The sequence below is a fragment of the Enterobacter cloacae complex sp. 277I4 genome, from assembly GCF_050031465.1.
In the GTDB taxonomy this organism is placed as follows: Bacteria; Pseudomonadota; Gammaproteobacteria; order Enterobacterales; family Enterobacteriaceae; genus Enterobacter; species Enterobacter cloacae.
The window spans coordinates 3,084,631-3,192,570 of the sequence record NZ_JBLGWC010000001.1 but is presented as its reverse complement, the minus strand read 5'-3'; the positions used below and the strand labels follow the sequence as shown (position 1 = coordinate 3,192,570).

The following is a 107,940-nucleotide window of genomic DNA, read 5'->3' as shown; positions in this document are numbered from 1 at the left end:
CTGCCGTCCAGCACGCGGCCCAGCAGGGCAGGGCCGAGCGGGAGCTGCTTACCGCTTTGCAGACCATCGCCGATGATGTTTTTCGCATAGACGCGCGCGCCGGGCAGAATGCCTTCCACCTCTTCAAGCGGCATCAGGAAAAGACGCTGGCCGTTAAAGCCCACCACTTCGCTTTCCACTTCTCGCGTTTCCTGCCCATCCTGACGCTCGATCACGCAGGTGGCCCCCAAAGGCAACTGCAGGCCGGTGGCTTCCAGCACCAGACCGGTGGCGCGGGTCAGGCGCCCATAACGACGAACAGATGGCAGTTGCGCCATCTTCGTTTCAAAGTTATCGAGCGTGTTGAGCCAGCGAGTGAGGCGTGCGGTCATCAGACGACTCCCGGAGCCGCCAGGCGGCACAGTTCCTGCCAGCGGGTGGCGACGCTGGCATCCAGATCGCCTTCATCGGCGGAGACTTTGCATCCGCCGTGATGTAACGACGGGTCACCGCGCAGACGCCAGCCGTGCAGGCTCAGCGTGGCACCGAGACTCTCTTCCACGCGCTGGAGATCGTCCGGATGAACGCGCAGTTGCGGTTTCCCGCTGAACAACGGCTCTTGCTGCAGCAGGCCCTGAATTTGTTTGATCAGCGCTGAATTATCGACCGCCGGGGTCTGGCCAATTACCTGACGGGCCGCTTCCAGCGCCATCTGCATCAACCGGGAAGCAATCACGCTGTCCAGCGCATCCAGGGTGTGCTGGAACTCGCTGACCAGCTGCTGCATACGGGCATGGAGAGGCGCCTGCTGCTGGCGCGCCTGCTCAATACCCTGTTCTAACCCTTTCGCCAGACCTTCCTGATAACCCTGGTCATGGCCTTTCTGTCGGCCTTCATTCAGACCCGCATTAAAACCCTGCTCATGCGCCTGCATTTGTAACTGCGCCAGCATCTGCGTGCGCTGTTCTTCTTCGCTCAGTTCAGGCGCCTCGACGTCGGTGTCGCCCTCCTCGGGCGACGCTACGACAGCCGGGGTGAATTCAGAGAGGGCAGGGGCCAGATCGTCAGGCGTCCAGCGCTTCCACGGTAGCTCATTAGACATAGGTGTCGTCTCCGCTGCCAATTACCATCTCGCCGGTTTCTGCCAGACGACGAACGATGAGCAGGATCGCTTTCTGTTCGTTTTCCACCTGAGACAGACGCACCGGGCCACGGTTGGCAAGGTCGTCGCGCAGGATATCTGCCGCACGCTGGGACATGTTGCGCAGGAACTTCTCGCGCAGCGGCTGTTCGGCACCTTTGAGGGCGATAAGCAGCGACTCGGAGTCCACTTCCTGGAGCAGGCGCTGGATGCTGCGGTCGTCCACTTCGACCAGGTTTTCGAACAGGAACATCTCGTCGATAATTTTCTGCGCCAGCTCGCCGTCGAATTCGCGAACCGCCGTAATAACGGCTTCTTCCTGCTGCGTTTTCATCAGGTTGATGATTTCCGCCGCCGTTCTCACGCCGCCCATTTTGCTGCGCTTGAGGTTCTGGCCGTCGAGCAGGTTGTTCAGCACTTCGGTCAGCTCCGCCAGCGCCGCTGGCTGGACACCGCCGAAGGTGGCGATACGCAGCATCACATCGTGACGCAGGCGCTCTTCGAACAGCGCCAGAATATCGGCCGCCTGACCACGTTTGAGGTGAACCAGGATGGTGGCGATAATCTGCGGGTGCTCGTCGCGAATAAGGTCTGCGGCACTCTGCGGCTCCATAAAGTTGAGCGTTTCGATCCCGCTGGCGGTATCGCGCGTTTCGAGAATGTCCTCCAGCAGGCTGGCGGCACGCTCTTCGCCCAGCGCCTTGACCAGCACGGAGCGCAGATAGTCGTTGGCGTTGACGTTGAGCGCTGCAAACTGTTCGGCTTCCTGCTCAAACTCCGACAACACTTCGGTCAGCTGTTTGTTGGAGATCTGACGCACGTTGGCCATGGCCGCACTCAGAATTTGTACTTCTCGCTGGGAGAGGTGTTTAAATACCTCAGCCGCACGATCTTCGCCAATGGTCATCAGCAGGATGACGCTTTTATCGGTGCCCGTAAGCGTATTACTCATGTTCGTTACCCATCCACTGGCGGATGACCAGCGCCACGACGCGCGGATCGTTATCTGACATTTCGCGAATGCGCTGGCTCATGACCTCAGCACCCATGCGCTGGTTAGCACGACGCTGCTGCATCTGTTCGTCTTTGCTGAGGCGGACTTCAACTGCTTCTTCCACTTCCTGACGCGCGTTCATCTGTTCGCGAGCTGCTTTCTCGGCTTCTGCACGACGCTGCAACTGAGGACGAACGCCCTTACGCCACAGCAGCCAGGCGACAATCAGCACCAGCAGCCAACGGCCCGCAGACATCAGCTGATCGATAAACGCCTGCTGTTGCCAGAACGGCAGCTCACCGCCGGTCTCATCTACCGGGTTAAACGGTGAATTCACCACGTTGAGGCTATCGCCACGCTTCTCGGAGTAACCCATCGCTTCACGGGTCAGGTCTTCGATCTGCTTCATCTGCTCTGCCGTCAGCGGCAGCGGTTTGCCATTCGGCAGCGTTTTGTAGTTCACCACGACGGCCACCGACAGACGCTGAATATCACCCACGTTCAGTTTCGTGTGGCGGATAGTCCGATCCACTTCGTAGTTGGTGGTTTCGTTACGGCTGCTGGTACGTGGACCGGCATTGCTGGCCGTCGAGGTTGTGGTCTGCTGATTTTGCTGACCATTCTGCTGATTAGCCGGCGGCGTGGAAATAGGGGCTGCGTTAGCCGGGGCAGGCTGGTTAGAGAGTGCGCCCGGCACGCCGCCTGGGTATGCGCCACCAACCTGTTCGTTTTCGTTAACCTGGCGAGAGCGCATCACTGCCTGAGCCGGATCGCCGTTCGGGCGGTACTGCTCTTCGGTCTGTTCTTTATTAGAGAAGTCGATCTGCGCGGTAACCTGGGCATGGACGTTGCTGTTACCCACAACCGGGCCGAGGATCGCTTCGATGCGGCGCTGGAGGCGCGCTTCCACATCGGCGGCATATTTCAGCTGCGCGTCATTCAGATCGCGTCCGGCGGTATTGTTTTGGGTCAGCAGGTGACCACTCTGGTCAACCAGCGTGACGTTACCCGGCGGTAAACCGGCGACGGCGCTGGAAACTAAATGTGTAACCGCGCTGATTTGCCCTTCATCCAGCGCCCGGCCGGGTTCAAGGTTGACTGTGACGGAAGCCGACGGGGATTTCTGTTCGCGGACAAACAGGGACGGTTTAGGCATGGCAAGGTGCACGCGGGCGCTCTTCACCGGGCCTAATGTTTCAATCGTGCGGGCCAGCTCACCTTCCAGCGCACGCTGGTAGTTCACCTGCTCGCTGAACTGGCTGATACCGAACTTTTCCTGATCCAGCAGTTCAAAACCCACCGCGCCGCCCTTCGGCAGGCCCTGCTGCGCCAGACGCAGACGGAGTTCATGGACTTTATCTGCCGGTACCTCAAGCGCACCCCCGTTATCGGCGAAGCGATAAGGGATGTTCATTTGAGTCAGTTGGGTGACGATGGCGCCGCCATCCTGATCGGAAAGGTTGCTGTAAAGCGTGCGGTAATCAGGACTTTTCGCCCACAACACCATCGCTACAAGGATCGCAATTGCGGCAGCGCCTGCCACGATCAACGGGATTTTAGGATTCGCGCGAAGGCGGTTCATCCACTCGAGTGATTTATTCTGCGGCGCTGTCGATGCTGCTGCACTCATTGCGCACCTCTTAAATCCTGGTGGTTTACGTTATTCGTGTAGAGAAACAAAACTGACTCCCGGGTCGGCAAACACGACAAAAGTTCCATATTGATGGCCCAGCCATTATTTGATGATTCGTGATTTTCTATGGGCCAAATAACCTGGTTTTTTATCGCTATTTACCGCCATTATCTTATTGACAAGCTGTTAGTCTTGACCGCGTAAAAAACCATCCAGGGGAGAGTTATGGCTATACAGGGTATTGAAGGGGTTATCAGTCAGCTGCAGGCAACCGCGATGACGGCCCGTAATCAGAATGTGGCAGAACAGCAGCCGACCATCAGCTTTGCCGGGCAACTGCATGCTGCGCTCGACCGTATCAGCGATACCCAGACCGCCGCGCGTACCCAGGCCGAGAAGTTCACCCTCGGTGAACCTGGCGTGGCGCTGAACGATGTGATGACCGATTTGCAAAAAGCCTCGGTCTCTCTGCAGATGGGGATCCAGGTGCGTAATAAGCTGGTGTCTGCGTATCAGGAAGTGATGGGCATGCAAGTTTAGGTTATCTAACCTAATGATATTTATAATTAATAACCATCCGATCCCACGGCGTGGGGCATGGATGGGGCAAACTCACTCAATTTCTGGTTGAGGATGAGTACCTGGTCCTGGTTATTTTCAGCCATCCAGGATCCGTACACCCGGTAAACCATTTGCGCGTCGGTGTGGCCCATTTGCTTCGCGATGAAGTTCGGGTTAGCACCGGCAGCCAACGACCAGCATGCATACGTGTGTCGGGACTGGTATGCTCTGCGATAGCGAATCCCGGCGCGTCGCATTGCCGCTTCCCACGACTGATTAATCGACCCCACTGCGTAATGATGCCCGGCACGGCCATTACGTGATGCGATCTGCGGGTTGAACACGAACGTGCATGGATGCACATCGGTACGGCCATACTCGCGCAGTTTCACCTCAATCTGATACTGCTTACCCAGGCGTGTCAGTTCTGCCTGACTCTTCAGCACGTCGATCGCTGGCTGAATGAGGTTGATGATACGGTCCGTCCCGGCCTCTGTTTTCGGAAGGGTGAACTCCTTCGTTAACGTGTGGTTCCGGCGGATCATCATCGTACCCGCTTTCAGGTCGATATCTTCCCAGGCCAGCGACACCAGTTCTCCGTGGCGCACGCCGGTGTAGACGGCAAGAGACCACATGTTTTTCAGTTGCTGGTGAGCGCAGGCGTTAATCAACCTGACAAACTCATCTCGCGTCAGCGGGTCAGGCTCGCATCGTGACCGCTTAAGCATGGCGATCCCGGTGAACGGATTCACCCGTACATAACCGCTATCAGCGGCAAACTTAAACATCCCGCCCATGGTCTTCATGTAGTTGTTGACCGTTCTGACGGAGCGGCCTTTAACCGGAGTTTTTTGCCCGGCCTTCAGAGTGTGATAACCGGTCAGCAATTCCTTCCTGATAAACAGCAGGTCTTCCTGCGTCACCGCAGACACCAGCCTGTCACCGCCGATCCTGGGCACCATGTTGCGCGCTATAGACGCATAGCGTGACATCGCGTTGGTGCTGATCTCCATACGCTTCAGTTCAAGCCACTTGTTCGCCAGCTCCAGCACGGTGATTTCCTTGCTCTCCACCCCAAACCTTTTCAGGTTAGGCGAGTCTGGGAATTGCGCTGCATAGTTGAAGTTGCCGGTCTTAATCGAAAAGCACACCGACGCGCGCAGCTCGCCAGCGACCTTTCTGTTTTTTGGTGTATCCGGCACGCCGAGGCTTTCACGCACCCGGCTGCCTTTATAGATGAACCATATGCGGAGCGTACCGCCATGATTCTCCACGCCTGTTGGGTATGCTGACTTAGCCATTATTCCCTCCTGACGTCCAAGAGCCCGCTAAGCATAAACGGATCTTCATTGGCGCGCACCCGGCTGTTTCTTTGACATGCTCTCAACCCACTGGTCGACAGCCTTTCGGTTGTACATGCATTCGCTGTTTTTCTTCGGCACGCCGTCCGGTGAGACGTGAAGATATTCCCGTCCTACCATCCAGCATTTTTTGCGTGCCCGCTCGATAGTGCCAGGGCGAAGGCCGGTAATCTCGACGAGCTTTTCTTCGGTTACCCAGTCGTTGGGCACGATTAAGGTCATTTCGCTCATGTTCGCTCCTATGACATTGTTTTATAACACTGCGGGCCGTCGGGTGTGGCCGCGCGTAATTCGTTTTCCGCGTGCACTGAATAATTGCCGTCATCCCATCGCACCCAGGCTTTCGGGTGATCGCCTTCCGGCTCCAGTTGGCTATCCACCACGCCATGTATACCGCCGGTCTTCTTCTGGACTAATGCGCCCACATTAAAAGCAGCCATTGCACACCTTCCGGTTCGTGAAGAAATGAGATGAGAGCGCCCAGCGCCATAAGTGCGGCGATGAGCCAGTTCATGGGGTTTGAATGCATGGTTTTTCTCAAAAGAAAACCCGCTCAGTGGCGGGTTCTATTTAGGTGAGACAGGGATGTAGCGAACGGTCTATTCGGGCATTAAAGCGAGGAAATCTTTTTTATAAAGTTCTTTCAATTCAGACATAACCTCGGCAGAGGCCATTTCGTGGGTAAGCAAAGTTCTGCCCAGGCGTTTCTCAGCATCCTGCTGAAAATCAGAAAAGCTCCCGATCAATACCCCAGTGTAGCCAGTTAGGATGGTGCACTGCTGCTGTGTCAGTTTCATCTAATTCCTCCTTTATGATTACGGTATTCTATCGCACTAAATTTTCGTACCCAATAGCCAGCTCATAACTGGCTATCAGTTGCGTCATAACTGACTGCGGATTTTTTCCAGATATTCAGGGTCAGGGGCAATCTCGTTACATACTTCAGGCTCTTCGAGAGCATCACGAAACGCAGCAGCTACAATCTTCCCGCCCATAAACTCCATGCCAGCGCTAACAGGCGGCTCTTTACCGTCCTCATACTCAAATACGAACGTCATCTTTCCCATAATTTCTCCTCATGCAGCACGCTGGGCGCGCAGCTTCTTCAGGTGATCTGCTGTTTCGATTTCTTCGGCGATCCGCTCGGCCTGTGCTTTGGTCAGCGGCTCGAAATCCTGGTTAAATCGGCCCATGCTGGCGATGCAGGTGCGACCGTTGCGGATGTAGTGGATGACTTCGTGGGTAGCGCGGAGGATTTTGCAGGGCGCGCCGTGGGGATCGGCGTACCAGGTATTAGGCTGGAGTATCCTGAACATTGGGCACCACCTTAAATTCGATTACCCAGACCCATGGGTTGGCCTTCCAACTCTCCTCGCCGTAGATTGATTCCCACAGCTGAGCAAAGTTGTCATATGGAGTCCAGACTTCACCGCCGCTATCCGGGTCAGAGTATGTTGGTCGCCATCCGGTAATCTCCATTCCTTCCGCCTGCGCATCTTCCTGGCTAATGCTATTCAACCTTTCCACTCGGACGCCGGTGATCTCCAGCATGAGACGACAGGCTGCGCGAGGCATGTGGATAGATGGCTTCCAGCACGAACAGCCATCTTCATATCCATCGTCATCACCCCAAGTAAACTCTCCATCTGCTGCGTAAATAGCGTGACCAGAGTAGTAACCATTACCAAACGGCATTTCGTGAATGGCTGTGGCAGGACGGTCAGGGTTCCATGGCTGAATGCGACCGTCCTCATCCAGTTCATGACTCACTACGCCCCACGTTTCCCGTACCCAGATGTGATCGCCAACCAGACCGAATGGACAATTACTGGCAAGGCTGTGTCCTGGAATTGCAGGAACAGATTTCATGCTCCGGACCCATCCAGCACCGTATACCTCATAAAAACTACAATTGAGGACAGGCTGCACCTTCATGATCCTGCGCGTCTGCGTCTTCCGGCCGTCGAGGATGGCGCGCACCATCTCGCCGTTGAAAATCATTCCGCGCTCTTTCACTGGATCCCCCTCTGCTTGTTCCTTAACTCGATAACACCCTGGCACTCCGCGCACGTCTGGCAGCCGGGAACAGCAGCGCGCCGCGGCTCAGGAATTGGTTCTTCGCATTCTTCACAACGCTCAGCTGATACGGCGTTGCGGTCGATGCGGTGAGCGGAAAGGGCAGCGTTACGCTGAAGCTCTTCAATCTCTGCTGCGGTATCTATGATATCGGCCATGGTCAATGCTCCCGGAACTGTCGGTTAATTCGGTTGAAGGTGAATGCCAGCAATAAAAAAGGCCGCGATAGCGACCTGGCGATTTGCGCCTTCATGCGGCACCACTTTCGCTTGCGTCAAGATCATCAAAAAGGCTCCAGTAACGAGACCAATCAGGCTGTTTGTAATCTTCGGTGTCTTCATCCCACTCGCCAAGGAATGGGTTTTCACATACCGAGGTGAGCCATAAACCAATAGCTGGGCACTCAGGTGAGCTTTCAAAAATTTCAGCAATGCGGGGCCAGTGGTTTACATACTTATCATCAGCCGGGAAGTCAGTTAGGTATTTTCGGATGCAATCTGCTGCCAACGCGTAATGTTCCTGCTTCACATACATGCGGTCGTATGTCATAGCGAGGACAGCGCGATGGTGATATGGAATATCAAGGCGGTTAGCCAAGGGCCAAAGGCTATCTATTTTCATCATGTACTGATGGGCCTGTAGACCAAGATATTTCATTGCCATGTCGTTCCAAATGACAGGGCCACTTCCCCAGCCATTGCGGAGCTCTTCATCTTCTTCAGACTTCTCGCCAGGCCAAACTTTTATAACTGTTGAATAACTCACGATTCCACTCCGAAGCGGCGATTAAGCCGACCTGTGTATACGACGAACTCCAGGAGGCTAACTCCCAGAGCTTCAATTTTCTTGTGATGCTTGTTGATGATGGGAGGCACCGTTTCGTTCCAGTTAGGCTTTGGCTTCTTGCGCATGGCCTGCTGGATTTCCTCGGTGCAGCGGCGGCAGGCTGCTCGGATGGCGTTTTCATTTGCTGGTGTCATGCGGCCTCCATTTTCACGACTTGGATGGCGCAGCCGGGCAGCAGTTCTACCGCGGCGGTGGCGCACTGATTTCCCCAGTGATCCCAGCCCGGTGCCGCGCTGCGGCTAAACAGCTCAATGCGCGGCACATCGCCGTAAAGCAGCTCAAGCCGGTGCCGAACTTCCCACGGTTTTTCGCTGTGCGCGCCGAGCGGGCTGTAGACCACCTGCTTAATCCCGGCATGCTTTCGCTCCAGCCCGGCGCCGCGGGTGGCAATCAACAGGTCTTCGGTGTTGGCCCGGGTGTGGTTTCCGCCGTTCATGCGCGTCTCGGCGTTAAGCAGATCGAGGAAGTCGTAAAAGTCGGTGACTTCACCCTCGGCCAGCGCCTTGTTGATGCGCAGTTCCGCGTTCTGATTCAGCTTCACCCAGGTAAAGCCCTTCATCGTGCGAACGGTGAAGCCCCAGGCCTCGGCCAGTTCGATAGCCTCCTGGTTATGCGTGCCGGTGTACCACATCGCCAGCACCGAGTTTTCGTCGGCAAGTTCCCACACTGGCAGGCGCTTGATGTCGATGAGCTTCATGGTGGAGTAGTGGCCGGCGGCGGCGCCGTTGCTGATGGTGTTGCCGTAAGACCAGGGTGGATCGGCATACAGAAGTGAGTATTTCGCTGTCATGCCGCCACCTGCCTTTCCCGATATTCCTCAGCGAGGCGCTGCGCCTTTAATGGATTACAGACAACTTCACCCCATGGCATTAGCCAGCCGTTACCAATGAAGGGAAGGCACAGTGTGCCAACCCTTATGTCGTCGTGAGCGTGAGTCATAGGATGGACTCCATTTCGTCGATATAGAGGCCCTGAGCAATCAGGCGGCGACGGCGTGCTGCACGTTCAATGCACTCCTGCCGCCTGCCTTCCTGCGACTGCTCTATGGCGCGCCGGGTGAACAGCCGCGATTTACCCTGCGGAGTTACGACCTTTGGTTTCGTTACCAGGTCGAATGTCCGGTCGCAGATGCCGTCATCGTTGATCCATTTTTCCGACTCAACGATCTGAGCTATCTGTCCGGAGCCGCGGGTGATGCCGTTGGCGACCCGGTTAAACTCAATCAGCGTTACGCCAAACTTCTCGGCGATTTCGCTGCCGGATACCGGGCGGCCGCGCGTCTGAATCATCCAGATAACGCGCTCCCGGAGGCCTGAGAATTGCCCGGTTCGCCCGGGTCTGCGGTAGAAGGGTGTGCGTTTCATGGCTCCACCTACTTGATGATGAGTGAAGGTTTGCCGAGTTTTATTTGCGCGCCAGGTACATCCACGCCAGCTTCGATTTGGTGTTTGATAGCCAATTTGTCTGGCTTGATGCTCGTCTCGTATTCGACGAATTCAGGAGGAAGTGCGCTGGCATCTGTAATCTCTACTGACTTGGAAGGCGCGCGAACCGTTACCTGATGAATGCCTGCCTTCAGTGATTTCTTTCCTGCTGTTTCGAGGGAGGTGGCCACATAATCTTTCATGCTCGACACACGGTTTTCTGCGGCTTTTGCGCGCTCTGCAAGACGCTTGCTTTCTTCTTTCAGCGCCTCGGCATAAGCAGATTCGTTTTTGCAGACAGCAAGGATCTGCTCGACCTTTGCTTCCAGCTCCCACTCAATGCCATCAAGGGTGTCGGCTATCATTTCAGGCTCCATGCCTGAATCAGTCAGCTTTGCGAAATCATTGGCGATCTGGTAAAGAGCTGTCATTGCGTAACCTCTTCGAATTTTGCTTTGCACTTGGCATAGACGGCCTGAACCCCTTGTTGAAGCTGCATTCCGACCGTCATTTTGTAAGCTGCCTGGAAGTGAGTTTTGAGAGCATGCAAATTTTTCGCCTGCTTCATGTCCTCACATAGTGAATGGATGGTGTTGATAAGTTCCTGTTTTGCGTTTTCTTCCGACTGGATGATTTCGCTTTCAGGGGTGTAGGGCATAACTGGCTCCGTGTATATGCCTTCGCTCTCGTTGAGCACATCGACGGCATTATCCAGACGGTCAGCACGCGGCCAGTATTTATATGCTCTTTTGACGATCGTCTTCCTGGCCATCTCAGACCAGAAGTTGCCCCATGGGCCTTTTGGTGATGTTCCCGCTTTGCTCACTTTCCTGATTTCTTCTATCTCAGCGAGACTCATCTCTTCAGTGAGATAGTCGCCATCAGCGGTTTTAACAGTGCAGTAGCCACCGATAACGGCGCCGCGATCGTCAGGTGTAGCAAATGGGTTGTATTTGTGAGCTGGCGCCTTATCGAGACCCAGCGTCTCGTAGTCGTCGCCAGCATGAACGAGCTTGCACTGGCCCCACTTGATGACGCCAGCCGACTGGGCAATGTGCAGAAGGCCCATGTAGCTGATATCAAGGCAGACCATACCGTCGCGCGGAACCAGATAAGCCAGTTTGCTGGCAGGGTTCAGACTTATGCCGACCGCTGCAACGTTGATGATCGCGTTCTGGGCGCTGGTGGGGTTGGAAATCGCCGTTTCTGCCAATTTTTGATTGCGCTGGAATAACTGTATAGCGAACTGGCATTCCTTTGCCCAGGTCAGAGACTGGTCGGTAAGGGCGCCGACAAACAGCGGCTCCTGCTCCTTAACGAACTGAATCAGATCGAAGCTCATAATCACTCCTTAAAACGGGCAGGGCGCTTGGCGCTGCCATTCTTCTTCGGCCCGGGCATACGCGCAGGCCGATATGTATTCGTTGTATGCCTCTTCGGCCTTTTCTCCGATAAGCGCAAACTTGGCTTCCTGGGGCAGGAACAAGCTGCTCATTTCCAGAGGTTTCGCAGGGAACATGGCAATCAGTTCTTTCGCCCGGTCGTCGATCCACTTCTCTTTCTCGTCGGTGAGTTGCTGCTCAACCCAGCGCCGATCTTCGATGCGGTCGTAAGTGAGGTATGCGTTCATGGCTGAACTCCTGAAATTTGGATGTGCAGATCCCGCCCTCTGGTGACAGGCAGCAGTTGAATTGGTTAAGGGTTATTTGCCTAGGGATCTGAAAATGCGTATATGGCTAGTTGATTGCTTCGTTAAGCATTTTCTCTATAGCCAGCTTGCCATCATTTATCTGAGCAACTTGCTTATCGAAGTTCTCTTGGTAGTGGGCGAGATTCTTTTCCGATGCAGAGAAGAGGCGTTCTTTTATTTTTTGTAACTCATCCCTGCTGAAAACAATACCCATCTTGCGGCACTTTTTGACATCATCAATGCTCAGGCCGTTACCATTGAGTTTTTCCATGGCAATGCGCTTAACACACTGCCTGGCTTCTTCAATGGTCTTGTAGAACTCAACCGTATCGCTTCCCCCACTGCCATCTGAGTAGCGATTTACTCGTAATGCGATATCTCCATTAGTGCTACCCAAAAGAGATAAGCACTTGATGCCTTCAAAGTTTTTACGTCCATAGTAGTTGTCAATTGAAGACATAAAATCTTCAAATTTTTCAATGGACGGCACACCGTAATCACGACTAATGGCAAATTTAACCTGCCCGGTCATTACATCTGCGAAATGGTCCAGGTCAGCATCATTGATATGATCTGAGAACGCTTTGACCTGCTTAACCATTTCTCTCCAGAAGCTTAATGTGTTCTGTAGGTTGCTAATTTCCGAGTTGATCTTCTCAATTTTCAACTTCGCATCAGCAAGGGCTTTTTCTTGTTTTGTTTTTTCACGAGACGACCATGTTTCAACTGGCTGGTCATGTAGGCTCTTCACCACAAAACGCTCGCCACCAGGGATTTCATCACCCTGCTGCGTGACAAACACTTCCTGGACGATAGTTTCCTGATTATTGAGCGCGCCAACGACAACGACCTTACGGCCGTCAGAAAGAAATTTAGTTTCCATGACAAAGTCCTTAATGGGTAAGAGGGTTGCCGTGACCGTCCAGAAGGACGTCAATCACGCAGTCACTGAGGCGGATGATTTCTGCATCGGTGTGCAGGTACACCCATTTGCGCTCCTGAATGACTGCTGAGACGCGATAGGTGCGGCCTTCATGCAATGCCATCATGCCGGGCGTGACGCACTGGCGAATTAGCGGGGTGGTGCCGTAGTGATTGATCATACCTTCACCTCAACCTGTTCCAGGAGGCCAGCGATATGCATCTGCCAGCGGTTCAGCACCAGTTTTTCCCGCGGCGCCGATAGCGACGTCAGTTGCCACTCGTTATCGTTGAGTTTTTTGGCGGTGTACTGCTTGCCGTTGTGGGTGACTGTCATGATTCCTCCCGGTCGTTGAGGTGCTCTCGAATTTCAGAAATCAACTTTTCCGCATCTACCTCAAAGCGCTTCAAAGTGTCGCACCCGCCAACCTTGTCACCGGAAATACGACACCCGAAATCGTCATTGCTGACACACAGGGATAGGCCGCCAGATTGGTTGTGGGATATTTCGATATAGACGTTTCCGGGTTTGAGTTTGCTCATGATGCCTCCCGAGCGCGGAGCATTGCGTCAGCTATCTGGTACGCTTCGGTTGCCGTGCGGTCATCGCTACACAACCAATCAGGATTAGCTAGTCGACCCTGCATAGCCTTAGCCGCGAAGTAATCGCGCAGCGTCATGCCGCCTGAGCTGACTTCAAAACCATGTAAGTGACCAACTTCGTCGCGCTCCACGATAGAATCACACGGGAAAGCGCGACCGCCATTTTTTTTGCTCATAAATCCTCTTGGCCTTATCGCGGCGAACGGAACGGTTAATACAAGACTTCTGCGCTAATGGGCGGTGGATGGCCGCCGGTTGTCATAAATGGGCAGACTCGAAAATCTGCCTATGTATGGCCGATAAAAAACCCGCCGGAGCGGGTCTATACATCTTCAGAACTCATTAGCAATTTAAGCGCTTCAAATGGTGATGTTTGTCCTTCAAGTTTTTTGGCGAAGAAGTCAGCCTGATCTTGGGTGAATGAGTCAAACGCCTTATTTAAGCTATCACCATCATCTGAAAAGTTGACGTTGATGCTCATTTCTAAACCAGAGATCATCGTTGATATACACAGCGCAGGATCACCGTCGCTATCCTCACCTTTTTTCACCAGTATTTGCCGGTCGTGCGATTCAAATACTTTTGCAAATTGCTCCATATCCTTACCCTCTGTCGTTACCCGCTGATGCGGGAGAAATGCTTTGTGATTCAGCACAGCCCACTCAGCTTCGAATGGACTGGAATAAATCTTTTTTCGCTTTGCCATAATTGCCGCTCTCCCTGAGCCCGCCTATGGTCCGACGCATGGTTTACTGTCGCGCCGTTCGACTGACCGAATATCCACTTCGCCGCTGGCTAACTTCGCTCAGCTGTCGATGTTTCGTTTCGATGGGGTAACAATAGCTAAAGCGATTATTTGAGTCAATCGCCAAAACGATATTAATCATCACTAAAGTGATAATTGATTGAATGTTAAAGTGATATTTTTTTATTTGCTAGAGAAAAAAGTGATAAAACTAGGACTGGATCTGGAGGGGAAGGGGATGGTGTTATGGGGGGGCAATAAAAAACCCGCCTAAGCGGGTTATGCGAATCGTTTGTAGTCGATGGACTGCCTGAGAAGCACCTTGGCCATCACGTAGAAAGCGTCTTCATCCTCAGGTTCTACGTACCATTTTTCGTATATAGGGTTGTCGGATATTACTGCCAGGCGGTCGCGTTGCATCTGCAGGCGCTTAACGTGCAGTGTCTTCCCGAAGACAAAGACGTATACCCCATCTCCATCAAAATGTGTAACGCCGGTATCAACGAAGATCTGATCGCCTGGGGAAATAGTGCCGTCCATGCTGTCGCCATTTACTGTGATCACTTTGACATGCGTAGCTGGTCGGTTGCCGAATAAGGCTCGAGCCTGCTCAGTCGTATATTCGATGGCTCGGATAGTTTCAATGAAATCGCTGGTAACAATGCTTCCCGGTCCAGCGCTGGCTTTAACGTCGAGTACATCCACGCGATAAATCCCATTCAGTGACGGCTTAACCCGGTATAGCGCAGCCGGTTCTCTTGTGCCACTGGAAGCCATTTCACCCTCACCAGTAGACAGCCACTCCGGACGCACACCAAGAACGGAGGCAATCTCCACGGTCTTACGTGAGCCGTTTGCATCCTTCAGTAGCTTATTGACGCTGGACTGAGCCATGCCGACATCTTTGGCTAATCGGCCCTGTGTATATCCAGCATTTTTCATTGCCTGCGCCAAGCGCTCTGAGAATCCCATATCCACCTCTGTAAATGACTCCCTTAACTCTATCGCCCAAGCGATTAATTAGCAAAAAATCGCCTATGCGATTGACATTCGCTAAAGTGATAACCATAATCGCTTTAAACTGATAGCTGAGGTGATTATGAAGACCCCAACAGTAGAGAAAAACTCCGCAGTCGAAAAAGCGATCGCCATCGCTGGCAGCCAGAAAGAACTAGCCAAACGTTGCGGCAAAGCCCAGTCAACAATCTGTGACTGGCTGAATGGCAAGAAACGCATTTCCCCGGTTCACGTTCCTGAACTGGTGAAAGCGGTTGGTGGCGAGATAAAGGCATATGAATTCCGCCCGGATCTGCCATCCATCTTTCCACATCCAGATAACCATGCCGCCTGACCGGCGGCCATAACCAATTACATCAGAGGAAGTATCGCAAATGGAAACCTTAACGACACGCAACAAAGCGGAGGCACGACGAATTGAGAGTTGGGTGCAGCGTCAAATTGCTGATCTGGGTACCGCCCGGATAGCCGAAGTAGCTGGCATCAACAAATCAACCGTAAGCCGGTGGCGGGAGAACCTTGTCCCGAACATGTCGCTGCTGCTGGCCATCCTGATTTCGAACCGGGATGGGGTGAAGGGAGATTTTGAAGCATGAACGCAGAAAGGGGAAAAGCCGCGGTGCGCGAACACCAACGGCTTTCAGGTGCAATAAACGTCAGTCAATTGCGAGGCAATTATGCCAAGTAAATCGAAGAGAGTAAACAAACCGGAGGTAGCACGTGAGCATGTCACTTATGGCGAAAGCAATGGGGGTCAAAGTGGGAAACTCACTGCGTAAGCTCGTCCTGATTAAGCTGGCTGATAACGCCAATGACAAAGGCGAATGCTGGCCTTCGTATCAACACATCGCCGACCAATGCGAATGCAGCCGAACGGCTGTTCGTAACCATATTGATGCGCTTGAAGAAATGGGGCTTATCAGACGTGAGAACCGTGTTGGCGTCAACAACGGAAAAGGTAACACGTCAAATGTGTATTACCTCAAATTAGATGCCACCCCTATGCCATTAAATGGCACAGGGGTATGCCACGACGAAGCACACCCTATGCCATCAGATGGCACACCCCCTGTGCCACCAGATGGCACCAGAACCAGTCACTCTTTTGAACCAGTCATTGAACCTAACTCTCTCTCTGGGCGCGAAGGTTTTATGAGCGAAGCCGCTAAGCGTCGGATCGGTATTTCACCAAACGGGGAGATTCCATTCCCGCCCCTGTTTAAGCCGTCGGCAGATCACATTGCTATGGCTGCCGAGAAGGGGGTGAGCATTGAAACTGAGCTGCTGAACTTCCGGGACTATCACCTTTCCCGTGGCACGCAGCTAATCGACTGGAATTCGGCTTTCAGAGTCTGGATCCGGAATGCCAGGGTTAACCCGCTGGCTAAGCGTGGTCGTGCCGAGCAGGAAACGCCTCACTGGAACAGCCGCGAGGGATGGGAGGACTTCCTGTGAATAATCAGATTATGCAAGCCGTTAACGGCCGTGATGGCGCGCTACTTTCCAGAATGGCGAACGGAAGTACCGACCAGCAGAAGGTTATCAACCCTGAGGCTGAGGGGCTTGTTGATTCTCTCTTTCGGCAGCTGAAGCAGATTTTCCCTGCGTCTACGCAGACAAACCTGAAAACTGACGCAGACGAGAAAACGGCAAAGCGTCAGTGGATCGCAGCGTTTTCAGAGAATGGGATCCGCACTCGCGAACAACTTTCCGCTGGTGTGCGTCATGCCCGCGCCAGTGAATCACCTTTCTGGCCGTCGCCTGGGCAATTCATCAAATGGTGCAAGGATAGCGGCACGGTGCTTGGCATTGGCCTGGCTGATGTGATGAATGAGTTCCATCGTTATAGCCGAGAAAAAGGGCTGCATACCGGCGGAGCAGAAGCTTTCCCGTGGTCTCATGACGTCATGTACTGGATTGTGACCGATACGCGCAGAGCGATGTACCAGCGCCAGCTGAGCGAGGCTGAAACTGAAAAATACGCGTCAAAAAAACTTGAGGAATGGGCGCTGAAGGTTGCCGGCGGGGAAAAAATTCCATCTCCCGTCCTTGCGCTCGAGAATTCTTATGAAGTGATCCCGACAAATCACGTGAGCCGTCAGGCCGGTTATCACCCGGAAGGAAAAAGCTTCGGGTGCATGCCAAACGCAGCGACTCTCGGGGCTCTTACCCCAGCCCAATGGCTCTGGGAAGAGTATCAGCGCGGGAAAGAGAGAGGGCTTATTCAATGAAAGGCAAACAGGCAATTCTGCGTTATCTCGAAACGCACCGGACCTTCACCGCGAAGGAAGTGGCCACAGAGTGCGGTATGACCATCAACTGCATCACGAAGAACGCCATCGATCTGGAAAAGTCTCGAAAAATTATCCGGGTGAGCAAGGTCTGGCGAACGGTGACTTATCGCCTGGCAACGCCGGAAGAGCAGGCTGGTACCGCGCGCAGCTGCACAAACGGAATATTTCAGGAGTGCCGCAACAGCGCGGCGATGAAGCGAGTATTGATGGTTTGGGGGAGGGTAGGGGTATGAAACAGAAATTTATCGAGTGGTTTACCAAGAACAACAACGGCTGCTCGCCAGCGATGGAAGACGACAGAAGCTTTGTGTACGAGATGACGCAGCACATGTTCGAAGCGTACCAGGCTGGCGTGGCAGAAGGTGAAGCCAGATGCGCGACGCTGGCTGCGGAGTTGCGTGCAGTTGAAGCAATCCACGACGAGGCAGTGTTCATCACAGACGATCACTATGAGCAGTGCCCACCGGAGGTGCAGAAAATGATTCGTTCACTTGCTGTGCTGCAGATTCCTGCCTATCAGGCTTTCCTGGCTGAAGTGCGGGCGCATGACCTCAACGCTTTCATTCGGCATCACAGTGCAGAACTGGATGCGCATATTAAAAACGGTGGTGAGCAGTTCGACGAAAAATCAGTACGCATCAGAGACATCATCGTCTCAGCCCGCTTGTTCAGGGAGCAGGTTCGCAAGGAGGCCGCCCAATGAGCAACATCGACAAACATGCAGAGCTACGCAAAGAGCTTTCAAATCCTGCAAACGGCAGTAACGCACATCTGCGGAAGTTAGCGCTGGCGCTTCTGGATGAGCTGGAGAAGATGCAGGCGCAATCGTCCAAATGGTGCGAAGCCTTCCATAAAGCAGTTTCCGTTGGCGCTCGGTATGAGGAGCGGATTGCTGAGCTTAGTGAATTACTTAAGAAGTCTGATGTTGAAAAAAAACAACCTCAGAATACCTTGAGTGGCAGACCAGTTTACCTCGGTGATGGCAGTGACACCAAGGAGAAGGTGATTGCAGGTAAGCGTGATATTCATCGCTACGAGAGTTTGATAACAGATAGAGCCGGGAAAGGAGATTGATATGGCTCGTTTTATCGCAGTTATTCACGGGTGGTTCGTCGATAGCAAAGGCTTTGATGTGCATGAGCTGAGCGCAACAGACAAAGATTCGGCCTACAACGAAGCGGTGTTGTTGAAGCATAAGAGAGAAAGCACCTTCGATAAATGCGCCTGCACCGTAGTTGAGATTGCCGACCACGAAAGATTGCCACGCAAGTTAACGCTCCGCGAACGTCTGACAGGGAGGACTAACCCATGATCACCTTCACCAAAGAACAACTCATTGCTTCAGCGCACGCGCGTATTGAGTTTGCAGAGATGATGTTGTCGGGAGAGTTAGAGCCTCTCAAAGAACGCACATGGTCAATTGAACTGGAGTTGGCGCGTATCGCGCTGGCATCGCTCGAAGCGGAGCCTGTGTGCGTCATCGACCAGTCCAATCTTGATTATCTCAAATCTGGCGCTGATGCAGATGTATGGCCAGCATCCAGAGCAGAGATGGGTGATGTTCTTCTGTATCGCTCTGCCACGCCAGCTCCGGTATCTGTGCCCGCTGCGATGGAAATGGATGATGACTTTGACAGCGCGTTTGAACACGGAAAAGCTGTCGGCTGGAACGCCTGCCGCGCAGCCATGCTTCAGTCGTTCGGTAATTCCGAACAACTCAACTCTCCGGTGATTCCGGATGGTTGGGTGGCTTGCAGTGAGCTGATGCCGGAGCAGTTTAAGGCCATCCTGGCATTCAATGAGTATGGAGAAGTTTGGTCTGGTGCGTATGACAGGTACTGGAATTTCTATTGCGATAATCTGTTAGTAGAGCATGTCACGCACTGGATGCCGCTGCCAGCAGCGCCGCAGCAGGAGGATTGAAAATAACTACCATCAATAATTCACCGTTCTTAGATGGATTCCGAAGAGCAATATTATACTATTGAAATTAAAGGGATTTATTTTGTAAAGACCATTCCCTTCCGTGTTTGAACTGATATCATCGTTTTGCAGTCCAATGCAAACCGGAGGGGTTATGATCTGTCCTAAATGTCGTTCTATTGCCGTTGGGAAGGAAGTAACACGCAGGGGGTGGAGTGGTGACTATGCCTGCTTTGAATGCGGCTACAATGATGCCAAAGACGGCTTTCAAGAAATAAGCAAACCTCCTGTCAGGAAGATAAAATGGAAGCTGAAAGAGCAACCAAAGTTAGTTTGATTTTGTAATATCAACCAGCCATAATTAAGTCGCCGTCGGAGTTGAACGCCCGGCGGTGACTTCTGCGCATTTAAGGGGACTTAAATGCGACCACAATCTGAACTCCTCACTTTGTCACAGATGCTTAGCGGCACCTGCGATTTTCTGCATTCTGCGGTTTCCGTTAAGGAGGCCGTATGACTCTACCAGTAGACGGCATCAAACTCCATCGTGGTAACTTCGCGGCCATTGGCCAGCAGATTCAGCCATTGCTGGATGCCGGGCAATGCTTCCGCCTTCAAGTCAAACCATGGCGCGAGAAGCGCAGCCTGTCGCAGAACGCTCTCAGCCACATGTGGTACACGGAAATCAGCGACTACCTCATCGCGCGCGGCAAGACCTTCGCTACACCTGAGTGGGTCAAGGACGCGATGAAGCACACCTATCTCGGCTATGAGAGCAAGGACCGGGTAGATGTCGTGTCTGGCGAGGTCACCACCGTCCAATCCCTACGCCATACGTCAGAGCTGGAAACGGGCGAGATGTACATCTTCCTGTGCAAAGTCGAAGCCTGGGCGATGAACATCGGCTGTCACCTGACCATTCCGCAGAGCTGTGAATACCAGCAGCTGCGCGATAAGCAGGAGGCTTGATGTCTACTCCACTTTCCCGCGTCATCACAAACGAAATCTTCCGCGTTCCGGCGCGCCGCCAGCGTAAGCCCGCGGTTAAGCCGTCCGACATCCCGACCCTGAAGGGCTATACCGCCCGCCTGGTGGATCAGAAATGGCTGCGCCTCGCGGCACGGAGGGGTCATGCGTAAACCATCCCGCCGTAAGTGCAAAGTATGCGGAGAATACTTCGTGCCGAAATTCCACGATATCCGGATCCGCTGGTGCTGCCCGGAGCACGGCGCAATCCTCGCTATGGAAGAACGTGAAAAGGAGAAGGTGAAAGCAGCGGCGAAGCGCATTAAGGAGCAGAAGGAAGCCGAGAAGGTCGGGCGCAAACGCCGCAAGGCCAAGCGCGAGTCACTCAAATCTAAATCTCAGTGGGATAAAGAGGCTCAATCAGCTTTCAATCGCTACATCAGGATCCGCGATGAAGGTAAGCCATGTGTCAGCTGCGGCAATCCACTTATTGGCAAAAGCAATTACCTAACTGGAAGCGCCATTGACGCCAGCCATTACCGTTCGCGTGGTGCGGCCTCACATCTGAAATTCAACACATTCAACGTGCATAGTGCCTGCACACGCTGTAATCGCCAGTTGAGCGGCAATGCTGTCGAGTATCGCATCCGTCTTATAGACCGCATTGGCCTGGAACGAGTTGAGCGTCTTGAGTCTAACAACGAGCCGCGCCGGTTCGATATCCCATATCTGAAGCGCATCAAATCCATATTCACCCGCAAAGCCCGGTCGCTGGAGAAGCGCCGCGCACGTCAACAGGAGCACGCAGCATGAGCAAAATACAGTACCCAATGACTACCGCTGCTGTCTTTGATGACGTGGTGTATCAGATCCATCTTGATGGCGCTCACCAGATAGAGCGCGAGGTATCCGGCGCAATCAATTGGTTTTGTCGCTGGAACAATGAGGAAAAAGCTGTAGTGAAAGCGCACGTCCTTTTCAGTTGCTGGGGCCTTTACCTGACGTACGAACAGCTAATGGCGGAGGCAGCATGAACCACGCCGACTTCCTCCGGTACCAGGCAGAAAGCGTTAAGCGCGCCAACCTGCCACCAGTAGCAAAACACAGCCAACAAACCAACCAGCCACAGAAGGAAGCCGCATGAACAGTCAGCAACTGGAATACGTACGTCAGCAGCTCATTGTGGCGACCGCAGATCTGAGCCGGGCGACGAAAGGGCAGTTAGTAGCTTTCGCCGAGAACGCACAATTTACCGCGACGGCGCGCAGCCGGGGACGGAAAAAGGTATTCGACAAGGACAAGCAGCGAATGGTTAACCCTGACGGTCCGCCGATGAGTGGAAGCCAGTCCCGCGCCAAAGGCTCATCCATCGCTCTGGTTAGCCCGGTAGAGTTCGGAACCGCATCCTGGCGTCGTGCTGTCCTGTCGCTGGAAGACCATCAGAAAGCATGGCTGCTGTGGAACTACAGCGAGAATATCCGGTTCGAGCATCAAGTGGCGATTACTCAGTGGGCCTGGTCAGAGTTCCGGGAGCATCTCGGCGCGAAGAAGGTGGCGGGCAAGACGATGGAGCGCCTGAAAAAGCTTATCTGGCTGGCGGCCCAGGACGTAAAAGCGGAGTTGGTGGGGCGTGAGACGTACGAATATCAGGCGCTGGCGTCTCTGGTTGGCGTAACGCCAAAGAACTGGTCAGAGACGTTTACGGACCGCTGGGTTGAGATGCGGCGCATCTTCCTGCGCCTGGATGGAGGGGCTTTATTGCAGGTTACGCGATCACGTTCACAACAAAAGGCGACAAATTTCGATAGAAGTCTTGCAAAACTGGATTGAAACGCATATATTTCATGTAAATCTGATATCGTCGCCATAGCTTCGTAGGTCGACAAATAATTAATAGCCCGAGGTTAACGCCTTGGGCTTTTTTATTCCCAAATTTCACAAGCGCACCGCAATGCGCATTCAACTACGTCGAACCAAACCCTTTGAAATGAGCCTTTGAGGAAGTCAGTTAGTGCTGGCGAGCCTCGACGGGCTGATTTCCATTGCGGCAAAGGTTCATTTCAAAGCAAGGAAAACGCATGAGCGCAAAAACAATCCCTTTACCAATCGCAAAGGCTAGACAGTTTTTGGAAGTTGATGGCAGTAGTGAAAGTGGGTTGAGGTGGAAGGTTGATGCTAGCACCAGAGCAAAAAAAGGCGCTAGGGCCGGGAGTCTTGATAACCACGGTTACTACTACGTCAAAATAGACGGCGTGAAATATAAAGCGCATCGACTTGTCTGGTCCATAGCAAATGGTGAAATCCCAGATGGCATGACAATTGATCACATTGATAGAAATACTAAAAACAATTCCTTAGAAAACCTGAGGATTGCAGATTATAAGCTCCAGGCTGAAAATCGTAGCCGTGACTATCTTAAATTACGCACGAATTGCGGCTCCCTAACTGTCAGGAAATCTGGGCGAATTGACGCCTCAATCTGTATAAACTCCAAGAGATTTTATAAAAGCGGGCGAGATAAAGCTGAGCTTATTAAATGGATGGAGGAAGTGCAGAGTAACAAGATGGCTCATCAACTTGACTAATTTCGCCGGTCTAGTTCAGTGGCAGAACGGCAGCCTTGTAAGCTGCGCGTCAGAGGTTCGATTCCTTTGCCCGGCACCAGAACCCACTACCTGGGACCTTTCGGCCAGAGAGCCGACATTAACTTGCCCTCATCTTCCCGGCCTGTCGCCGGGTTTTTTTATTTCAGGCTCCGGGAACCATCATCGACATGCCTTCTTGTTAAATCGTCCCGAGGGCCTGATCCCTTACTACAAACAGCACCCCGTTCTTTCGGAGGTGATATGGCTAAACGTATGCAAGATAAAGAAAGCATTGCCGGAGTGTCATGGCTGATTGTCCTTGCTCTGTCATGCTGGGGCGGCTTGGTCCGATACCTTATTGACGTTAAGCAGAACAAAGCCACCTGGAGCTGGATCAACGCGCTGGCACAAATTGCAGTGTCCGGCTTTACCGGTCTCATTGGTGGACTGATCAGCGTTGAAAGTGGGCTGAGCCTTTACATGATTCTGGTTACGTCTGGTATCAGCGGGGCGATGGGCTCCGTGGCACTGACGTACTTCTGGGAACGCCTGACGGGGATGAAGAATGCAAACCAATAACTTCAAATTCTCACAGCGCAGCGAGAACAACCTTAAAGGTGTCAATCCTGACCTGGTGAAAGTGATCCGCCGTGCGCTGGAAATCACACCGGTAGACTTCATCGTTATTGAAGGGCTGAGAACGCAGGCCCGGCAGAAAGAGATGGTCGCTACCGGTAAATCTCAGACGATGAACAGCCGTCACCTGACCGGTCATGCCGTCGACATCATCCCGGTTAACACCACCTGGAAGATTGAAGAGTTTCACCCTCTTCTCAAAGCGGTTAAGCAGGCAGCTGACGAGCAGGGCCTGAAACTCCGCTTCGGCATCAACTGGAAGAATGACCCGGCGCTGCCCATCGAAACCAAATTCATCGACGCGCCTCACGTTGAGATCCCCGCATGAACATCAGCCTGAAGTCGCTGATTGTGCCGGGAGTGATTCTCCTGCTGGCGCTGGCGTCGTGGTTCTCGTACTCCAGCTATAAGGGTGAGAAGAAACGCGCTGACGATGCTGAGCAGAGCCTGTCACTGGCAAAAGCCGCCATCACCGACATGCAAACGCGTCAGCGTGATGTCGCTGCACTGGATGCCAAATACACGAAGGAATTGTCCGATGCGAAAAAAACCATTAACGATTTGCGTCGGGATGTCGATTCTGGCGCTAAACGGCTGCGCATCGCCGCAACCTGCCCTGGAGTGTCAAAAGCCACCTCCGCCACCGGCGTGGATGATGCAGGAACCCCCGAACTTACTCCAGACGCTCGACGGAATTATTTCGATCACCGGGACGGAATCGCAACCGCTGACAAGATGATTCGCGGCATGCAGGAATACATCAAAACGCAGTGCCTGAAATAAGCAAATATAAAAAATATTTTTAGCTGGTCACGTCTATTCATAGCTATTCACATCAACCAATAGCTATTTATCGAGTTACTATATCTATTTGAATTTAAATGATTAAATCAAGCCTTGCGAGTGTGCGAGGCTTTTTTTACGCCAGAAGTAAACCACCCCGCGCATTCTCGTGCGCATATCAACCAAGAGCCTTTCGGGGTAGAGCTTGAGATAGGGCAGTGGTAACGCTGACCGCTCTTGGGCTGCCCATATCTACGAGAACAGGCTCAACCACCAAAAGGTATCAGCGAAATGAAATCATTAACCCTCTTCAATCAACCAATCCGTGTCGGGGAAGACGGCATGATCTGCCTCACCGATATGTGGAAAGCCAGTGGCAAAAGTGATGCTGAGTCGCCTTACCACTATCTGCGAAACAAGCAGACAAAAGAGTTCCTGGCCGAGCTGGAGAAAAACCACGAATCTGTGGTTTTCACTGCACGCGGCGTACACGGCGGAACCTATGGCGGGAAGTTTGTTGCTTACGATTATGCGGCCTGGTTAAACCCCGGATTCAAGTACGCAGCTTATAAAATCCTCGATGACTACTTCACCGGAGAGCTTCAGCATCGCAACAGCTTAAGTGCGCAGCTCAACATGAAGTGCCATGAGTTTGACCAGAAAAAGGACATGGCGAGCTTCTGCGGACAAGGACTCGCAGCATGGCGTTATACGAAGCCTGTATTGGTCGCTGAGATTAACACCCTTGCTAACCAGCTGCAGATTACGATCCCAGGGCTTCAAGGATGAATAATCGCGTCATCGAATGCGCCTCCAGAGCGGGGCGCGACTTCTCAGAGTTCATGAAAGGCGAGAAGGGCATGATGGAAGCGCTGGCCTCGGTGGATCAGTTTGGCGAGCAACTTCGCCTCAACGGTTGCGTCAATCATCACTTTGTCAGCTACATGATGAGGAACTCGATCATGCAGGCATTCATGGACATGGCAAACGCCGAGAAGAAAGAAGAGCGCCGTCGTAAAAGAGCGGAATCAAAAACGAAGTAGCCATTACAGAAGCTCCTTGCGAGGGGCTTCGATAATGATCTGTGTAACCCCGCAAGGATGGTGATCACATCTTGCTGACGGGTAAGCCGTAAGTGGCTAAGCACTTCTGAGAAGCAGGGCAACAGCTGCGACAAGGCAAAGAGGTAATCATGTCCGACATCTACCAAATCACGTTAACCACCCAAACAGGCGAAACCTTCACCGGCAAGATGTCACGACGTCAGCCTGAGCTGGTTAACGGCTTTGTGCCGCTGGCGACGGAGACTGGCGAGTGGCTTTACTTTGCTCCGGCCGATGTGAAGCGCGTGCAGTTCACGCCTGTACCAGCAGAGCAAACCGAACAGCCAGAAGAACAAACAACGGAGTAACCCATGGTTAACGATGACGAGCGCAGGCCATATCCGCCAGTTAACTTCATCGCCTCCGACAACTGGCAGCCATACACCAGGCTGATTCCTGCAAACGAAGTGCATGAGTGGATAAACCGCCAAATCCTCAGCGATACCGGAAGCATCCATAACCCTGACCACGAGCACCTGTTAGAGGCTGATCTCTGCTTCATGTGGGCCTCTGACTCGTTCGCGAAGAAAGGACGGTATGTCCTTGGGCAGGCCGAACAGGTAATGCTCCGCGCTGGTGGATGGCAGAAAGCCAGAATGGAACAGCAGATGCATGAATGGTTTGGGCGCATCCCGAAGTTCATCATCACCCTAGCAGCCGATTACTGCTCACAATGCAGTGACCTCGAATTCTGTGCACTGGTAGAGCATGAGCTTTACCATATCGCCCAGGCCACCGATGATTTCGGCGCGCCTAAGTTCAACAAAGAGACCGGGCAGCCAGTGCTTACACTGCGAGGCCACGACGTCGAAGAATTCACTGGTGTCGTACGTCGATACGGTGCCAGCAAAGAAGTACAGGAGCTCGTTGATGCGGCCAATGCGCCAGCAGAAGTGGCTCACATCGATATAGCCAGGTCATGCGGCACATGCATGTTAAAGCTGGCCTAACAATATGACTGATTATGACAGGCAGGTAATCCATGGCGACACTGAAAGGTGAGGTCAAAGCCTTCATCGTTCAGTCTCTTGCCTGCTTCGATACTCCATCCCAGGTGGTTGAGCTGGTCAAAAAAGAATTTGGCCTGAGCATCACTCGTCAGCAGGTCGAATCCCACGACCCGACGAAAGCAAACGGCAGGGGGCTGGCGCAGAAGTGGGTTGAGCTATTCCACGAAACCCGTAAGCGCTTCCAGACCGAATTAAGCGACATTCCGATCGCCAACAAAGCATATCGTCTCCGTGCACTTGACCGGATGATGACCCGAGCCGAGGGCATGCGAAACATGGCGCTGGCTGCTTCGCTGATGGAGCAGGCCGCCAAAGAGGTTGGCGACGCATACAGCAACAAACAGAAGGTCGAGCACACCAGCCCGGACGGAACCATGACGCCGCAGCCAACCATTATCCAATTATTACCCGTTGAGCCGAAAGCATGAGTGAAGCCGTTCAACTGCCGATCCCCGCGAAGCTTGCGCCACTGTTCACTGCGGTGAATAAGCGTTACCGGTGCTCTCACGGTGGGCGCGGCAGCGCCAAGACGCGCACATTCGCGCTGATGACTGCAGTAAAGGCGTATCAGTCGATGATGAACGGTGAAAGCGGCGTGGTGCTCTGCGCGCGTGAGTTCATGAACTCGCTGGAAGAGTCGAGCATGCAGGAGGTGAAACAGGCGATCCTGTCTGTTCCCTGGCTGGCCGCCAACTTTGATATCGGCGAGAAGTACATCCGCACCATCGACAAGAGCGTTAACTACGTGTTCTGCGGTCTGCGTCATAACCTCGACAGCATCAAGTCGAAAGCGCGCATCCTGCTCTGCTGGGTGGACGAGGCTGAATCAGTCAGCGAAATAGCCTGGCAGAAGCTGAGTCCTACGGTACGTGAAGAAGGCTCAGAGATTTGGGTGACGTGGAACCCGGAGCGCGACGGTAGCGCCACGGATAAGCGTTTCCGCAAAGAGGCTGGTGACGACTGCATAACCGTTGAGATGAACTATACGGATAACCCGTGGTTCCCCGACGTGCTGGAAGGTGAGCGACAGAATGATCAGCGCCGCCTCGATCCGGCAACATACGCATGGGTGTGGGAAGGTGCTTATCTCGAAAACTCTGATAAGCAGGTGCTGGCCGGTAAATACCGGATCGCTGAGTTCTCGGAAAACCTTTGGAAAGAAGCTGATCGCCTGTTCTTCGGTGCCGACTTCGGTTTCGCCAAAGACCCCAACACGCTTGTTCGCTCGTTCATCCTGCACAACCGGCTGTACATCGAATACGAGGCATACGGTCAGCAGACAGAGCTCGACCACATGCCAGAGCTGTACGACACGATTCCAGGCGCGCGGGACTGGCCCATCAAGGCCGACTCTGCGCGACCTGAGACAATCAGCTATCTCAAACGGCAGGGCTTCAATATCTCAGCCGCCGAGAAATGGCAGGGGAGCGTTGAGGACGGTATTGCACATCTTCGCGGATTCGACGAAATCATTATCCATCCGCGCTGCAAGAACGTAGCGCGTGAGGCCCGCATGTGGTCATACAAAACGGACCGCATCACCGGTGAGGTGTTGCCGAAGCTCGCCGATGGCTACGAGCACTGCTGGGACGGTATTCGCTACAGCCTCGACGGACACATTAAGCGTAAGGGCCTAATGGCCGGGATGATGATTCCGAAAAGACTACGTTGAAATTGTCCCTATAAATATTTCTGAAAAAATGCCGATTAAATACTGTCTTTCAATAGGAGGGAGTATGAATATTTGGTTTGGGTATTGTGAATCGCCACGCGTTTAACAGACACCTCAGAGTCATTTAAGATGACTTAAAGAGAGGTGCCCATGAGCGGTAAGCGTTATCCTGAAGAGTTTAAAACTGAAGCAGTCAAACAGGTTGTTGATCGCGGTTATTCTGTTGCCAGCGTTGCAACACGTCTCGATATCACCACCCACAGCCTTTATGCCTGGATAAAGAAGTACGGTCCGGATTCTTCCACTAATAAAGAACAGTCAGATGCTCAGGCCGAGATCCGCCGTCTCCAGAAAGAGCTGAAACGGGTTACCGACGAACGGGACATATTAAAAAAAGCCGCGGCGTACTTCGCAAAGCTGTCCGACTGAGGTACGCCTTTATCCGTGACAACTCCTGTTGCTGGCCTGTTCGCCTGCTCTGTCGGGTGCTGGATGTTCATCCCAGTGGTTTTTACGCCTGGCTTCAGCAGCCGCATTCACAACGCCATCAGGCAGACCTGAGACTGACAGGACAGATTAAACAGTTCTGGCTGGAATCGGGATGCGTCTATGGTTATCGCAAAATCCATCTGGATCTGCGTGACAGCGGGCAACAGTGCGGAGTAAACAGAGTCTGGAGACTGATGAAACGTGTCGGAATAAAGGCTCAGGTCGGATACCGAAGCCCGCGGGCACGTAAAGGCGAGGCCAGTATCGTGTCACCCAACAGGCTCCAGCGACAGTTCAATCCGGATGCTCCTGATGAGCGTTGGGTAACGGACATAACCTACATCAGGACCCACGAAGGCTGGCTGTATCTTGCCGTTGTTGTTGATCTGTTCTCACGCAAAATTATCGGCTGGTCCATGCAATCCCGGATGACAAAGGACATTGTCCTGAACGCACTGCTGATGGCTGTATGGCGGCGTAATCCCGAAAAACAGGTGCTGGTTCATTCGGATCAGGGCAGTCAGTACACAAGCCATGAGTGGCAGTCGTTCCTGAAATCACACGGCCTGGAGGGTAGCATGAGCCGTCGCGGTAACTGCCATGATAATGCGGTTGCAGAAAGTTTTTTCCAGTTGTTGAAACGTGAACGGATAAAGAAAAAGATCTACGGAACGCGGGAAGAAGCCCGCAGTGATATTTTTGATTACATCGAAATGTTTTATAACAGTAAGCGTCGGCATGGTTCTAGCGAACAGATGTCACCGACAGAATATGAAAACCAGTATTATCAACGGCTCGGAAGTGTCTAGATTATCCGTGGCGATTCATTGGATTGTTTATGCCGGTTCTGAAGATGGGTCTGATTTAGAAGGGAATGATTTCTATTCGACAGACTCACCTATAACTTCAATTGAAGCTATGGATGAGATGAGACATGCGATTGCAAAATCACATGGCGTTGCGCCGGACAGGATTTTGTTCAAATCTTTTAACCGGGTATAAAATAAATCACTCATAAAGGTCGCTCAGGCGGCCTTTTTTATTGCAATAAATCCACCAACGGACAATCCATGACTGACAAATTAACTCTCGCCGTCAACCATGCGTTGAACGATGCGCGGATGGCGCGCGCCCGTATGGGGCTGATGGCGCCAACTATGGGGCTGGACAACAAGCGCCACTCAGCATGGTGCGAATATGGCTTCCCTGAGCAGGTAACTTACGAAAACCTTTATGCCCTGTATCGGCGCGGTGGTATCGCTCACGGTGCCGTTGAGAAGCTGGTTGGCAAGTGCTGGCAGACTAACCCGGAAATCATTGAGGGTGATGATGCCGATGAGAGCAAGGATGAAACTGCCTGGGAGAAGAACACCAAAAAGGTTTTCACAAAGCGCCTATGGCGGGCCTTTGCTGAAGCTGACCGCCGCCGCCTGGTCGGTCGCTATGCTGGAATCCTGCTGCACATCAATGATTCCAGAGCGTGGGACCAGCCGGTTGTTCGTGGGAAGTCACTAAAAAAGGTGACGATCGCATGGGCCGGTTCGTTAACTGTCAGTCAATGGGTAACTGACGAGAAATCGGCAGACTACGGTCAGCCAAAGCAGTGGAAATACGTTGAGAGCCTGCCAAACGGCGGAACTAATCAGCGCCTCGTACATCCAGATCGCGTCTTCATCCTTGGTGACTACTCTAACGATGCCATTGGCTTCCTTGAGCCTCCTTATAACGCCTTTGTCAGTCTAGAAAAGGTAGAGGGTGGTTCTGGTGAATCGTTCCTGAAAAATGCATCAAACAAGCAGGCAATCAACTTTGATAAAGACATCGACTTTGCGAATTTGGCTTCGCTGTATGGCGTCTCGGTAGATGAGCTTCAGGAGCGCTATAACGAAGCAGCCAGAGAGCTGAATGTTGGTAACGATGTACTCCTGATTACCCAGGGCGCGCAGGTCACGTCGATGGTCTCTGCTGTTTCAGACCCGTCGCCTACTTACAATGTCAACCTTCAGACAGCCTCGGCCGGGGTGGATATTCCGGCGCGTATTCTTGTCGGCAATCAACAGGCTGAGCGTTCAAGCACTGAAGATCAGAAGTATTTCAACGGTCGCTGCCAATCACGGCGAGGTGATCTGTCATTCGAAATTGAAGACTTCAGTGACAAGCTCATCGACCTGAAAATCATTGATCCTGTCAGCGAAAAGACGGTTATCTGGGATGACCTCAACGAGCAGACTGGAACTGAGAAGCTCGCCAATGCAAAAACCATGGCTGAGATTAACCAGACGTTCCAGGGCAGCGGAGAAAATCCGGCATTCAGTCGCGAAGAAATTCGCACAGCTGCCGGTTATGAAAACGTCGATGAATTCCCGTTAGGAGAAGAGGATGTCGACGAAGAAGACGAAGCCACCGATTCTGCCGCGTAACTACCAGGATCCGACCGGAGCCGATGCGCTGGAACGCCGGGTAATGAAAGACTTCGCCAGGCGAATGAATAAGATTGGCAAAGCGTATAAATCAGCACTCGACAAAATACCTTCCTCCCTCGCAGTAAACGCCAGATACGAATACCAGCTAAACCCGACGCTACTCTCCATCATCCTGAACGATGCCAGTTACCTGGTTGATCAGGTGCTGCTTGAAGGTGGCGATTACGACCTGTGGTTTTACGAGTACATCGATCTGGCTTCGGAGAAAGGAACCGGTCAGTCATTCTACAACCTCAGCCAGCAATCTCCGGTGTACGCAGCCGGGCGTGAGTCTCTGGCTTCCATCCTCGCAAGCGACCCATACCAGCAACGCATGGCGCTGGTGCATGCCCGTGTGTTTGAGGAAATGAAAGGTCTGACTGCTGACGTTAAGCGAGATATGGCGCGCGTGCTGACTGATGGCGTGGGCCGTGGTCTGAATCCGCTGGACATTGCCCGCAACCTGACAGACCAGACCGGCATCGAGAAGCGCCGGGCGAACCGGATAGCACGCACTGAGGTTACCACTGCGCTGCGCCGGGCTCGATGGGATGAAGCTGAGTCATCAATGGATGATCTCGGCTTAAACATCAGGCTTCTCCACCTTTCCGCATTAAGCCCAACAACGCGAATAAAGCATGCTCTGAGACACGCGCACACATACACAGTTCAGGAGGTCAGGGACTGGTATGCCGTTGATGCTAACGCAATAAACTGCAAATGCAGCCAAGTGGAAGTTCTTGTTGATGCGGATGGTAAACCGCTTTATCCGAACGTCATCGAAATGGCTAAGAAGGAATTCGACAGTCATTGGAAAAAGATGAAGGTCAATCATTCAGTTTGTCACTGCTGCAAAAAGGCAGCTTGAGGTTACAACATGCCAATGCAGGTCAACATCACCACAAAGGTGAACAGCCAGTCTATCCGGCGCGAAACATACAACGGGCGTGAGCACCTGGTGCTGCCGAGTTACACGCTGCCGGCGAACGTCGTCATGAATGGCGGGCTGTACACGCAAGAGCAAATCGACGCCCACTATAAGGGGCTGGAAGGTACCCTGGCACCGCTTGGGCACCCTCAAGTTAACGGTCAGTTCGTGTCTGCTTTCTCCCCAGAGGGGATTAACGCAGGCCATATCGGCGCGTGGAACCGCAACGTTAAGAAGTCCGGTAATCGCATATACCTCGAAAAGTGGGTTGATGTGGCCCGTGCCAGCGAGTCTGAAGGTGGCAGGGAACTACTTGAGCGAGTCGCTGCCATTGAGCGCGGTGAAGACGTTCCGCCGATTCATACCAGTGTTGCCGCATTCCTCGACCAACTTGAACCCAACGATCAGCAGCGCGCCACAGGTGCTGAGTGGGTGGCAGATATCCACGGCATGGACCACGACGCGATCCTGCTGCACGAAGTCGGAGCCGCCACCCCTGAGCAGGGCGTTGGCCTGATGGTAAACGCCGATCTGGCGCAGCCGCTTAAAGCGAACTCCGGCGCGCTGGTGGGTGAATCCTACCGGGAGCGCGAACAGCGTCTTGATCGCGCAGCCAAAGCGAAGTTTGCTGCGGGCGCGGATGAATATGCCTGGGTTGCTGACTTCACTGATTCGCAGGTAGTTATCGTGCGAAATGGCGGCGATGCGCAGGTTTACGGCTATTCCGCTGATGGCGGGAAGATCGCTATCGACGATACCGGCACCGCAGTAGCGCGCCAGGAGTCGTGGGTGGCAGTCGTCGCTAACAAATTCAAAGCTCTATTCACACCGCAGGAACAGCCTGCACCAAACCACAAAACGGAGGGCGACATGCCTTTAACCAAAGAAGAACTGGAACAAATCGGCAGCATGATCGGCCAGGCTGTTGCGACCAATACTGAAGCGGCTATCAAGCCTCTCGCGGAAAAGGTTGATGCGCTACAGGCCAACCAGAAGCAACTCGCTGACACCCTGACCGCAAACTCACGCGCTGAAGAGAAAGCCAAGCGTGATGCGGTTGCCAAGGTCCATGGCGACATCGTGGCTAACGCGCTTTCTGGCGATGCCCTGGACGCCATGTTCAAGTCGCTGGGCGAAGCTGCTCCGCTGGGCACCAACAACGCACAGCAACACAAAGAAACCGGCGCACCTGCCGCTGACGAACACTTCAAGTAAGGAGCCGGAATAATGCCACGTTATCGTCGCGTTAATATCGACGGTCAGTCTCTGTACAAGACCGAAACCCGCACTACGGCGGCCGCGCTGCTTCCGGGCACCGCCGCAACCATCAACTCTTCCGATAAATTCGCTCAGGCCACCGCGCTAACCGGTCGCCTGTACATCATCGATGTCGGTTATCACCAGGGCCTGACCATCACCGAATCAATTCCTGCCGGTGATTCAGCTGTAGGCAACTACGTCGAAGAAGGCCGCGAGCTGGCGTTACGTTGCCTGCCTGGCGCGTATAAGAAAGACAGCCCGATCAAGCTGAGCACGGCCGGTCAATTCACACTTGCCACCTCCGACACTGATTCAGTGATCGGCTACAGCCAGGATGAATACACCATCGCAGCCAGCACCACAGACTTCATTCGCGTGCGCATGCGCGTTGGCACTGCCGCCGCAGCTGGCGCGTAACAAAAGGACAAACACATATGTACTTCTCTAAAGAGACGCTGGCGACTAACTCCCGCCTTGGCGGGCACTGGAACGAGCTGTGGGCAAACCGCAACATGTGGAACCTGCAGAACGACTCCATCATTGCGGCTAACCGCGCAATCATGACGCCTGACATGCTGGCATGTAACGCTGTTGGCGGTTTCTCCCGTGACTTCTGGGCTGAGATTGACAACCAGGTGCTGCAGCTGCGGGATCAGGAAGTTGGCATGGAAATCGTAAACGACCTGATCGGCGTTCAGACCGTGCTGCCGGTTGGTAAAACCGCCAAGCTGTATAACGTGATCGGCGACATCGCTGACGACGTGTCAGTAAGCATCGATGGTCAGGCGCCGTTCTCCTTCGACCACACTGACTACGCGAGCGACGGCGACCCGATTCCGGTGTTCACTGCTGGTTACGGTGTTAACTGGCGTCATGCTGCTGGCCTTAACTCTGTAGGCATTGATCTGGTTCTGGATTCGCAGATGGCGAAGATGCGCAAGTTCAACCAGAAGCGCGTCAACTACTACCTGAACGGCGATTCAAAAATTCAGGTTCAGTCCTACCCGGCGCAGGGCATTAAGAACCACCGAAACACCAAGAAGATCAACCTCGGTTCCGGTGCTGGTGGCGCGAGCATCGACCTGACCACCGCTGACATGACTGCGATCTTCGCATTCTTCGGTAAAGGGGCATTCGGTACAACCGCGCGCACCAACAAAGTCGCCGCATACGATGTGATGTGGGTTTCCCCGGAAATCTGGGCAAACCTGGCGCAGCCGTACGTGGTGAATGGCGTTGTAAGCGGCACTGTATTGCAGGCGGTTCTGCCGTTCGCGCCAGTGAAAGAAATCCGCATGAGCTTCGCGCTGACCGGTAACGAGTTTATCGCGTACGTTCGTCGCCGTGACGTGATCTCTCCACTGGTGGGTATGGCTGTAGGCGTTGTTCCGCTGCCGCGCCCACTGCCTAACGTTAACTACAACTTCCAGATTATGTCTGCTGAAGGTCTGCAAATCACCGCAGACGATCAGGGACTGTCCGGCGTTGTCTACGGCGCTAACCTGGCGTAAGGAAACAGCATGGCTAAATACGAAGTTGTGCGCCCATGGTTCGGCGTAAAGGTTGGCGACGTGGTGGAGTTGAAAGATCTTCACCCGGCGCTGAAGTCTAACGTCCGGCTGATGAAGGGCGAGGCTGGTGGCGAGCTGAAACCTGCGACACCTGATGCCGGTACCGGTGAAAAATCTCGCAAAGAGATCATTCAGGGCCGCCTTACTGAGTTGGGTATTGAGTTCAAAGGCAACCTGGGCGCTGAAAAACTCAGCGAGCTTTTGCCGGATGGCGAACTCGAAAAGCTTTTCCCTGCTGAATAACAGCCGCCGCTCAGGCGGTTTTTTTATGCCCCGCTCCGGCGGGGTATTTCACGGAGTCGATAATGGTAACTCTCGAACAGGCGAAGGAGTATCTGGAGAGCCAGGGAATTACCATTCCCGATTTTGTTCTTCAGGCTCTCGTCGACCAGGCCAACAGCATTCAGGAGTGTCTCGATGCGCATTATCCTACATCGACCGCGCTGCTGATTCAGCTCTATCTGCTGGCGCTTATGGGGCTCGGTCAGGGTGATAAATATATCTCAAGCCAGACGGCGCCGAGTGGTGCGTCGCGCTCGTTCCGGTACCAGTCGTTTACCGATCGCTGGAAGGCCTCGGTTAACCTCTTGCGCGGGCTGGCTAAGTACGGCTGCGCCACTGCCCTTATTCCTGCAGACCCTACCGCCGCCCCGGCATTCGCTGGTATCTGGATAGGAAAAGGCGGCTGCATGTGCGGGGATAAATGATGACGTACAAATCAGTTAAGCACGGGCTGCCGCGTTCATTCGTCCGCGTCTGGGTGATGACCGACACCGGGCGGGAGACTACCGGCTACGTTAAATCTGACGGTGAGTGGCATATCAACTGTGCTCGCATCCGGGCAACTGGCGCTAAAGTGCTGCGCTGGAAGGAGGGCTGATGTCGAGTATTGCTTCGTGGAGTTACACCGCGACAGCCACCATCTGGCGCAAGCTGGAAGGCAATGACGAATACGGCGACCCGCTTGGCTATGCCGAACCTGAACAAATCCTCTGTGATTACGAGGGTGGGCTCAGCAAGAAGTTAGCCAGCCTGGGTGCTGAAATTGTCGTTAAGAACACCGTCTGGACGGAGTTCGCGCTGGCGACCGCCGGTGATTATCTGCTTATTGGCGTTTCGACCGAGGCCGACCCGGTTGTGGCTGGTGCCGACGAGGTGCGCCAGGTTATCCGCTACGCCGACACATTCGAGCGCCTGGCGGATGATTATGCGATACTAACTGGCATCTAATCACGGGAGGCTTTATGGATATCGACCTGCTCACCATGTCTATCTCAGTGCTGGCGGTGGCTATTTCTGTTTACGCCGCCGCGCCGGTACGCATGAAGAAATTTAATCCGCCAGAGCGTAAACCTCTCAACCAGCTTCCTCCCGAGGTGAGAAAGCTCATTGAGAACGTTGATGAGCTTGAGCGGATAACAAAAAGTCTCTGAACAGGTCGCCATGGCGGCCTTTTTTATTGCCTGGAGAAAGCCATGGGCATCAAAGTGCGTGGCACTGCACGTGTTGAGCGCAATATTGACCGAATTCTGAATGATATTCAGGGTAGAAAAGTCATTCGCGCACTCCAGTCGGCGATGATTCTTGGGGCTGCTAGAGCGGCACTTTACACGCCGATCGATACCTCAGCACTTTTAAATAGCCAGTTTCGCGAAATCGTAACTGACGGAGCGGTAATTACAGGCAGGGTAGGTTACTCGACCAACTATGCCGTTTATGTTCATGACCCGGCCAACCCGCAGAGGTTCCGTCGCTCAACTGCTAAAAAGGAATTCCTCACTCTTGGGTTTGAAGAGGAGCGATCTGCCATCGATGATGTTGTGCGTAAGGAGCTTTCACTATGACACCCATGATGCACGAACGGGTGCGAAATATGTTCGGCGACGCCGGTCTAACGACCGGTTTCACGGTGCAACAGCTGATGTTTGATGACCCGGGCGACCTGTCGAAGGCGATCATGGTGTTCAGACCAAACGGCGGGTCGAACATCCGCACTGACCTCGGTTCTGAGTATCACGTCCTGGTCGACGTTGTCGGCGCAAAGGACAAGCGCAAAGACGCGCTCAACGCCGTGCAGCGCATCCTCGATTACGTCCATGCAAACCCCATGGCTGACGAGTGTGTCGGCTACATCCAGAACATGGGCGCAATTCCCGCGCCGGTGCTCACAGAAGAAGGGCGAATAGTCTTCCGATTGCAATTTGCCTGCACGTTTGGCGACTAGCCATTCCCAACCAAATAACCCGCTTCGGCGGGTTTTCTTTTATACGTCAAAGAGGAGTTTCACATGGCTAATTGCCAGAACTCGAACGAACGCCTGTTCGGCGGCGCGGTCGTGCTGGAAGTCGCCGATGGCTGCCCGGACGTCAAACCACTCGAAGGTGAGTGGATGGCGCTGGCCGCTGGTACGTCGAAGGGCTTCGACTTCAACCCGAACTCGGTTACCTCTGATGCGGATGACGGAGGCGGCTATGTCGAGACCATCATCACCAACAGTGATTTTACCCTGAGCTTCGAGGGTGAAGTGCGCAAGAAGGACAAACTGGATCAGTACGGCGTTGGCAAGTTCATCAAGTATTTCGCTGACGAGCTGAAGGCCAAGCGCCAGCCTGGTATCTGGGTGCGCATGGACTACGGCCCGGTCGAATTCATCGGCTACATGAACATCACGGCGCTGAGTTCGGACGGAGGTACCAACGATATCGTCACGTTCTCTACCGAGTTCAAAGTGGGCGATGCCAGCACAATCGAAGTCAACGAAGTGACGGCAGTGGCGGTGACCGGCGTAACGGTGACCCCTGCTACCAGCACCGGCGCGGCAGGCGGTACCAGTACCTTTACGGTGAATATCGCACCAACAGGCGCAACCAACAAAGACTTCACTGTAGCGACTACCGATGCGACAAAGGCAACGGCTACCGCATCCGGCAACACCGTTACCGTGACGCGTGTCGCCACCGGCAGCGCGCAGATCATCATCAACACTGTAGACGGCAATTTTGTGGCCGTGCATACGGTTACCGTTTCCTAACGGACATTACAAAGGGCGGCGTGCTGCCCTTGATAATGACCGTTTACTGGAAGGCTTATGACCGCTTTAACCGATATTGGCGAACTCTCCATCAGCGACAGCCGCGAAGGCGGGAAAGATTACCTGCTACGGCCTTCATTCGAGGCTATGACGAGGATCGGCACTCCGGAAGAGATTGTGCAGGCGTACGCCACCATACACGGCAATGATGTCGCTCAGCTAATTGAGGTTTGCGCTGGCACGCTGGGAGGATTTCCTGAATGGCTATCTCCATCATTCAACCGCGCTGCTGAGAAGCTTTTATCAACGTGCATGTTGGTGCTTCAGGCGTGCTGCGAGGAAGACCTGACGCCTATGATCGGCGAATGGAAGGGATGGCGGCATTGCGTCGTATACCGACCGGGACAGATGCCGAAGAACGACATCATCGTGCTGGCGCAGCACCTTATGCAGCATGGTGTCGTCGGCAAAGCTAAGGTCCGCCAGCTGCAGCGCCACGAAACAGGTGCGAGAACAAACGAATTTAAAGCCTTCGACTACATCAGCGCGGCGCGTACTCATTTTGGCATGATCCGCGAAGAAGCCTCTCAATTAACGATGACCGAATTTCAGATGCTTCTGTCGGCAAAATACCCAGAGCAGAAAGGCTTCACTCGCGATGAGTACGATGCGATCGCCGATGATTACATGGCGAAGAAAGCGAAGCGATTAGCCCTGGCGGAACGGGCCAAGTAAAAAAGAACACACCAAAACAACCCCTCTACGGCGGGGTTTTTTATTGCCCGGAGATTAGATTATGGCTGGTACTGTCAGCGCTGGAACGATTGTTTATGAAGTTGACATGGACACCGCCGGGATCATTCAGGGACGCCGGGATATCGATGCCGCGTTAAATGGTCTTAACGGTAGCATGGGTCGTCTTGAGGCGGGGTTAAACCGCACTGAACGATCCCTGTCTTCGATTGAAGGCACTATGTCCAGCTTAACTGGCGTCGCGAAAGCGCTCATTGCCGCTCTTTCTGTCCAGCAGGTTGGCGCATATGCTCAGGCATGGCAGGACCTCAGCAATAAACTGGCAAATGCCGTCAGGGATTCCGTACCGCCGTTTGAAACGCTGGCTGATGTCACAGAGCGTGTTTTTTACATCTCTCAAAAGACTCGCTCAGGTCTTGATGCCACGGCCACACTCTATGCGCGTCTGGAGCGTTCAACAAGAAGTTATGGCGTCAGTGTAGAGGACATTACCAGGCTGACAACCATTATTAACCAGGGTTTCGTGGTGTCAGGGTCAACAGCCGAGGAGGCAAGCAATGCAATCATTCAGCTTGCTCAGGGGCTGGCGTCCGGAGCATTGAGGGGTGATGAATTTAACTCTGTGAACGAGCAGGGGAACCGGCTCATGATTGCTCTGGCTGACTCTATGAATGTCAGCATCGGGGCGCTCAGAAACATGGCTGCAGAGGGCAAGTTAACCACTGAGGTGATCGTTAATGGCCTGCTCTCTCAGGGCGATAAAATTGGACAGGAGTTCGCTAAAACTACTGCGACGATCAGCCAGTCTCTTGAAATTGCCAACAACAATATCACGAAATTCTTTGGCGAGAATGCCACAGTAAAAACTGGCGTAAAAATATTCAGTGATTCAGTAATTTCTCTCAGTGAAAACCTGGACGCTCTCAGCACTACGCTCACGATTGTTGCTGGCGTAATGGGCGCGCGGTATGTCGGCGCTCTGACCATGGCTACCTCCGCGAAAATCGCTGATATCGCAGCATCTCGTAAGCAGGCTGTTGCAGAGAGTCAGGCGGCACAAGCAGCTTTGGTTGCCGCTAATTCTGCTCAGCGTAAGGCTCTGGCTGATAAAGAGGCTGCTCTTTCGTCTCTCGCTCTGGCCCAGGCTGAATATAACGTGGCCAAAGGTAGCGCTGCTGAAATGTTAGCGCTTGATGCCCTAATAGCTGCAAAAACTCGGGCAACTACCGTATCTCTCGCTCTTACTGAGGCTGAAACAGTCCAGGCTGCCGCATCAGCAAGGGCGGCGGCGGCGGCACGTGCAGCATCTGCTGGTATTGGACTTGCTCGTAATGCTCTTGCCCTCATAGGTGGTCCAGCTGGGGCGGCTATGCTCGCTGCCGGAGCGATCTTCTATTTCTGGCAGAAAGCCCAGCAGGCAAAAGAGGAGGCGATCGCCTTTGCTGACGGTCTGGATAAGCTAAATGCGTCAATGACGTCAATGAGTAACACCCAACTGCGCGGCACGATTGCAGATGCCAATAATTCTATACGAGCCCAGAAAGAGGCTGTTGCAGACCTGCAGGGTGAAGTTGACTCGCTGAGAGACAGATATCAGAACTTTACCCCGGCAGCGCAGGAAGTTGCTGAATCTATGGGGCAAGGTACAGACTTCGCCCGCCAACAGGCGGAAGTGTCTGATGAACTGGCTCGTAAGACGCGAGACCTTGAGGCCGCTAAAGATAAATTATCCCGAACAGAAGAAACCGCCTCAGAGGCGACTCGCACGCTCACGAACAACATGCTCACGGCGATGGGAGTTCATGATCAACTCATCGAAAAATCTTGGTCTCTTGAGCAGGTTCAGGGTGCCGTAGCGAAAGCCTTTGGAGAGACAGCTGATGAAATAAACCGAGCTAATCAGGCTGGAAAAAGCTTCGACCCCAAAGCGCTGCAGATATCTCCCGCGACCAAGGAGGGCGATAAAGTTATCGCTACTCTGGAAGAGCAGAATGAATTACTTAAAATTCAGGATGAGAGAGCGCGGGCGATAGCCAAAGCCAGGATGCAGGCTGCCAGGGTCACTGACAATCAGAATCAAATCTCTGCAGCTGGCAGGCTGGCTGCTGAAAATTATGATTTAGAGAAGTCAGAAGAAGCCAGAAAAAAATCTCAACAAGAGAGTGAGCAGCAGGGGAAAAAATCAGCGTCTTCTGCTGAGTCGGTTGCTCAGAAGCTGGCTAACCTGAAACAGCAAGCAGAACTGGCGGCGGGGTCAACTCAAGAACTCAGCAGAGAGCAGGCCATATTACGTGCTCAGCAGTCACTGGGTAATTCTGCAACCCAGGAGCAAATCAAAAAGGCCGGTGAATATGCAGCAAAAGCATGGGATGCATCAGCGGCAGCCAAAGGGGTAACAGAAGCACTTAAGGCAATGCCTTTACAGGCGGAGAATAAATCCTACGCCGAATCCATGCAAAATCTGAAGGCCGCACTGAACGCTGGGAAAATAGATCTCAAGGAGTATAACGCTGCCACGGAGAAAATGGCGCTCGAGCACCAGAATAACCTCGCCAAGATTAACGCCCAGGCCACAGTCAATCCGGTAGCTTCTGCCCGAGCCGAAGTTGACCCGGTACAGCAACTGGTGAACGAAAATAACCAGAAGTTAGCCCTGATGCAGCAATATCAGCAGCAGGAACAGGCGATACTCCAGCAAAGTTACCAAAAAGGGAAAATAAATTACGATCAGTTCGTTGCTGCAAAGGCAGCTACCGATGCCCAGTACCTTGCCTTAAAGACTGCGCAGGAAAACCAGTTCAATGAGCAGATGACAGCCGCTCAGTGGCAATTGCTCAGTCAGCAAGGTCTTGGTTATGAAATGCTGACAAGCGCGGTGGATGCGTTTTCAGGTAATGCATCTAATGCGTTAACCGGGCTGATCACCGGAACGATGTCAGCGCAGGATGCTATGCGTTCGCTCGGGAATACGATGCTGAACAGCGTGGTCAATGCGCTAGTCCAGGTTGGGGTTGAGGCACTCAAAAACTTCATTATCGGTCAGACATTGGGCGCAGCAGCTACTGCTGCTGGAGCATCTCAGGCGGCGATTCTCGCTTCGGCCTGGGCTCCAGCAGCTGCCCTTGCGAGTCTGGCATCATTCGGCGCGAACTCTGTTCCCGCAATGGCCGGGATAGCTTCAACCGTAGGGTTGTCGAAGACGCTGGCGGTTGCTGGCGCAAGGAAGAACGGTGGATCTGTATCTGCTGGCAGCATGTACCAGGTCGGCGAAGGCGGCATGCCGGAGATTTACCAGGCCAGCACCGGTAAGCAGTACATGATACCGGGCGACAATGGCAGGGTGATCAGCAATAAGGACATGACTGCCGGAGGCGGTGGAATTCAGGTTAGCGTCATATTCAATGATATGTCATCAGGACAGCATATGTATGACGCCAGAGCCACGCAAGCTGGAAATACTCTGACTGTCGAGGCGTTCGTTGCCGATATGAACAATGGGGGCATTATGAGTCAGGCAATCACAGGAAATACTACTGCCAAACGCACGCCAAGGGGTCAGGGCTGATGCCAATTATCGACTATCCCGACTGGCTGCCGCTGGCGCAGAAGGCCAGCAAAAACATGACGCTCGATACCGGGTTCCAGACCGATCAGCCAGCGGTCGGCCCGGCTATCTTCCAGAGCCTTACTGACGACCTGAAAGTGACATGGTCCCTGACGTGGATCTTCACTCTCGACCAGGAGCGCGCTTTTCAGCAGTGGCTGCGGAGCCCTAACTACCTCAATCGTGGCCTGAACTGGTTCCGGATGAGTATCAATCTGGGCGGTAGTGGCCTGCAACTCCAGGAACTTCACTTCACGCAGATGCCAGTGCAAACCAGTATCGACGGCGGAGTGGTGACCTGGACGGGAACCGTAATTGCTAACCATCTGTACAACGCCGACGATGAGTTCGACGACATCATTGTTGAACTGCCGCCGCCGTGGGATTCGTGGCTGGATATCGTTGTCACTGGTTATCCGGACGGGCGCGATCCGGAATCACTACCGAGGGTGCCGTAATGCCGAGCCTAAGGGAGTACAAGCAACAGCGCCCGATTCGCGGCAGTTACGACACAATTACCTTTTACCATCCTTCCTTCGGTTATGTGCGTCTGGTAGACAAACAGTTCTTCGAGAAAACGCTTGCAGGTCAGGTATACAAACCAGCGCGCTTTGAAATCGAAGAGAGTCAGCAGAGCGGCACGCCAGTGATCGACGCCACTGTTAAGTTAGGGCGGCTTTCATCAGATATCAAAACGCTGATGAAAAAATGGAAGGGCGTGACAAGGTTGTCACCAATCACCGCTACCAGGCAGATTTTCGATAGCGGAGACACATCAGCGCCTATGAAAAACTGGACGCTTTTTGTGAAGACTGTTGACGTTGATTCAGATGCCGCATCTGTAACCCTTTCCATTACTAACCCATTAAACAACAACATCGGTCGCCTTTATGATCCAGTCGAATACACGGGGCTTCAGTACCTCTGATTTTATCAGAATGATGATCGGCGTACCGTGGGCTAACCGGGCCTGTTCGTTCGAAAAGGTGGATTGCTGGGGGCTGGTGGTGCTGTATTACCGGAACGTTCTCGGTATAGAGCTGCACCAGACACCGGACTACGAAGCCGGTGAGGACTTCTTCACCTGTTATCAGGGTGACGTCGTCTTCTGGCGCCAGGTCGATAAACCGATCGAAGGCGGGATATTCGTCGGGTACCGCGGCGCGCAACCGGCGCATGTTGGTCTGGTACTGAACCGGCAGGCGCTGCACTCGCGTGGAGAGAACGGAAGCGTGCGCATGGACTCGTTGCTGGTCATTCAGCGGGCATTCACTAAAGTGGAGTTTTTTTCTTATGGCGTTGATTGAGCTTCAGCGTTTCCCGGGAACGCCAAAAGAACGCTACAGGGTGCCAAACGGCACCCTTTTTTATGACTGGCTGGCGACCAATGACGCTACTTTCCACCGCGACCTGCTGATCGTCCGCAATGGTGTGAAGCTGGGCGACGATGACGAGCTGGCGTTTGAGTTGAGCGAACTGGACCACATCCAGATATTCGACCAGCCAAAGGGTATTGTCGGCGACATCCTGAGCCCGATATTTAAAGTGGTGGGTCAGGTGTTTTCATTCCTGGCGCCGAAGCCCGCTATAGCAAACAGCGGCGGTAATACCGTAGATTCGCCCAACAATAGCTTGACCGGTCAGACAAACACCGCGCGCGTCTACAAAGCCAAGCCGGATATCTACGGCCAAATCCGTTCTTTCCCGGATCTGATTCAGGAATCGGTATTTGAATACGTTCACCAGACGTCTACAGACGGCGGCCTGAAGTACGTTACAGAGTGGATGTGCATCGGGATTGGCAAGTACGACTACGAGTCCGTGCGCTACTCAGAATCCAGTCTGGGCTCTCTGGCCGGCGCCGAGTTCCAGTTCTTCCAGCCTGGCGAAGTAATCCCGCAGATCGTCGAAGGTTACGGGTTTGATGATGTCGACGGGCAGGAGGTTCCCGGGCAAAACGAGGCCAGCGATTTTCCGGTAGAGAGCGCTACTGCAACAACCGTGGTCAGCGGTACGTACTCCGGCGGCCAGATAGCGATGAAAATCGTGAAGCAGGCCGAGTTCGATTACTTCATGGGGCTGGTTCTGCCGCACGCGGTTACCTTCACCATCAACGTGACGTACAGCACCGCCTCCGGCAACGTTACTACCGATGCGACATTCTCCGGTACGCTGATCTCTGCCGTTGAAACAAACGACGGAGCCGTGGTTAACCCGGTGCGCTGGTACACGTTTACGATGAACCAGCTTGATGGTCCACAGGATATCCCGTCTAACGCGACGATAAACACCACGAAGTTCATCCTCAATGACAACGAGGCTCTGATCGTCGGACCGTTCTTCTCTCCTGTCGAGTCAACGCAGTTGTGGCTGCATACCCAGTCTAGCCTTGGAGGAAATAAGGAAACGAACTGGAAGGTAGTCATCTGGAAAATCGACGACGATTATAACCAGGTGCCAGGCACCCAGCAGACTTTCACATACCGGCAGACGACACCGCATGACTCAACAAGTGAGGTGTTCTACCGCACAGACAAAATCACACCGTCCGGCGGCTTTGGTAAATACGCGGTCAGCTTCCAGCGCACGGATAACTCCAGCGACGCGTCTCTGTTGAAAGTCGAAGAGATCCACAGCATCAATATCCGGACAAACGTTGTTCACCCTACAGACACTCTGGTACGGGTGAAGGTGAGGGCGACCGAGAACGCACTGGGTAGCCGTGAGCGCAAATATAACGCTCTGGTTACGCGACACACCATAACGTACGACCTTGAGACGCAGACAGTAGATTACACGCTGCGACCGTCTCGCTCGTTCGCTGACGCGGTGACGCACACCTGGCTGATTATGGGTGAGCAGCCGGTAAGCAGCATTGACCTGTACGGGTTGTATTCGATCGCTGAAAGCCTTCCTGATGAGCGGCTGGGTTACTTCGACTATACTTTCGACGACGAGAACGACTCACTGGGAGACCGCGTGCAGGCGATCTGCAATGCAGCGTCGGTGGTAGCGTACTGGGATGACGGTGTGCTGACGTTCACTCGGGATCAGAAAGTTGATTACCCGGCTGCCGTTTTCAACCGGGCTAACATGAAGACGGACGAGTACAAAATGACGTACGAGGCCACACTTCCAGGTGGTTATGACGGTGTGCAGGTATCCTACGTTCACCCGACCACGAACAACAAGACGTACATCAACTACCGCGTTCTGAACGGCTCCATCGTTGAACAGGAAGCGGAGAACCCGAACAAACTGGAGATAGTCGGCTTCCGCAATGAGTACCAGGCGCGAGAGCGCGCGCTGCGCGAAACGAAACGCCTGATTTACTCCAGGGTGAAGATGAACGCCAAAGTGTTCGAGGACGGTATTATCCAGGTCGGTAGCGTCGTGCAGATAGCTGATATTTACGACAGCAACCAGCAGCAGGGTTATATCACCGGCCGCGCCGGGAATAACTTCGACACCAGCGAGCCGATCACGTTTGCCGGTTCGATGTATGTGCTGGTGACCGACAGTCTGGGCAACCCAACCCTGCGCTATCCGGCCACCGCCCGCAGCGATACCAATTACGGATTCACCGCGGCTGTTCCCAATATTCAGCTCAACATCTGGAACGGAGATACAGTGCAACTCCCGTCGCGTTATCTCATCGCGACAGTGGAAGAACTGGACAGCCAACTATGGACGGTCAACAGCATCAAACCGAACACCGATAACACAGTCTCCCTGACTGTCGCGGAATACAGCGACGCCATCTACCAATAAGACATTTCCCGACAATCCCAACCCGGCCACTGCGCCGGGTTTTTTTATGGAAAATATATGACCACTACACCAACAAATCTTCCAGTTCCAAGTGAATCACCTATCGACCTGAAGTTTAATGCCGGGAAGATTGATGAATTTGTTACGTCTGATGATCATGATTATGTTGACAGATTTGGCGATAAACATCGTACAATTGCGGGAATAAATTTCGATGCGAATCAGGCAATTCTGAATTATGGCTATATCACGAAGGATTCTTTTGAAGATGGCGGCACCCTTAGCCTTGCTAACGAGTGCCTGCGCTTCGAGGCCACAGGAGAATATTACCGCTGGGACGGTGACTTCCCCAAAGTAGTTCCCCCTGGTTCTACACCTGATAGTACTGGGGGAATAGGTGCTAAAAAATGGATCTCTGTAGGCTTTGCTGCCTTAAAGGATGCCTTGGGAAGAAAGGATGGATTTAAGTTAATTGGCTCTTGCTCAAGCATGACAGAACTGAGAACTGTTGTGCCTGAGTATGACGGGCAGAAAATCCTGCTGCTTGGTTATTACGCTGATCGCCCTGCCAGCAAACTGGAGACATATGTCTGGTCTGCGACATCAACTGCCACTGATGATGGCGGCAGGGTGGTTGCGGCCAATGGCGTAACGACAGGGCGCTGGATCATTCAGCAGTCAGGTAATGTCTTTGACGCCAGGGTTTTTGGTATTCGTCCTGAAGCTACTTATTCCGGCTCAATGACTGACAGCGCGGCTATGTTTGCTAAAGCTCAGGCAAGCGTTGGTACGAATGGTGTTATTCATTTCCCTTTGCCTGACGGGTGGACGAGCGCCCACTATCTGATTGATGCGGCGTACTCGTATAACTGGGCGCAGTCATGGATTTCTTCAGACCCCGGAGTTGTCATCCATAATGGAGCAACGAACGACGACGAAGGCAAGAAACCACGCCTTAAAAGTGACGTTGTTTTTAACCAGACCACACCCACTTCAAGTACTGATTACACCACTAAACGCGGCTCGAATGATTACGATCTAAAGTCTGCAATCGCAACTGCTATCGCCACGGCAGTGAACGGAATTGGAGCGAAAACGCTACCAATGAACTTTACGCAAACCGCACGCGCAATTCAGTATAGCTCTCTTGATGCCAACTCATCCGGTATCAACTACACATACACGGGTACGGGTATGACAATTCAGGCAGACCAAATTTTCTGGTCAGATGCATCGGCTGCAGGATCGTCATGGCAGGGTGTGAGCTTCGCGCTTAAAACAGGGTCAGAGTTTGAAGTACTGCTGGAGAATACTGGTAATGGTTCCTCAGGAACGATTTTTGTAGGAGCAAAAATGTTGGGGCATGCTGGCGGGTCTAGCTCAACCCTGGGTATGCGCATGACCATTACTACTACAACTGCCGATACTGATAGCACGAACATCGTATTCACTAATGGTAACACCACCGTAAGAACGATAACTGTATATCATCCTGCTGAAATCATTAAGGCTGGTGCCAATAATGGGGTGCGTGCAGGTGTTCGCATGCTTGATACAAGAAAAATAGGGCTAACTTTAAACGGTAAGCTGATCCACATAATGAGCACTTCGAGCACTCTTGTTCGAGAAGGCATCATAGTTATGGATCAGAATGCCCGCAGTAGTATGCGTATCAAGTATGGGTATCATAAAAACCGCAAGCTGAACCCATATGCAATGCCAAAGACGCTTACCTGTGTCGGAGACAGCATAACCCGAGGTGCGCGATCATCGAATGAATGGCCGCGCCTGTTAGAGGCCTATGGCGAGCACATGCCTGGCATCGGACGAATCAGATCGGTTACCAACACGTCAGTTTCAGGGTGGCGTCTTCGTGATTTTGTTATCAATATTGCCAACTATAACTTCACCGGCTCTGACTATGTTCTCATTCAACTGGGAACAAATGACTGTCAGGGTAATGTTGGGTTGTCGCAGTATTACAATGACGTTGTTACTTTCGGGAATAAGGTTCTTTCCGATGGAGCATTCCCGATTTTTGGTATGTTCCCTAAATATACATCTTCCACTATTACTGGCGGCGGCAATGCACCAGTGAACATGTTACAGATCGCTCAATACCAGGCAGTTCTTCGCTGGGCGTGTGATGCAAATGGATTCGCTTTGGCGTTTCCTGACGATTTCTTTGGGGAAAACTACGGGTATTTAGGGGCATTTAACAACACTGACAGGTTTAGTGATATGTGGATGAATGACAATATCCACCCAAACACAAGGGGGCAAATAGCTATAGCCGCTGCATTTATGTCGGCACTTTCCCGTGAGCTTACATCTCCGAGTGAAGCTTCCATCTCGCATCTTGCCAATCTGGCAAGCGGGGTAACGGCTTACGCAGAAACCACTTATGGCCTTCCTACTGTTTCCAGAATTGATGACACGGTATACATTACTGGTGCCATAGTTGGTGGGGCAGTTAACACGTCTGTCATGAGTATTCCTGATTTTGCACTACCTCCACAGCAGGTTGCTGCTACTTGTTTTTCCAGGGATGCAGGGGCTTTGGGTGTCTGTCAGGTTTACGCAAGGCCAAATGGACAGTTAGTTGTGGGAGAGCAGTATAAGAGCGCTACTGCAGGTTGGACTGAAATAAACATCTCATACAAAGTGTAAAAATATCAGGCCCACTCAGGTGGGCTTTTTATTATTTTGTGCTATGACCATATAATCATATCTATTCAAATTACCTGACGGGTAATTTCTACATTTGTAACCCTATCTTTCTGCATCTGCTGGCGTTTTAATCACGCCAGAAGGTGCTCCTTAACAATTATTTCTTCTTTTTTCCGCTCAGGTAATCATTAGCTTCCATCATCAAAACCCTAGCAAGATTCAACGCTGCTTTGAATTCAGGTGAGTTTTCATCCTTGTAGTTTTCACCAATCGATGGCTGATCTGGCAAAAGCGTTATCCCCTTACCATCGCTATCTAACGCATCCTGAAGTATCTGAACTATCTCAGAGTTCATGGATCTGCCGTTAGCCTTGGCACGCTCTGCTATGGCGTCACGCATTCCTGCTGGCAGTCTCACGTTGAAACGATCCATCTCTTGGCTAGGGAATTTACTCATTATCAAGACTCGCTGATACAAATTTGTATCATGATAGCACCTACTTGACATCATTATAAATGGTGTTAAATTGGTTGTAGTACCAAGTTGGTATCATTGTTGAGGAATTAATTATGCAAACCACTACATATGCTGGTCGTAAAAGTGAAAGTTTTCAGCTTCGCCTGCCGGGGCAGATGAAAGAGGAGATTCGAAAAATGGCGGAGATGGATGGTATTTCAATTAATTCTGCGATAGTGCAAAGACTGGCTAAGAGCTTGCGCGAGGAGCGCGCTAATGGTCAGTAAAAAAGACGAAACCCGGCAGTGTGGGGACACGAACCGGGCTTCTATGTCAGTAACCGTATGCAAGGAAACCAACATGAATATTGTAGCAAAATCAGATCTTAACTTCCAAGGTAAAGCACTGGTTCCGGTGTCAAACATTACTGGAACCTGGCTCACATCTTCAGATCTCGCTAAGGCTCTCCAGTACTCCAACAGTCGCGCCGTAACGATGATTTATAACAAATATGCTGATGAGTTCACCAACGGCATGACTCAGGTACTCGAAGTGAGTACCTCAGGGAATTATCGCAAAAAGGTTCGTGTCTTCTCCCTTCGAGGCGCTCACCTGATTGCTATGTTTGCCCGCACTGATGTAGCCAAAGAATTCCGCCGCTGGGTACTGGATATTCTGGATCGTGAGGTTCAGCACTCACCGATCGCCAAGCAGTTCACAGACCAGGAACTCTGTGATTTAGCCTGGTTGTGGCGTGCAGGAGCGGTGATGATTACTGCCTGTCGAGACATCTACCCGCTTCTTAAGGTGGCTGAACACCGCCAGGCTGGACATTTTTACTCAATCGGCCACGAATTTACCCGGACATTGAATAAAGGCCGTGAAGTCCTCAAGAGAGAAACGGCGCATATCGAATTTCAACCATGGAAGGATGATAACTGGAGCAGGGTTTTGCCTCACCTGCGTCAGGAGATGTTGCAGTGATGCAAAAAGAAAAGCCGACAGTTACGAGCTGCCGGCTTCCATTGAAACTTGTCAGAAGGATCCAACTAATGACGTCATTAAATTTAGCAGTTCAAGAGCGAATTGTCGATCCCCAGCCGTTGCCGGTGATTGAATGGAAGGCCTTGCGAGTTGTTACAACCGAAACTCTGGCTTCAGGTTATGGTACGGATGACGTAAATATCCGTATGAACTTAAGCAATAATAAAGACAGATTCATTGAAGGAGTTCATTACTTCACTCTAACAGGTTCAGAATTAAAGGAATTTAAGAACAGAGTAAATGATAATTACTCTGTTAAAAAGCGAACTCGCTCTCTGACTCTCTGGACAGAGAAGGGCGCTGCCCGCATGTCTAAGATTGTCGACACTGACGCAGCATGGTCTTTCTTTGAGCGACTTGAGGATTCGTATTTTCGTCCGACCCCCTCTGTTGGCATTCCACTGACCTATGAGGCAGCGCTGGAAGATCTGCTGTCAAAGGTAAAGGAAAACCGCATTATCGCAGAGCAGCGTGACCGAGCAGTAAAAGAGAAGCTTTGGATCTCTGAAAAACGAGAAGTAACCGCGATGGCTACAGCATCCGCAGCAGTGAGAGCCAAAAATAAACTGGCTGAGCGCGTAGGTGAGGGTAAGAATTATGCCGCCATTATTCCCGTGGAAAAGAAGCTTGGGCAAAAGTTTAAATGGCAACCTTTGCGCAAGTGGTGCCGGGAGAATGATGCTGAGCCGCGCGAGGTTGAAGATCCGCGATTTGGCACTGTGAAGTCCTGGCCTCGAGCCGCATGGATGGCGGTGTATAACGTGGATTTACGCAAGATATTTTAATCGGCGGAAAAGTCCGCCAATCGGCCGACTTCTCGGTCGATCAATATTCAACCCGCTTCGGCGGGTTTTTCATAACTAAATTTCTACTCCCACCCGTCACTTATAAATCAGCTCACTCGCTTCGCTTGATCTGTGCCTGCAAATGATAATACTGTATATGCATACAGTTTAATTTGTGAGGTGATCATGCCACGCACAGCAGACATAAAGACCGCCTTTATTGCGGCCATACAGCTAAATCCTAAGGGCTACCAGTACCTTCGGACCGATAGGTTCATAGAGAAGCTGCGTGAGTACAACTGGCACTTTTCCGCGTCTGATGCCAATGCATGGATAGAACGTTACCAGCAAGACTTTGTGGATAAGACAACAGACCACAGCGATAACCGATACTGGATCCTGCGTAACATGGGGAGGGTGCAATAATGGGCTTTCCTTCACCGGCATCGGATTACGTTGAGCAACAACTTTCCCCTGTTGTGCTGTGTAACATAGGAGCGGATAGCAAAGTGCTGGAGACAGATATTGGTTTTGCGGTTATCGAACCGTGCGTGAAAACCTGCGAAGGAGATGTCCTTCTGATTCTGAGCGATGGACGCACGCAGTTTGCAAAGCTGATGGGTAAAGCGCTCATTACGGATGATGGGGAGGCAATAGAAGGAGCTGCGCTTGCAGATGTGGAGGTGTTAGGAGTGGCGACGTTCTTCATCAACCGAGTAAGGGAAGATGACTGTCCGGTGGTGTAATGGGGCATGGATGGGACACGAAACAGCACTCGCTCTAAGGTGAACTTAGACGACTGATGTTTTCGACGACTCTAACCATCTGTTATTTGGTGCGCTCTTGGACGATCTTTGTCGATTATGAAAAATGTATGCTCATGTGATGGGGATGCAGGTCTAAGACCTGGACGATCTTCGCTGGCAGCCTTAGCGCTTTAATGCCACAATATTTTTTTCTTCGAATGCAGGAAAGATGATGAAAAAAATAGCAATTGCTGGCGCGCTGCTGGCACTCACCGGGTGCGTACAGGTAGATAGCTACAAGGATGTGATTAAACATCCTGTTCCGGCACATCTGGCGGGATACTGGCAGTCAAAAGGGCCGCAGAGCAAAATGGTCAGCCCGGAGGCGATTGCCACGCTGGTGGTGACGGAGGAGGGCGATACGCTGGACTGCCGTCAATGGCAGCGCGTAATTGCCGTGCCGGGTAAAATCATGCTGCGTTCAGACAGCTATTACAACGTGACCAGCAAGCTGGATATCTACCCGCTGGAGCGCGATGGCTCGGTGCTGGAGTATGATGGCATGGAGCTGCAGAAGGTCGATCGCCCAACGGTTGAATGTGCCGATTACCTGAGCAAAAATCCGCTGGAGAGTAAGCTACCGTAGCCGTTTTTGGTGTTTGCACCCTCTCCCTGTGGGAGAGGGCCGGGGTGAGGGCATCTGGCCGCACTCTTCAAATACTACAATGCATCCTCAATCACCCACACGCTCACGCTTCCGCCTTTGCAGGTAAATGTCCCTTCGCCATCCGCTGCGGTGGTGACCGTTTCTTCACGATTGCCGAGAAAATCACGCCAGGTTTTGTTGCCGTAGTTTTCCCCAAGGCAGATCACCTTCTCGCCATCATCACCGTTGGACATCACCACCACGCAACCGGGATCCTCTTCCGTGCCACTGCGGCTGAATGCGATGCAGTTAGGGTGGTCAAAAAACAGTGTCTGCACGCCGTGGGCAAAGCGCTGACGGGCGAGGATCAGCTCGTGCAGTTGCTCAATCACCGGCATATCAATGTGGTAAGTTTCACCGTCTCTCCCGGTATCGTCATAGCTGGCGCCAAAGAGATCGGGATAAAACACGCTCGGCACGCCATTTTCCCGCAGCAGGATCAGAGCGTAGGCCAGCGGTTTAAACCAGGCTTCCACCGGGGCTTCAAGCGCCTGCAACGGCTGTGTGTCATGGTTGGCAACCAGCGTCACCGCATGGAACGGATCGGCCTCCACCAGCGTGCCGGTGAAAATCTGGCTCATGTCGTAGTCCCGCCCCTGGCGTGAGGCCTCGTGGAATTTCATCTGCAGGGGGGCATCAAACAGCATCGTTTTACCCTCGACCTGATTAATATACGCCTGCAGTTTATCCACCTCGTGCGACCAGTATTCCGCGACGATAAACAGCGGCTGCGTCGCCACTTCCTGAACGTGTTCAATCCACTCCTTATAGAACCAGGCGGGGATGTGTTTGACCGCATCCAGGCGGAATCCGTCGCAGCCGGTTTGTTCCATGACCCAGCGCGCCCAGTACTTGATCTCCTCCGTCACGGCATGGTTACGGAAATCGATATTTTCGCCCATCAGATAGTCGAAATTACCCATTTCGTCATCGACCTGATCGTTCCAGCCTTCGCCGGTGTAGTCATTGACGATTTTGAAGATGCCATCCTCATCGGGGTTTTCGATGTGGTCGATGCCGCTAAAGCATTTGTAATCCCAGACGAACTGCGAATACTGTCCGGCGCGGGCAGGGAAGGTGTAGCGGGTCCAGGCTTCGCACTCGATGATCTCATCATCGATTTGTGTGCGATCCTGTTCGTTCACACGCTGAACGCGAACGTGCTCTTTCTCATCGGCGCCCATTTTGTGGTTAACCACCACGTCCAGCAGCACCGCGATGTTATTACTTTTGAGCGCATCAATGGCTTCCAGAAGCTGGGCTTTATCACCGTATTTGGTGGCAACACTGCCTTTCTGGTCAAACTCGCCGAGATCAAACAGATCGTAAGAATCATACCCGACCGAGTAACCGCCCGATGCGCCTTTATAGGCTGGCGGCAGCCAGATCATATTGATGCCGATTTCGTTAAGATTGGGGGCTAATGCCGTGACCTCTCGCCACAATTCACCGCCTGCAGGGTAATACCAGTGAAAGCATTGTAACAGGGTGGGGTTTTTCATCGTCCGTGCTCCAGAAGCCGTTTGGCTGACTTCTGGAGTATGGATGAAGAAATCATAATTGTGTGTCGCGGGTCAAACTTTCTGGATAAAGAATATTCCCTGACAGCTTTCCATAGGTTGATGTGATGGATTGCTGTTTACCGGTTTGATCAATGAGGCTGCGCAGTTCGTCCATGCGTGTGGCAAGCAGCATTTTGAGCTCGGTCTCGTTTTGCAGAACCTTCTCGAGTAGAAAACGTGCCTGCTCAATCTGGGACGGATGTGCCTCCGAAATAGGGTTTTTGGAGATATTCTCTACCAGCTGAACATAAGATATCTCAAGGGTAATGAGCTCGTCCCAGAGACCGGAACGAGCATGTTTTAACATGGTAAGGCTGAGGTTATAGAGGGCCTGCCAGTTATCAAGAGCGGACGCTGGATTATTCATCAATAGATATCCTGAGAAGAAGGACCATTGGGACCAATTTGTTTCCACGCATCCGCAATGTTATTGAGCAGCGCTTCGACCTCTACAATCGCCTCCACGTCGTTACGCAGATTTGCATGCAACAAACGTCTGACCATGTACTCGTACAGCGCGGCAAGGTTGCCCGGCAGTTCACTGTCGATCTCCATATTCAGACCGGCTTTTAACCCGTTATCGATAATATTGATCGCCTTCGATAAGGCTTCGCCTTTTTCGGTGATTTTACCTTCGTCCAGGAAAAGACGGGCGCGGACAAGGGCACTCAGTGCCCCGTCAAACAGCATTACGACAAGTTGATGCGGACTGGCACTCAGCACCGCGCTTTCCAGCCCGACCTGCTGATAAGCTCGGGCGCCATTTTGTGCATACATATACGTTCCTTACGACTAAGAACTGAACTGCTGTTTCAGGTAGGTGGCCGTGTTATTCAGTTTACTCATCATGGTATCAAGACTGTTGAACTGTGCTTTATAACGGGCCATCGTGGCTTCGATGCTCGCTTCCATTGCGTCGTAGCGCTTATCCAGGGTTTTCAACGTGCTGTTGATACCGTCAGTCGCGCTTTTGATGATCCCTTCTTTACCGGTGGTCGTGCTCAGCATGGCGGTCAGGGTATTGCCCATCTGCGTGGCCAGACCGGTTGTTTTGCCATCGCCAATAAAGTAGGCCTGCACCGCTTCCGGGCTGTCGGTGAGCGCTTTTGTCAGTTTGGCATCGTCGATTTTCAGGTTACCCATTGAGCCGTCAGCGCCCACGGTAGGATCCTGGGTGATACCGAGCTGGGCCATGATCGCGTAGGAGCCAGACTGGACCACGGTCAACATATCGCGCAGCTGTGACTGTACAGAACGCACGGTGTTGTCACCCAGCAGCGCACCGTTGCTGGCGGACTGATCGGCACCGGCTTCCACTTTCACATACTTGGTGATGCTGGCGATGGTCGACTGCAGGGAGTTGTAGGCGGTAACCCAATCCGTGACGGCTTTTTTGGTGGCATCGGTAGAGCGGGTAACATCTAAATTTTCGCTCTTGGTGCTTTCTGCCTTCAGGGTGAGGGTTACGCCCGGCAGCGCGTCATTAATTGTGTTGGTCGAACGCTCAATGTCGATGTCGTTGATGGTAACCAACGCATTTTGTGACGCGGTTTGCTGATTCATCGCGCCGGTATTCGTGGATGAGTCGTAGCTGATAATGCCTTTTAAGGTGTCGTCACCGGTTACCGTCACCGTCATGTCATTGGCCGTGCCGGTGGTTTTCGAGGACAGCATCAGGGTGTACTCGTTGTCCTTCGACTTCACTACCGTTGCCGTGACGTTGCCGTTAGCCTTGTTAATCGCGCTGGCAATACCGTTCAGGCTGGTGTCGCCGTCAGCAAGATCGACGGTCAGCGGTTTGGTGGTGCCTGGCTGGCTGATGGTGATGGTACGCGTGGTACCGGTAGTCGCTCCCAGCTGCGCGGTGGCACTGGTCTGGACGGCAGAGGTTAATACCTGAGCTTTCGCCAGCGATTTAACCTGTACGCTATAGGAACCAACCGCTGCACCGGCCGTGGTGGTGGCGCTGAAGGCGGTGTTGGTCGAGCCAATAGACGCCGCGTTCCAGGTGTCCGTTTTTCCCAGGGCTGCAGTGGCGGTATTCAGCGACGTCATTGCACTTTGCAGCTTACTGAACGCACTCAGCTGGGCATTATAGGACGTCTGCTGATTGGTGATGGTGTTCAGCTTGGTTTTTTCAGCCGTTTCGAGGTTGTTATACAGTGTTGCCAGATCCAGACCTGAACCTACGCCCAGACTCGTAATAGTCGCGCCTGAAGAGAGAGTGATTGAGCTACTCGCCATTTTTTTATTTCCTTTAGCCAATGGTAGTTTCAGGTAGTTATCGGCGACTTATGCAGATAGTTTACGTTTCAGGTAAAAAAATTATCGGCTGAATAGCGCTCAACCTTACGGCCATATAGCACTATTGGCGCGTGAGAGACATATATAAAAGAAAAACGCGGGAAGAATAAAATGTGAAAACGTTTCCTGAAAAATAGCGTTTCTGATGGCGCTCTGAGTAGACTTTAATAACTATAAATTTATTAAAATCAATTGGTTAATAATTTTTTGACGAAATTTCTAAAGTCTTATTCAGACCCGTCGATAACTTTCATGACGGTGAGAGACGCCGTGAGTGTTAAGGCACCGACCCTAGAAACCATTTTTGAAGGAATTAAATTATGGCAGTTATCAATACTAACCTGTTGTCCCTGACCACTCAGAACAACCTGAACAAATCTCAGTCTTCTCTGGGCACTGCTATCGAGCGTCTGTCCTCTGGTCTGCGTATCAACAGCGCGAAAGATGACGCTGCTGGCCAGGCGATTGCTAACCGCATGACCTCCCAGGTTAAAGGTATGACCCAGGCGGCGCGTAACGCCAACGACGGTATCTCCCTGGTTCAGACTGCTGAAGGTAACCTGAACGAAATCAACACCAACTTACAGCGTATTCGTGAACTGTCTGTTCAGGCTGCTACCGACACTAACGGTTCTTCTGACCTGACTTCTATCAACACTGAAATCAAACAGCGTCTGGCTGAAATCGACCGTATCGCGGGCGCAGCTAACTTCAACGGTAAGAAACTGCTGGACGGTTCCGTATCTACCGCGCTGAAAATTCAGGTTGGTGCAGGTACTTCTTCTAACGACACCATCTCCATCGACAGCAACGCGCTGATCAACGCCACCTCTGGTACCCTGAGCGCTGGCCTGAGCACTGCAATCTCCGATAACGCCTCTGCACAGGCTGTTATCTCTGCTGCTGACGCTGCAATCGCGAAAATCGATACCGCGCGTTCTAACATGGGTGCGATTCAGAACCGTTTCGAATCTACCATCAACAACCTGAACAACTCTATCAACAACCTGTCTGCTGCTCAGTCCCGTATCCAGGACGCTGACTACGCTACCGAAGTTTCCAACATGTCTCGCGCGCAGATCCTGCAGCAGGCTGGTACTTCTGTACTGTCTCAGGCAAACCAGGTTCCACAGGCAATGCTGTCTCTGCTGCGTTAATCGCCGCGCCTGTTTCACAAAAGGTTGCTGGAAACAGCAACCTTTTTTTTTGCCCGTCAGACAATCTCCGAAATAAGCCATTATTCCCGGGGGTGTTCCTTCCATTATCCCGGATATTCCCTTGTACGATGGGTAAGAATCGCAATCTTACTAAGAGAATCGGGATGAACAAGTTCGAGCGTACACGATCGCTGCATCAGTTTTACCGTGACGAATTTTCACGGTTAATTTTCCTGCCGGAAACGGATGCATTGCCTGCGCATATCGTTACCGAAATCCTGCATTATAAAAATTCCGATATTGCCACGCTCGAACCCCAGATCATGGAAGCCATGACCGATCTGGATGCAGACAAAGAACTCGCCGTGAAGCGCATGCTGTGCGCGATTGCTGCTGCAAACGCCGCGTTTGATTTTAAAAATGAAGGGAAGCCCACGCCATTTTCAAAAGAGATGAGCGACACCATTACCGGCTGGGTGGTAGAGGCGCTTCAACACGACAACAGCATTAATCTTCTGGTGGCGGGTATTCAGGTTTTCTTCCGCATTAACGAAATTGACGCCGCCTTATTCCTGATTTCTAACTACTACGCGGTGGTGAGTCCTTCCCCAACCGTGATGAAAATATTGTTGTTGGTTTGTCTGATGGAAGATGATTTTAATCAGATGCAGACGCTTATCCAGCAGCTGACCGCCAATCCTGAACATATTGGTGAAGACGCGTTAACGATGCTGATGATCGTCACGGGCATTCATAAGCTGGGTGGCTGTCCCGAATCGTTCATCGATTTTTCCGCCCTGAAAATGCCTGATTATGAGCCTGATTTTTCGCACTACGAGTGGCTTCTTCCGGCGGAAGAAAACGGAAAAACCACGGTTCTGGTGGCGTGCGACAAACGTTATTACTTCGATCATGCCCTGACGCTGTTAGGGTCTGTCTACCACACCAACGGCGATGGGCTTAACGTTCACCTGCATCTTTATAACCCGGATGATGAGACAAAGGCGCACGTTAATGCCCTGCACCAGCGTTTTCCGGGCATGGTGATATCCGCGACGGCCGAAACCATTACACCTGTTTTTGGTATCAACGTCTGGTACGCCTCAAGACGCTTTGTCTTCCTTAGCTATGCGCTGAGCGTATTCACGTCACCGATCATGGTGCTTGATGCGGATTGTCTGGTGCGTAAGAACTGGTCGGATATTGAGCCACATCTCCCGAAGAGTGAGATTGTCCTCTCTTACAGCAACGGCGCGCCGCCGTGGGAGCAGGTGCCTGCGGGCTTTGTCTATACGGTCCCTGGCACGCTTTCGCGTAAATACCTTTCGCTTGTCGCCACCTTTATTGACTGGAACTTACGTCGCGGTAATGCGGAGTGGTTCCTTGATCAGGTCGCGCTGTCGGTCTCTCTGGATGCCCTTCCGGCGATAGAACAGATGGCCATTCATCGCGAGCCGCTGGAGAAACTGATCGACATTCGCTACACCGACGACACGTTCAGCTGGACCGTGACCACGCAAAAATCAGGCGGCGAAGCGTACCAGAACTATAAAGCTGCGATGCAACAAACCTATTTTGGCTAACCACTGAACTCATGGAACTTTCTCTGTATGTTGTATCCAGATAATCGATTCACGCTATCCAGTCTGCAGGCTGCCGCTGCCCTGTATCAGTTTCCTGCCGGGGCGCCTGAGAATGCGCGCGTCCTGGATTTAGGCTGCGGACAGGGAGATGTGTTGTTATCCGCTGCGCTGGCCTGGCCGGATTGTGTCGGGATAGGGATTGATAGTAACGAAGAGGCTGTTTCAGCGGGGCAGAGGCAGGCGCAGCGTCTGGGTATCGCCAATATCGAACTGGTTGCGGCGGGTCTTAACGATGTGTTGAGCGTGTCGCCGGGTGAGTTCGATTACATTCTGATCCGTGGGGACTTTATTCCTGCTGGCATGCCAGAGCGTGACGCGCTGTTGCAGTGGTGTCGTCGTCATTTGGCGGCGCGCGGCATGATTGCCATTCATCAAACCTTTACCCCGCCTGAGTCCGCGGCGCAATATGTCCAGGATGCGCTGGCTTTCCATGCACGTCTGGCGGGCCGGCCAGAAGAGCAGGTGGCGTTTGCTCGCGGCATGCTCAGCTATCTGGCCATGACTCAGCCGGAAGGCGAGATCAAACACCATGTGCTCGCGATGGAGCACGTTGACGACGCCACCCTTAGTGAGATGCTGGCAAGCGCCACCCATACCTCCGGGCAGTTTATTCACTTCAACGATAGCCTTTCCGCCTGCGGGTTACGCTACGTGGGAGATGCGCTGCCGCAGTACGAAACGGGTGAAAGTGTTAGCGAGCAAATTCATCAGCTGCACGCTCTGGTCTCATCCGGACAGACGTCGATTGCCGCGCAGCAATATCTCGATTTTGCCGTCAACCGTCGCGAGCGCGTCAGCCTGCTTTCCCGTGATGATGCCGTCAACGCGGCGGCGCTGGATTTTACCCGCCTGAACACGCTGCACTGGGCCGGTGATTTCAGGCGTTACCGCAACGAGCGGGGTGAGGTTGTTAATGCTCACACCAACGCGGAAGGGAAGTTTTTCTCAACGCTTAATACCACGACCCTGCACATTCTCGATCTGCTTGGCGGCGCATGGCCGCTGAGCCTGTCGTTTGAACAGCTGGTGTTCAACACCCGTCTTCCTGAAAAGGAGGAGAATGTCGCCCAGCAGGTACTTGAGTCACTGAAAGATCTGTTTCTCAATCAAATTCCGGGACTCTACTGGGCCGGTTCACCAGGGCCATACAATGTTCAACCGGAACGTGAACTTGCCTTCATTTCACCTCTTCAGGCAGGCGATGACGCCGACGTCACGTTTAATTTGTGGGGCGCGCGCGTCACTCTTAGTCAGGAAGAGCGTGAATTTGCACTTGCAGGCATGGATGTCAATCAGGCCAAAAGCAGCGAACTTTTTTCGGCACTGAAAGCGAAAGGTCTGTTGAAAGGCTCCCCTGAAGCGTGGCGCAGAGCACAGCAGCATTATTTACGCCCGGGGGATGTTGACTATCTCAAACGTAGCATCGATACGCTGTTGCTGCTTAACGTCGGGTCGCAGCAGGGTGGTTTACTGGCTGACGGACAAATAATGGCAGGGGAGAAGGATGAACAGGATCCTGCTATCGATCTCATCTACAAAAACGTCAACGCCCTGATTGCTGCGGGTCTGGCTAAAGACGCGCGCGATTATATCCGCGGACAGATTGAAAACGATCCCCATAACCTGCATATGCTTCGCTGCTATTCCCGCGCCAGCCTGCTGATGGGGGACTGGGATGAGGCCTTATCGGCACTCGGTCAACTGATGAGCCGCTACTCTGCCGGGCAGGATATCTGGTTCGACCTGGCCACGGTGCTGCAGAAAAAGGGTGAGTTGCATTATTCAGCCCGCATCCTCCAGGCGCTGCTGCGGTTGAATAAAAATAACGCGTCATTCTGGAATACGCTGGCGGTGGTGTATCACTCGCGCCGCAACATGGCCATGGCTGAACGCTGTGCCAGAGAGTCTTTGCGCTATAACGCCACGAACCCGCTGCATCTCGCAATGATGGGCATCATTCTGAGTGATAACCAGAAACTGACGGAAGCACGCTATTTCCTTGAGAAATCGCTCGAGTTTGCGCCGGGTGATTTTGACTGTTTCACCAGCTTGCTGTTTGTTCTGACCCACGATTTTTCCGTCTCGCCGGAGGTGCTCTTCGAGCGCCATCTTGCTTATGGCGAGCTGGTGAGCGCATGGGCGAAAAAATTCGACCTGACGCTGCCGTGGCAGGGTAGCAAGGATCCTGAGCGGCCGCTGCGCGTCGGCTTTGTCTCCGGCGATTTCCGCAACCACCCGGTAAGCCGTTTCCTGCGGCCGTTCTGGGATGGTATGGACCGGGAACAGTTCTCCCTCTACGGCTATAGCACGCTCGATAAAGATGATGCCGTCACGGAGCACTTCCGTAACACCTCGACGAAGTGGTTATCCGTTACCGATCTCAATAACGTTGAGCTGGCAAAACAGATCCACAGTGACGGGATCGATATTCTTTTTGACCTCTCGGGCCATACCACCGGAACGCGGTTACCTGCGTTTGCCTTTAAGCCTGCGCCAGTGCAAATCACCTGGCTGGGCTACCCGGGCACGACCGGGATGACGCAGATGGATTACCGCATTATCAGTACCGGGTTTGTCAGAAATGCGGCGATAGACGCGCAGTTCACGGAGAAGCTGATTGCGATCCCGCTTGATAATTTCTTCGAGCCGGATGCGTCCAGTCCTGACGTCAATACGCTGCCAGCCCTGACGAACGGCTGGTTTACCTACGGTAGCTTTAACCGTCCTAAAAAATTGAACGATCGGGTCTTCGCGCTGTGGGCGCGCATTCTCCAGCATAACGCCACGTCAAGGCTGCTGATTGGATTTATGGATGATGACGCGATGATCGCCCGCTACCGCAAGAAGCTCAATGCGCTGGGCGTGGCGGATGAACAGCTCATCTTCCGTAAAACCACGGGAATGGAGGCCTACCTGCAGATGCATCACGAGGTGGACATGCTCCTTGACTCCTTCCCATACAACGGAGGCACCACCACCAGCCATGGCATCTGGATGGGCGTCCCGACGCTCACCCTGGCAGGGGCGACCTATCCTGCCCGTCAGGGGCTGGAGATTATGCATATCTACGGGCTGGATGAATTTGTTGCGGAAAGTCAGCAGGACTATTTCGATAAAGCCGTGCGCTGGCAAACCCAACTGGAAACCCTTAACGCCTTGCGCCAGAGCATGCGGAGCACGATCCCGACGCAGGGGCAGAGCAATGTGGCGATTCCTTTCCAGCAGGCCCTACGTCAGGCCTGGCGTAAATGGTGTGCTGACGAAGCACCTCACAGTTTCCGGGTAACAGGTACTGAGGATTAACTTATGAAAAATGTCTACGTTACCAGTCCACTTCTTCCGCCACTTGAGGAGTTTATCCCTTACCTGGAGACCTTGTGGGAAAGTAAAATTTTGACCAACAGCGGGCAATTCCATCAGCAACTGGAAGAGGCGCTGGCGGCCTATCTTGGCGTAAAGCATGTCTGCCTGTTCTCTAACGGCACGCTCGCGCTGCTGACGGCGCTGCAGACATTGCGTATTACGGGCGAAGTGATCACCACGCCATACTCCTTTGTCGCCACCTCTCACAGCCTGCTGTGGAATGATTTAACGCCGATGTTTGCCGATATTGACCCTGTCACGTTTAATATCGATCCGGATCGCATTGAAGAACTGATTACGCCTAAAACAACGGCCATCATGCCGGTCCACTGCTATGGTATTCCGTGCGATATGGAACGCATCCAGAAGATTGCCGATACCTATGGGCTGAAGGTGATTTACGATGCGGCCCACTGTTTCGGCGTCAAACAGGATAACGCCAGCATTCTCAATTATGGCGATCTCTCCGTGCTGAGCTTCCACGCCACGAAGGTATTTAATACCTTCGAAGGGGGCGCCATTATTTGCCACGACGCCAAAACCAAACAGCGCATCGATTATCTTAAAAACTTTGGCTTTGCCGATGAAACCATCGTGATGGCGCCGGGTATTAACGCCAAGATGAATGAAGTGCAGGCGGCCATGGGACTGCTGCAATTAAAGTATATTGACGGTGCGCTGCAGGAACGTGCGGTGATTTATCAGCGTTACGTTGAACTGCTCGATGCCGCGCTTCCGGCGCTGGAATACATTAAACCGGCCAGTAATATTGAATGGAATTACTCTTACTTCCCGGTACTTATTCGTGCAGATTCGGCGGTCAGCCGGGATGCGATTTATGCGGAATTACGTAAGCATAATATCTATGCCCGCCGTTATTTCTATCCGCTTATCAGCGCCTTCCCGATGTATCGCCACTTCCCGACGGCGAATGTACAACATCTCCCGGTTGCCGATGAAATTTCTCATGCGGTGCTTTGCCTGCCTATCTATCCCGGACTGCCGGTGGCCGATCAGCGTCGTATTATTGAGATTATTCAGGGCTTGTTTATCGATGCTGCTCATGCGGCTGAGCCTGCGCTGGTGGTCAATGGATAGGAAAGGAAACCGATGAAGCTGGCGATCATGCAACCCTATTTTTTCCCGTATTGCGGCTATTTTCAGCTCATGGCGGCCGTTGATGCTTTCGTGGTGTATGACAACATCAAATACACGAAAAAAGGGTGGATTAACCGTAACCGTATTCAGGTTCGCGGTGCGGAGTCGTTAATCTCGCTGCCGCTAAAAAAAGACTCGGACTTTCTGGATATCAGGGAGCGGCAGCTCTCAGCCACATTTGACCGCAACAAGCTGTGCAATCAGATAATCGGGGCGTATCGCCACGCCCCCTCATTTTCTGCGGTAATGCCGGTGGTTGAGGAGATTATTCAGAACCCGGACGAAAACCTTTTTAATTATCTGTGGCAGGGGCTGAACCGGCTGCGGGACTATTTTGGCTTCTCCTGCGAGCTGATTGTCTCGTCCTCATTACCGGCGAATCACGCGTTAAAGTCTCAGGATCGCGTCATCGATATTTGTCAGGTGATGAACGCCCGTACGTATATTAATCCCCCGGGGGGCATGGCGCTCTATTCCCGGGAGGATTTTGTCGACCGCGGGCTTGAGCTGAAATTTATCCAGCCGCAGCCGTGGCACTACCCGCATTCTGACGCGGCGTTTATTCCGTGGCTGTCGATTATTGACGTCATGATGTTTAACCCTCGCAATGAGGTGGTTCGTCGCCTCCAGCATGGTTATGAGTTAATTTAATATGTTTACATGGAAAAAATTGGGTAAGGTCTTTACCCCGCAGGAAGTGACCCATCTCCCCTGGCTTAAAGAGTTTGCGCAGGCTCCTGCGACGCTGATCTTTGATGATTTCGTACGCGTCTATTTCTCCTGCCGTCCACCCGCCGATGAACAGGGAAAATATGTCAGCTACTCTGCCTGGGTCGATTTGGCACGTGACGATCTCTTCCACGTGTTGCGCGTCGCCCGCGAACCGATTCTCCCGTTGGGCGGATACGGAGAGTTCGACGAATTTGGAACCTATCCCGTCTCCGTAATGCGCGATAACGATGTGGTAAAAGCCTGGTATGCAGGCTGGACCCGCTGCGAATCGGTGCCGTTTAACGTGGCAATTGGCATGGCGGTGAGCCATGACCAGGGGGAAACCTTTGTTAAAGCGGGCCCGGGACCGGCTATTGGCTACTCACCGGATGAGCCGTTTGTGATGAGTGGGCCAAAAATTCGCAGATTCAATAACCAGTGGCAGCTTTTTTATATCGCCGGGCGCAAATGGAAGTGGGTGGATGGCCGCGCAGAGCCGGTCTACAAGATCCGCATGGCGACCTCTGACGATGGCATCAACTGGACGAAGCTGAATAAAGATCTGATCCCCAGCCGTATCGAAGAGGACGAGGCGCAGGCCAGCCCGGATGTCTTTTACGCCAATGGCAAATACCATATGTTCTTTTGCTACCGCTACAGCGCCCATTATCGCGGAAAGCAGAACGGTTACCGCATCGGCTACGCGTGGAGTCTGGATATGATCACGTGGCATCGGGATGACAGTAAAGCTGGCATTGATGTGTCTGCCTCCGGGTGGGATGCCGAGATGATCAGCTACCCACACGTATTTGAACTGGATGGCACTATTTACATGGCTTATCTGGGGGATCAGGTGGGCCGCTATGGCTTTGGCCTGGCACAACTGGAGGGCAAATTATGCTAACCCTGAACTGGCGTAAGCACGGACTTATCTATTCGCCGTCGCAGTTTCCTCCTCTGGCAAATGGGGTGGGGTTTGCCCAGTCTCCGCAAGCGCTGGTGTTTGATGACTTTGTCCGTATCTATTTCTCCACGCGTGAGCAAGAAAAGCACTCAGCAAAGTTCATCAGCCGCGTCTGCTATGTGGATATGGATAAATCTCTGCGGGAGGTGCTTCGCATCAGTCCCGAGCCGGTGCTTGCTCCTGCTGAACTGGGCACATTCGACGAGCACGGTATTTTCCCCTGCAACGTTTTACGTCACGACGGCAAAATCATGGCCTGGACAACCGGGTGGAACCGTCGCGTTTCGGTCTCGGTTGATACGGCCATTGGTCTGGCAGTAAGCACAGACAATGGCGAACACTTCACCCGTGTCGGTACCGGGCCGGTGATGGGCCCCTCATTGCACGAGCCACACTTAGTGGGTGATGCCTTTGTCATCCATACCCGTGAACGTTTCCACATGTGGTACATCTTTGGCACGGGCTGGAAAAAGCGCACGCCGGAATCGGTGCCGGATCGCATTTATAAAATTGCCCATGCGGAATCAGACGATGGCATCAACTGGCAGCGTGACAGCCAGCAAATCATTCCTTCGGTGTTGGGGGAAGACGAATGTCAGGCGCTGCCGACGGTGATTGAAATCAATGGCCGGTATCATATGGTCTTTTGCTTCCGGGAGTGTTTCGACTTCCGTACTGGGCAGGGGCGCGGTTATCGTCTGGGCTATGCCTGGTCTGATGATTTACACCACTGGCATCGTGATGATAGCCAGATGGCGTCGCTCGCGTCCGTGGATGACTGGGACAGCGAAATGCAGTGCTATCCCCATCTTTTCCGCTGCGATGAAAAAGTCTACTTGCTTTATAACGGTAATGCGTTTGGCAAAGCGGGCTTCGGCCTTGCGGAACTGGTGTTATGAATCGCTGGGTGTTTTGTCAAAACCGCGCCTCTCGGGAGGAGATAGTCGAACATTTTAACCGGTGTGACCCGCTATTTATTGCGTCAATCAGCGAAAGAATAGCGTTACAGGACTATGCCCAAAAAATAGTGGCGCGGGCATGGCGAAGCGAAGCCTGGCAAAACAACACGCTCAGCGGACTGGTGGCTGCCTATTATAACGCGCAGCGTCAGCAGGGATTTATTACCAATGTTTCCGTTTTGCCGGACGCTCAGTATTGCGGCATGGGTAGTCAGCTGTTAATTCAAAGCATTGCACATTTACACTCCCTGGGTGTGACTGAAATTAATCTTGAAGTCGATAAGAATAACGTGTCGGCACAACGTTTATATCTAAAGCATGGTTTTACCTTTGGAATAGCAAACGGTTCAAAGATAACCATGACTTTACAGAGAGAGAAAACAACATGACCCTTCGTGATTACAATCTGGAAATCAAGGATACTGCCGATCATCAGTACGCCTATAACTTTGATTTTGATGTGATGCACCCTTTTATGATTCGTGCGTTCACACCGTTCTTTAAGCCGGGTAATTTACTTGAACTGGGTAGTTTTAAAGGTGATTTCACCGCACGCCTGGCTGAAAAATTTAACGCCATCACCTGCGTGGAAGCTTCCAAAGAGGCGATGACCATCGCCCGTGAGCGCCTGGGAAAAAATGTCTCGTTTGTCCATTCCCGCTTTGAGGATGTTCAACTTCCTGAGCGTTATGACAATATTGTTCTCACCCATGTGCTGGAGCATATTGACGATCCCGTTAACCTCTTAAAACGCATTAATGATGAATGGCTAACGGATGACGGACACCTTTTTCTGGTGTGTCCCAATGCGCATGCCGCTTCCCGACAGATTGCGGTCAAAATGGGATTAATCTCGCATAATAGTGCGGTGACGGAGGCCGAGTTTCTCCATGGCCATCGTTGCACTTATTCTCTGGATACGCTTGAGAGAGATGCCCGTCTTGCCGGACTGAATGTGGTTTATCGCACAGGTATTTTTTTCAAAGCGCTGGCTAATTTCCAGTGGGATAAACTTTTACAGACGGATATCATCTCGACGCAATATCTTGAGGGCTGCTACGAGTTAGGCCATCAATACCCTGATTTATGTTCAAGCATATTCTTGCTGTGTAAAAAAGGCTGACGTTATTCCTGCTGCAGGATGCATGTTATCCCGACATGCATCGGTAACCCCCAAATAACCCCTTATTTTACCCACTATTCATCCAATTGAACGCCCTGCAGAATCGGATAATCATGCCGATAACTCAACTAACGCAGGGCTGTTTATCGTGAATTCACTCTATACCGCTGAAGGTGTAATGGATAAACACTCGCTGTGGCAGCGTTATGTCCCGCTGGTGCGTCACGAAGCATTGCGCCTCCAGGTGCGTTTGCCGGCGAGCGTGGAACTGGACGATCTGCTACAGGCGGGCGGTATCGGGTTATTGAATGCAGTTGACCGATACGACGCTCTGCAAGGAACGGCATTTACCACTTACGCAGTTCAGCGTATTCGTGGTGCGATGCTGGACGAGCTGCGCAGCCGGGACTGGGTGCCGCGCAGTGTTCGCCGCAACGCGCGCGAAGTGGCGCATGCGATGGGGCAGCTGGAACAGGAACTGGGACGCAACGCGACGGAAACGGAAGTGGCGGAACGGCTTGGTATTCCTGTTGAAGAGTATCGTCAGATGTTGCTCGATACCAATAATAGCCAACTCTTCTCTTATGACGAGTGGCGCGAAGAGCATGGCGATAGCATCGAGCTGGTGACGGATGAGCATCAGCAAGAAAACCCGTTACACCATTTAATGGAAGGTAATTTACGCCAGCGCGTGATGGAAGCCATTGAAGCTTTGCCAGAGCGCGAACAGCTGGTGTTAACCCTCTATTATCAGGAAGAGCTTAATCTCAAAGAGATTGGCGCTGTTCTGGAAGTGGGGGAGTCGCGGGTAAGCCAGCTGCACAGCCAGGCCATCAAACGCTTACGAACCAAGCTGGGTAAGTTATAGGTGATTGATTCACCTGAAAAATGCCGCACAACGTATTGACAACCAGGAGTTATCATGACGGTGCAGCAATCTAAAAGACGGCCTTTAAGCCGCTACCTGAAAGACTTTAAACACAGCCAGACGCATTGCGCCCACTGTAACAAATTACTCGATCGTATCACGCTGGTTCGTCGTGGCGAAATCGTCAATAAAATTGCGATTTCTCGTCTCGACACGTTGATGGACGAAGCCGCGTGGCTCGAAGAGCAGAAAGAGTGGGTGGCGCTTTGCCGTTTCTGTGGCGATCTCCACTGCAAAGAGCAAAGCGACTTCTTCGATATTATCGGTTTCAAACAGTTCCTGTTTGAACAGACCGAGATGAGTCACGGGACCGTTCGCGAATATGTGGTTCGCCTGCGTCGCCTGGGACAGCATCTGACCGTGAATAACATTTCCCGCGATCTGCTCAAGACCGGCTATCTGGATGAAAACCTGGAGCCGTGGCTGCCTGCGACCAGTACCAATAACTACCGTATTGCGCTGCGCAAGTACGCACAATATAAGGTCCAAATGCCGGCGGCGGTAAAGCAGAAAGCCCACGCCGGGACAACTTCTGATATATATTAAAAAAGAATAAGATGTAGCGCAGTCGCCTTTGACCTTGCAGGCGATTTCTCTACACTACACAAAAATTCCACTATATCGGGGTACTTATGAAATTAGCACTTCTGGGTCGTCAGGCGCTGATGGGCGTTATGGCCGTTGCGCTGGTCGCGGGAATGAGCGTGAAAACCTTCGCCGCAGAGAACCTGCTTAACAAAGTGAAAGAGCGCGGTACGCTGTTGGTCGGGCTGGAAGGAACCTATCCTCCGTTCAGCTTCCAGGGTGATGACGGTAAACTGACCGGTTTCGAAGTGGAATTTGCGGAAGAACTGGCGAAACACCTTGGCGTGAAAGCGTCCCTGAAACCGACCAAATGGGACGGTATGCTGGCGTCGCTGGATTCCAAACGTATTGATGTGGTGATTAACCAGGTGACCATTTCTGACGAGCGTAAGAAGAAGTATGACTTCTCCACGCCGTACACCGTGTCCGGTATCCAGGCGCTGGTGAAGAAAGGCAACGAAGGCTCAATCAAAACGGCCGCGGATCTGAAAGGTAAAAAAGTCGGTGTCGGTCTGGGAACCAACTACGAAGAGTGGCTGCGCCAGAACGTTCAGGGTGTGGATATCCGCACCTATGATGATGACCCGACAAAATACCAGGATCTCCGCGTTGGCCGTATCGATGCCATCCTGGTTGACCGTCTGGCGGCGCTGGATCTGGTGAAGAAAACCAACAATACCCTGGCGGTCGCCGGTGATGCGTTCTCTCGTCAGGAATCCGGGGTTGCTGTCCGTAAAGGTAACGAAGACCTGGTCAAGGCGATCGACTCCGCCATTGCGGATATGCAAAAAGACGGCAGCCTGAAAGCGCTTTCTGAGAAGTGGTTTGGGGCAGACGTCACCAAATAAGTCTTTGACGTTAAAAAAAGGCGCTTTTAAAAGCGCCTTTTTTATTTCTTACGCGTCTGCGTGCATAATGAAAAATATCACATTTTGTCTGAGTTACCGGAGAACCCATGTCACTACAGAATTTAACGCGCTTTCCCCGCCTGGAGTTTATCGGCGCGCCGACGCCGCTGGAGTATCTGCCGCGATTTTCTGACTATTTAGGACGCGATATTTTTATTAAGCGTGATGACGTGACGCCAATGGCGATGGGGGGCAATAAGCTGCGCAAACTGGAGTTTCTGGCGGCTGATGCGCTGCGTGAAGGGGCGGATACGCTCGTCACCGCAGGGGCGATTCAGTCCAACCACGTTCGCCAGACGGCGGCGGTGGCGGCAAAACTTGGGCTGCACTGCGTGGCGTTGCTGGAAAACCCAATCGGTACACGGGCAGAGAACTACCTCACCAACGGTAACCGTCTGCTGTTGGATCTCTTTAACGTACAGGTTGAAATGGTCGATGCGTTGACCGACCCGACCGCACAGCTCGATGAGCTGGCCACACGCCTTGAAGCACAGGGCTTTCGTCCGTATGTCATTCCGGTGGGCGGCTCGAATGCGCTGGGTGCGCTGGGGTATGTGGAAAGCGCGCTGGAGATTGCTCAGCAGTGCGAAGGGGCGGTGAGCCTATCGTCAGTGGTGGTTGCCTCTGGCAGTGCAGGCACGCACGCGGGGCTGGCCGTCGGGCTGGAGCACCTGCTGCCGGACGTTGAGCTGATTGGTGTGACGGTATCGCGCAGCGTTGCGGATCAGAAACCCAAAGTGGTGAGCTTGCAGCAGGCGGTGGCAGAGCAGCTGGAGCTGAAGGCAAAGGCCGATATTCTGCTGTGGGACGACTATTTTGCGCCGGGTTACGGCACGCCGAACGAAGAGGGAATGGAAGCGGTTAAACTGCTGGCGCGCCTTGAGGGCATACTGCTGGATCCGGTCTATACGGGCAAAGCGATGGCCGGGCTTATTGATGGCATTGCGCAGAAACGCTTTAAGGATGAAGGGCCGATTTTATTTGTGCACACCGGCGGCGCGCCCGCGCTGTTTGCCTATCATCCTCATGTCTAAAAATCAGGTCGAAAAATAATAATGCAAGAAAGTATTCAACTGGTTATCGATTCGCTGCCGTTCCTGCTGAAAGGCGCGGTGTTCACCTTACAGCTCAGTATTGGTGGCATGTTCTTCGGCCTGGTACTCGGGTTTGTGCTGGCCTTAATGCGTATGTCGCCCGTCTGGCCGGTGCGCTGGCTGGCTCGCTTTTATATCTCTGTGTTTCGCGGTACGCCGCTTATCGCGCAGCTCTTTATGATCTACTACGGTTTACCGCAGTTCGGGATTGAACTGGACCCGATCCCGGCAGCGATGATTGGTCTGTCGCTTAATACGGCGGCGTATACCTCGGAAACCCTTCGTGCGGCAATTTCGTCGATTGATAAAGGGCAGTGGGAAGCCGCGGCCAGTATCGGTATGACACCGTGGCAAACCTTGCGCCGGGCCATTCTGCCGCAGGCGGCGCGGGTGGCGTTGCCGCCGCTCAGCAACAGCTTTATCAGCCTGGTGAAAGACACCTCGCTGGCGGCGACGATTCAGGTGCCGGAGCTGTTCCGTCAGGCGCAGCTTATCACCTCGCGCACGCTTGAAGTGTTTACCATGTATCTTGCTGCCTCGCTGATCTACTGGGTGATGGCGACGGTGCTGTCTGCCCTGCAAAACTATTTTGAAAACCAGCTTAACCGCCAGGAGCGTGATCCAAAATGAGTGCTATCGACGTTAAAAACCTGGTGAAGAAATTCCACGGGCAAACGGTGCTCCACGGGATCGATCTGGAGGTGGAGCAGGGTGAAGTGGTGGCGATTATCGGCCCGAGCGGCTCAGGAAAAACCACGCTGCTGCGCAGCATTAACCTGCTTGAACAGCCGGAGGGAGGCACCATTCGGGTTGGGGAGATCACCATTGATACCGGTAAATCCATCAGCCAGCAAAAAGGCCTGATCCGCCAGCTGCGCCAGCACGTGGGGTTTGTTTTCCAGAGCTTCAATCTGTTCCCGCACCGGACGGTGCTGGAGAACATTATTGAAGGTCCGGTGATTGTGAAAGGTGAACCAAAAGAGGAAGCCACGGCACGCGCGCGTGAACTGCTTGCCAAAGTGGGGCTGGCAGGGAAAGAGACCAGCTACCCGCGTCGTCTTTCGGGCGGGCAACAGCAACGTGTGGCGATAGCCCGCGCGCTGGCAATGCGCCCGGATGTGATCCTCTTTGACGAACCCACTTCTGCGCTTGATCCTGAGCTGGTGGGCGAGGTGCTTAACACTATTCGTCAGCTGGCACAGGAAAAACGCACCATGGTCATTGTGACTCACGAAATGAGCTTTGCCCGTGACGTCGCCGACCGGGCTATTTTCATGGATCAAGGACGGATTGTGGAGCAGGGGCCGGCAAAAAGTTTATTTGCCAACCCGCAGCAGCCGCGAACCCGTCAATTCCTTGAAAAATTCCTTATGCAGTAGCATTTTTGCACGCATTTGCTCCAGATTTTTCTTCTGGAGCAAATTATTCTCTCGCGGTTTCGTCTGTCATGTTTTTTTATTCCGCTCAGTACAGATAAACCTTATCAAAACTAAAGTTAATTGTGCTATTGCCGATATTTTGTGGTTAGAAATAAGTTTTATGTGTTAGGTTATATTCACCTTAATAATGAATATCATTTCAGAGGCTTCATTTAGTAAGTATGAAGGATTCAGACTTTTTCACCTGGCGACGGGATTGCTTCCTCCGGTTTCAGGCACTGACCAGTGCCAGTGAGGTATATCAGGAACTACAGCGACAAACTCAGGCGCTCGAATTTGATTATTACGCACTCTGTGTGCGCCATCCTGTGCCATTTACGCGCCCCAGGATATCTGTGCACGCCACGTATCCGCAACGGTGGATGGCGCAATATCAGTCAGAGAATTATTTCGCCATTGATCCGGTGCTCAAACCGGAGAATTTCATTCAGGGCCATTTACCCTGGACGGATGAATTATTCGCGGATGCTGAGGCATTATGGAATGGCGCACGCGACCATGGCTTGCGTAAGGGAATAACACAGTGCCTGATGCTGCCAAATCACGCGCTCGGTTTCCTGTCCGTTTCGTGTACCAGCGTTCAGGCGGGCGCGATCACCAGCGAAGAATTAGAGCTGCGGTTGCAGATGCTGCTGCAAATGGCGTTAACCAGCCTGCTGCGTTTTGAAGATGAGATGGTGATGCCACCCGAAATGAAATTCAGCAAACGTGAGCGGGAAATTCTGAAATGGACTGCGGAAGGGAAGACATCAGCGGAAATAGCGATCATTCTCTCTATCTCGGAGAATACCGTTAACTTCCATCAGAAGAATATGCAGAAGAAATTCAACGCGCCAAACAAGACGCAGATTGCGTGTTACGCGGCGGCGACAGGGTTAATCTGAGCAGAGAGAACGTTCTGCGTGCCAGACGAGATAACGGCTGAATGCAACACATTCAGCCGTTTTTTTTACTGACGGTAGGCTTGTTTAATTTGCTTAACGGTATTGGCAAATACCGCTGACTCAGCCTGGTTTTCCATCTGCGCGATTTGCTTTTCCATTTTAATGATCACACGTCCGGCGTCAGCCTGACCCATTGCCTGTAACATCAGCGTCAGCAGGGCTTTCAGGCAGTTGACTTCCTGGGCCAGTTCCTGGCTATTCTCCGCAGTTGCAAATTCAGGTGTGCTCATTTATTTTCCTCGTTATAAAACAGCGCTCGCGCGCGATGATGCAAGTCAAGGCGGCGGAGTATACCACAAGCTGTTCCAAAAAATGCAGCGGTTGTTTTTCATACTTTTCCGCAGGGTGTTTATTTGCATAAACACCGCGTGCCAGTAAACTGTACAGGGTCGAAGATTATTAATTGTTTATGGCCGGTTCGCTTGCCGTTAATTATTGTTACAAAAATTTGAGAACTGTTTTTTTGACCGTGACGGGGCAGCGATTTTTGTAACTTTTTGAATACAGATGCTTAAAAAAAGCCGTACAAGCGCTCACCGCGCGGGCTTTCTTTCCAGCATCTGTACAGGCTAATTTCCAAAAACGCGAGCGAAATCGAATAGCCGGTTTTTTAACGTTTTAATCTTGTGAGGAAAAACGTTAATATAAAGCCAATTATCACTCAGTAGCGTTATCCCTATTCTGGAGACATTCCCTTTGATCAACGTCCTTCTTGTTGATGACCACGAACTGGTGCGCGCAGGGATACGACGCATTCTTGAAGATATAAAAGGTATTAAAGTTGCCGGTGAGGCGTGCTGTGGCGAAGATGCCGTTAAATGGTTCCGCACCAATTCAGCCGATGTGGTGCTGATGGATATGAACATGCCCGGTATCGGTGGGCTTGAAGCAACACGCAAAATCGCGCGTACCTTTGTTGACACAAAAGTCATCATGCTGACCGTACATACCGAAAACCCGCTTCCTGCGAAGGTGATGCAGGCAGGGGCGGCAGGTTACCTCAGTAAAGGCGCCGCGCCGCAGGAAGTGGTGAACGCGATTCGTTCCGTCTTTGCCGGCCAGCGTTACATTGCTTCCGACATTGCGCAACAAATGGCGCTGAGCCAGATTGAGCCGGAGAAAACCGAATCTCCGTTTGCCAGTTTGTCTGAGCGTGAATTGCAGATTATGCTGATGATCACCAAAGGCCAGAAGGTAAATGAGATCTCGGAGCAACTGAATCTCAGCCCGAAAACGGTGAACAGCTATCGTTATCGGATGTTCAGTAAACTGAACATCCACGGTGATGTTGAACTGACTCATCTTGCCATCCGTCATGGTCTGTGTAATGCGGAGACGTTATTAAGTCAGTGAGTGATGTATTTGATTCAAAAGCATTTCTGAAAACCGTGACCAGCCAGCCTGGCGTTTATCGCATGTATGACGCTGGCGGTACGGTTATCTACGTGGGGAAGGCGAAAGATCTCAAGAAACGCCTCTCCAGCTATTTTCGCAGCAACCTTGCCTCCCGTAAGACTGAAGCGCTGGTCGCGCTTATCCAGAATATTGATGTCACCGTCACCCATACGGAGACAGAAGCACTCCTGCTTGAGCACAACTATATTAAGCTCTATCAGCCGCGCTATAACGTTCTGCTGCGGGATGATAAATCCTACCCGTTTATTTTTCTGAGCGGCGATACCCATCCCCGGCTCGCGATGCACCGTGGTGCGAAACATGCGAAGGGTGAATACTTTGGGCCGTTTCCTAACGGCTATGCCGTGCGTGAGACGCTGGCGCTGCTGCAAAAAATCTTTCCTGTTCGTCAGTGCGAAAACAGTGTCTACCGTAACCGCTCGCGCCCGTGCCTTCAGTACCAGATTGGCCGCTGCCTGGGGCCCTGCGTCGCCGGGCTGGTGAGTGAAGAAGAGTACGCGCAGCAGGTTGAGTACGTGCGCCTGTTTTTAGCCGGTAAAGACGATCAGGTCCTGACCCAACTGATTGCCCGTATGGAGAAAGCCAGCGCCGCGCTGGAGTTTGAAGAGGCCGCGCGCATACGTGACCAGATTCAGGCGGTGCGCCGGGTGACGGAGAAACAGTTTGTTTCGAACACCGGTGACGATCTCGACGTGATCGGCGTTGCCTTTGATGCCGGTCTTGCCTGTGTGCATGTGCTGTTTATTCGTCAGGGCAAAGTGCTCGGCAGCCGCAGCTATTTCCCTAAAGTACCAGGCGGTACGGAGCTGGGTGAAGTGGTTGAAACGTTTGTCGGCCAGTTTTATCTGCAGGGGAGCCAGATGCGCACGCTGCCGTCGGAGATCCTGCTTGATTTTAACCTTGCCGATAAAACCCTGCTGGCCGATTCCTTATCCGAGCTGGCGGGACGCCGGGTGAATGTCCAGACCAAACCGCGCGGCGACCGTGCGCGTTATCTGAAGCTGGCGCGTACCAATGCCGCGACAGCGCTCAGCACCAAACTTTCCCAGCAGTCGACGGTGAGCCAGCGTTTAACGGCTCTGGCGACGCTTCTGAAATTGCCGGAAGTGAAACGCATGGAGTGTTTCGACATCAGCCATACCATGGGGGAGCAGACCGTTGCCTCCTGCGTGGTGTTCGATGCGAACGGTCCGCTGCGTGCTGAGTATCGTCGCTATAACATCACCGGCATCACCCCGGGGGATGACTATGCGGCAATGAATCAGGTGCTGCGTCGTCGCTATGGTAAAGCCATTGAAGAGAGCAAGATCCCGGATGTGATCCTGATTGACGGCGGGAAAGGGCAACTCGGCCAGGCGAAGGCGGTCTTTGAATCCCTGGATGTCAGCTGGGATAAAAACCATCCCCTGCTGTTGGGGGTGGCAAAAGGGGCCGATCGTAAAGCCGGGCTGGAGACGCTGTTCTTCGAGCCGGAAGGTGAGGGCTTTAGCCTGCCGCCGGATTCCCCGGCGCTGCATGTTATTCAGCATATTCGCGATGAGTCACACGATCACGCCATTAGCGGTCACCGTAAAAAACGGGCGAAGGTGAAAAACACCAGCACGCTGGAGACCATTGAAGGCGTTGGGCCAAAACGTCGCCAGATGCTGCTGAAGTATATGGGCGGATTGCAAGGATTACTCAACGCCAGCATGGAGGAAATTGCAAAAGTGCCGGGTATTTCGCAAGGGCTGGCAGAAAAGATCTACTACTCGTTGAAACATTGAGGGCTCTGTAGCAACATAGAGCTAAATTTTACTGACAACAAATAGTTACCGTCATTATGCAATATAACATCCCTACGTTGCTCACTCTCTTTCGCGTCGTGCTTATCCCGTTCTTTGTACTCGCGTTTTATCTGCCGTTTGTCTGGGCCCCTTTTGCCTGCGCGCTGATTTTCCTGGTTGCGGCGGTCACCGACTGGTTTGATGGCTATCTGGCGCGCCGCTGGAACCAAAGCACCCGTTTTGGTGCTTTCCTCGATCCGGTGGCCGATAAAGTGATGGTGGCTATTGCCATGGTGCTGGTGGCTGAACATTACCACACCTGGTGGGTGACACTGCCAGCCGCCACCATGATTGGACGTGAGATCATCATCTCTGCACTGCGTGAATGGATGGCTGAACTGGGTAAACGCAGCAGCGTGGCGGTATCCTGGATCGGTAAAGTGAAAACCACCGCGCAAATGGCGGCGCTGGTCTGGATGCTGTGGCGTCCGAACGCCTGGGTTGAGTGGGCGGGAATCGGCCTGCTGTGGGTTGCCGCGGTGCTGACCCTGTGGTCAATGCTGCAATATTTGAACGCGGCGCGAGGAGATTTGCTTGAACAGTGATCGTTTCGCCGTAATTTTCAGCAAACGATCCGGGGATGCAAAAAATAACGTTGACTCATCACGTCATATCAGTAGAATGCAACGCATCGAACGGCGGCACAGTTAGCCGGACGATAATGAAATCAAGTGGTTAGCAGTTAACTTGATGACATGCGGGAATAGCTCAGTTGGTAGAGCACGACCTTGCCAAGGTCGGGGTCGCGAGTTCGAGTCTCGTTTCCCGCTCCAGATTAAAGACATGCGCAATAGCGGGTGTCAGTTTAAAAAGTTTTACGGCGCGTTAGCAAAGCGGTTATGTAGCGGATTGCAAATCCGTCTAGTCCGGTTCGACTCCGGAACGCGCCTCCACTTTCTTCCCGAGCCCGGATGGTGGAATCGGTAGACACAAGGGATTTAAAATCCCTCGGCGTTCGCGCTGTGTGGGTTCAAGTCCCACTCCGGGTACCATGGGAAACAAAGAATAATCAAAGCAATAAGCAGTGTCGTGAAACCACCGAAAGGTGGTTTTTTTGTGTCTGAAATTTGCTTTTCCTGGTATTAATGCAAGAGTGGTTGCAAAAAATAAGGCGGATTAACCGCCCTGGATTAGACTGTAACGCGCTCGTTCCATGCGTCCGAGTATTGGACATTCCCGTCGCAGTACTTCCAGGTGATACGCTCATAGCGGAGCTGTATACCTTCGTTGTGATTGTGTATCTGTAATGCTGGCTCTTTGCAGTTATGCATAACGGGGTTAATACTGACTACCCGGACGTTTTCAAGCAACATATTGAAGTATTCAACTTCTTGTCCTGCATCGTTGATTTTATACCATTTTATCTCTGCGCTTTTTAGCGTCTGGCCAGTTGCTACCGCTTTGTAGAAGTACGGACTCGAGCTATCAAACTCTTTTTCGATTACGAGAGGCGCATGGAGGCGCGTACCGGTTATTTTGCCCGTCCCGTTATCGGTCGGAACCAATAAGCCGTGGCTAAAGGAAAGCACTTCAATGCTCCCTTCACGATCTAAAATATCAACAGATCCTTTGATATCCGCACCAGCGTCATCCTTAAGCCATAAGTAAGCAGGAATAGCCATTTCAAAAACTCCTTTTTGATGATTAAACGGTCATTAACGGCTAAAACTGGATAGCGCGTAATACAGATTGTGCCATTGGTGATTGAAATGAAATTACGTTACCTATTGATATTAATAATAAAAATATTAAATTGATCTCGGGCGATATACACAATCTCAATTACTTTTATGTTGCCTGCTTTAAATGGCTACAGAGATCAAGGATGGCATGTATACCAATTTACCCACCCCGTGGGCTGGAGATTTTACGGGAACACATCAGACTCGCGAGAGCACGGTGTGAAGTGCAGGACATGGCCGCTCCGCTAACGTATATCTGGTTTTATCAACGAGTCAGAAACGGTGGGCCGTGGGATTACAAACAAAAAAATCGACTCTGGGCTGATTTTGGTAACTTTCATTTCGGGGCAGTGGGCTATGCTGCTTGCATTCCAGCAGAAATTTTACATATGGCCGCTGGTGCGGCGCAGTGGAAAGCGGGCACATCAAGAAAAGAATGGGGAAATTTCATGCAAGGCCCACCGTTCGGCGATGACCCGATTGATCAGTTCTGGATAAAACAGGGAATAGACTATGCTAAACAGCACCACTTTTAGAGTGCTGCATTGGACCGCCACGGTGATTATGGTCGTTATGATCGCGATGTACTGCTATTTACAGCATATTCAGCGCTTAACTGTGCGAGACAAGCTTTACGAGGTTCGTCAGCTCACTCCACGGACGTGGCTATATATTACTGAATACGCAGAACCGGACACGACAACAGGGGACGTATACCGCTATTTTTTGGCGAGCAAGTTTGACGGCGATCCCCTGGAGGGACTCGAAAAGCAGCACATTGCTCCCACGCTTACAGCGAACACGCCACGAGCAAAAGTTGATGGAATCGGAAATAACATCTCTTTCACCGTTCACGGCACCGTATACGACTTTACGACCTCCGCATTTTTTTATGATGCTGAGGGGATAGCGGTTGCGCCATCGGTCGATTTAACTGCTCGCGGTGAAGGCTGGGATAAAGGGAAATTCAACAAATAAATAATGTTGGCGCGCTCTGCTGTTCAAGAAGTTAATGACCAGCCTTTGACATCACACCCCGCCCAAATACGCCTTCCTCACCTCCTGATTCCCCAGTAACTCCTCACCGCTGCCGCTCAGGCGGATCTGCCCGTTAACCATCACGTAGCCGCGGTCAGAAAGTTTCAGCGCGTGGTGCGCATTCTGCTCCACCAGAAAAATGGTCATCCCGTTGCGGGCCAGTTCGCGCAGCGTCTGGAAGATCTGTTTCACCACAATCGGCGCCAGGCCGAGGCTGGGTTCATCCAGAAGCAGGAGTTTAGGGCGGCTCATCAGCGCCCGGGCGATAGCCAGCATCTGCTGTTCCCCGCCGGACATGGTCATCGCGCGCTGTTTACGCCGCTCTTTGAGGCGAGGGAAGAGGTCAAACATGGTGTGCATATCTTCCGTTGCAAACTGGCTGCCAATGGGGATGGTCCCCATCAGCAGGTTCTCCTCCACGGTCATATCGGGAAAAATACGTCGTCCTTCCGGCGCCTGGGCAATGCCTTCGGAGGCGACATAGTGGGTCGATTTATGGCTAATGTCCTCTCCGCAAAACACGATCTGACCGCTGCGAATACGCGGCTGGCCGAAGATAGACATCAGTAATGTCGATTTACCCGCGCCGTTAGCGCCTATCAGTGCCACGGTCTCCCCTTTGTTTACTTCAAGGGTTACCTGTTTCAGCGCCTGGATCACGCCGTAAAACACGTCCACCTCGCGAAAGGCCAGCATCGGTTCGCTCATAGATTGACCTCGCTTTCTTCGGTGCCCAGATACGCGGCGATCACTTTTTCATCATGCTGGATCTGCTCGGGTTTTCCCCTGGCGATGACGTCTCCATGGTCGAGCACAATGATGTCGTCCGAAATCTCCATCACCATTCCCATATCGTGTTCAATCAACAGTACCGTAATACCGTGGTGGTCGCGCAGAAAACGGATGATGTTGCTCAGCTTGTGCGTTTCAACCGGGTTGAGCCCGGCGGCGGGTTCATCCAGACAGATCATCTCTGGTCCGGTGCACATGGCGCGCGCGATTTCCAGACGCCGCTGCTGGCCGTAGGACATCTCGCCCGCCAGGCGATTGGCACACTCCACAAGATCCACCACCTCAAGCCAGTAAAAGGCCCTGTCCAGGGCGTCGCTCTCTGCCCGTCGGTAAGCGGGGGTATTGAGGATCCCGGCGAGCAAATTACGGTTAACGCGCATATGCTGTGCGACCAGCAGGTTTTCCACGACCGACATCTCGCGGAACAGACGAATGTTCTGGAAGGTGCGTGCCAGCCCGGCGCGGTTAACCAGATGCGTCCCGCCAAACATCTTATAGAAAAGGCGCTGCCCCAACTGTGCAGGGTGAATCCAGTCGTCCGGCTGGAATTTTTGCCCGAGTACCTGAATGACGTTGGTCGTTCTGTTGCGTGCATTAAACAGAATGTTCCCGCCGGACGCTTTATAGAAGCCGGTCAGGCAGTTAAAGACGGTGGTTTTGCCAGCGCCGTTTGGGCCGATAAGGGCGGTAATTGAACCGCGCTGCACGTCGAGATTGACGTCATTAAGCGCCTTGATCCCGCCAAAATGCATCATCAGGTGCTCTACGCTTAATATCGTTCCTTTCATGGCGCCACGCCCTTACGCACGGCAAACCCGCTGCGGTTAATGCGGATCAACCCGCGCGGACGCCAGATCATCATCACCACCATCAGCATGCCAAACAGCAGGACGCGATACTCAGCAAAGCTGCGCAACAGCTCGGGTGTCACGGTGAGCACAAAGGCTGCCAGCACGACTCCGAGCGTAGAGCCCATGCCGCCCAATACCACGATGGCGAGGATCAGCGCAGATTCAAAAAAGGTGAATGAGGTTGGATTCACAAAACCCTGATAGGTGGCAAAGAACACGCCCGCAATCCCGGCCGTTGACGCGCCCAGCGTAAAGGCCGAAAGCTTAACCAGCACATGGTTGAGGCCCATGGAGCGGCAGGCGATTTCATCTTCCCGCAGGGCTTCCCATGCCCGGCCAATTGGCATTCGTGTCAGGCGATGCTTGATATAAAGCACCAGCAGCACCACCAGAAACAGCACCGCGTAAATAAAGATAAACTTCATATTCGGGTTGTACGTCAGATGGAAAAACTCATGAAATGGCACGCCACCTTCTTTGGCGCGTCGACCAAACTCCAGTCCGAAAAACGTAGGCGGTGGGGCTGACACGCCATTAGGCCCGCCGGTGAAGGTTAGCCAGTTGTTCAGCACCAGACGGATAATTTCCCCGAACCCGAGCGTCACAATCGCCAGGTAGTCGCCATGCATGCGCAGCACCGGGAAGCCGAGCAGAGCACCGGCGGCAGCGGCCATAATTGCCGCCAGCGGCAGCATGCTCCAGAATCCGAGTCCCAGATATTGATACCCCAACGCCAGCCCGTAAGCGCCGATGGCGTAGAAGGCGACATACCCCAGATCCAGCAGTCCGGCCAGACCCACGACGATATTCAGGCCGAGGCCGAGCAGGACGTAAATCAGCCCGAGGATAGCAACCGTCAGCAGGTATTTGGTGGCGACAAACGGGAAGCAGATCGCAAGGGCGATCGCCAGAGGAATAACCCAGCGCAGACGGCTTTTGTATTCCGGCGGGCGAACATATACCCCCGCGCTGTCGGCTTCGAACCGCGCCTGAAAACGGGCCCCGGCAGCGGTACTTAAAAAAGCGCTCAGCAGAAAACGCCCAACCATCACCGTGCCAACCATCCAGGCCAGGCGCTGTCCGGCAAAGTTAAAGCTATATCCGTCCAGCACCACGCCCGCAATCGGGCCAAAAATAATCAATGCGATCAGCCCGGAAAACATCGCGTCCAGCAGGCAGCGCTTGAGGGAGAAACCGTGTGATGTCATCGTTCTCTCCTTCACACTTTGGCCACGACAGGACGGCCCAGCAGCCCCTGAGGGCGGAAAATCAGGATCATGACCAGCAGCCCAAACGAGAACACATCTTTGTAGTCCGAGTTCACCATGCCGGAAAACTGAGCCTCGGCCACCCCCAGAATCAGCCCGCCGAGCATCGCGCCGGGCAAAGAGCCGATCCCTCCTAGCACCGCGGCGGTAAAGGCTTTGATACCAATCACAAACCCGACGTAGAAATCAAAGGTGCCGTAATTCATGGTAATGAGCACCCCGGCCAGACCGGCCATTGCCGCGCCGATGACAAATACCAGAGAAATAATCCTGTCGGTATTTATCCCCAGAATGGAGGCCATTTTTCGATCCTGTTGTACCGCACGACACATGCGTCCCAGCCGGGTATGGCTGATAATCCAGGTGAGCAATAGCATCCCGGCGAAGGAGGCGACCAGAATGAATACTTTGGTATAGGTAATCTGCACGAACCCCTCTCCCAGATGCAGACGAATCACGCCGTCCAGCATGGTGGGAACCCCTTGCTGACGCGGCCCCTGGCTCAGTTGCGCGTAATTTTGCAGGATAAGCGACATGCCGATGGCGGAGATCAGCGGCGCCAGACGGGTGGAGTTGCGTAGCGGTTTATAGGCAATGCGCTCGATGGTCCAGCCATACACTCCGGTGACCACGATGGTGAATACCAGCGTGCCGAGGATCAGTAGAGGGAACGACTGCAGGCCGAAGAAGGAGAGCAGCGCCAGGCCAATCGCGCAGAGATAGGCAGAGATCATATACACTTCGCCGTGGGCGAAGTTAATCATGCCGATGATGCCGTACACCATCGTATAACCGATGGCGATGAGTCCGTAGACGGAGCCCAGCGTTAAGCCATTAATTAACTGTTGCAGGAAGAATGTACTCATCTTAGCGCGCTCTTTATAACGGCCGCACAAACCGCGCAGCCTGATGTGTTGTTTGCGTCGGCAGGCGGCCCTGCCGACGTTGAGCGTGACTCCGTCCCGTTACGGCACTTCCTTATACTTTCCTTTGTCGTCCCACTGATACACCACGTAGTCAGAGACTTTCAGATCGCCTTTGCTGTCCCAGGCTTTTTTGCCCATCACCGTATCGACGGAATTAGCCTTCAGCCATTCGCTGGCTTTGGCTGAGTCCTTGCCGCCCGTCGCCTTGAATGCCGCGGCGATAGCCTGCACGGAGGCATAGGAGTAGAGGGTGTATCCTTCCGGTTCGAATTTACCGGCGCGGAATTTCTCAATTACCGCTTTACCGTCCGGGATCAGGCGCGGATCTTTACCGAAGGTCATATAGATGCCGTTGGTATATTGGGGGCCTCCCGCCGCGGTCACCATCTCTTCGTTGACAATACAGTCGCCGGAGAAGAATTTTGCCTGCACGCCCTGTTCACGCATCTGGCGAACCAGCGGGCCGGCTTCTGGGTGACAGCCCCCGAAGAAGACGACGTCCGGTTTTTGCGCCCCAATTTTGGTGACCAGGGCGTTAAAGTCTTTTTCACCGCGGGATAACCCTTCGTACATTACGTCCTGCACGCCGCGTTTTGCCAGTGCGGCTTTGGTGGCGTCCGCCAGCCCCTGACCGTAGGTGTCTTTGTCGTGAATGATCACCACCCGTTTGGCTTTCAGCTTGTCGATAATGAAATCGCTGGCGACCTGACCCTGCTGGTCATCGCGGCCGCACATGCGGAACATATCGCTCATACCGCGCTCGGTAATCTGCGGGTTGGTGGAGCCAGGCGTGATGGCGATGATCCCCGCGTCGCTGTACACCTCAGAGGCGGGCATGGTGGACGAAGAGCAGAAATGACCGACCACCGCGTTGACCTTATCCTGGTCGACTAAACGGTTGGCGACGGCAACGGCCTGCTTGGGCTCGCAGGCATCATCTCCCTGAACCAGCTTAATTTTTTCACCGTTGATCCCGCCTGCGGCGTTAATGTCCTCTGCTGCCTGTGTTGCGCCATGCCAGTACTGATCGCCGTAGGTGGCATTGGGGCCTGTAAATGGCCCGGCCACGCCAATGACAATATCTGCCCGGGCGGAAAATGCCGTCACCAGACAACCGGCCAACACAAGAGAAAGAGGAGTTCTGATTAATTTCAGCGACATTATTGTGTTCCTTAGCAATGAGGTTTTTGCACCACGGTGTAAACCCGAACGCCCGACGGCGCAGCCAATCAAAAACACGAGCGAGAAAAATGATTTTACGAACAAGATACGGTCAGCATCCTGCTTAATACGGCGAGGTTTCCATGCGCAGTGTCGCGTGCTGAAGATTAAGCAAAATCGTTGCCAGAATGGTTAACCTGTTGACGGCGTTGCGACATGTTGAGTATAGAGCGCCGTTGTACGCAGCCTTGCGGGACGCACTGAAATTACAGCGGAGATCACATCTCGTTAACAATAAAGCCCATAAGTTGTGCAAGGGTCACGATTTGCACGTTTTTGCAGCAATAATTCCCGTAACTTCCGCCGGGAAAGGCGTACGATATGTGCTAGGATCCTTTCCTTTTTGATCAGGAGTGTCAGCAATGACTGAAGGCCCATTAAATGAAAGCGAAATGGCGTGGCTGGAAGAGACGTTAATGTCTTACGGTCATGACGATGCGTCCGTGATTGACGTGTCCGAACTGGACGGCATGCTTACGGCAGTGCTTTCCGGCCCCGTGGTTGTCGAGCCAGACACCTGGCTGGTGGCGGTATGGGGCGGCGAGAAATATATCCCGCGCTGGAAAAACGATCGAGAAATGAACCGTTTTATCGATCTCTGCTTTAAGCATATGAACGACATTGCTGAGCGCCTGAGCGAATACCCGGATCAGTTTGAGCCGATGTTTGGTTATAACGACGTGGACGGCCAGAGCTACACCGTGGTGGAAGAGTGGTGTTATGGCTATATGCGCGGCGTGTCGTTGACCGACTGGTCTGCACTGCCAGAAGAGCTGAAAGCGGATCTGGATGTCATCGCGCTTCACGGCGCAGAAGAGAACAGCGAGAAGCTGGACGCGTTGAGCGAAGAGGAGTACATCGCCAGCATTGAGCGTATCCAGCCAGCGGCGCTGCGTTTATACGACTACTGGTCTGCTAACCCACAGCAACCGGAAGCGAAGAAACCGATTGTTAACGGCACAAAGGTCGGGCGTAACGATCCGTGTCCGTGCGGCAGCGGGAAGAAGTTTAAGAGCTGTTGCTTACACTGATAAAAAAGGGGCTGTTGATAGCCCCTTTTTTTTACCCCACTTCCGGCAGCATTCCCGCCGCAATCAAAAATTGCACCAGAATAATGACGACCCCGCAGGCAAACACAATGCACAGCAGCGGCTTTCCACCTGCCACCCGGTACCCTTGCCGGGCATGCTGTTGGCGGCTCTTCCACGCCAGCAGAGAAGGGAGCAGCAGGGCAAGGATGGATAGAGCCACCCCCGCATACCCCAGCGCCATGACAAACCCGCGCGGGTAGAAGAGGGCAAAGGCCAGCGGAGGCAGGAAGGTGATCGCCCCTGTCTGTAAGCGGCCGGTGACGGAATTGCGACGCTGGAACAGATCTGCCAGATAATCAAACAGACCGAGCGCCACGCCCAGGAAGGAGGTGGCCAGCGCCAGATCGGCAAACAGATGCACCGCCAGCTCAACGTGTGGAGAAGTTACCACTTCACGCAGCGCCAGCAAGAAACCGTTCAGACCGGCGTGTTCCGCCATCAAGCCAATAAAGGTGGAAGAGTCGATACTGCCCAGCGTCACCAGCTGCCAGAAAATGTAGGCAATCAGCGGGATGGCGCTACCGATAACAAACACGCGGCGAAGCTTGCGAATATCACCGTTCATGTAGCTGACAATGCTTGGCACACTGCCGTGGAAGCCAAATGAGGTAAAAATGACCGGGATCGCGGAAAGCGCCAGGCCTTTTTCCAGCGGCAGCGTCAGCAGGTTGACCTTATGAACATGCGGTGCCAGCAGAACCAGCATCACAATCAGAAAAAGAATTTTGGCGCTGAATAAAAAACGGTTAAACAGATCGACCAGCGAGGTGCCCACACAGACTACGCCGCCGCCGATGAGCGTAAAGAAGATGGCCCCCTTCGCTGGCGTAATGTCAGCACCGAACCCGTCGTTGACGCTGGAAGCGATCAATTCCCCGGCACCGCTGATATACGCAGCGGTCAGGGCGTACATCAGAAACATCATGCTAAAGCCGGTCACCCACTGTCCGTAACGGCCCAGATAGCGTGCCGCAAGCGAACCCAGCCCGGTATCGGCGGGGACGTGCTGATAAACCTCAAGCAGCAACAGCGCGGTGTAACACATTAATGCCCAGAGCGTACCCAGTAGCAGTAATGTCATGCCAAATCCGACGCCCGCGGCGGCCAGCGGCATCGCCAGCATTCCTGCGCCAATCGTCGTTCCGGCGACGATAAAAATACTTCCCAGGGTTCTGTTTTTCACGCTTTCCTCTACAACGCTTCACGATCGCGACAAAATCTGCGGCGCAGAGTAAGGGAAAAGCCGTATTTCGTCAAATCACCGTTACAAGAAGTGTAACTTTAACTTTACGATTTTAGCCGGGCGAGGCTCTTCAGGTAACTCTCTGATCCTTCGGAGGTGTAAGGCTACTTCATAAGGACAATAGGATCGCGTGAAAATCAGGCGTAATTTAAACAAAAATTGCAAAACATAAAATAAAATGAGGGTCTGATGGCGGGGGAAAATCCATTCACAGCGGCCTGGAGCCGGGGAGGCAATTTGCTATGTCACGGCCACTGGATCATCAGCTGGCAGAATACGGCGCTGACGTTGCCGGAATCCCGACGTGAAAAGGATATGGGCACATGGGCGATTTATTCGATTATCGATCCTGAGGATGAGACCTTTGCACAGGGGTTAAAAGAGGATGAGTGGATAATCGAAAACGTGGACTGGCTGACGGATTTATTCTTCGACGCCGGGATCCCGCTTGAGGCGGCAAACTACCGGTACTTTTTCCAGGCCGTAAATCCGCATGACTGGCGCTGCACCAGTTGCGCAGGTTGCATGTAAAAAAATACGGCGCTGAAAGTCAGCGCCGTATCGATATTAATTCTGGGTATCAAGCGTAGAGAGTTCTTTATCAATAAAGTAAAGACCTTCACCGGTTTTACCGGCCAGCGATAATTTATCCAGAACCGATTTAAACAGTTTCTCTTCTTCGTGTTGCTCGGCCACATACCACTGCAGGAAATTAAAGGTTGGATAATCCTGGCTGGTCATTGCCGCATGCACCAGCTCGTTAATTTTCTGGGTGATCAGCTGCTCGTGCTCGTAGGTAGCGCGGAAGAGTTCATCAAGTGAGCCATACTCCGCAAACGGTGATGCCACGTTATCAATGCGCGGCAGGCTGCCGGTATCTGTCAGATAATCAAAGAGACGCTGCATGTGGGTCATCTCTTCCTGAGCGTGACGACGCAGGAACGCGGCGGCACCTTCAAAGCTGTGATAGCTGCACCAGGCACTCATCTGCTGGTAGAGCAGGGAGGAAAAAAGCTCAAGATTCATTTGTGCATTGAGCTTGTCGATCATTTCAGTTTTCAGCATGGTGACGCTCCGGTTTATTATTTCTGGTTCACAATGAGCGACACTATAATTTGTTATTTAATTATATGCAAAACGTAAAATAAATATTTGTTTATTTAAAAATACGAATGGGAATAAAACGCATTGGCGATATTTATATTTATAAATGAGAATTATTTATTTTAACGGGCTGCCAGCCAAAACTGGCAGCGCAGATTAATACCACGGATTACTGGTGGCCGGTTTAACAGCATAACCCATGCATTTGTACTGAATGGTCACGCTCTCGTTCAGACACAGTGAGCCGCTAATCAGGGTGCAGGTTTTAATGGGCTGTCCATAGGAGGAGGCGGTGGCATATCCCATGCCCTGGCACGCTTTGGTTGCAGTGCCATTGTTCACATATTCATCAGACCAGGCGTTTTGCAGGGCGGCCTGACCATAGTCAAGGCGGACTATGCCATTTGGCGCATCCAGACTGCTCACCTGTGCCTGGCGGTTGATGCTACATCCCGCGAGCAGCAGGACCGTGCCGACAACGAAGACTCTTTTCATGGTTCGCTCTGAGTGGAGGGAAATACGTTATCGTACCGCTCGCTGTCCGCCGCAATGCCCTGAATAGCCGGACAATCTGCCCTTTCTCTTTGCAACGGGCCGGGCTCAGACCTGTCATCAACAAAAATGTGAGTCCTCTTTGGTTTTTTAAAACAATCTTTCATTTAATTTGAAAGTGCGTTTGTGTGATAGTAGGGTGAAGATGAAAAGATATCCATGATGGGCTCGCCCGCAACGCATTCAGGAGAGAGACAATGAAAATCGCACTGATGATGGAAAACAGCCAGGCCGCAAAAAATCCAGTGATTCTGAAAGAGTTAAAAACGGTCGCCGATGAAAAAGGGTTCCCGGCGTATAACGTTGGCATGAGCGATGAGAACGACCATCATCTGACCTATATCCATCTGGGGATCATGGCGAGCATTTTGCTCAATGCGAAGGCCGTTGATTTTGTGGTGACTGGGTGTGGAACGGGCCAGGGGGCGTTGATGTCGCTGAACATCCACCCGGGCGTGATCTGCGGTTACTGTATCGACCCTGCAGATGCGTTTCTCTTCGCCCAGATTAACAACGGTAACGCGCTTGCCCTGCCGTTTGCCAAAGGCTTCGGCTGGGGTGCAGAGCTGAACGTTCGCTTTATCTTCGAAAAAGCGTTCACCGGCCGCAAGGGAGAAGGTTATCCGCCAGAGCGCAAAGAGCCTCAGGTACGTAATGCGGGGATCCTGAATCAGGTGAAAGCGGCTGTGGTCAAAGAGAACTATCTGGACACGCTGCGGGCAATCGATCCTGAGCTGGTAAAAACCGCCGTTTCCGGCCAGCGCTTCCAGCAGTGCTTCTTTGAAAACTGCCAGGACAAAGAGATCGAGGCTTTCGTGCGCGAGATTGTCGGCTAACACGCGTAGTTGAATACAGAAAAAATTGTGATGTGAGTCACAAAAATATTGATTTTTGTGATGGTGGTCATATTATAGGCACATTGACGATAAAGTTGTATAACAAGTTAATGGAGCATCACAATGAAACTGCGCAAAATCCTCAAAAGCATGTGGGCTAACTACTGCAACACCTTCAAAGACGTGCCGCCTGGCGCGATGTTCTGATAAAAAAACCTGCTTCGGCAGGTTTTTTTATGCCTGCAACCACCAGAAGGGAGATGAAAGGGGGCGTGTTTTGTTACTATGGCGGCCTTTGAATAAGGAGAAACCCCCATGTCTCAAAACCTGAGCGCCGATCAGGAACTGGTATCTGATGTTGTCGCATGCCAGCTGGTCATCAAACAGATCCTTGATGTCTTAGATGTTATCGCGCCGGTGGAAGTGCGCGAGAAGATGTCTACCCAGCTGAAAAACATCGATTTTTCCAGCCATCCCGCTGCGGCTGACCCGGTTACGCTTCGGGCGATCCAGAAAGCCATCGCGCTGATTGAGCTGAGATTCACGCCGCAGGGTGAATCTCACTGATAGCGCGCAACGTGAGAAGGGCGACAGTGCCTGTCGCCCGAAAGCGTTTAAAAGAAGGTCTGTACCAGCAGATAACTCGCCGCGCACGCACAGCTCACGCCAATTATCCCAGGTAGAATAAAGCTGTGGTTGATAATAAATTTGCCGATACGAGTTGTCCCTGAACGGTCAAACCCGATGCAGGCCAAATCGCTTGGGTAGGTGGGCAGAACAAAATAGCCATACGACGCCGGGAAGAAAGCGATCAGCATTTTCGGATCGATACCCAGCATTAACCCCATCGGCGCCACGGCCGTCAGCGCTGCCGCCTGGCTGTTCACCAGTTTAGAGACCAGGAAAAGCACGATGGCGTAGGTCCACGGATGGCTTTTCACGACCCCTTCCAGCGCCAGTTTTAGCTCGTCGAGATGTGCCTGGAAAAAGGTATCACTCATCCACGCGACGCCGAACACCGAGAAAATCGCCACCATTCCGGCTTTAAAGACCGCACCGTTAGAAATGGTCGCTGCATTGACCTTGCAGGTGACCAGCATCACCGCACCCGCAATGAGCATCATCATCTGAATGACAAGGTTCATCGACAGCGCCGTCATTTTGCCTTTCACCTCAAACGCCGGACGCAGTTCAGGCAATGCCCCGAGCAGCACCACCACCGCGATCCCGGCGAAGAAAATCCACGTTGACCAGTAGGCCTGTTTCGGAAAACGTTGGTTCATCAACGTCTCGGTTCCGCCGTAGATAAACTCGCGCTGTTTTGGATCTTTCAGCTTTTCCTGGAATTCCATGTCATCGGCTAAATCTTTCCCGCGGCGTAAACTCCACAGGGCGGCAATGGTCACACCGAACAGCGAGGCGGGAACCGACACGGCGAGAATTTCGAGGATCCCCCACGCGTGTCCAATGCCGTGCTGGGCGGCCAGAATGGAAATCAGCGACACCACGGCAACGGAGACCGGGGAGGCGGTGATTGCCATTTGCGATGCCACCGACGCCACGGCCATCGGACGTTCCGGGCGGATCCCTTTTTTCAGGGCGATATCGGCAATAATCGGGAACATGGTGTACACCACATGGCCGGTACCGCAGAGAAAGGTCAGCATCCAGGTGGTAAAGGGGGCGAGGAGGGTGATGTGCTGAGGATGCTTGCGCAGCAGGCGCTCGGCAAATTGCATCATCACATTCAGCCCACCTGCCGTCTGCAGGGTGGCCGCACACCCGATCACAGCGAGGATGGTCAGCATCACATCAACCGGCGGTTTACCGGGCTGCAGACCAAAGATAAACGTCAAAATAAACAGACCGATACCGCTTATCAGTCCCAGTCCCATCCCGCCAAAACGCGTGCCTGTCAGCAGGCACAGGAGGATGACAATAAACTCAATGGTGATCATGATGCTCCCTCGTCATTACTTATGTAATTAAATAAATCATTACATGTTGTAGGGATAATCATTGAGAGCGAGATCTGATTTGTTAAATCTTTTAAAAAGCAGGAGGTTGGCTGTGAAAAAGAGGCCCACTCCCGAACGGGAGCAGGCGAAAAGCTTAGTGGTGCTGTACTGTCACCAGATCGAGCAGGTGACGGTCGGTCTGTTCCGGGCATAACCCGGACTGTTGCGCGTTGCGGAGCTCATCCGCCAGCGCCTTCAGTAAAATGCCGTCCTGCTGCTGCTCTTTGTCCATATCGCGCAAGAATTGCAGTGTTGCGCTGTCATGCTGTGCTCTGGCTTCATCCGCCAGTTTATTCAGCGTGGCGCAGCGTTGCTCATACTCTTCAAGTGTTTTCCTGAACAACTCCTCCAGCGAGGAGTAGTGCCCATTAATTGCATCCGGGGCTTTGACGATAGGATTTGCCCCTGCGCCTTTCAAAAAGTTAAAGACGCGCATCATATGGGTGACGTTACTTTGTGCCTGGGTACGAAAAAAAGTGGCGGTACCGTTGAGACGGTTCTCAGAACACCACTCGCTCAAATGGAGGTGCAGATTCGACGCATAGAACTCCAGGTTCATCTGCGCATTGAGTTTTTGCATCATCGTTTGGGTAGTCATACCAATATCCTTATAGACTGTTAGTGTGATGTCCGTAACAAAACCTGAACGGGCAGGTTAAGACGAGTAAGTGGCAGAAAAGCATTTCTGCAGTGACAAAAGTCGACCGAATAATCACTTCCTGTGTTCGATATAAATAAGCATACCCCTGCCTGGCGTTTAAGAAAACTCTTAATTGGTGCGTTTTACCATACATTACAAAATTTAATATAGTACAAAACTAACAACATGTTGTTATAAAATTAGATTTATCTAATGCCTTGAAATTACTGGTTTTTACCTATTTTAATATCGATATTTACCCACTGGGAATAGTGATCCGGAATAATGCTCTGAGAAATCGTTAATTCAGGATTAACTATTTCAAATATATGATGCGCCGACTAAATTGCGCTAAATCAATTTTCGTAGAAAAACGCCATAAAATATATTTTGCGGCAACGCCAGTGCTACACAGTTCATGATGATGGTAATGCCGTACCGCGATCGCGCCCGGAGCGCGGGGGTTTGGGTATCAGGGATTTCTTAGCTGATCTTATGGATAATTCTGCTTATCTCGGTTTCATTTGTCCGACAAATACTGCCGTTTTTATGTCATTTTTCGCTGAATTTATGTACGCAATTACTGTAATTCTGCGGTGTGATGGCGCTCTCTTATGGATGATTAATTTCCCGCTAAAACTATCACCAGCACTAACGCTTATGACGAGGTAAGCGCTAATGCCTTGTTTTAAGTCCGATTAAATAAGAAGTACGCAAATATTCCCTACAGAAAAGAACGCTAATGCTGGAGTTTACCATGCACAAATTTACTAAAGCGCTGGCGGCCATCGGTCTGGCTGCCGTTATGTCACAATCCGCTATCGCTGAGAATTTAAAACTCGGTTTTTTGGTAAAACAGCCGGAAGAACCCTGGTTCCAGACCGAATGGAAATTCGCCGATAAGGCCGGGAAAGATTTAGGTTTTGAAGTCATTAAAATCGCCGTGCCTGACGGTGAAAAAACGCTGAACGCTATCGACAGCCTGGCGGCCAGCGGGGCGAAAGGGTTCGTTATCTGTACGCCGGATCCCAAACTGGGCTCTGCGATTGCAGCCAAAGCGCGCGGTTACGACATGAAGGTTATTGCGGTTGACGATCAGTTCGTCAACGCCAAGGGCAAACCGATGGACAGCGTGCCGCTGGTTATGATGGCGGCCACCAAAATTGGCGAACGTCAGGGCCAGGAACTCTATAAAGAGATGCAGAAACGCGGCTGGGATGTGAAAGATACCGCCGTGATGGCCATCACCGCCGACGAGCTGGATACCGCCCGCCGTCGTACCACCGGGTCAATGGACGCGCTGAAAGCTGCCGGCTTCCCGGAAAAACAGATTTATAAAGTGCCGACAAAATCCAACGACATTCCGGGGGCCTTCGACGCCGCCAACTCCATGCTGGTTCAACATCCAGAGGTGAAGCACTGGCTGGTGGTCGGCATGAACGATAACACCGTCCTGGGCGGCGTACGCGCAACGGAAGGTCAGGGCTTCAAAGCGCCTGATGTGATCGGTATCGGCATCAACGGCGTTGACGCGGTGAGTGAGCTCTCTAAAGCGCAGGCGACGGGCTTCTACGGCTCACTGCTGCCAAGCCCGGACGTGCACGGCTATAAATCCAGCGAAATGCTCTACAACTGGGTTACCAAAGGGGTGGAACCGCCGAAGTTTACTGAAGTGACCGACGTGGTGCTGATCACCCGCGACAACTTCAAAGAGGAGCTGGCGAAAAAAGGACTGGGCGGTAAGTAATACGCGGTGATTGTGCCCCTCGCGAACCGCGAGGGGCCAGACGTACACACTACAGGAATCACGGAGACGTTATGCGACAGTCTGATCCGTATCTCTCTTTTCGCGGTATCGGGAAAACCTTTCCCGGTGTTAACGCGCTGACCGATATCAGCTTCGACTGCTATGCCGGTCAGGTTCACGCCCTGATGGGCGAAAACGGCGCCGGAAAATCCACGCTGTTGAAAATCCTCAGCGGCAACTACACGCCAACCACCGGCACGCTGGCCATTCGCGGCGAAGAGGTGGCGTTTGCTGATACCACCGCTGCGCTCAACGCCGGGGTGGCCATCATCTATCAGGAACTGCATTTGATCCCTGAGATGACGGTGGCGGAAAACATCTATTTAGGCCAGCTCCCGCACAAAAGCGGCGTGGTAAACCGGTCGCTACTTAATTACGAAGCGGGGCTGCAGCTGAAACATCTGGGTCTGGATGTCGATCCCCAGACACCACTGAAGTATCTCTCCATCGGCCAGTGGCAGATGGTAGAAATTGCCAAGGCGCTGGCGCGTAACGCCAGGATCATTGCCTTCGACGAACCGACAAGCTCGCTTTCCGCGCGTGAAATCGAAAACCTGTTCCGGGTGATCCGCGAGCTGCGTAAAGAAGGCCGCATTATTTTGTATGTTTCGCACCGTATGGAAGAGATTTTTGCCTTAAGCGATGCCATCACCGTCTTTAAAGATGGCCGCTACGTGCGCACCTTTACCGATATGGAGCAGGTCAATCATGACCAGCTCGTTCAGGCGATGGTTGGCCGCGAGCTGGGAGATATCTATCACTGGCAGCCACGCGAATACGGCCCTGAGCGCCTGAAGCTGGAAAACGTTAAAGCGCCGGGTGTGCGAACGCCGATCTCGCTCTCGGTGCGCAGCGGGGAGATCGTCGGGCTGTTTGGTCTGGTGGGCGCAGGGCGTAGCGAGTTAATGAAAGGCCTGTTTGGCGGTACGTGCATCACCGAAGGGCAGGTATCCATTGACGGGCAGCGGGTCGATATCCAGAAGCCCGCACATGCCATCCAGGCCGGAATGATGCTCTGCCCGGAAGACCGCAAAGCGGAGGGCATTATTCCGGTGCACTCGGTACGTGACAACATCAATATTTCCGCGCGGCGGAAGTTTATTCGCGCCGGTTGCCTGATCAACGACGGCTGGGAGGAGAGCAACGCCGACCACCATATCCGTTCGCTGAACATCAAAACCCCGGGCCCGGAACAGCTGATCATGAATCTCTCCGGCGGTAACCAGCAGAAGGCGATTTTAGGCCGCTGGTTGTCGGAGGATATGAAGGTCATTTTGCTGGATGAGCCAACGCGCGGCATCGATGTGGGGGCGAAACACGAAATTTATAACGTGATTTATGAGCTGGCAAAACGCGGTGTGGCGGTGTTGTTCGCCTCCAGCGATCTGCCTGAGGTACTCGGCGTGGCCGACCGCATTGTTGTGATGCGTGAGGGCGAAATCGCCGGTGAATTGCTTCATGAACAGGCGAATGAACAACAGGCGTTGAGTCTCGCCATGCCGAAAGTTAGCCAGGCTGTCGCCTGAGCAAGGAGTTAATGATGTCCTCTGTTACTACATCCGGAGCGCCGAAATCGAAATCGGCCTTCAGTTTTGGCCGCATCTGGGATCAGTACGGCATGCTGGTGGTCTTTGCCGCACTCTTTGTCGCCTGCGCGATCTTTGTGCCCAACTTTGCCACCTTCATTAATATGAAAGGACTGGGGCTGGCCATTTCCATGTCCGGCATGGTGGCCTGCGGGATGCTGTTCTGTCTGGCCTCGGGCGATTTCGACCTGTCAGTGGCCTCCGTCATTGCCTGTGCTGGCGTCACCACGGCGGTGGTAATCAACATGACCGAAAGCCTGTGGATTGGCGTGCTGGCGGGTCTGCTGCTGGGCGTTATCAGCGGTCTGGTTAACGGGTTTGTGATTGCCCGCCTGAAGATTAACGCCCTGATCACCACGCTTGCGACCATGCAGATTGTGCGCGGTCTGGCCTATATCATCTCCGACGGTAAAGCGGTGGGGATTGAAGACGAGCGCTTCTTCACCCTTGGCTATGCGAACTGGCTGGGGTTGCCTGCGCCAATCTGGCTGACGGTGGCCTGCCTGATCCTGTTCGGCTTCCTGCTTAACCGCACCACGTTTGGCCGAAATACCCTGGCGATCGGCGGTAATGAGGAAGCGGCGCGGCTGGCGGGTGTACCGGTGGTGCGCACCAAGATCATTATCTTTGTGCTTTCCGGTCTGGTCTCGGCGGCAGCGGGGATTATTCTGGCATCGCGCATGACCAGCGGCCAGCCTATGACCTCCATCGGTTACGAGCTGATCGTCATTTCAGCCTGCGTGTTGGGCGGGGTTTCGCTGAAGGGCGGCATCGGAAAAATCTCATATGTGGTGGCCGGTATCCTCATTTTGGGGACGGTAGAGAACGCCATGAACCTGCTGAATATTTCGCCGTTCTCCCAGTATGTGGTTCGTGGCCTGATCCTGCTCGCAGCCGTGATTTTCGACCGTTACAAGCAAAAAGCGAAGCGTACCGTGTAACGTTCTTCCTGCCTTTTAATTGCTCAACTTATAACCTTAGTTGACGCATGAACCGCCCCGCCAGTTCCGCTGGCGGGGCGGTTGTCAAATGGCGAGCGACGTCACACTGTCTATACTTACATGGCTATGAAAGAGGTAAAGGCGTTTACCTCTCGTAAACCGTAAGGAGGACCAGGGTGGCTGACTTGTTAACCGCACCGCCTGTACTGCCCGGACACTATGCTTTCTTTTTCGATCTCGACGGCACGCTCGCCGGGATAAAACCGCACCCCGACCAGGTGGTTATCCCGGAGGCGGTATTACAGGATTTGCATCAGCTCTCGCAAATGAATGAGGGAGCACTGGCATTGATATCAGGGCGCTCAATGGCCGAGCTGGATCTGCTCGCCAGTCCTTACCACTTTCCGCTGGCCGGTGTACACGGAGCGGAGCGCCGCGACATCCATGATCACACGCACATCGTTTCACTCCCCGATGCATTAATCGAAAAGCTGCAGGCGCAGCTCGCTGCTGCACTGGCTGAACTGCCGGGCACGGAGCTGGAAGCCAAAGGGATGGCCTTTGCCTTGCACTATCGCCAGGCACCGCAGCATGAAGAGGCCGTGCTTGCGCTCGCCGCCAGGGTCGCGCAGGCGCATCCTGAGCTGGCGCTGCAGCCGGGTAAATGCGTCGTGGAGCTTAAACCGAAAGGGATCAATAAAGGGGCTGCGATCGCCGCGTTTATGGCAACGCCGCCTTTCCGGGGCCGGACGCCCGTTTTTCTTGGGGATGACCTGACCGATGAGGCCGGGTTTCGTGTAGTGAATCAGGCCGGAGGGATCTCCGTGAAGGTTGGGCCTGGTGACACTGAAGCCGAATGGCGTCTGGCAAATGTGGCCAGCGTCTGGCAGTGGATATCTGACATCGCTAACCAGCAACAACAACAAATAGCGCAAAACAAAGGGGGAAACCATTATGGGTCGCTTAGTCGTCGTCTCTAACCGTATCGCACCGCCTGACGATAAAAAAGCCAGTGCAGGTGGACTGGCGGTGGGGGTATTAGGTGCCTTAAAAGCTGCTGGCGGGCTGTGGTTTGGCTGGAGTGGTGACATCAGTGAGGAAGAAAAACCACTTAAAAAGGTGACGCGCGGCAACATCACCTGGGCGTCATTCGCCCTGAAAGAGAAAGATTATGACGAGTACTACTCCCAGTTCTCGAATGCCGTGCTGTGGCCCGCGTTCCACTACCGTCTGGACCTTGTCAAATTCCAGCGAGAATCGTTTGAAGGCTACAGCCGCGTCAATGCGCTGCTGGCGGATAAACTGCTGCCTTTAATCGAGGAAGACGATATTTTATGGATCCACGATTATCATCTGCTTCCCTTCGCCCGCGAGCTGCGAAAACGCGGAGTCAACAACCGCATCGGCTTCTTCCTCCATATTCCGTTCCCGACACCGGAAATTTTTACAGCGCTGCCGCCGCATGAAGAGCTGCTGGAAGCGCTGTGTGATTACGATTTGCTGGGCTTCCAGACTGAGAATGACCGCATTGCGTTCCTGGATTCGGTATCGGGCAAAACACGCCTGATGACGAAAGGGGGCAAAACGCATACGGCCTGGGGTAAAACGTTCTATACCGAAGTCTATCCGATTGGGATAGAACCGGATGAGATTGCTGAGCAGGCGTCTGGTCCGTTGCCGCCGAAGCTGGCGCAGCTTAAAAACGAGCTGAAACACGTGAAGAATATCTTCTCGGTGGAGCGTCTCGACTACTCCAAAGGGCTGCCGGAGCGCTTCCTGGCGTATGAAACGCTGCTGGATAAATATCCGCAGCACCACGGTAAAATCCGCTATACGCAGATTGCACCTACGTCGCGTGGGGAAGTGCAGGCCTATCAGGATATTCGTCATCAACTGGAGACGGAAGCAGGGCGCATCAACGGCCGCTACGGTCAGCTGGGCTGGACGCCGCTGTTTTATCTGAACCAACACTTTGACCGTAAGATCCTGATGAAGGTGTTCCGCTATGCTGACGTCGGCCTCGTAACACCGCTGCGCGACGGGATGAACCTGGTGGCAAAGGAGTATGTGGCGGCGCAAGATCCGGCCGATCCGGGGGTGCTGGTGCTTTCTCAGTTTGCGGGAGCCGCGAACGAACTCACTTCAGCGCTCATCGTGAACCCTTACGACCGGGATGATGTGGCGAACGCGCTCAACCGTGCTCTGACGATGCCGCTGACGGAACGTATTTCCCGTCATGCGGAAATGATGGATACGATCCGCGAGAACGATATTAATCACTGGCAGGCACGTTTTATTCGCGATTTGCGTAATATTGAGCCGCAAAGCCATGAAGGCGTTCTGCAAAAAAAGATCGCGACTTTCCCTAAACTGGCGTGATATTCCTCTGGGGGTTTAACGACCCCCAAGAGGCACCAACAGCACATCAACCAGGCTTGAGGCGACTATCGATTTCGCCGCGCAGGCCGCCCGTGAAATAAAGCTTTGGTTATGATTACCGCATATCACTAAATCAATTTTCTCTTTGCGACATACGTCGAGAATATGCGCATTTAGTTCACCTGTCGCAATGACGGTCTGATAAATGGGATATTGCGCTTTCTCCACCAGCTCCTGCAGAAATTGCTGCGTTTCTTCCTGTAATACCCCACGAATATCTTCCAGCATGGGGGCTGCCAGTTGATTGTACATCTCGGGTTCGGCCGCAAGGGTAATTAAGCTGATGCGCGCATTATGCGGGCGGGCGATGGACACCGCCCGGGCAACGAGTTGGTGACTTTCCGGTGAAACTGCAACAGAAACAAGAAGATGGGAGTAACTCATCACGCACTCCTTAGCTGTCTGAAAAACCGCGTCTGTGTCAGCATTACCGCGAAATCAGCACTTCTGCAAGAGGTGAATACGACATTAGTGTGAAGCTTCTCATAATTATTCATTAATTATTCTTATAAGAAGAATAACGGCAAACCGCGTGCAAATGAAAAAAATTAACAACTTAACGTAAATCACACATTTTGATGCGCGTGATGTTAAATCGTTTTAAAGCGTTATAGACGCAATGTGAATGATCACGCTTTGAAACAAATTTTTCACCCCTCAAGCATAACTGTATGTTTTTCATAGGTAATGAAAATGTGGCCCTGAGATGTATAGCGTGTGAATTGTTGCGGTAGTCGCTATTGCTCAAAAAAGCAATCGCCATGCGCCTTCTGTTCGCACTTCTGCATGAGTATTCGTCCATAAAGAATATAAAATGGTCTTGATCGGTTAAAAAATGAACAAATTACAAGGCTCACTGATGGATTTATGGATGATATTCACTTAAATTATGTGACATGGATCACATTTTTTTTAAATTTGAGGATGGCTGCATTGTATGTGTCAAAACTGACGAGTAGAGTTTGCGTCGAATTAGGAAAAATCTTAGTTATTTGTAAGAAATGATAAAACATGTAAGAAGCGCATCCGCGCTTCGTTGGTGCACGTTTTGCAGAATACAAACCTAAATTCAACTATGCATTTAGCCTTTTTTTTAAATACCGGGTGTTTTCCCGGCGACATCACGGGGTGCGGTCTTTCCGCATAAAAATAATAGTTGGTTATTCGGGATGGGAAAAATGCATACATCCGAGTTGCTAAAACATATCTATGACATCAACCTGTCATATTTACTGCTCGCGCAGCGATTGATTAGTCAGGACAAAGCGTCCGCGATGTTTCGTTTAGGTATTAACGAAGAGATGGCAACCATGCTGGGCGGGTTAACCCTGCCGCAAATGGTTAAACTGGCTGAAACGAATCAACTGGTTTGCCAGTTCCGCTTCGATAATCCTCAGACTATCACGCGGCTGACACAGGAATCTCGTGTGGACGATCTGCAACAGATCCATACCGGTATTCTTCTCTCCACCCGCTTGCTCAACGAAATCAGCCAGCCTGATGACGCAGCCCGTAAAAAAAGAGCGTAGAAATGAGCGAGAAAAGCATTGTTCAGGAAGCGCGTGACATACAGTTGGCCATGGAGCTGATTACACTGGGTGCTCGTTTACAAATGCTGGAAAGCGAAACTCAGTTGAGCCGTGGTCGTCTCATCAAACTGTACAAAGAGTTACGTGGTAGTCCCCCACCGAAAGGAATGTTGCCGTTTTCAACGGACTGGTTTATGACCTGGGAGCAGAACATTCACGCCTCCATGTTCTGTAATGCCTGGCAGTACCTTCTCAAAACCGGTTTGTGTAGCGGCGTCGATGCCGTGATCAAAGCGTATAAACTTTACCTTGAACAATGCCCACAGCAGGAAGAGGGTCCCCTGCTGGCGCTGACCCGCGCATGGACGCTGGTGCGTTTTGTTGAGAGCGGAATGCTTGAATTGTCGCGCTGCAACTGCTGCGATGGCAATTTCATTACCCATGCTCATCAGCCTGCAGGCAGCTTCGCCTGTAGTTTATGTCAGCCTCCATCCCGTGCAGTAAAAAGACGTAAACTTTCCCGGGATGCTGCCGATATTATTCCACAACTGCTGGATGAACAGATCGAACAAGCTGTTTAACCCGAACGTGTGGGAAAGATTCCAGCAGCGGTAAGCCATTACCGCTGCTTTTTTTTATCCTGGATTCGGTAAACGCTGCGAGCTGAACGTCCTTGCCATAGTCACTAGCGGAAGGATGATGTCGTGCTTATCTTATTAGGTTACCTGGTAGTTCTCGGTACAGTTTTCGGCGGTTACATGATGACCGGCGGGCACCTTGGAGCACTCTATCAACCGGCTGAACTTATTATCATCGGCGGCGCAGGGGTAGGGGCTTTTATCGTTGGCAACAACGGGAAATCGATCAAGGGGACGCTGAAAGCTATTCCATTGCTGTTCCGTCGCTCGAAATACACCAAAAGCATGTATATGGATCTGCTGGCTCTGCTTTATCGCCTGATGGCGAAGTCGCGCCAGCAGGGGATGTTCTCGCTGGAACGGGATATCGAAAACCCGAAAGAGAGCGAGATTTTTGCCAGCTACCCGCGCATTCTTGCCGATGCCATGATGCTGGATTTCATTGTCGATTACCTGCGCCTGATCATCAGCGGCAATATGAATACCTTCGAAATTGAAGCGCTGATGGACGAAGAGATCGAAACCCACGAGAGCGAATCCGAAGTGCCGGCCAACAGCCTGGCGCTGGTGGGGGACTCATTGCCGGCCTTCGGTATCGTGGCGGCGGTCATGGGGGTTGTTCACGCGCTGGCCTCGGCGGATCGCCCGGCTGCAGAGCTGGGGGCGCTGATTGCCCACGCCATGGTGGGGACCTTCCTCGGTATTTTGCTGGCGTATGGTTTTATCTCTCCGCTGGCCAGCGTTCTGCGTCAGAAGAGCGCGGAAACCACCAAAATGATGCAGTGCGTGAAGATTACGCTGCTCTCTAACCTCAACGGTTATGCGCCACCGATCGCGGTTGAGTTTGGCCGTAAAACGCTTTACTCCAGCGAGCGTCCGTCGTTTATCGAGCTTGAAGAACACGTGCGTGCGGTGAAAAACCCAAACCAACAGACGACAACTGAGGACGCATGAAAAACCAGTCCCATCCGATCGTCATCGTAAAAAAGCGCAAGCATAAGGGGCATGGGCACGGTGCGCATGGCTCCTGGAAAATTGCCTACGCCGATTTTATGACCGCAATGATGGCCTTCTTTCTGGTGATGTGGTTGATCTCGATCTCCAGCCCGAAAGAGCTGATTCAGATTGCGGAATACTTCCGTACGCCGCTGGCGACTGCGGTCTCCGGTGGGCCGCGTATCTCTAACAGTGACAGCCCGATCCCCGGCGGCGGCGATGATTACACCCAGAAGCAGGGTGAGGTGAAAAAAGAGCCGAACATCGACGAGCTGAAGAGAAAGATGGAGCAGGCGCGTCTGAAGAAACTGCGCGGCGATCTCGATCAGCTGATTGAAGCGGACCCGAAACTGCGCGCGCTGCGACCGCATCTGAAGATCGATCTGGTGCAGGAAGGGCTGCGTATCCAGATTATTGATAGCCAGAACCGCCCGATGTTCAAAACCGGTAGCGCCGAGGTTGAACCCTATATGCGCGATATTTTGCGCGCCATTGCGCCGGTGCTGAACGGTATTCCAAACCGCATTAGCCTGTCAGGCCACACGGATGACTTCCCGTACGCCACGGGCGAGAAGGGATACAGCAACTGGGAGCTTTCTGCCGATCGTGCCAACGCCTCGCGTCGCGAGCTGGTGGCGGGTGGGCTTGATGATGGCAAGGTACTGCGCGTGGTCGGCATGGCAGCAACCATGCGTGTCTCTGACCGCGGGCCGGATGACGCCATCAACCGTCGTATCAGTCTTTTAGTGCTGAACCAGCAGGCGGAGCAGGCCATCCTGCATGAAAACGCCGAAAGTCAGAATGAGTCACTGGACGATTTAAAACAGCCTGGGGCCGTTCCTTCGGCTGCCGTTCCAACATCGCCACCAGCCAATCCGAGGTGATAGCGTGAGCATGGATATTAGCGATTTTTACCAGACATTCTTTGATGAAGCCGACGAATTGTTGGCGGATATGGAGCAACATTTGCTGGATTTGGTGCCAGAAGCGCCAGACTCCGAGCAGCTCAATGCCATCTTCCGCGCTGCGCACTCCATTAAAGGCGGAGCCGGAACATTTGGATTTACCATCCTGCAGGAAACCACCCATTTAATGGAAAACCTGCTTGATGAAGCACGACGCGGTGAGATGCAGCTCAATACCGACATTATCAACCTGTTTTTGGAAACCAAAGATATTATGCAGGAACAGCTCGACGCCTATAAAAGTTCGGCAGAGCCTGATGCCGCCAGCTTTGAATACATCTGCAATGCGCTGCGCCAGCTTGCGCTGGAAGCAAAAGGTGAGGTTGCCGCAGCCGTTGTTCCTGCAGCCAAACTGAGCGTTGTTGATGCGCCAGCCGCTGAAGATGCAGCACCTGCCGCCGCTAAAGCGGGGAAACTGCGCGTTGTGCTGTCACGCCTGAAAGAGAACGAAGTCAACCTGCTGGAAGAGGAGCTGGGTAACCTGGCGACATTAAGCAACGTGGTAAAAGGCAAAGACAGCCTTGCTGCGACGCTCGATGACGGTATCAGCCAGGACGACATCGTGGCGGTGCTGTGCTTTGTTATCGAAGCCGATCAAATCGCCTTTGAAACGGAAGCGGTTGCCGTTGACGCGCCTGCTGCAGTGGAGGAGGTTGCCGCTGTGGCTCAGGCTGCTGCGCCCGCGGTCGCCCCTGCTGCCCCGGCGTTGAAAGCCGTTCCTAAAGAGGCTGCTGCCCCGGGCCGTGGTGAAAAACCGGCGGCGCGCTCCAGCGAATCGACCAGTATTCGCGTTGCCGTAGAGAAGGTTGACCAGCTGATCAACCTGGTCGGCGAGCTGGTGATTACCCAGTCAATGCTGGCCCAGCGTTCTAACGAACTGGACCCGGTCACGCACGGCGATCTGATTACCAGCATGGGACAATTACAGCGTAACGCCCGCGATCTGCAGGAATCGGTGATGTCCATCCGTATGATGCCGATGGAGTACGTCTTTAGCCGCTTCCCGCGTCTGGTGCGCGACCTGGCCGGTAAACTCAATAAGCAGATTGAACTGACGTTGATGGGCAGCTCCACCGAGTTGGATAAGAGCCTGATTGAACGCATTATCGATCCGTTAACGCACCTGGTACGTAACAGCCTGGACCACGGTATCGAACTGCCGGAAAACCGTATTGCCGCCGGAAAATCCCCGGTCGGTAACCTGATCCTGTCTGCGGAGCACCAGGGCGGGAACATCTGTATTGAAGTAACCGATGACGGCGCGGGCCTTAACCGCGAGCGTATCCTGGCGAAGGCGATTTCGCAGGGGATGGCGGTCAGCGAAAACATGACCGATGAAGAAGTGGGCATGCTGATCTTCGCCCCGGGTTTCTCAACCGCCGAGCAGGTAACGGATGTCTCCGGACGCGGCGTGGGAATGGACGTGGTGAAGCGTAACATTCAGGAAATGGGCGGCCACGTCGAAATCCAGTCTAAGCAAGGTTCTGGTACCACCATTCGTATTTTACTGCCGCTGACGCTGGCGATCCTCGACGGTATGTCGGTGAAAGTGGCGGACGAAGTCTTCATTCTGCCGCTGAACGCGGTAATGGAATCACTGCAGCCACGTGAAGAAGATCTGCACCCACTGGCAGGTGGCGAGCGGGTGCTCGAAGTGCGTGGGGAATACCTGCCGCTGGTGGAACTGTGGAAAGTCTTCGAAGTCGACGGGGCGAAAACAGAGGCCACGCAGGGTATCGTCGTGATCCTGCAAAGTGCGGGTCGCCGCTACGCGCTGCTGGTTGACCAGTTGATTGGTCAGCACCAGGTGGTGGTGAAGAACCTCGAAAGCAACTACCGCAAAGTGCCGGGTATTTCTGCCGCCACCATTCTGGGTGATGGTAGCGTGGCGCTGATCGTTGACGTGTCGGCGCTTCAGGGATTAAATCGTGAACAACGTGTGGCGTACACAGCCGCCTGATTAAGTAAAGGGTAAGAACATGACCGGTATGAGTAATGTAACGAAACTGGCGGGCGAGCCATCAGGACAGGAGTTCCTGGTATTCACTTTAGGCGATGAGGAGTACGGCATCGATATCCTGAAAGTGCAGGAAATTCGTGGTTACGATCAGGTTACCCGCATCGCGAACACGCCAGCGTTTATTAAAGGCGTCACCAACCTGCGCGGCGTGATTGTGCCTATCGTTGACCTGCGCGTGAAGTTCAGCCAGGGCGATGTGGAGTATAACGATAACACCGTGGTGATTGTCCTCAATCTGGGGCAGCGCGTGGTCGGTATCGTGGTGGATGGCGTGTCTGACGTGCTTTCACTGACGTCTGACCAAATCCGTCCGGCGCCGGAGTTTGCGGTCACGCTGTCTACCGAGTACCTGACGGGGCTGGGTGCGCTGGGTGAGCGTATGTTGATTCTGGTGAACATCGAGAAGCTGTTGAACAGCGAAGAGATGGCGTTGCTGGATATCGCGGCGAACCATGTAGCGTAGGTAAATGCAAAACGGCAATCCAGGTTGCCGTTTTTTGTGTTTGCTCCCTCTCCCGGTGGGAGAGGGGGGGGTGAGGGCATCAGGCCACACCCCTTTTGTACTCTTACACTTCCTGCTCTACCAGCTCCGCTTCAGCTTCCCGCACCCCTTCATTCTGCGACAGCATCGCGGTTGCAATCCCGTTACCCAGCACGTTAATGGCGGAACGCCCCATATCCAGGAAGTGGTCGATCCCCATCAGCAGCAGAATACCCGCCACCGGAATATTAAAGCTTGGGATGGTCGCCGCCAGTACCACCAGCGAAGAGCGTGGTACCCCCGCAATGCCTTTTGATGCCAGCATCAGCGTCAGCATCAGAACGGTAACCTCAGAGAAACTCAAATGAATATTGTACGCCTGAGCGATAAACATTGAGGCAAAAGAGCAGTAGACCATCGAACCGACAAGGTTAAAGGAATACCCAATTGGCAGGACGAAAGAGGCGATGCTGCGCGAGCAGCCAAATCGCTCCAGTTGCTCAAGGGTTTTCGGATACGCTGCCTCGGAGCTGCTGGTGGTAAAGGCGACCAGCACCGGATCTTTCAGCATGCTGAGCAGGCGGAACACCTCTTTTTTCAGCACAATGTAACCCACTGCCAGCAACACCATGCAGGTGAGCAGGATCGCCACATAGTAGCCGCCAATAAAGGAGGCATAGTTCAGCAGAATGCCGAGACCCTGGGTGGCAATCACCGACGAGATCGCAGCGAAAATCGCCAGCGGGGCAACATACATGACGTAGCCCGTGACCTTCAGCATGATATGGGATACCACATCCAGCGCCGCGACCAGCGGGGCGTTGAATTTCTGGCCCAGCGACGCGCCGCCGATGCCAAAGAACATGGAGAACACCACAATTTGCAGAATTTCATTGTTCGCCATCGCCCCGGCAATGCTGGTCGGAATGGTGTGGGAGAGGAACGCTTTCAGAGTCATGCCGCCGACGGCCAGCCCGGTATCCACTGCTTCAGTGGGGATCGTCAGGTTCAGACCGCTGCCTGGATGCTCCAGAGTGACAATAAACAGCCCCACCAGAATAGAAAGTACCGATGAGCTGATAAACCATACCATCGCTTTACCGCCTACGCGGCCAATAGTCGAGGTTTCGCCCATTTTCATAATGCCGACCGTCAACGTGCTGAAGACCAACGGTGCAATCACCATTTTGATCAGTCGCAGAAAAATATCGGTGAGAAGCGTAATGTTATCCGACCAGGTTTTGATGGCATCCGCAGATGCGTATTCATGAATGGCCGCCCCTGAAAGAATACCCGCCAGCATGAATATCACGATGAAGAGCGTAAGTTTGTTTGCACTTGCCACGAAAAAGACCCCTATGCGCTGTAGATGTCGCCCGCGCAGATATATATGGATTTTTTATTACTGCGCGGGAAATTATTCGGCACATAAATTGAAGTAAAGCGGGGGGAGATACAACTCCTTTTTAAATTTTATTAATTTTGTTGCTAATGTCGCGACGATATATTGTGACGCTTATCACACTTTAATGGGATATATCCTCAGACAACAGTCGGTAAATTCCGTTTATAAATCAATAACCCAATGTTTCTAAAATCATTTCTCTGTCAATCGGACAAGGGGGTGACTGACATGGCCGCCGGTGGTCGAAGCGATAACCATAAACTAAATTCTCAATAACCCCCTCGGAGGAACATTAAGCGGGGCTAACATCTTGAACGTTAAAACTAAATTGTTGTACGTGAACGGAGACGTCTTCTGGAGGGTGGTAAATGAAAAGAAAACGCCTTTTGACCTGCGCTGGCATTCTGTTAACCGCGACAACCGCCCATCAGGCGCTGGCGGTCACCAGTAGTGGCACTATCGGCGCGACGCTGACATTGACAAACGGGTGTCTGATTAATGGATCGCCCACGCAAAACGGCATTAACTTCGGGACACTGGATTTCGGGACCCATCCTGCAACCTTTTCCACCCTGACGACGCAGTTGACCGGTGCCAGCGGCGGAAACACCTTCACGATTCAATGTACAACCGCCAGCTACACGGTGGCGATAACCGGGAATACCAACTCCACTGCGCCGGGCACCGTCGTTGGCACGACGGGGACACCCGCCCGCTATCTGATCAACACCACCAACACGGCGCAGGGTGTGGCATACAGCCTGTATAGCGACAGCGGATTTAATAACGTTGTGGCGAATAACGCGGCATTGCCGATCGCGTCCACGGCCGGTGGGGTGGACAGTTACACCCTCTACGGGCGTATTACCGGCGGCGGAAACAGCGTTACGGTGGTACCGGGGACCTACACCGACACCATAAATGTCAGCGTAACCTATTAGCCCACTTAGCCCACTTAGCCCATGAAGACCGCTTTTTCAGGTCTGCGCCACTGCGCAGAGGGGATCGTGCATCTTTTTTTTACGCTGATCCTCGGGCTGGCGCTGGTGCCGGCCGCTATGGCCGTCACGTCGCAGTCCTTTAAGGTCAGCGCGACCATTGTGCCGGGATGCGCGGTGAGCACCGGCAGTGGGGGGCTGTTGGGCACGCTGAACTTCGGTACCCATACCGGCGTGGAGAGTGCTCCGGTGAGCACCAGCTTCGTACCAAACGGGGCACTCTCGATCGCCTGTACGCCAGGCGTGGCGCTGAGTATGAGTATTAACGGCGGGCAGAATTACGCCTCCGTGCGGCGAATGACGCGCAACGGCGGGAACGACGTGGTGGGATACCGGCTTTACAGCAGCAGTTCACTTGCGGCGAACAGCGAAATAGGGGTCAACCAGGCGATTCCGGTGACCTATACCAACAGCAATAACATCGCGCTGCCGCTGTTTGGCGTGGCGCTATTGACCGGGTTCAGCCCGGCAGGAACCTATTCTGATCAACTTACCGTGACCTTGTCATGGTGATAAAGGGAGAGAGTCGATGACGGCATATTTCAGGCG

At 52.8% G+C, this 107,940-nt stretch carries 141 protein-coding genes and 4 tRNA genes (2 of these 145 cut by a window edge); 98 read left to right on the top strand and 47 right to left on the bottom strand.

The window, feature by feature from the left end; all coding sequences use genetic code 11:
• The 4 genes in view from fliI to fliF are tightly spaced (each overlapping or abutting the next) and all read right to left on the bottom strand, a layout consistent with a single transcriptional unit that may run on beyond the window.
• A protein-coding gene (gene fliI / locus ACQG19_RS15660; RefSeq protein WP_013097732.1) for a flagellar protein export ATPase FliI crosses the window boundary here: on the bottom strand, nt 1-371 show its beginning. 1,000 nt of this gene lie to the left of the window's left edge; the window shows 371 of its 1,371 coding nt (coding positions 1-371); the start codon lies at nt 369-371; the stop codon falls past the left edge of the window.
• Nucleotides 371-1,081: a flagellar assembly protein FliH gene (fliH, locus tag ACQG19_RS15655; protein ID WP_013097731.1), complete on the bottom strand. Its 711-nt coding sequence runs from the start codon at nt 1,079-1,081 to the stop codon at nt 371-373. Before fliH ends, fliI begins: the two co-directional genes overlap by 1 nt.
• On the bottom strand, nt 1,074-2,072 hold the full coding sequence (fliG, locus tag ACQG19_RS15650) for a flagellar motor switch protein FliG (RefSeq protein WP_008500327.1): 999 nt from the start codon (nt 2,070-2,072) through the stop codon (nt 1,074-1,076). Before fliG ends, fliH begins: the two co-directional genes overlap by 8 nt.
• On the bottom strand, nt 2,065-3,744 hold the full coding sequence (gene fliF / locus ACQG19_RS15645; RefSeq protein ID WP_194500405.1) for a flagellar basal-body MS-ring/collar protein FliF: 1,680 nt from the start codon (nt 3,742-3,744) through the stop codon (nt 2,065-2,067). Before fliF ends, fliG begins: the two co-directional genes overlap by 8 nt.
• A gap of 228 nt (nt 3,745-3,972) precedes the next feature.
• On the opposite strand from fliF, the gene fliE reads away from it, so the two are divergent.
• The gene (gene fliE / locus ACQG19_RS15640) at nt 3,973-4,287 is read left to right on the top strand and encodes a flagellar hook-basal body complex protein FliE (protein WP_013097729.1); all 315 of its coding nucleotides are present in this window, start codon (nt 3,973-3,975) and stop codon (nt 4,285-4,287) included.
• Nucleotides 4,288-4,313: 26 nt separating this feature from the next.
• Here fliE and ACQG19_RS15635 read toward each other — a convergent pair whose 3' ends face one another.
• The 23 genes from ACQG19_RS15635 to ACQG19_RS15525 form a co-directional block, all read right to left on the bottom strand.
• A complete protein-coding gene (locus ACQG19_RS15635; protein ID WP_426725956.1) occupies nt 4,314-5,609 on the bottom strand; it encodes a tyrosine-type recombinase/integrase in 1,296 nt (431 codons plus the stop codon).
• 45 nt (nt 5,610-5,654) lie between these two features.
• Nucleotides 5,655-5,900 (bottom strand): excisionase family protein, encoded by a 246-nt coding sequence (locus ACQG19_RS15630; protein WP_014070846.1) that lies wholly within the window; start codon nt 5,898-5,900, stop codon nt 5,655-5,657.
• An 8-nt stretch (nt 5,901-5,908) separates the two neighbouring features.
• Nucleotides 5,909-6,109 carry a hypothetical protein gene (locus ACQG19_RS15625; protein ID WP_426725955.1) on the bottom strand — a complete coding sequence of 67 codons (201 nt, stop codon included), beginning with the start codon at nt 6,107-6,109 and terminating at the stop codon, nt 5,909-5,911.
• 159 nt (nt 6,110-6,268) lie between these two features.
• Nucleotides 6,269-6,466, bottom strand: a complete 198-nt coding sequence (locus tag ACQG19_RS15620) for a hypothetical protein (protein WP_032104950.1) — start codon at nt 6,464-6,466, stop codon at nt 6,269-6,271.
• Between the two features lie 84 nt (nt 6,467-6,550).
• A complete protein-coding gene (locus ACQG19_RS15615) occupies nt 6,551-6,736 on the bottom strand; it encodes a hypothetical protein (RefSeq protein ID WP_063250762.1) in 186 nt (61 codons plus the stop codon).
• A gap of 9 nt (nt 6,737-6,745) precedes the next feature.
• A complete protein-coding gene (locus tag ACQG19_RS15610) occupies nt 6,746-6,985 on the bottom strand; it encodes a DUF4222 domain-containing protein (protein ID WP_426725954.1) in 240 nt (79 codons plus the stop codon).
• Entirely contained in the window at nt 6,963-7,685 is a 723-nt protein-coding gene (locus ACQG19_RS15605) for a hypothetical protein (protein ID WP_426725830.1), read from the bottom strand. The genes ACQG19_RS15610 and ACQG19_RS15605 overlap by 23 nt, the downstream gene beginning before the upstream one ends.
• Nucleotides 7,682-7,903 carry a TraR/DksA C4-type zinc finger protein gene (locus ACQG19_RS15600; RefSeq protein WP_426725831.1) on the bottom strand — a complete coding sequence of 74 codons (222 nt, stop codon included), beginning with the start codon at nt 7,901-7,903 and terminating at the stop codon, nt 7,682-7,684. The genes ACQG19_RS15605 and ACQG19_RS15600 overlap by 4 nt, the downstream gene beginning before the upstream one ends.
• A 91-nt stretch (nt 7,904-7,994) precedes the next feature.
• A complete protein-coding gene (locus ACQG19_RS15595; RefSeq protein WP_213808213.1) occupies nt 7,995-8,510 on the bottom strand; it encodes a hypothetical protein in 516 nt (171 codons plus the stop codon).
• Complete coding sequence (locus ACQG19_RS15590) at nt 8,507-8,725, bottom strand: hypothetical protein (protein WP_032621601.1); 219 nt, start codon at nt 8,723-8,725, stop codon at nt 8,507-8,509. Before ACQG19_RS15590 ends, ACQG19_RS15595 begins: the two co-directional genes overlap by 4 nt.
• Nucleotides 8,722-9,381: an MT-A70 family methyltransferase gene (locus tag ACQG19_RS15585; protein ID WP_058648105.1), complete on the bottom strand. Its 660-nt coding sequence runs from the start codon at nt 9,379-9,381 to the stop codon at nt 8,722-8,724. Before ACQG19_RS15585 ends, ACQG19_RS15590 begins: the two co-directional genes overlap by 4 nt.
• On the bottom strand, nt 9,378-9,530 hold the full coding sequence (locus ACQG19_RS15580) for a DUF1317 family protein (RefSeq protein ID WP_126508927.1): 153 nt from the start codon (nt 9,528-9,530) through the stop codon (nt 9,378-9,380). The genes ACQG19_RS15585 and ACQG19_RS15580 overlap by 4 nt, the downstream gene beginning before the upstream one ends.
• Nucleotides 9,527-9,955, bottom strand: coding sequence for a regulator (locus ACQG19_RS15575; protein WP_426725832.1), 429 nt, complete (start codon nt 9,953-9,955; stop codon nt 9,527-9,529). Before ACQG19_RS15575 ends, ACQG19_RS15580 begins: the two co-directional genes overlap by 4 nt.
• Before the next feature lie 8 nt (nt 9,956-9,963).
• Complete coding sequence (locus tag ACQG19_RS15570) at nt 9,964-10,446, bottom strand: siphovirus Gp157 family protein (RefSeq protein ID WP_032105028.1); 483 nt, start codon at nt 10,444-10,446, stop codon at nt 9,964-9,966.
• Nucleotides 10,443-11,357: a recombinase RecT gene (locus ACQG19_RS15565; protein ID WP_426725953.1), complete on the bottom strand. Its 915-nt coding sequence runs from the start codon at nt 11,355-11,357 to the stop codon at nt 10,443-10,445. Before ACQG19_RS15565 ends, ACQG19_RS15570 begins: the two co-directional genes overlap by 4 nt.
• Before the next feature lie 9 nt (nt 11,358-11,366).
• Entirely contained in the window at nt 11,367-11,645 is a 279-nt protein-coding gene (gene gamL, locus ACQG19_RS15560; protein WP_426725952.1) for a host nuclease inhibitor GamL, read from the bottom strand.
• 106 nt (nt 11,646-11,751) lie between these two features.
• The gene (locus ACQG19_RS15555) at nt 11,752-12,588 is read right to left on the bottom strand and encodes a hypothetical protein (RefSeq protein ID WP_426725951.1); all 837 of its coding nucleotides are present in this window, start codon (nt 12,586-12,588) and stop codon (nt 11,752-11,754) included.
• Nucleotides 12,589-12,598: 10 nt separating this feature from the next.
• On the bottom strand, nt 12,599-12,808 hold the full coding sequence (locus ACQG19_RS15550; RefSeq protein ID WP_000607102.1) for a cell division protein FtsZ: 210 nt from the start codon (nt 12,806-12,808) through the stop codon (nt 12,599-12,601).
• Entirely contained in the window at nt 12,805-12,963 is a 159-nt protein-coding gene (locus ACQG19_RS15545) for a hypothetical protein (RefSeq protein WP_017693159.1), read from the bottom strand. Before ACQG19_RS15545 ends, ACQG19_RS15550 begins: the two co-directional genes overlap by 4 nt.
• Complete coding sequence (locus ACQG19_RS15540) at nt 12,960-13,169, bottom strand: hypothetical protein (protein ID WP_058655847.1); 210 nt, start codon at nt 13,167-13,169, stop codon at nt 12,960-12,962. Before ACQG19_RS15540 ends, ACQG19_RS15545 begins: the two co-directional genes overlap by 4 nt.
• A complete protein-coding gene (locus ACQG19_RS15535) occupies nt 13,166-13,405 on the bottom strand; it encodes a hypothetical protein (protein WP_246932491.1) in 240 nt (79 codons plus the stop codon). The genes ACQG19_RS15540 and ACQG19_RS15535 overlap by 4 nt, the downstream gene beginning before the upstream one ends.
• 146 nt (nt 13,406-13,551) lie before the next feature.
• Nucleotides 13,552-13,935 carry a hypothetical protein gene (locus ACQG19_RS15530; RefSeq protein ID WP_426725950.1) on the bottom strand — a complete coding sequence of 128 codons (384 nt, stop codon included), beginning with the start codon at nt 13,933-13,935 and terminating at the stop codon, nt 13,552-13,554.
• A 318-nt stretch (nt 13,936-14,253) separates the two neighbouring features.
• Nucleotides 14,254-14,946: an XRE family transcriptional regulator gene (locus ACQG19_RS15525; protein WP_023327241.1), complete on the bottom strand. Its 693-nt coding sequence runs from the start codon at nt 14,944-14,946 to the stop codon at nt 14,254-14,256.
• Between the two features lie 127 nt (nt 14,947-15,073).
• Here ACQG19_RS15525 and ACQG19_RS15520 point away from each other — a divergent pair, with 127 nt between their 5' ends.
• From ACQG19_RS15520 to ACQG19_RS15285, 48 genes are all read left to right on the top strand, one after another.
• Nucleotides 15,074-15,325 carry a transcriptional regulator gene (locus tag ACQG19_RS15520; protein WP_023327242.1) on the top strand — a complete coding sequence of 84 codons (252 nt, stop codon included), beginning with the start codon at nt 15,074-15,076 and terminating at the stop codon, nt 15,323-15,325.
• Nucleotides 15,326-15,365: 40 nt separating this feature from the next.
• Complete coding sequence (locus tag ACQG19_RS15515) at nt 15,366-15,587, top strand: CII family transcriptional regulator (protein WP_000449472.1); 222 nt, start codon at nt 15,366-15,368, stop codon at nt 15,585-15,587.
• Nucleotides 15,588-15,717: 130 nt separating this feature from the next.
• Nucleotides 15,718-16,446, top strand: coding sequence for a helix-turn-helix domain-containing protein (locus ACQG19_RS15510; RefSeq protein WP_316376414.1), 729 nt, complete (start codon nt 15,718-15,720; stop codon nt 16,444-16,446).
• Nucleotides 16,428-17,222, top strand: coding sequence for a replication protein P (locus ACQG19_RS15505; RefSeq protein WP_174330926.1), 795 nt, complete (start codon nt 16,428-16,430; stop codon nt 17,220-17,222). The genes ACQG19_RS15510 and ACQG19_RS15505 overlap by 19 nt, the downstream gene beginning before the upstream one ends.
• Nucleotides 17,219-17,518 carry a protein ren gene (locus ACQG19_RS15500; protein WP_426725949.1) on the top strand — a complete coding sequence of 100 codons (300 nt, stop codon included), beginning with the start codon at nt 17,219-17,221 and terminating at the stop codon, nt 17,516-17,518. Before ACQG19_RS15505 ends, ACQG19_RS15500 begins: the two co-directional genes overlap by 4 nt.
• Nucleotides 17,515-17,988, top strand: coding sequence for a hypothetical protein (locus ACQG19_RS15495; RefSeq protein ID WP_426725948.1), 474 nt, complete (start codon nt 17,515-17,517; stop codon nt 17,986-17,988). Before ACQG19_RS15500 ends, ACQG19_RS15495 begins: the two co-directional genes overlap by 4 nt.
• The gene (locus ACQG19_RS15490) at nt 17,985-18,359 is read left to right on the top strand and encodes a hypothetical protein (protein WP_426725947.1); all 375 of its coding nucleotides are present in this window, start codon (nt 17,985-17,987) and stop codon (nt 18,357-18,359) included. The genes ACQG19_RS15495 and ACQG19_RS15490 overlap by 4 nt, the downstream gene beginning before the upstream one ends.
• Nucleotide 18,360: 1 nt before the next feature.
• On the top strand, nt 18,361-18,597 hold the full coding sequence (locus ACQG19_RS15485; RefSeq protein ID WP_195207050.1) for a hypothetical protein: 237 nt from the start codon (nt 18,361-18,363) through the stop codon (nt 18,595-18,597).
• Nucleotides 18,594-19,208 (top strand): DUF551 domain-containing protein, encoded by a 615-nt coding sequence (locus tag ACQG19_RS15480; RefSeq protein WP_426725946.1) that lies wholly within the window; start codon nt 18,594-18,596, stop codon nt 19,206-19,208. The genes ACQG19_RS15485 and ACQG19_RS15480 overlap by 4 nt, the downstream gene beginning before the upstream one ends.
• A gap of 513 nt (nt 19,209-19,721) precedes the next feature.
• Nucleotides 19,722-20,177, top strand: coding sequence for a YbcN family protein (locus ACQG19_RS15475; protein WP_059453306.1), 456 nt, complete (start codon nt 19,722-19,724; stop codon nt 20,175-20,177).
• On the top strand, nt 20,177-20,347 hold the full coding sequence (locus ACQG19_RS15470) for a NinE family protein (RefSeq protein WP_181561670.1): 171 nt from the start codon (nt 20,177-20,179) through the stop codon (nt 20,345-20,347). The genes ACQG19_RS15475 and ACQG19_RS15470 overlap by 1 nt, the downstream gene beginning before the upstream one ends.
• Nucleotides 20,340-20,987 carry a recombination protein NinG gene (locus ACQG19_RS15465; RefSeq protein WP_426725945.1) on the top strand — a complete coding sequence of 216 codons (648 nt, stop codon included), beginning with the start codon at nt 20,340-20,342 and terminating at the stop codon, nt 20,985-20,987. Before ACQG19_RS15470 ends, ACQG19_RS15465 begins: the two co-directional genes overlap by 8 nt.
• The gene (locus ACQG19_RS15460; protein ID WP_426725944.1) at nt 20,984-21,208 is read left to right on the top strand and encodes a protein ninY; all 225 of its coding nucleotides are present in this window, start codon (nt 20,984-20,986) and stop codon (nt 21,206-21,208) included. Before ACQG19_RS15465 ends, ACQG19_RS15460 begins: the two co-directional genes overlap by 4 nt.
• Nucleotides 21,205-21,318 carry a hypothetical protein gene (locus ACQG19_RS15455; RefSeq protein ID WP_426725943.1) on the top strand — a complete coding sequence of 38 codons (114 nt, stop codon included), beginning with the start codon at nt 21,205-21,207 and terminating at the stop codon, nt 21,316-21,318. The genes ACQG19_RS15460 and ACQG19_RS15455 overlap by 4 nt, the downstream gene beginning before the upstream one ends.
• The gene (locus ACQG19_RS15450) at nt 21,315-22,004 is read left to right on the top strand and encodes a bacteriophage antitermination protein Q (RefSeq protein ID WP_045269917.1); all 690 of its coding nucleotides are present in this window, start codon (nt 21,315-21,317) and stop codon (nt 22,002-22,004) included. The genes ACQG19_RS15455 and ACQG19_RS15450 overlap by 4 nt, the downstream gene beginning before the upstream one ends.
• 248 nt (nt 22,005-22,252) lie before the next feature.
• Entirely contained in the window at nt 22,253-22,759 is a 507-nt protein-coding gene (locus ACQG19_RS15445) for an HNH endonuclease (protein WP_052684101.1), read from the top strand.
• A gap of 4 nt (nt 22,760-22,763) precedes the next feature.
• Nucleotides 22,764-22,838, top strand: a tRNA-Thr gene (locus ACQG19_RS15440).
• A 194-nt stretch (nt 22,839-23,032) separates the two neighbouring features.
• Nucleotides 23,033-23,338, top strand: a complete 306-nt coding sequence (locus ACQG19_RS15435) for a phage holin family protein (RefSeq protein ID WP_122008274.1) — start codon at nt 23,033-23,035, stop codon at nt 23,336-23,338.
• On the top strand, nt 23,325-23,723 hold the full coding sequence (locus ACQG19_RS15430) for a M15 family metallopeptidase (protein ID WP_023294179.1): 399 nt from the start codon (nt 23,325-23,327) through the stop codon (nt 23,721-23,723). Before ACQG19_RS15435 ends, ACQG19_RS15430 begins: the two co-directional genes overlap by 14 nt.
• Nucleotides 23,720-24,178: a lysis protein gene (locus tag ACQG19_RS15425; RefSeq protein ID WP_052684102.1), complete on the top strand. Its 459-nt coding sequence runs from the start codon at nt 23,720-23,722 to the stop codon at nt 24,176-24,178. The genes ACQG19_RS15430 and ACQG19_RS15425 overlap by 4 nt, the downstream gene beginning before the upstream one ends.
• 291 nt (nt 24,179-24,469) lie before the next feature.
• Nucleotides 24,470-24,967 (top strand): KilA-N domain-containing protein, encoded by a 498-nt coding sequence (locus ACQG19_RS15420; protein WP_045332615.1) that lies wholly within the window; start codon nt 24,470-24,472, stop codon nt 24,965-24,967.
• Entirely contained in the window at nt 24,964-25,221 is a 258-nt protein-coding gene (locus ACQG19_RS15415) for a hypothetical protein (protein WP_248275549.1), read from the top strand. The genes ACQG19_RS15420 and ACQG19_RS15415 overlap by 4 nt, the downstream gene beginning before the upstream one ends.
• 149 nt (nt 25,222-25,370) lie before the next feature.
• On the top strand, nt 25,371-25,589 hold the full coding sequence (locus tag ACQG19_RS15410) for a hypothetical protein (protein WP_017693187.1): 219 nt from the start codon (nt 25,371-25,373) through the stop codon (nt 25,587-25,589).
• A gap of 3 nt (nt 25,590-25,592) precedes the next feature.
• Complete coding sequence (locus ACQG19_RS15405; protein ID WP_063153001.1) at nt 25,593-26,231, top strand: putative metallopeptidase; 639 nt, start codon at nt 25,593-25,595, stop codon at nt 26,229-26,231.
• Nucleotides 26,232-26,263: 32 nt separating this feature from the next.
• Entirely contained in the window at nt 26,264-26,719 is a 456-nt protein-coding gene (locus tag ACQG19_RS15400; protein WP_252073423.1) for a DUF2280 domain-containing protein, read from the top strand.
• Nucleotides 26,716-27,963: a PBSX family phage terminase large subunit gene (locus ACQG19_RS15395; protein ID WP_311379353.1), complete on the top strand. Its 1,248-nt coding sequence runs from the start codon at nt 26,716-26,718 to the stop codon at nt 27,961-27,963. Before ACQG19_RS15400 ends, ACQG19_RS15395 begins: the two co-directional genes overlap by 4 nt.
• A gap of 150 nt (nt 27,964-28,113) precedes the next feature.
• A protein-coding gene (locus ACQG19_RS15390; protein ID WP_085949497.1) for an IS3 family transposase occupies nt 28,114-29,261 on the top strand; the annotation gives its coding sequence in 2 pieces (ribosomal slippage) (nt 28,114-28,351 and nt 28,351-29,261; 1,149 coding nt in all).
• Nucleotides 29,224-29,454, top strand: coding sequence for a hypothetical protein (locus ACQG19_RS15385; RefSeq protein WP_426725942.1), 231 nt, complete (start codon nt 29,224-29,226; stop codon nt 29,452-29,454). Before ACQG19_RS15390 ends, ACQG19_RS15385 begins: the two co-directional genes overlap by 38 nt.
• 68 nt (nt 29,455-29,522) lie before the next feature.
• Nucleotides 29,523-30,872: an anti-CBASS protein Acb1 family protein gene (locus ACQG19_RS15380; RefSeq protein ID WP_311379350.1), complete on the top strand. Its 1,350-nt coding sequence runs from the start codon at nt 29,523-29,525 to the stop codon at nt 30,870-30,872.
• Complete coding sequence (locus ACQG19_RS15375) at nt 30,832-31,782, top strand: phage minor head protein (RefSeq protein WP_426725941.1); 951 nt, start codon at nt 30,832-30,834, stop codon at nt 31,780-31,782. The genes ACQG19_RS15380 and ACQG19_RS15375 overlap by 41 nt, the downstream gene beginning before the upstream one ends.
• A gap of 9 nt (nt 31,783-31,791) precedes the next feature.
• A complete protein-coding gene (locus ACQG19_RS15370) occupies nt 31,792-33,057 on the top strand; it encodes a hypothetical protein (RefSeq protein ID WP_426725940.1) in 1,266 nt (421 codons plus the stop codon).
• Nucleotides 33,058-33,069: 12 nt separating this feature from the next.
• Nucleotides 33,070-33,519 carry a phage cement protein gene (locus ACQG19_RS15365; protein ID WP_426725939.1) on the top strand — a complete coding sequence of 150 codons (450 nt, stop codon included), beginning with the start codon at nt 33,070-33,072 and terminating at the stop codon, nt 33,517-33,519.
• Between the two features lie 17 nt (nt 33,520-33,536).
• Nucleotides 33,537-34,613 carry a major capsid protein gene (locus ACQG19_RS15360; RefSeq protein WP_426725938.1) on the top strand — a complete coding sequence of 359 codons (1,077 nt, stop codon included), beginning with the start codon at nt 33,537-33,539 and terminating at the stop codon, nt 34,611-34,613.
• 9 nt (nt 34,614-34,622) lie between these two features.
• Nucleotides 34,623-34,916: a hypothetical protein gene (locus tag ACQG19_RS15355; protein ID WP_013095984.1), complete on the top strand. Its 294-nt coding sequence runs from the start codon at nt 34,623-34,625 to the stop codon at nt 34,914-34,916.
• 62 nt (nt 34,917-34,978) lie between these two features.
• Nucleotides 34,979-35,380: a DUF7370 family protein gene (locus ACQG19_RS15350; protein ID WP_426725937.1), complete on the top strand. Its 402-nt coding sequence runs from the start codon at nt 34,979-34,981 to the stop codon at nt 35,378-35,380.
• Entirely contained in the window at nt 35,377-35,553 is a 177-nt protein-coding gene (locus tag ACQG19_RS15345) for a hypothetical protein (RefSeq protein ID WP_235424902.1), read from the top strand. The genes ACQG19_RS15350 and ACQG19_RS15345 overlap by 4 nt, the downstream gene beginning before the upstream one ends.
• A complete protein-coding gene (locus ACQG19_RS15340) occupies nt 35,553-35,903 on the top strand; it encodes a hypothetical protein (protein WP_426725936.1) in 351 nt (116 codons plus the stop codon). The genes ACQG19_RS15345 and ACQG19_RS15340 overlap by 1 nt, the downstream gene beginning before the upstream one ends.
• A gap of 14 nt (nt 35,904-35,917) precedes the next feature.
• A complete protein-coding gene (locus ACQG19_RS15335; RefSeq protein ID WP_161657141.1) occupies nt 35,918-36,106 on the top strand; it encodes a hypothetical protein in 189 nt (62 codons plus the stop codon).
• A 42-nt stretch (nt 36,107-36,148) separates the two neighbouring features.
• A complete protein-coding gene (locus ACQG19_RS15330) occupies nt 36,149-36,517 on the top strand; it encodes a hypothetical protein (RefSeq protein WP_045336300.1) in 369 nt (122 codons plus the stop codon).
• Nucleotides 36,514-36,897, top strand: coding sequence for a phage tail termination protein (locus ACQG19_RS15325; RefSeq protein ID WP_426725935.1), 384 nt, complete (start codon nt 36,514-36,516; stop codon nt 36,895-36,897). Before ACQG19_RS15330 ends, ACQG19_RS15325 begins: the two co-directional genes overlap by 4 nt.
• 63 nt (nt 36,898-36,960) lie before the next feature.
• Nucleotides 36,961-37,704: an Ig-like domain-containing protein gene (locus ACQG19_RS15320; RefSeq protein WP_350362777.1), complete on the top strand. Its 744-nt coding sequence runs from the start codon at nt 36,961-36,963 to the stop codon at nt 37,702-37,704.
• A gap of 57 nt (nt 37,705-37,761) precedes the next feature.
• Complete coding sequence (locus tag ACQG19_RS15315; protein WP_045347721.1) at nt 37,762-38,439, top strand: DUF6246 family protein; 678 nt, start codon at nt 37,762-37,764, stop codon at nt 38,437-38,439.
• A gap of 61 nt (nt 38,440-38,500) precedes the next feature.
• On the top strand, nt 38,501-42,022 hold the full coding sequence (locus ACQG19_RS15310; RefSeq protein ID WP_426725934.1) for a tape measure protein: 3,522 nt from the start codon (nt 38,501-38,503) through the stop codon (nt 42,020-42,022).
• Nucleotides 42,022-42,519: a hypothetical protein gene (locus ACQG19_RS15305; protein WP_048223799.1), complete on the top strand. Its 498-nt coding sequence runs from the start codon at nt 42,022-42,024 to the stop codon at nt 42,517-42,519. Before ACQG19_RS15310 ends, ACQG19_RS15305 begins: the two co-directional genes overlap by 1 nt.
• Entirely contained in the window at nt 42,519-42,989 is a 471-nt protein-coding gene (locus ACQG19_RS15300) for a hypothetical protein (RefSeq protein ID WP_058681662.1), read from the top strand. Before ACQG19_RS15305 ends, ACQG19_RS15300 begins: the two co-directional genes overlap by 1 nt.
• A 13-nt stretch (nt 42,990-43,002) precedes the next feature.
• On the top strand, nt 43,003-43,368 hold the full coding sequence (locus ACQG19_RS15295) for an NlpC/P60 family protein (protein WP_426725994.1): 366 nt from the start codon (nt 43,003-43,005) through the stop codon (nt 43,366-43,368).
• Complete coding sequence (locus tag ACQG19_RS15290; protein WP_426725933.1) at nt 43,355-45,832, top strand: host specificity factor TipJ family phage tail protein; 2,478 nt, start codon at nt 43,355-43,357, stop codon at nt 45,830-45,832. The genes ACQG19_RS15295 and ACQG19_RS15290 overlap by 14 nt, the downstream gene beginning before the upstream one ends.
• Before the next feature lie 57 nt (nt 45,833-45,889).
• Nucleotides 45,890-48,502 carry a GDSL-type esterase/lipase family protein gene (locus ACQG19_RS15285; RefSeq protein ID WP_426725932.1) on the top strand — a complete coding sequence of 871 codons (2,613 nt, stop codon included), beginning with the start codon at nt 45,890-45,892 and terminating at the stop codon, nt 48,500-48,502.
• 157 nt (nt 48,503-48,659) lie between these two features.
• Here ACQG19_RS15285 and ACQG19_RS15280 read toward each other — a convergent pair whose 3' ends face one another.
• Nucleotides 48,660-48,959: an Arc family DNA-binding protein gene (locus tag ACQG19_RS15280; RefSeq protein ID WP_426725931.1), complete on the bottom strand. Its 300-nt coding sequence runs from the start codon at nt 48,957-48,959 to the stop codon at nt 48,660-48,662.
• Between the two features lie 113 nt (nt 48,960-49,072).
• Here ACQG19_RS15280 and ACQG19_RS15275 point away from each other — a divergent pair, with 113 nt between their 5' ends.
• From ACQG19_RS15275 to yedD, 6 genes are all read left to right on the top strand, one after another.
• Nucleotides 49,073-49,246, top strand: a complete 174-nt coding sequence (locus tag ACQG19_RS15275) for an Arc family DNA-binding protein (RefSeq protein ID WP_045286118.1) — start codon at nt 49,073-49,075, stop codon at nt 49,244-49,246.
• On the top strand, nt 49,236-49,943 hold the full coding sequence (locus ACQG19_RS15270; protein WP_420026249.1) for a P22AR C-terminal domain-containing protein: 708 nt from the start codon (nt 49,236-49,238) through the stop codon (nt 49,941-49,943). The genes ACQG19_RS15275 and ACQG19_RS15270 overlap by 11 nt, the downstream gene beginning before the upstream one ends.
• A 68-nt stretch (nt 49,944-50,011) precedes the next feature.
• The gene (locus ACQG19_RS15265) at nt 50,012-50,788 is read left to right on the top strand and encodes an ORF6N domain-containing protein (RefSeq protein ID WP_426725930.1); all 777 of its coding nucleotides are present in this window, start codon (nt 50,012-50,014) and stop codon (nt 50,786-50,788) included.
• Between the two features lie 186 nt (nt 50,789-50,974).
• Entirely contained in the window at nt 50,975-51,214 is a 240-nt protein-coding gene (locus ACQG19_RS15260) for a hypothetical protein (RefSeq protein ID WP_337253651.1), read from the top strand.
• Nucleotides 51,214-51,534, top strand: a complete 321-nt coding sequence (locus ACQG19_RS15255; RefSeq protein ID WP_063924273.1) for a hypothetical protein — start codon at nt 51,214-51,216, stop codon at nt 51,532-51,534. Before ACQG19_RS15260 ends, ACQG19_RS15255 begins: the two co-directional genes overlap by 1 nt.
• 232 nt (nt 51,535-51,766) lie before the next feature.
• Nucleotides 51,767-52,180, top strand: coding sequence for a lipoprotein YedD (gene yedD / locus ACQG19_RS15250; protein ID WP_013096004.1), 414 nt, complete (start codon nt 51,767-51,769; stop codon nt 52,178-52,180).
• 74 nt (nt 52,181-52,254) lie between these two features.
• Here the strand turns inward: yedD and amyA are convergent, their stop codons facing one another.
• The 4 genes from amyA to fliD are packed head-to-tail and all read right to left on the bottom strand — an operon-like array spanning nt 52,255 to nt 56,046.
• Nucleotides 52,255-53,742: an alpha-amylase gene (gene amyA / locus ACQG19_RS15245; protein ID WP_194500451.1), complete on the bottom strand. Its 1,488-nt coding sequence runs from the start codon at nt 53,740-53,742 to the stop codon at nt 52,255-52,257.
• A gap of 52 nt (nt 53,743-53,794) precedes the next feature.
• Complete coding sequence (fliT, locus tag ACQG19_RS15240) at nt 53,795-54,169, bottom strand: flagella biosynthesis regulatory protein FliT (protein WP_013096006.1); 375 nt, start codon at nt 54,167-54,169, stop codon at nt 53,795-53,797.
• Nucleotides 54,169-54,579, bottom strand: a complete 411-nt coding sequence (fliS, locus tag ACQG19_RS15235) for a flagellar export chaperone FliS (protein WP_023622487.1) — start codon at nt 54,577-54,579, stop codon at nt 54,169-54,171. Before fliS ends, fliT begins: the two co-directional genes overlap by 1 nt.
• A 15-nt stretch (nt 54,580-54,594) precedes the next feature.
• Entirely contained in the window at nt 54,595-56,046 is a 1,452-nt protein-coding gene (gene fliD / locus ACQG19_RS15230; protein ID WP_013096008.1) for a flagellar filament capping protein FliD, read from the bottom strand.
• 380 nt (nt 56,047-56,426) lie between these two features.
• Here fliD and ACQG19_RS15225 point away from each other — a divergent pair, with 380 nt between their 5' ends.
• From ACQG19_RS15225 to sdiA, 16 genes are all read left to right on the top strand, one after another.
• A complete protein-coding gene (locus tag ACQG19_RS15225; protein WP_013096009.1) occupies nt 56,427-57,263 on the top strand; it encodes a flagellin FliC in 837 nt (278 codons plus the stop codon).
• A 164-nt stretch (nt 57,264-57,427) separates the two neighbouring features.
• Nucleotides 57,428-58,846, top strand: coding sequence for a hypothetical protein (locus tag ACQG19_RS15220; RefSeq protein ID WP_058660525.1), 1,419 nt, complete (start codon nt 57,428-57,430; stop codon nt 58,844-58,846).
• A gap of 27 nt (nt 58,847-58,873) precedes the next feature.
• Complete coding sequence (locus ACQG19_RS15215; RefSeq protein WP_246932767.1) at nt 58,874-62,209, top strand: methyltransferase domain-containing protein; 3,336 nt, start codon at nt 58,874-58,876, stop codon at nt 62,207-62,209.
• 3 nt (nt 62,210-62,212) lie between these two features.
• Complete coding sequence (locus tag ACQG19_RS15210) at nt 62,213-63,367, top strand: DegT/DnrJ/EryC1/StrS family aminotransferase (RefSeq protein ID WP_246932765.1); 1,155 nt, start codon at nt 62,213-62,215, stop codon at nt 63,365-63,367.
• Between the two features lie 12 nt (nt 63,368-63,379).
• Entirely contained in the window at nt 63,380-64,078 is a 699-nt protein-coding gene (locus ACQG19_RS15205) for a WbqC family protein (protein ID WP_013096013.1), read from the top strand.
• 1 nt (nt 64,079) lies between these two features.
• Complete coding sequence (locus ACQG19_RS15200; RefSeq protein ID WP_028028148.1) at nt 64,080-65,042, top strand: glycosylase; 963 nt, start codon at nt 64,080-64,082, stop codon at nt 65,040-65,042.
• Complete coding sequence (locus tag ACQG19_RS15195) at nt 65,036-66,001, top strand: hypothetical protein (protein WP_013096015.1); 966 nt, start codon at nt 65,036-65,038, stop codon at nt 65,999-66,001. The genes ACQG19_RS15200 and ACQG19_RS15195 overlap by 7 nt, the downstream gene beginning before the upstream one ends.
• Nucleotides 65,998-66,450, top strand: a complete 453-nt coding sequence (locus ACQG19_RS15190; RefSeq protein ID WP_246932762.1) for a GNAT family N-acetyltransferase — start codon at nt 65,998-66,000, stop codon at nt 66,448-66,450. Before ACQG19_RS15195 ends, ACQG19_RS15190 begins: the two co-directional genes overlap by 4 nt.
• On the top strand, nt 66,447-67,184 hold the full coding sequence (locus ACQG19_RS15185) for a class I SAM-dependent methyltransferase (protein WP_246932760.1): 738 nt from the start codon (nt 66,447-66,449) through the stop codon (nt 67,182-67,184). Before ACQG19_RS15190 ends, ACQG19_RS15185 begins: the two co-directional genes overlap by 4 nt.
• Before the next feature lie 148 nt (nt 67,185-67,332).
• Nucleotides 67,333-68,052 carry an RNA polymerase sigma factor FliA gene (locus ACQG19_RS15180; protein ID WP_013096018.1) on the top strand — a complete coding sequence of 240 codons (720 nt, stop codon included), beginning with the start codon at nt 67,333-67,335 and terminating at the stop codon, nt 68,050-68,052.
• A 54-nt stretch (nt 68,053-68,106) separates the two neighbouring features.
• Nucleotides 68,107-68,658, top strand: a complete 552-nt coding sequence (gene fliZ, locus ACQG19_RS15175; protein ID WP_013096019.1) for a flagella biosynthesis regulatory protein FliZ — start codon at nt 68,107-68,109, stop codon at nt 68,656-68,658.
• 86 nt (nt 68,659-68,744) lie between these two features.
• Entirely contained in the window at nt 68,745-69,545 is an 801-nt protein-coding gene (gene tcyJ, locus ACQG19_RS15170; protein ID WP_013096020.1) for a cystine ABC transporter substrate-binding protein, read from the top strand.
• 107 nt (nt 69,546-69,652) lie between these two features.
• Entirely contained in the window at nt 69,653-70,639 is a 987-nt protein-coding gene (gene dcyD, locus ACQG19_RS15165; protein WP_020687612.1) for a D-cysteine desulfhydrase, read from the top strand.
• Nucleotides 70,640-70,660: 21 nt separating this feature from the next.
• A complete protein-coding gene (gene tcyL, locus ACQG19_RS15160; protein ID WP_013096022.1) occupies nt 70,661-71,329 on the top strand; it encodes a cystine ABC transporter permease in 669 nt (222 codons plus the stop codon).
• A complete protein-coding gene (tcyN, locus tag ACQG19_RS15155) occupies nt 71,326-72,078 on the top strand; it encodes an L-cystine ABC transporter ATP-binding protein TcyN (RefSeq protein ID WP_013096023.1) in 753 nt (250 codons plus the stop codon). Before tcyL ends, tcyN begins: the two co-directional genes overlap by 4 nt.
• Before the next feature lie 221 nt (nt 72,079-72,299).
• Nucleotides 72,300-73,022: a transcriptional regulator SdiA gene (gene sdiA / locus ACQG19_RS15150; RefSeq protein WP_023622078.1), complete on the top strand. Its 723-nt coding sequence runs from the start codon at nt 72,300-72,302 to the stop codon at nt 73,020-73,022.
• Between the two features lie 65 nt (nt 73,023-73,087).
• Here sdiA and ACQG19_RS15145 read toward each other — a convergent pair whose 3' ends face one another.
• Nucleotides 73,088-73,312: a DUF2594 family protein gene (locus ACQG19_RS15145; protein ID WP_013096025.1), complete on the bottom strand. Its 225-nt coding sequence runs from the start codon at nt 73,310-73,312 to the stop codon at nt 73,088-73,090.
• Nucleotides 73,299-73,379, bottom strand: coding sequence for a hypothetical protein (locus tag ACQG19_RS15140; protein ID WP_418250438.1), 81 nt, complete (start codon nt 73,377-73,379; stop codon nt 73,299-73,301). Before ACQG19_RS15140 ends, ACQG19_RS15145 begins: the two co-directional genes overlap by 14 nt.
• 399 nt (nt 73,380-73,778) lie before the next feature.
• On the opposite strand from ACQG19_RS15140, the gene uvrY reads away from it, so the two are divergent.
• From uvrY to ACQG19_RS15110, 6 genes are all read left to right on the top strand, one after another.
• Complete coding sequence (gene uvrY, locus ACQG19_RS15135) at nt 73,779-74,435, top strand: UvrY/SirA/GacA family response regulator transcription factor (RefSeq protein WP_426725929.1); 657 nt, start codon at nt 73,779-73,781, stop codon at nt 74,433-74,435.
• Complete coding sequence (gene uvrC / locus ACQG19_RS15130; RefSeq protein ID WP_013096027.1) at nt 74,432-76,264, top strand: excinuclease ABC subunit UvrC; 1,833 nt, start codon at nt 74,432-74,434, stop codon at nt 76,262-76,264. Before uvrY ends, uvrC begins: the two co-directional genes overlap by 4 nt.
• Before the next feature lie 56 nt (nt 76,265-76,320).
• Nucleotides 76,321-76,869 carry a CDP-diacylglycerol--glycerol-3-phosphate 3-phosphatidyltransferase gene (pgsA, locus tag ACQG19_RS15125; protein WP_013096028.1) on the top strand — a complete coding sequence of 183 codons (549 nt, stop codon included), beginning with the start codon at nt 76,321-76,323 and terminating at the stop codon, nt 76,867-76,869.
• 152 nt (nt 76,870-77,021) lie between these two features.
• Nucleotides 77,022-77,097 (top strand) — tRNA-Gly (locus ACQG19_RS15120).
• A gap of 46 nt (nt 77,098-77,143) precedes the next feature.
• Nucleotides 77,144-77,217: transfer RNA gene (locus ACQG19_RS15115), tRNA-Cys, on the top strand.
• Nucleotides 77,218-77,229: 12 nt separating this feature from the next.
• A tRNA-Leu gene (locus ACQG19_RS15110) sits at nt 77,230-77,316 on the top strand.
• A gap of 138 nt (nt 77,317-77,454) precedes the next feature.
• Here the strand turns inward: ACQG19_RS15110 and ACQG19_RS15105 are convergent.
• On the bottom strand, nt 77,455-77,946 hold the full coding sequence (locus ACQG19_RS15105) for an Hcp family type VI secretion system effector (RefSeq protein ID WP_058660517.1): 492 nt from the start codon (nt 77,944-77,946) through the stop codon (nt 77,455-77,457).
• A gap of 293 nt (nt 77,947-78,239) precedes the next feature.
• Here ACQG19_RS15105 and ACQG19_RS15100 point away from each other — a divergent pair, with 293 nt between their 5' ends.
• Together ACQG19_RS15100 and ACQG19_RS15095 are read left to right on the top strand one after the other, a co-directional pair.
• Nucleotides 78,240-78,542: a polymorphic toxin type 44 domain-containing protein gene (locus ACQG19_RS15100; protein ID WP_226834736.1), complete on the top strand. Its 303-nt coding sequence runs from the start codon at nt 78,240-78,242 to the stop codon at nt 78,540-78,542.
• A complete protein-coding gene (locus tag ACQG19_RS15095) occupies nt 78,520-78,984 on the top strand; it encodes a hypothetical protein (protein ID WP_029882582.1) in 465 nt (154 codons plus the stop codon). The genes ACQG19_RS15100 and ACQG19_RS15095 overlap by 23 nt, the downstream gene beginning before the upstream one ends.
• Nucleotides 78,985-79,035: 51 nt before the next feature.
• Here ACQG19_RS15095 and ACQG19_RS15090 read toward each other — a convergent pair whose 3' ends face one another.
• From ACQG19_RS15090 to ACQG19_RS15070, 5 genes are all read right to left on the bottom strand, one after another.
• On the bottom strand, nt 79,036-79,752 hold the full coding sequence (locus ACQG19_RS15090; protein ID WP_013096030.1) for an ABC transporter ATP-binding protein: 717 nt from the start codon (nt 79,750-79,752) through the stop codon (nt 79,036-79,038).
• On the bottom strand, nt 79,749-80,624 hold the full coding sequence (locus tag ACQG19_RS15085; protein ID WP_161669116.1) for an ABC transporter ATP-binding protein: 876 nt from the start codon (nt 80,622-80,624) through the stop codon (nt 79,749-79,751). Before ACQG19_RS15085 ends, ACQG19_RS15090 begins: the two co-directional genes overlap by 4 nt.
• Nucleotides 80,621-81,895, bottom strand: coding sequence for a high-affinity branched-chain amino acid ABC transporter permease LivM (gene livM, locus ACQG19_RS15080; protein ID WP_014832446.1), 1,275 nt, complete (start codon nt 81,893-81,895; stop codon nt 80,621-80,623). The genes ACQG19_RS15085 and livM overlap by 4 nt, the downstream gene beginning before the upstream one ends.
• Nucleotides 81,896-81,906: 11 nt before the next feature.
• Entirely contained in the window at nt 81,907-82,821 is a 915-nt protein-coding gene (locus ACQG19_RS15075) for an ABC transporter permease subunit (RefSeq protein ID WP_020687620.1), read from the bottom strand.
• Between the two features lie 99 nt (nt 82,822-82,920).
• A complete protein-coding gene (locus ACQG19_RS15070; RefSeq protein WP_029882586.1) occupies nt 82,921-84,042 on the bottom strand; it encodes a branched-chain amino acid ABC transporter substrate-binding protein in 1,122 nt (373 codons plus the stop codon).
• A 422-nt stretch (nt 84,043-84,464) separates the two neighbouring features.
• Here ACQG19_RS15070 and ACQG19_RS15065 point away from each other — a divergent pair, with 422 nt between their 5' ends.
• Nucleotides 84,465-85,133 carry a YecA family protein gene (locus tag ACQG19_RS15065; RefSeq protein ID WP_029882587.1) on the top strand — a complete coding sequence of 223 codons (669 nt, stop codon included), beginning with the start codon at nt 84,465-84,467 and terminating at the stop codon, nt 85,131-85,133.
• Between the two features lie 31 nt (nt 85,134-85,164).
• Here ACQG19_RS15065 and tyrP read toward each other — a convergent pair whose 3' ends face one another.
• Nucleotides 85,165-86,376: a tyrosine transporter TyrP gene (gene tyrP / locus ACQG19_RS15060; RefSeq protein WP_013096036.1), complete on the bottom strand. Its 1,212-nt coding sequence runs from the start codon at nt 86,374-86,376 to the stop codon at nt 85,165-85,167.
• Between the two features lie 249 nt (nt 86,377-86,625).
• On the opposite strand from tyrP, the gene ACQG19_RS15055 reads away from it, so the two are divergent.
• A complete protein-coding gene (locus tag ACQG19_RS15055; RefSeq protein WP_013096037.1) occupies nt 86,626-86,967 on the top strand; it encodes a hypothetical protein in 342 nt (113 codons plus the stop codon).
• Nucleotides 86,968-87,003: 36 nt separating this feature from the next.
• Here ACQG19_RS15055 and ftnA read toward each other — a convergent pair whose 3' ends face one another.
• Both ftnA and yecR read right to left on the bottom strand, forming a co-directional pair.
• Complete coding sequence (gene ftnA / locus ACQG19_RS15050) at nt 87,004-87,501, bottom strand: non-heme ferritin (protein ID WP_013096038.1); 498 nt, start codon at nt 87,499-87,501, stop codon at nt 87,004-87,006.
• 195 nt (nt 87,502-87,696) lie between these two features.
• On the bottom strand, nt 87,697-88,035 hold the full coding sequence (yecR, locus tag ACQG19_RS15045) for a YecR family lipoprotein (protein ID WP_013096039.1): 339 nt from the start codon (nt 88,033-88,035) through the stop codon (nt 87,697-87,699).
• Between the two features lie 254 nt (nt 88,036-88,289).
• Here yecR and ACQG19_RS15040 point away from each other — a divergent pair, with 254 nt between their 5' ends.
• The 3 genes from ACQG19_RS15040 (at nt 88,290) to ACQG19_RS15030 (ending at nt 89,495) form a co-directional block, all read left to right on the top strand.
• The gene (locus ACQG19_RS15040; RefSeq protein WP_246932758.1) at nt 88,290-88,928 is read left to right on the top strand and encodes an RpiB/LacA/LacB family sugar-phosphate isomerase; all 639 of its coding nucleotides are present in this window, start codon (nt 88,290-88,292) and stop codon (nt 88,926-88,928) included.
• Between the two features lie 123 nt (nt 88,929-89,051).
• Nucleotides 89,052-89,135, top strand: a complete 84-nt coding sequence (gene azuC / locus ACQG19_RS15035; protein WP_014832437.1) for a stress response protein AzuC — start codon at nt 89,052-89,054, stop codon at nt 89,133-89,135.
• 108 nt (nt 89,136-89,243) lie between these two features.
• The gene (locus tag ACQG19_RS15030; protein ID WP_020687624.1) at nt 89,244-89,495 is read left to right on the top strand and encodes a DUF2766 family protein; all 252 of its coding nucleotides are present in this window, start codon (nt 89,244-89,246) and stop codon (nt 89,493-89,495) included.
• Between the two features lie 47 nt (nt 89,496-89,542).
• Here the strand turns inward: ACQG19_RS15030 and ACQG19_RS15025 are convergent, their stop codons facing one another.
• Both ACQG19_RS15025 and ACQG19_RS15020 read right to left on the bottom strand, forming a co-directional pair.
• The gene (locus ACQG19_RS15025; RefSeq protein ID WP_013096042.1) at nt 89,543-90,886 is read right to left on the bottom strand and encodes an anaerobic C4-dicarboxylate transporter; all 1,344 of its coding nucleotides are present in this window, start codon (nt 90,884-90,886) and stop codon (nt 89,543-89,545) included.
• Nucleotides 90,887-91,040: 154 nt separating this feature from the next.
• Entirely contained in the window at nt 91,041-91,544 is a 504-nt protein-coding gene (locus ACQG19_RS15020; RefSeq protein ID WP_020687625.1) for a non-heme ferritin-like protein, read from the bottom strand.
• 799 nt (nt 91,545-92,343) lie between these two features.
• Here ACQG19_RS15020 and araF point away from each other — a divergent pair.
• From araF to otsA, 5 genes are all read left to right on the top strand, one after another.
• The gene (araF, locus tag ACQG19_RS15015; protein ID WP_028027935.1) at nt 92,344-93,333 is read left to right on the top strand and encodes an arabinose ABC transporter substrate-binding protein AraF; all 990 of its coding nucleotides are present in this window, start codon (nt 92,344-92,346) and stop codon (nt 93,331-93,333) included.
• A gap of 71 nt (nt 93,334-93,404) precedes the next feature.
• Nucleotides 93,405-94,919 carry an L-arabinose ABC transporter ATP-binding protein AraG gene (gene araG / locus ACQG19_RS15010; protein WP_246932756.1) on the top strand — a complete coding sequence of 505 codons (1,515 nt, stop codon included), beginning with the start codon at nt 93,405-93,407 and terminating at the stop codon, nt 94,917-94,919.
• Nucleotides 94,920-94,933: 14 nt separating this feature from the next.
• A complete protein-coding gene (araH, locus tag ACQG19_RS15005) occupies nt 94,934-95,920 on the top strand; it encodes an L-arabinose ABC transporter permease AraH (RefSeq protein WP_013096046.1) in 987 nt (328 codons plus the stop codon).
• 176 nt (nt 95,921-96,096) lie between these two features.
• Nucleotides 96,097-96,900: a trehalose-phosphatase gene (otsB, locus tag ACQG19_RS15000; protein WP_029882592.1), complete on the top strand. Its 804-nt coding sequence runs from the start codon at nt 96,097-96,099 to the stop codon at nt 96,898-96,900.
• On the top strand, nt 96,875-98,299 hold the full coding sequence (gene otsA, locus ACQG19_RS14995) for an alpha,alpha-trehalose-phosphate synthase (RefSeq protein WP_062728734.1): 1,425 nt from the start codon (nt 96,875-96,877) through the stop codon (nt 98,297-98,299). Before otsB ends, otsA begins: the two co-directional genes overlap by 26 nt.
• Nucleotides 98,300-98,314: 15 nt before the next feature.
• Here the strand turns inward: otsA and uspC are convergent, their stop codons facing one another.
• Complete coding sequence (gene uspC, locus ACQG19_RS14990; RefSeq protein ID WP_040019960.1) at nt 98,315-98,743, bottom strand: universal stress protein UspC; 429 nt, start codon at nt 98,741-98,743, stop codon at nt 98,315-98,317.
• 794 nt (nt 98,744-99,537) lie between these two features.
• Here uspC and flhD point away from each other — a divergent pair.
• From flhD to cheW, 6 genes are all read left to right on the top strand, one after another.
• Nucleotides 99,538-99,888: a flagellar transcriptional regulator FlhD gene (flhD, locus tag ACQG19_RS14985; RefSeq protein ID WP_013096050.1), complete on the top strand. Its 351-nt coding sequence runs from the start codon at nt 99,538-99,540 to the stop codon at nt 99,886-99,888.
• A 2-nt stretch (nt 99,889-99,890) separates the two neighbouring features.
• Nucleotides 99,891-100,469, top strand: a complete 579-nt coding sequence (gene flhC / locus ACQG19_RS14980; RefSeq protein WP_013096051.1) for a flagellar transcriptional regulator FlhC — start codon at nt 99,891-99,893, stop codon at nt 100,467-100,469.
• Nucleotides 100,470-100,592: 123 nt separating this feature from the next.
• A complete protein-coding gene (motA, locus tag ACQG19_RS14975; protein WP_008500417.1) occupies nt 100,593-101,480 on the top strand; it encodes a flagellar motor stator protein MotA in 888 nt (295 codons plus the stop codon).
• Nucleotides 101,477-102,406: a flagellar motor protein MotB gene (gene motB / locus ACQG19_RS14970; protein ID WP_013096052.1), complete on the top strand. Its 930-nt coding sequence runs from the start codon at nt 101,477-101,479 to the stop codon at nt 102,404-102,406. The genes motA and motB overlap by 4 nt, the downstream gene beginning before the upstream one ends.
• A 4-nt stretch (nt 102,407-102,410) precedes the next feature.
• Nucleotides 102,411-104,447, top strand: a complete 2,037-nt coding sequence (cheA, locus tag ACQG19_RS14965) for a chemotaxis protein CheA (protein ID WP_028027937.1) — start codon at nt 102,411-102,413, stop codon at nt 104,445-104,447.
• A 19-nt stretch (nt 104,448-104,466) separates the two neighbouring features.
• The gene (gene cheW / locus ACQG19_RS14960) at nt 104,467-104,970 is read left to right on the top strand and encodes a chemotaxis protein CheW (protein WP_013096054.1); all 504 of its coding nucleotides are present in this window, start codon (nt 104,467-104,469) and stop codon (nt 104,968-104,970) included.
• A 103-nt stretch (nt 104,971-105,073) separates the two neighbouring features.
• Here cheW and ACQG19_RS14955 read toward each other — a convergent pair whose 3' ends face one another.
• Nucleotides 105,074-106,333 carry a dicarboxylate/amino acid:cation symporter gene (locus ACQG19_RS14955; RefSeq protein ID WP_222168854.1) on the bottom strand — a complete coding sequence of 420 codons (1,260 nt, stop codon included), beginning with the start codon at nt 106,331-106,333 and terminating at the stop codon, nt 105,074-105,076.
• A 428-nt stretch (nt 106,334-106,761) separates the two neighbouring features.
• Between ACQG19_RS14955 and ACQG19_RS14950 the strand changes: the two genes are divergently transcribed.
• The 3 genes in view from ACQG19_RS14950 to ACQG19_RS14940 are tightly spaced (at most 21 nt apart) and all read left to right on the top strand, a layout consistent with a single transcriptional unit that may run on beyond the window.
• On the top strand, nt 106,762-107,334 hold the full coding sequence (locus tag ACQG19_RS14950; protein ID WP_013096056.1) for a spore coat protein U domain-containing protein: 573 nt from the start codon (nt 106,762-106,764) through the stop codon (nt 107,332-107,334).
• A 21-nt stretch (nt 107,335-107,355) separates the two neighbouring features.
• Nucleotides 107,356-107,904, top strand: a complete 549-nt coding sequence (locus tag ACQG19_RS14945) for a Csu type fimbrial protein (RefSeq protein WP_028027938.1) — start codon at nt 107,356-107,358, stop codon at nt 107,902-107,904.
• Nucleotides 107,905-107,920: 16 nt separating this feature from the next.
• Nucleotides 107,921-107,940 carry the 5' end (the start) of a fimbrial biogenesis chaperone gene (locus ACQG19_RS14940; protein WP_246932754.1) on the top strand. It continues 742 nt past the right edge of the window, so the window shows 20 of its 762 coding nt (coding positions 1-20); the start codon lies at nt 107,921-107,923; the stop codon falls past the right edge of the window.

Bases quoted from the DNA above. Each gene is read 5' to 3' on its own strand.
- fliH (WP_013097731.1), bottom strand. From the start codon at position 1,081: ATGTCTAATGAGCTACCGTGGAAGCGCTGGACGCCTGACGATCTGGCC.
- fliG (WP_008500327.1), bottom strand. From the start codon at position 2,072: ATGAGTAATACGCTTACGGGCACCGATAAAAGCGTCATCCTGCTGATG.
- fliF (WP_194500405.1), bottom strand. From the start codon at position 3,744: ATGAGTGCAGCAGCATCGACAGCGCCGCAGAATAAATCACTCGAGTGG.
- fliE (WP_013097729.1), top strand. From the start codon at position 3,973: ATGGCTATACAGGGTATTGAAGGGGTTATCAGTCAGCTGCAGGCAACC.
- ACQG19_RS15635 (WP_426725956.1), bottom strand. From the start codon at position 5,609: ATGGCTAAGTCAGCATACCCAACAGGCGTGGAGAATCATGGCGGTACG.
- ACQG19_RS15630 (WP_014070846.1), bottom strand. From the start codon at position 5,900: ATGAGCGAAATGACCTTAATCGTGCCCAACGACTGGGTAACCGAAGAA.
- ACQG19_RS15625 (WP_426725955.1), bottom strand. From the start codon at position 6,109: ATGGCTGCTTTTAATGTGGGCGCATTAGTCCAGAAGAAGACCGGCGGT.
- ACQG19_RS15620 (WP_032104950.1), bottom strand. From the start codon at position 6,466: ATGAAACTGACACAGCAGCAGTGCACCATCCTAACTGGCTACACTGGG.
- ACQG19_RS15615 (WP_063250762.1), bottom strand. From the start codon at position 6,736: ATGGGAAAGATGACGTTCGTATTTGAGTATGAGGACGGTAAAGAGCCG.
- ACQG19_RS15610 (WP_426725954.1), bottom strand. From the start codon at position 6,985: ATGTTCAGGATACTCCAGCCTAATACCTGGTACGCCGATCCCCACGGC.
- ACQG19_RS15600 (WP_426725831.1), bottom strand. From the start codon at position 7,903: ATGGCCGATATCATAGATACCGCAGCAGAGATTGAAGAGCTTCAGCGT.
- ACQG19_RS15590 (WP_032621601.1), bottom strand. From the start codon at position 8,725: ATGACACCAGCAAATGAAAACGCCATCCGAGCAGCCTGCCGCCGCTGC.
- ACQG19_RS15585 (WP_058648105.1), bottom strand. From the start codon at position 9,381: ATGACAGCGAAATACTCACTTCTGTATGCCGATCCACCCTGGTCTTAC.
- ACQG19_RS15580 (WP_126508927.1), bottom strand. From the start codon at position 9,530: ATGACTCACGCTCACGACGACATAAGGGTTGGCACACTGTGCCTTCCC.
- ACQG19_RS15575 (WP_426725832.1), bottom strand. From the start codon at position 9,955: ATGAAACGCACACCCTTCTACCGCAGACCCGGGCGAACCGGGCAATTC.
- ACQG19_RS15570 (WP_032105028.1), bottom strand. From the start codon at position 10,446: ATGACAGCTCTTTACCAGATCGCCAATGATTTCGCAAAGCTGACTGAT.
- ACQG19_RS15565 (WP_426725953.1), bottom strand. From the start codon at position 11,357: ATGAGCTTCGATCTGATTCAGTTCGTTAAGGAGCAGGAGCCGCTGTTT.
- gamL (WP_426725952.1), bottom strand. From the start codon at position 11,645: ATGAACGCATACCTCACTTACGACCGCATCGAAGATCGGCGCTGGGTT.
- ACQG19_RS15555 (WP_426725951.1), bottom strand. From the start codon at position 12,588: ATGGAAACTAAATTTCTTTCTGACGGCCGTAAGGTCGTTGTCGTTGGC.
- ACQG19_RS15550 (WP_000607102.1), bottom strand. From the start codon at position 12,808: ATGATCAATCACTACGGCACCACCCCGCTAATTCGCCAGTGCGTCACG.
- ACQG19_RS15545 (WP_017693159.1), bottom strand. From the start codon at position 12,963: ATGACAGTCACCCACAACGGCAAGCAGTACACCGCCAAAAAACTCAAC.
- ACQG19_RS15540 (WP_058655847.1), bottom strand. From the start codon at position 13,169: ATGAGCAAACTCAAACCCGGAAACGTCTATATCGAAATATCCCACAAC.
- ACQG19_RS15535 (WP_246932491.1), bottom strand. From the start codon at position 13,405: ATGAGCAAAAAAAATGGCGGTCGCGCTTTCCCGTGTGATTCTATCGTG.
- ACQG19_RS15530 (WP_426725950.1), bottom strand. From the start codon at position 13,935: ATGGCAAAGCGAAAAAAGATTTATTCCAGTCCATTCGAAGCTGAGTGG.
- ACQG19_RS15525 (WP_023327241.1), bottom strand. From the start codon at position 14,946: ATGGGATTCTCAGAGCGCTTGGCGCAGGCAATGAAAAATGCTGGATAT.
- ACQG19_RS15520 (WP_023327242.1), top strand. From the start codon at position 15,074: ATGAAGACCCCAACAGTAGAGAAAAACTCCGCAGTCGAAAAAGCGATC.
- ACQG19_RS15515 (WP_000449472.1), top strand. From the start codon at position 15,366: ATGGAAACCTTAACGACACGCAACAAAGCGGAGGCACGACGAATTGAG.
- ACQG19_RS15510 (WP_316376414.1), top strand. From the start codon at position 15,718: ATGTCACTTATGGCGAAAGCAATGGGGGTCAAAGTGGGAAACTCACTG.
- ACQG19_RS15505 (WP_174330926.1), top strand. From the start codon at position 16,428: ATGGGAGGACTTCCTGTGAATAATCAGATTATGCAAGCCGTTAACGGC.
- ACQG19_RS15500 (WP_426725949.1), top strand. From the start codon at position 17,219: ATGAAAGGCAAACAGGCAATTCTGCGTTATCTCGAAACGCACCGGACC.
- ACQG19_RS15495 (WP_426725948.1), top strand. From the start codon at position 17,515: ATGAAACAGAAATTTATCGAGTGGTTTACCAAGAACAACAACGGCTGC.
- ACQG19_RS15490 (WP_426725947.1), top strand. From the start codon at position 17,985: ATGAGCAACATCGACAAACATGCAGAGCTACGCAAAGAGCTTTCAAAT.
- ACQG19_RS15485 (WP_195207050.1), top strand. From the start codon at position 18,361: ATGGCTCGTTTTATCGCAGTTATTCACGGGTGGTTCGTCGATAGCAAA.
- ACQG19_RS15480 (WP_426725946.1), top strand. From the start codon at position 18,594: ATGATCACCTTCACCAAAGAACAACTCATTGCTTCAGCGCACGCGCGT.
- ACQG19_RS15475 (WP_059453306.1), top strand. From the start codon at position 19,722: ATGACTCTACCAGTAGACGGCATCAAACTCCATCGTGGTAACTTCGCG.
- ACQG19_RS15470 (WP_181561670.1), top strand. From the start codon at position 20,177: ATGTCTACTCCACTTTCCCGCGTCATCACAAACGAAATCTTCCGCGTT.
- ACQG19_RS15465 (WP_426725945.1), top strand. From the start codon at position 20,340: ATGCGTAAACCATCCCGCCGTAAGTGCAAAGTATGCGGAGAATACTTC.
- ACQG19_RS15460 (WP_426725944.1), top strand. From the start codon at position 20,984: ATGAGCAAAATACAGTACCCAATGACTACCGCTGCTGTCTTTGATGAC.
- ACQG19_RS15455 (WP_426725943.1), top strand. From the start codon at position 21,205: ATGAACCACGCCGACTTCCTCCGGTACCAGGCAGAAAGCGTTAAGCGC.
- ACQG19_RS15450 (WP_045269917.1), top strand. From the start codon at position 21,315: ATGAACAGTCAGCAACTGGAATACGTACGTCAGCAGCTCATTGTGGCG.
- ACQG19_RS15445 (WP_052684101.1), top strand. From the start codon at position 22,253: ATGAGCGCAAAAACAATCCCTTTACCAATCGCAAAGGCTAGACAGTTT.
- ACQG19_RS15435 (WP_122008274.1), top strand. From the start codon at position 23,033: ATGCAAGATAAAGAAAGCATTGCCGGAGTGTCATGGCTGATTGTCCTT.
- ACQG19_RS15430 (WP_023294179.1), top strand. From the start codon at position 23,325: ATGCAAACCAATAACTTCAAATTCTCACAGCGCAGCGAGAACAACCTT.
- ACQG19_RS15425 (WP_052684102.1), top strand. From the start codon at position 23,720: ATGAACATCAGCCTGAAGTCGCTGATTGTGCCGGGAGTGATTCTCCTG.
- ACQG19_RS15420 (WP_045332615.1), top strand. From the start codon at position 24,470: ATGAAATCATTAACCCTCTTCAATCAACCAATCCGTGTCGGGGAAGAC.
- ACQG19_RS15415 (WP_248275549.1), top strand. From the start codon at position 24,964: ATGAATAATCGCGTCATCGAATGCGCCTCCAGAGCGGGGCGCGACTTC.
- ACQG19_RS15410 (WP_017693187.1), top strand. From the start codon at position 25,371: ATGTCCGACATCTACCAAATCACGTTAACCACCCAAACAGGCGAAACC.
- ACQG19_RS15405 (WP_063153001.1), top strand. From the start codon at position 25,593: ATGGTTAACGATGACGAGCGCAGGCCATATCCGCCAGTTAACTTCATC.
- ACQG19_RS15400 (WP_252073423.1), top strand. From the start codon at position 26,264: ATGGCGACACTGAAAGGTGAGGTCAAAGCCTTCATCGTTCAGTCTCTT.
- ACQG19_RS15395 (WP_311379353.1), top strand. From the start codon at position 26,716: ATGAGTGAAGCCGTTCAACTGCCGATCCCCGCGAAGCTTGCGCCACTG.
- ACQG19_RS15385 (WP_426725942.1), top strand. From the start codon at position 29,224: ATGAAAACCAGTATTATCAACGGCTCGGAAGTGTCTAGATTATCCGTG.
- ACQG19_RS15380 (WP_311379350.1), top strand. From the start codon at position 29,523: ATGACTGACAAATTAACTCTCGCCGTCAACCATGCGTTGAACGATGCG.
- ACQG19_RS15375 (WP_426725941.1), top strand. From the start codon at position 30,832: ATGTCGACGAAGAAGACGAAGCCACCGATTCTGCCGCGTAACTACCAG.
- ACQG19_RS15370 (WP_426725940.1), top strand. From the start codon at position 31,792: ATGCCAATGCAGGTCAACATCACCACAAAGGTGAACAGCCAGTCTATC.
- ACQG19_RS15365 (WP_426725939.1), top strand. From the start codon at position 33,070: ATGCCACGTTATCGTCGCGTTAATATCGACGGTCAGTCTCTGTACAAG.
- ACQG19_RS15360 (WP_426725938.1), top strand. From the start codon at position 33,537: ATGTACTTCTCTAAAGAGACGCTGGCGACTAACTCCCGCCTTGGCGGG.
- ACQG19_RS15355 (WP_013095984.1), top strand. From the start codon at position 34,623: ATGGCTAAATACGAAGTTGTGCGCCCATGGTTCGGCGTAAAGGTTGGC.
- ACQG19_RS15350 (WP_426725937.1), top strand. From the start codon at position 34,979: ATGGTAACTCTCGAACAGGCGAAGGAGTATCTGGAGAGCCAGGGAATT.
- ACQG19_RS15345 (WP_235424902.1), top strand. From the start codon at position 35,377: ATGATGACGTACAAATCAGTTAAGCACGGGCTGCCGCGTTCATTCGTC.
- ACQG19_RS15340 (WP_426725936.1), top strand. From the start codon at position 35,553: ATGTCGAGTATTGCTTCGTGGAGTTACACCGCGACAGCCACCATCTGG.
- ACQG19_RS15335 (WP_161657141.1), top strand. From the start codon at position 35,918: ATGGATATCGACCTGCTCACCATGTCTATCTCAGTGCTGGCGGTGGCT.
- ACQG19_RS15330 (WP_045336300.1), top strand. From the start codon at position 36,149: ATGGGCATCAAAGTGCGTGGCACTGCACGTGTTGAGCGCAATATTGAC.
- ACQG19_RS15325 (WP_426725935.1), top strand. From the start codon at position 36,514: ATGACACCCATGATGCACGAACGGGTGCGAAATATGTTCGGCGACGCC.
- ACQG19_RS15320 (WP_350362777.1), top strand. From the start codon at position 36,961: ATGGCTAATTGCCAGAACTCGAACGAACGCCTGTTCGGCGGCGCGGTC.
- ACQG19_RS15315 (WP_045347721.1), top strand. From the start codon at position 37,762: ATGACCGCTTTAACCGATATTGGCGAACTCTCCATCAGCGACAGCCGC.
- ACQG19_RS15310 (WP_426725934.1), top strand. From the start codon at position 38,501: ATGGCTGGTACTGTCAGCGCTGGAACGATTGTTTATGAAGTTGACATG.
- ACQG19_RS15305 (WP_048223799.1), top strand. From the start codon at position 42,022: ATGCCAATTATCGACTATCCCGACTGGCTGCCGCTGGCGCAGAAGGCC.
- ACQG19_RS15300 (WP_058681662.1), top strand. From the start codon at position 42,519: ATGCCGAGCCTAAGGGAGTACAAGCAACAGCGCCCGATTCGCGGCAGT.
- ACQG19_RS15295 (WP_426725994.1), top strand. From the start codon at position 43,003: ATGATCGGCGTACCGTGGGCTAACCGGGCCTGTTCGTTCGAAAAGGTG.
- ACQG19_RS15290 (WP_426725933.1), top strand. From the start codon at position 43,355: ATGGCGTTGATTGAGCTTCAGCGTTTCCCGGGAACGCCAAAAGAACGC.
- ACQG19_RS15285 (WP_426725932.1), top strand. From the start codon at position 45,890: ATGACCACTACACCAACAAATCTTCCAGTTCCAAGTGAATCACCTATC.
- ACQG19_RS15280 (WP_426725931.1), bottom strand. From the start codon at position 48,959: ATGAGTAAATTCCCTAGCCAAGAGATGGATCGTTTCAACGTGAGACTG.
- ACQG19_RS15275 (WP_045286118.1), top strand. From the start codon at position 49,073: ATGCAAACCACTACATATGCTGGTCGTAAAAGTGAAAGTTTTCAGCTT.
- ACQG19_RS15270 (WP_420026249.1), top strand. From the start codon at position 49,236: ATGGTCAGTAAAAAAGACGAAACCCGGCAGTGTGGGGACACGAACCGG.
- ACQG19_RS15265 (WP_426725930.1), top strand. From the start codon at position 50,012: ATGACGTCATTAAATTTAGCAGTTCAAGAGCGAATTGTCGATCCCCAG.
- ACQG19_RS15260 (WP_337253651.1), top strand. From the start codon at position 50,975: ATGCCACGCACAGCAGACATAAAGACCGCCTTTATTGCGGCCATACAG.
- ACQG19_RS15255 (WP_063924273.1), top strand. From the start codon at position 51,214: ATGGGCTTTCCTTCACCGGCATCGGATTACGTTGAGCAACAACTTTCC.
- yedD (WP_013096004.1), top strand. From the start codon at position 51,767: ATGAAAAAAATAGCAATTGCTGGCGCGCTGCTGGCACTCACCGGGTGC.
- amyA (WP_194500451.1), bottom strand. From the start codon at position 53,742: ATGAAAAACCCCACCCTGTTACAATGCTTTCACTGGTATTACCCTGCA.
- fliT (WP_013096006.1), bottom strand. From the start codon at position 54,169: ATGAATAATCCAGCGTCCGCTCTTGATAACTGGCAGGCCCTCTATAAC.
- fliS (WP_023622487.1), bottom strand. From the start codon at position 54,579: ATGTATGCACAAAATGGCGCCCGAGCTTATCAGCAGGTCGGGCTGGAA.
- fliD (WP_013096008.1), bottom strand. From the start codon at position 56,046: ATGGCGAGTAGCTCAATCACTCTCTCTTCAGGCGCGACTATTACGAGT.
- ACQG19_RS15225 (WP_013096009.1), top strand. From the start codon at position 56,427: ATGGCAGTTATCAATACTAACCTGTTGTCCCTGACCACTCAGAACAAC.
- ACQG19_RS15220 (WP_058660525.1), top strand. From the start codon at position 57,428: ATGAACAAGTTCGAGCGTACACGATCGCTGCATCAGTTTTACCGTGAC.
- ACQG19_RS15215 (WP_246932767.1), top strand. From the start codon at position 58,874: ATGTTGTATCCAGATAATCGATTCACGCTATCCAGTCTGCAGGCTGCC.
- ACQG19_RS15210 (WP_246932765.1), top strand. From the start codon at position 62,213: ATGAAAAATGTCTACGTTACCAGTCCACTTCTTCCGCCACTTGAGGAG.
- ACQG19_RS15205 (WP_013096013.1), top strand. From the start codon at position 63,380: ATGAAGCTGGCGATCATGCAACCCTATTTTTTCCCGTATTGCGGCTAT.
- ACQG19_RS15200 (WP_028028148.1), top strand. From the start codon at position 64,080: ATGTTTACATGGAAAAAATTGGGTAAGGTCTTTACCCCGCAGGAAGTG.
- ACQG19_RS15195 (WP_013096015.1), top strand. From the start codon at position 65,036: ATGCTAACCCTGAACTGGCGTAAGCACGGACTTATCTATTCGCCGTCG.
- ACQG19_RS15190 (WP_246932762.1), top strand. From the start codon at position 65,998: ATGAATCGCTGGGTGTTTTGTCAAAACCGCGCCTCTCGGGAGGAGATA.
- ACQG19_RS15185 (WP_246932760.1), top strand. From the start codon at position 66,447: ATGACCCTTCGTGATTACAATCTGGAAATCAAGGATACTGCCGATCAT.
- fliZ (WP_013096019.1), top strand. From the start codon at position 68,107: ATGACGGTGCAGCAATCTAAAAGACGGCCTTTAAGCCGCTACCTGAAA.
- tcyJ (WP_013096020.1), top strand. From the start codon at position 68,745: ATGAAATTAGCACTTCTGGGTCGTCAGGCGCTGATGGGCGTTATGGCC.
- dcyD (WP_020687612.1), top strand. From the start codon at position 69,653: ATGTCACTACAGAATTTAACGCGCTTTCCCCGCCTGGAGTTTATCGGC.
- tcyL (WP_013096022.1), top strand. From the start codon at position 70,661: ATGCAAGAAAGTATTCAACTGGTTATCGATTCGCTGCCGTTCCTGCTG.
- tcyN (WP_013096023.1), top strand. From the start codon at position 71,326: ATGAGTGCTATCGACGTTAAAAACCTGGTGAAGAAATTCCACGGGCAA.
- sdiA (WP_023622078.1), top strand. From the start codon at position 72,300: ATGAAGGATTCAGACTTTTTCACCTGGCGACGGGATTGCTTCCTCCGG.
- ACQG19_RS15145 (WP_013096025.1), bottom strand. From the start codon at position 73,312: ATGAGCACACCTGAATTTGCAACTGCGGAGAATAGCCAGGAACTGGCC.
- pgsA (WP_013096028.1), top strand. From the start codon at position 76,321: ATGCAATATAACATCCCTACGTTGCTCACTCTCTTTCGCGTCGTGCTT.
- ACQG19_RS15105 (WP_058660517.1), bottom strand. From the start codon at position 77,946: ATGGCTATTCCTGCTTACTTATGGCTTAAGGATGACGCTGGTGCGGAT.
- ACQG19_RS15100 (WP_226834736.1), top strand. From the start codon at position 78,240: ATGGCCGCTCCGCTAACGTATATCTGGTTTTATCAACGAGTCAGAAAC.
- ACQG19_RS15095 (WP_029882582.1), top strand. From the start codon at position 78,520: ATGCTAAACAGCACCACTTTTAGAGTGCTGCATTGGACCGCCACGGTG.
- ACQG19_RS15090 (WP_013096030.1), bottom strand. From the start codon at position 79,752: ATGAGCGAACCGATGCTGGCCTTTCGCGAGGTGGACGTGTTTTACGGC.
- ACQG19_RS15085 (WP_161669116.1), bottom strand. From the start codon at position 80,624: ATGAAAGGAACGATATTAAGCGTAGAGCACCTGATGATGCATTTTGGC.
- livM (WP_014832446.1), bottom strand. From the start codon at position 81,895: ATGACATCACACGGTTTCTCCCTCAAGCGCTGCCTGCTGGACGCGATG.
- ACQG19_RS15075 (WP_020687620.1), bottom strand. From the start codon at position 82,821: ATGAGTACATTCTTCCTGCAACAGTTAATTAATGGCTTAACGCTGGGC.
- ACQG19_RS15070 (WP_029882586.1), bottom strand. From the start codon at position 84,042: ATGTCGCTGAAATTAATCAGAACTCCTCTTTCTCTTGTGTTGGCCGGT.
- ACQG19_RS15065 (WP_029882587.1), top strand. From the start codon at position 84,465: ATGACTGAAGGCCCATTAAATGAAAGCGAAATGGCGTGGCTGGAAGAG.
- ACQG19_RS15055 (WP_013096037.1), top strand. From the start codon at position 86,626: ATGGCGGGGGAAAATCCATTCACAGCGGCCTGGAGCCGGGGAGGCAAT.
- ftnA (WP_013096038.1), bottom strand. From the start codon at position 87,501: ATGCTGAAAACTGAAATGATCGACAAGCTCAATGCACAAATGAATCTT.
- yecR (WP_013096039.1), bottom strand. From the start codon at position 88,035: ATGAAAAGAGTCTTCGTTGTCGGCACGGTCCTGCTGCTCGCGGGATGT.
- ACQG19_RS15040 (WP_246932758.1), top strand. From the start codon at position 88,290: ATGAAAATCGCACTGATGATGGAAAACAGCCAGGCCGCAAAAAATCCA.
- azuC (WP_014832437.1), top strand. From the start codon at position 89,052: ATGAAACTGCGCAAAATCCTCAAAAGCATGTGGGCTAACTACTGCAAC.
- ACQG19_RS15030 (WP_020687624.1), top strand. From the start codon at position 89,244: ATGTCTCAAAACCTGAGCGCCGATCAGGAACTGGTATCTGATGTTGTC.
- ACQG19_RS15025 (WP_013096042.1), bottom strand. From the start codon at position 90,886: ATGATCACCATTGAGTTTATTGTCATCCTCCTGTGCCTGCTGACAGGC.
- ACQG19_RS15020 (WP_020687625.1), bottom strand. From the start codon at position 91,544: ATGACTACCCAAACGATGATGCAAAAACTCAATGCGCAGATGAACCTG.
- araF (WP_028027935.1), top strand. From the start codon at position 92,344: ATGCACAAATTTACTAAAGCGCTGGCGGCCATCGGTCTGGCTGCCGTT.
- araG (WP_246932756.1), top strand. From the start codon at position 93,405: ATGCGACAGTCTGATCCGTATCTCTCTTTTCGCGGTATCGGGAAAACC.
- araH (WP_013096046.1), top strand. From the start codon at position 94,934: ATGTCCTCTGTTACTACATCCGGAGCGCCGAAATCGAAATCGGCCTTC.
- otsA (WP_062728734.1), top strand. From the start codon at position 96,875: ATGGGTCGCTTAGTCGTCGTCTCTAACCGTATCGCACCGCCTGACGAT.
- uspC (WP_040019960.1), bottom strand. From the start codon at position 98,743: ATGAGTTACTCCCATCTTCTTGTTTCTGTTGCAGTTTCACCGGAAAGT.
- flhD (WP_013096050.1), top strand. From the start codon at position 99,538: ATGCATACATCCGAGTTGCTAAAACATATCTATGACATCAACCTGTCA.
- flhC (WP_013096051.1), top strand. From the start codon at position 99,891: ATGAGCGAGAAAAGCATTGTTCAGGAAGCGCGTGACATACAGTTGGCC.
- motB (WP_013096052.1), top strand. From the start codon at position 101,477: ATGAAAAACCAGTCCCATCCGATCGTCATCGTAAAAAAGCGCAAGCAT.
- cheW (WP_013096054.1), top strand. From the start codon at position 104,467: ATGACCGGTATGAGTAATGTAACGAAACTGGCGGGCGAGCCATCAGGA.
- ACQG19_RS14950 (WP_013096056.1), top strand. From the start codon at position 106,762: ATGAAAAGAAAACGCCTTTTGACCTGCGCTGGCATTCTGTTAACCGCG.
- ACQG19_RS14945 (WP_028027938.1), top strand. From the start codon at position 107,356: ATGAAGACCGCTTTTTCAGGTCTGCGCCACTGCGCAGAGGGGATCGTG.